Raw genomic sequence first — 113952 nt, 5'->3', positions numbered from 1 at the left:
CGCCGCTGATGCCGGCGGGCGGCGCGATGCTGACCCTGACGTTCGGTGGATCCTCCCGCGTGATGCCCAATTACAATGTGATGGGGGTCGCCAAGGCCGCGCTCGAGGCGAGCGTGCGCTATCTCGCCGCCGATTTCGGGCCGCAGGGGGTGCGGGTCAACGCCATCTCGGCCGGGCCGGTGCGCACGCTGGCCGGGGCCGGCATCGCCGACGCGCGCTTCATGTTCAATTTTCAGAAGGCCCATGCGCCGCTGCGCCGGACCGTCGACATCGACGACGTCGGCGGCGCGGCGCTCTATCTCCTGTCGGATCTGTCGAGCGGCGTGACCGGCGAGATCCATTATGTCGACGCCGGCTACAACATCATCTCGATGCCGCATCCGGACGATATGAGAGGCAGCGAATAGGGGCGCCAGTCGCGAGGCCGCGCCGGCCTGCCGCAGCCTGTGGCAAGTCTGCCCCGAGCGCTTGTAAGGGGGCAAGCGCCATGCTATTGCGCCCATGGCCACAGCTAAGGGCGAGCTGAGCTGTAACGAGCTCTCGCCCAAGCATCACGCGGCGTCCTGCGGACGCCAGCGCCGACCCACGGAGAGGTGGCAGAGTGGTCGAATGCACCGCACTCGAAATGCGGCATAGGCGCAAGCCTATCGGGGGTTCAAATCCCTCCCTCTCCGCCAGCCACCTGTTTTTGACCGTCCCCCGTTGTCCGAAACTCCATAAAACATCAATGAGTTGACGGATATGCCGTTTTATCACGTTTCTCATTATTTGCCTCAAGCACCGTCAGCGACTAGGATAGGCGACTAGGACAGAGAGGTACGGCGGACAAAAACCGGTGGTTAATAAGATCAACAGGTTATCCGCGCGCACCGTCGCGGCCCTAACCAAACCCGGCCGTCATGCCGATGGCGGAAATCTCTATCTAAGAATCGAACGCAGCGGCTCGAAACGCTGGACTTTCATGTATGTCCAGGGCGGCCGGCAAAGGGAAGCCGGGCTCGGCTCGGTCGCCAGGATGCCGCTCGCAAAGGCGCGGGTTAAAGCCGGAGAGTTGCGCCAAATGCTCGCCGACGGGATTGATCCGCTCGCGGCCAAGCAGGCCGAGCGGGAGGCCCGGCAAGCAATCGTCGAAGCGGAACAAGCTCGGCGCACATTCGGCCAGGTCGCCGACAGCCTCCTCGCTGCCAAAGAGGCCGGCTGGCGCAACGCCAAACATCGCGCGCAATGGCGCATGACCCTCGAAACCTATGCGGCCTCCCTTTGGAATATGCCCGTCGAGGAGGTCGATACGCAGGCCGTTCTCGCCGCCCTGCAACCCGTATGGCAAGCAAAGCCTGAGACCGCATCGCGGCTGCGCGGCCGCATCGAGGCCGTGCTCGACGCCGCGCGCGTGGCGGGCCATTCGGGAGCCGATCGGCCGAACCCGGCCCGATGGAAAGGCCACCTCGACAAGCTGCTCCCCGCCCCCAAGAAGCTTTACCGCGGCCATCACGCCGCAATGCCTTACGGTGAGCTGCCCGAGTTCCTTGCGCGCCTTCGAAAGCGCCCCGCTGTCGCTGCACTGGCGCTCGAATTTTTGATCCTGACGGCCGCGCGCTCAAGCGAAGTTCTCAGCGCGGAGTGGAGCGAGGTCGACCTTGCAGCGAAGGTTTGGGTGATCTCGGCGCGACGCATGAAAGGCGGCCGGGAGCATCGCGTGCCGCTTTCTAGCAGGGCGTTGGAGATCCTCGAAAACCTCGCCAAGACAAAAACGGGCGCCTTCATTTTTTCCGGCCAAGATTTCAGGCGTTCGTTATCATCCCATGCGTTTGTCATGTTGCTGCGCCGCATGAAGGCCGATCATGTGACTGCGCACGGTTTTAGAAGCTCTTTTCGCGATTGGGCCGGCGACGCGACAAGTTTTCCGCGGGAGATCGCCGAAGCGGCGTTGGCGCATGTAGCCGGCGATGCGACAGAGCTCGCCTACCGTCGCGGCGATGCGCTTGAGAGGCGGCGCCCGCTCATGGAGGATTGGGCTGCTTTTTGCCTAGGCCATAAACGCACTCAGTGAGAGCCGTCCTATCGTGGCGCATTGACACACAGACTGTTTATTGTGTACTGGATCGAATGTGCCTGAATCGTGCGGAGAGAGCTTTGGCTGACGTCGTAGGAATCGGCGACCTCGTAAAAGACACGGGCGAGTCGGTGCGCACTCTCCAGTTTTGGTGCGACATCGGGATATTAAAGCCCAATCCCGAAACGAGACGGAAGGGTCGCGGGAATTCAAGAGAGTTCGCCGCGGCAGGTCCTCTCTATGGCGAGCGCACTTGGGCTTTGCTGGCATCCGCATTGAAGAAGGTGCACCTGCCCTTCGCGGACATAAAAGATTTCATCGATTTCTTCCGTGAGTTTCTCACCCATGCCGAAGAACCGAAATGTGGATGGCGCATGGCGATGGAGATGACTCCCGTAGGCCGCGCCTTGCTAGGCAGACATGAGGTCGTAACCCTTTTCATGGATGACTTGGGCAAGATTGGGTGGACTAGCTTGGTTTCCGCTGCTTCGCTGAACGAGCTGAAGCAGCCGGAGAAATTCGCGGTAATGGAAGAGAATCGTCCCGTTGAATCCGAGGATTGGGGCGCGACTTCAATTGAAATTCCGGTCAACGTGCTGGCTAAGAGCTGGTCAATTAATGTCAATTTAAGCTCGGCGCTCGCGCCCCTTTTGCGGACGTAAAATTGCCGATGGTTGGCATTAGTACACAATGCTTGAATATCGTGCTACAGGAGTTTTTAGATGCCGGGAAGTGACGACAAACCAAAGAAACTCGCCTACAGCGTCAAAGAGGCCATCGAGACGACGGGACTTGGCAGAAACAGCATTTATAAAGCCATCAATTCGGGAATGCTGGGTTCCGTTCTTGTCGGCCGTCGCCGGATCATCCCAGAGGCTGAAATCGCGCGACTTCTCAAGATTTCTAAATAGCACAGCGTGTTTCGATGCACGCTCGATCTGAGGCGTTCGAACAATGGCTCGATAAGGGCAGAGCTCGTAGCGTTCGCAGCGAGCTCGAACGTCGTAGTGTTTGGACGCGAAGTATGCTCGGCGACGCCGGCGTGCCATGTCCTGGCTGTGGCGGCCGCGACCGCTTCGCCGTGAACTTACGCAAAAACGTCTGGTATTGCCGCGCTTCGGGAATTGGCGGCGACGCCATCGCCTTGGCGCAACATATTGATGGCTCGAGTTTTCTCGTCGCGGTCGAGACGATCCTTGGCGAGCTTCCGCCTGGCCTCGGGCCTGTGGAGTACGACGAAGCCAAACGCACGCGCGAAAACGGGCTCGCCTCGGCGCGCGCCGATTGGCGGCGGGAACAAGATGGCGCGAAAACAGAGCAGCACTTTCGCGAGCGCGAGCGTCGGGCGGCGCGAAGGCTTTGGATCGAGGCCGCGCCGATCGCTGGCACGACTGGAGAAGCCTATCTCAAATTACGCGGTGTTGAATCGCCACCAGGTGCGCGCCTGAGGTTTCACGCCAATGCGCAGTTGTGGGATCGCCCAAAGGACCAGGGTGGAAAAATCGTGCATTCCGGCCCGGCGCTGATCGCGGCCATCGAGGGTGCGAGCGGACGCTTTTCCGGCGTGCAGCGGACTTGGATTGATCTCGCGCAGCCGAAAGGGAAAGCTCTCATAATCCATCCGGAGACGGGTGAAGTTCTACCGTCCAAGAAGGCGCGGGGCTCGATCAAGGGGGGCACAGTACTTTTGCGGCGACCTGAGACGGCGGAGTTTCCGGGCGACAGGCAAATTTGTCGCCGGCTCTTTCTCGGTGAGGGGATCGAAACGGTGCTTTCGGTCCACGCCGCCATGCGCGAGGCCAACGATCCCTTGCTCGAAGGTGCGGAGTTTCGAGCGGCGGTCGATCTGGGCAATTTATGCGGTCCAGCCGCCGGACGCGTTGCGCATCCCACCCTCAAAAGAGCTGATCGCAATGGTGTCGAGCGACGCCTGCTCGTTCCAAATAACGAGCCGAAAGACGATCCGGATTTTCCGCTGATTCCTATCGCGCGCGGCATCACCGATTTGTGGTTGCTTGGAGACGCGGACAGCGAGTCTTTTTTTACGCGCAAGGCCTATGAGCGCGCGGCAAAGCGATTTTCCCGCGCCTATCCCTGGCTAGTGATTCGGCTGTTCATGGCGGTAGCCGGACGTGACTTCAATGATATGCGGCTCGCGTGGCTACGAGTGGCTGCGGAGGCAAACGCCTAGATGGCCGATCCGAACGATATCGTTGCGGCCGCTCCGGGGGCGGAGATCCTCGCGTTTCCTAACCGCGCCAGCGAGACGATTGCAGACGATGCGTTGGCTCAAAAAGTCGAAGAGGATGACGCCGACAACAGTAGCGAACGAGACCGTGGAACGGACGCCGATAGCATCAATCTTCATCTCGCGCACTTTCCGTTGACCGATCTTGGCAACGCCGAACGATTTGCGGCGCGACATAAGGACAATTTGCGATATTGCCCGGACATTGGCTGGCTTCATTGGGACGGCAGGCGCTGGGCGCGCGAGGGCGCCGAAGAGGTTGTGAAACGCGCCGAACATGTGACGGTGCGCGCGATCCAGGATGAGGCTGTAGCCTTGCGTGAATCGGGCCATGACGCCGTCTTTATCGACGCGAAGGGCAAAGAAACGCTGTTGTCGGACAAGATCGCAGTTTGGGGGCGGACCTCGGAAGCTGCAAATCGGATGGCGTCGATTTCAAAGCGCGCCGATTCCATGCTTTCGATTCAGGTCGGCGATCTTGACGCGGACAAGATGAAAATCAGCGTCGCCAATGGAACGCTTCATATCGCCAAGCGCGACGATGGACCTTACGTCGTTCTCAAGCGGCATGACCCGGCGGACTACATTACCAAAATTTCGCCAGTGGGATATGACGCGGAAGCGGTCTGCCCTCGTTACGATCGATTTCTTGACGAGGTGCAGCCGCCGGATGCGGCGGGCGGCCGCGACGTGCAGATTTTTCTCAATCAATGGGCTGGTCTTTCCCTAACCGGCGATACCAGCGAACAGAAAATCACCTTCCATTACGGCAAAGGCCGCAACGGCAAATCGGTTTGGGTCAAAACGATTTCTTTCGTCGCCGGCGATTACGCCGACTCTATTCCGATAGAGAGCTTTCTCGATAGCGGCCGTGCGCGCGCTGGCGGACAGGCGACGCCGGATCTTGCCGGCTTGCCTGGGGTCAGGATGTTGACGACTTCGGAGCCGAAAAAAGGCGCGACCTTGGACGAAGGCCTGATCAAGCTTTTTTCCGGCGGCGACGTGATCAAGGCGCGTCATCTCAACAAGGGCTTTTTTGCCTTCACGCCGCAAGCAAAATTGACGATGCAAGGCAATTATCGCCCGCGCATCACGGGCGCCGACGAAGGCATTTGGAACCGCCTCGTGCTCGTGCCGTGGGGCGTCTATTTTCCCGCCGACAAGCGCGATCCGAGGCTTGAAGAAAAGCTTCGCGGCGAAGCGTCCGGAGTTCTCAACCGGTTGCTCGACGGCCTCTGCGCATGGCTCGATGGCGGGTTGCGTATCCCGAGCAGCGTTGCGGCGGCGACGGCGGATTATCGATCGGACAGCGATCCCCTCGGCCGATTTCTTGAGGCTTGCACGCGGCAGGCGATCGGCAAACGCGTCCAGGCGACAGACATGCACGCGCTGTTCGCCGCCTGGGCGAAGTCCAACGGCGAGGCTGTATGGTCGGCTAAGGGACTTGGCGCGGCTATGAAAGAGCGCGGACTTGCCGCAAAGAAGTCGGTGAACGTTTATTGGCTCGATATCGAGCTTACCAAAGGCGTTACCGACTTTGTCGATCAATCGGGCCACGCGTGGCGCGGCGAGGAGCTGGAGCGCGAAGGGCAGCGTTTTGACGGCTAGCGCCGCTCTATCCTCCCGTCCCTCCCGTTTTCGGGAGGATAGTCGACGCGGCAAGTGTTTGAAATATCGCCGAACGGGAGGATGCGGGAGGAACGGGAGGGTTTTGCGTACCCCCACATATGTGCGCGCGTGCGCGCGCGCCCGCATTGTAAATCTCATATGAAATAACCTCCCGTTGCTCCCGTATCCTCCCGTCTTTAATTAAATCAAAGACTTGTAGAACTCCCTATCCTGCCGAAAACGGGAGGGTCGGGAGGATAAAGAAAACCAAAGGTCTTATCGCCTACACACCCACAACATGGCGGCGCGCCGTTGTTGACGCCGATGGTCACAGACGGAGGGACCGGGGGGTACTAAAACCTTGGGGCGTGCACGCCGGAGACCGGTGACTCAATGCTCCGAAAAATCCCGCGATATTCTTAAAAGTTTTTTTATAGAACGATTGAAAATAGAACGTCTGTCGCGAAGCCCGCTTTGTCGCGGAATCCCTCGGACTTCCGCTCTGCGCGCGACGCTTCGAAGCGGCGATGCGCCTATGGAGCGTCCTCGCTAGCGGGCGCTTCGCGGCATTCGAGCAAGCTCTCCACAACTAGTGCAAAATAATTTACAAGTAATACGCATGCAAACGTAGCCAACCAGCGCCTCCGTTTGCGTAGAGATCGCGATCATAATATCCTGTCAAGATGAAATCACCTTTCAGCTCGAAGACGGATCGCATCCGAGCTTTTCGATTCTTTCGCTTCCACCGCCAGTTCGCGGCGAGCAACGCGCATCCCCTTTTCGCTGAGGTAAAGCGGCTCGTCCGCCAGCGCATCGAAGCCGCCGAGATCCTGGACGCGCTCTCAGCTCGCCGCGCCACGCTGCTCGCCGCCGGCGCGGCCGGGGACGAAATCAGCAATATCGACGCAGACATAATCCGCCTCAGGCGACGCCTTGAACGCACCTTGCGCGCCGAGCCAGCGCTCCGCGCCGAAGCCGAAGCGGCAGAGGCGCGGTCCCTAAGGGCTGAATTCGCCAGCCTGTGGCGCGAGCGCCAACGCCAACTTCGGCCATGCGCAATCCGCGTCCCCCGACCGGCGAGACGCCGCCGCCTCACCAGTCCAGACTGAAACGAGACCTTGCCCGCCGCGCCTGCCAAACTGGGGCGGCCACCTCGAGGCGGCCGTGGCCCACCTCGGCCGCTCGGGCAGTCGAGCGTGCGAAAGCCAAGCGCGACTAGATCGCGCACAGCAAAGAACTGGCCAAATAAACCGGGGCGGCGCAGGCCGGGGAATGGGCGGGGCTCAATCAGGCGCAGGTGTAGCGCATAACCGCTTTCACCCTTTTGTTGGAGCAGGCGCTTGCGGCGGGAGACGCCCTTCGCCGCGGCCAGGCGGACCTTGAGAGGAAATTCAACGGCGTATCGGCTTATGTCGTCAACCCGACGATTATTATGTCGCCGACGAAACCGTGGCCGGCTGGCGCGAGGACGTTGAGCGCGCCCTTGCCGCTTATAGCCGTTACGCGATCGCTACAGCCGCTCTCGCCGAAGGAAATGCCCAATGAACTTGCGCGCGGCTCTTGTTGAGGGACGAGGCGTCGAAGATATCGGCGATGCGGGCGGCGATGATCTGGCCTTCGGGCAGCGGTTTCGGATCAGGCCTCGTCCTGGAAGGGACGATAGCCATAAAGCTGGAGTTCGGTGAGGACGCGGTCGGTCGGGGAGGCATGCGGCTCATCGCTGGAGTTGTCGTGATCGCTGGTCATCGAGGCTTTCCCTCGTCGGATTGGCGGCGCCCATCGCGGCCTTCGTGGCGACGAAAGGCTGGCCAAGCGGACCCGCCCTGCACCCGCAGCGAAGCGGAGGGCCAAAGCGACAGCGGAGGATGGCGAAGCCCGATTATTTTGCTTGGCGATGCAAAGGCGGCGATCGGGTTCCTGCGCGACCTGTCGCGCGGGGTGGTCTGCGCCGGCGGGAAAAGAATCGGACGCAGCCATCGCAGGGTCGAGCCGTTTGCCGCCCGATCGCCCTCTTGAGAAGGACGAGGGCGCGGTACTCTTCGATGGCGGGGGCAAGTGACAAACACGGACGCGATGGGGGTCCCGGCGGCAGCGCTGACCCCATTTTCCCGTTCCGGTCTACGCCGCCAGCCCCATGAAGCGCAACGTCGTTTGGCGCGATCTGAATCCCGACGCTGCCCTGAGCGCATCGACGCCGAGAAGGCGCTGGTCTTGGTTGAAGTCTCCGAGACGGGGCGACAGCGTGATCGCGTCGATCCCGGCTTGCTGCGCCCGGTTGATCAGAATGGCCGCCGGGCCCTCGCCCGCCGGATCGGCGTCGCCGGCGATGCGCCAGACGGCGCGATAGCCGGCCGCTTCAATCGCCGCCAAGGGGAAGGCTTGATCTTCCGCTTTCAATTCCTGAAGGCAGACGACGTCTGGCCGCTCCGCCGCCAACCAGCTCAGGAGGTTCGGAAGTCTCTTGTTGACGTTGTTGATATTGAAGCTGGCGATCTTCACCTCGGTTGGCGGTTGTTTGGATATGTGCGCAGGCTTTCCCTTTCGCTTGGTATGTGCAAAATCTTCAGCTGCTGCTCGTCATCGAACTCTCCATCTGCTTCGATGCGCCCTTGAGCTTGCTCTTGGGCGTCTCGCCCCGTATGGCGGATAGGGGCGCGCCAACGGCTTTCTGTTATGCGGCGGACTTAGCGGGCATGGAATTGCCTCCCCATTTTAACGCCGCCTCGCGAACAAAGTTCTTCCAGGCCGCGACAGTCACAGTCGATCCAATGAAGCCCTCAAGATTGACGCTGATCTCCTGCGGGGTCATGCCGCCGCGCATCAAGGTAATCTTGTAGTCTAAACCGGGAAAATGCCGCTGATATTTGGCGACAAGCTCTGGATCAAAGTTTCCGACAAAGTCGCACGGGATCGAAACCGTCATTCTAACGAGCCGCTCCGCTGCCCGCTGCGACGATTACCTCGCCGCCCGCCCGCCTCTACGGCGTTCATCAAGCGCCGTGTTTCAGAATGCGCTCCGAGGAAATTTCCGCTGCTTGGGCAAATGGTCTCAGGAGATCTCTTTACAAAATTTACCAACGTAAAACTCGCGCTACGGGGAATCTGACGCGATCCTTCGATAAGCGAGGCGAATAAACGCAATTGCCTCGACGGTCAGGAAGGACAGGAGCGGATATGCTCAAAGGCCATATTGCTCCTCTCAGCCCGGAGGAACGGAGGCGCCTTGTTTTTGCGCGCCGGGATATCCGATGCCAGTTTGCGGCCCGTTGATTACGGAGTGACCCAACGCGAATTCAGCCTCGCCTTCATGCCCCACGACATGCTGCGCGAAGTAAGGGACAATGGAGCAACATAACAGATATGCATCGAAGTTTGCGGCACTTGCTCTCATGCTTCCGCTGGGGGGGTGCGAAACGCAGGGCGCGCCGCAGTTTATTCTATTTGGCGCTTATTTCCCCGGTTGGATGTTTTGTGCGCTGCTTGGGATTTTTGGCGCGATCGGCGCCCGGATCCTTATGGTGATATCAGGACTGTCAGGGGTCCTTCCCTATCAACTCTTCATCTGCATCGCCGTAGGTCTCGTCATCGCCGTCGCTTGCTGGCTTTTCTGGTTTGGACGCTAGCAATGCAGGCCGCTGGTACGAAGCGCCGCCACGGTCGCATCGCAACGCTTATCTCCGTGATAATCATTCTACTCGGCGTAGTAGCCGGCGGTTATGCGCTGCGCCAGCGCGCCCTTTTTCCATCAACAGACGATGCGACGATTGACGCCGATGTCGTTCATGTCGCCCCGGCCGTTGGGGGAAGGATCATCGATATTCCCGTCGCCGAGAACATGACGGTCGCGCAGGGCGATCCGCTGTTTCAAATAGATCCGGTCCCCTTCCATCTTGCGGTTTCCCAAGCCGAGGCAGATCTCGATCTGGCCAGAGCAGCCCTCGATACACAGAGGCGGGTCCTTTCCACGGAGCGATCGGCCGTTGTCGTGGCCACCGATCAGGTACAACGAGCGATCACCAATCTCGATCTCGCTACACGCACGGTGGAGCGCCTGCGCCCGCTTGCGGCCAAGGGATACGTGCCAACCCAGCAGCTCGATCAGGCGCAGACAGCCGCGCGTGATGCAGCAACGTCGCTTCAACAGGCGCGTGAGCAGGAAGATGCAGCCGCACGTGCGGTCGGTACGGAGGCTGGCGCGGAAGCTGCGGTGCGTGCGCGAGAGTCGGCCCTGGCAATCGCAGAACGTGCGCTTCAGGACACCACCGTCCGCGCCAGCCAGGCCGGCCGTATTGTCGGCCTCAATGTCTCTTCCGGAGAGATGGTCATACCATCGCAATCTCTCTTCACGCTGGTTAACTCTGAGGAGTGGTTCGCCGTCGCCAATTTCCGGGAGTTCGATCTCGCCGCGATCGCGGTTGGGGACTGCGCGACGGTCTATTCGATGATTGATCGAAACCATCCGATCAAGGGCGCCGTGCAAGGCATTGGGTCTGGGGTGCTCGACCAGGAACGGATCAATATCCCGCGGGCAGTCCCTTATGTCGAGCGATCACTTAACTGGGTACGGGTCGCGCAGCGATTTCCCGTGCGAGTTCGCCTGGACGCTCCACCTCCGGAACTGATGAGGGTCGGCGCCAGTGCTGTAGTCGAGGTGAAACATGGCGCTGCCTGTCGATGATCGGCGGACTGGAGGCCGATTCAACGAGATCATCGCCCTGCTCGGGCCTTCGCCAGGCAGGCGGGAATTCGCAACGCGGCAGGCCCTTATCTGTGCTCTCACCACTCTCGTCGTCCAAATCTACCAGACGCCGGACGCGGCGCTCACCGTCTATCTCGTCTTTTTTCTCAATCGTGCGGATCGTGCGACCAGCTTGATCATGAACATGATTATGCTGCTCGTAATGACGACGGTCATCACTCTGGTTATCGTCATCACGATGTTCGTAATCGACCAGCCGGTCTGGCGAGTCGCCAGCATTGCGATCTTGTCTTTCGTTTTACTCTTCCTTACATCTGCCAGCAAATTGCGACCGCTCGGCGCGACCATTGCGCTAATCGCTGGCTACGCCCTCGACCTGCTCGGCGCCAATCACTCTGGCGAGGTCGCAACCCGCGCCCTTCTTTATGCCTGGCTGTTTGTAGCTATTCCGGCCGGCGTGTCGATAGCGGTGAACCTCCTGATCGCACCTGCGCCGCGGCGTCTGGCGGAGCGCGCTCTTGGTGAGCGGCTGGAGCTTTGCGCGGCAATGTTGCGGTCTCCGGATGCCGCCACCCGCGCCGCATTCAGCGCCAATCTATTGGAAGGCCCGGCAGAAGTACCGGCTTGGCTAAAGCTTGCGGCAGCTGAGAAAACGTCGCGTCCGAGCGACATAGCCGCCCTTCGGCAAGCCATGGACTCGACCACCGCCATCCTCCTGCTGGTTGACCTTGTCACGCAAGGTTCAGAAGCCCTGCTGCCTTTGAACCTTCGATATCGCATAGCGCACCTTCTCGACGAGATGGCGTCGATCCTGCGGTTGGGCGGCTATCCGGAGGAGATCGTATTCGACGCGACGGAAGACGAAGAAAAGCTGCCGGCAGTCGCAGCTGCCCTGCTGGCCGATCTGCGTGACGCGCTGACTCGGTTCGCCGAGCCATCACCGTCGATTCCGTCAGAAAATCCCGCAGCAAAGCCAGATGGAGGTTTTTTCCTGGGGGATGCGTTCTCAAATCCGGAGCATGTGCAATATGCGTTGAAGACCACAGCCGCGGCGATGTTTTGCTACGGCCTCTATCTCATGCTTGACTGGCCGGGCATCCATACCAGCTTCCTCACCTGTTACATCGTCGCGCTGCCGACTACGGCCGAAACCGTCGAGAAGCTCACGCTGCGTATCTTGGGTTGTGTCCTGGGGGCTGCAATCGGCATTGCCGCAATCGTCTTTGTCATCGCGTCGCTCACATCGATCGGCTCGCTGATGGCGCTGGTGTTCTTCGGCGCTTTCGGCGCGGCCTGGGTCGCGGGCGGCAGTCCGCGGATTTCCTATGCCGGATTTCAGATCGCGTTCGCTTTCTTCCTCTGCGTTATCCAGGGCCCGGCGCCGGCCTTCGACATGCAGACCGCACGCGACCGAGTGATTGGCATCCTGATCGGCAACATTGTCATCTCTCTGGTGTTCATCCATGTCTGGCCGGTCAGCGTCGCGCGCCGGATCGACCCGGCGATCGGGGCCCTGTTGCGTCGGCTGAGCACGCTCGCGCAGACCGCGAGTCTCTCCGGCCGGCGGGCCGTCGCGTCGGGGAGCTTGACAGCATATGGCGCCGTCGAGCGGGACCTCGGCCTTCTGGCCTTCGAGCCGGGCTCGATCCGTCCGTCGCCTGACTGGCTGGAAAAAAGGTCGCGGGCGCTTCGAGAAACTGCCTCTCTCATCGGCCCGCTGCTGTTGGCTGCCGACCGAAGTCCGGACGGGTCAGCCGCTTTCGCACGCCGGTTGGACCGATTGGCGGACGGGCTTGCGCCGGACGGATCGGTCCCCAACTCCGGCGGCAGCCAAGCGGCGCCAGATCACGATTTGATGCCGGTGGGCAATTCACGCGGCTTATGGGGCCTCGTCAATGAACCGCTGACGACGCTGGAGCGAACGATCATGCAGCCAATCGCGCGGGAAGGGAGGCTGGACCATGCGCAGGCTTGAAGGGGCGATCGCGTTTTTGTGGTCTCTGCTGCTGGCAGGGTGCGCGACGTCGGCGGTCGACATGGCGCCGGAGCGTCCAGACCGACCGTGGACGCCCGCCGTCACGGCGGACGGTGAGATGATCGCCGGCGAACGCGGCGTCTCCGCCGCAAAAGGCGGTTACCTGTTGCCCGCCAATCCGGCCATTTCGGTCATGCCTGCGGCGCCCACTTTCGACCCCATCAAGGAATATTCCCTTTCGGAATTGATTGACCTTGCCGAATCGAGGAATCCGACCACACGGATCGCCTGGAATGACGCTCGTCGCGTAGCGCTTGCCGCCGGAATCGCACAAAGCGCCTATCTGCCCCGGATCACCGCGAGCGCCATTGGCGGTCATCAGAGCAGCAGCGGGCCCGAGACTGCGCTCGGCGCCAGTTTCAACAACAATGGCTCCGCATCAGGCTCCGTCTCGGCAGTCACCCTGCAGTGGCTTCTATTCGATTTTGGAGAACGCGGCGCTGTCGTGGATGCGGCGAAACAAGCGTCGCTGATCTCCAACATCGCCTTCACGGCCGCCCATCAGCAAGTTATCTACGCCGTGACCCAAGCTTTCTACGCGCACGCCGCCGCCAAGGCCCGCTTTGCAACGGCCGCTCAATCCCAGAAGAACGCGAAGGCCGTGCAGGCTGCGGCGGAAGATCGCTACAAGCGAGGTACTGGGACAGTGATCGAGGCGGCGCAGGCAAAACAGGGAACGGCGCAGGCCAATCTCGCGGTGATTCAGACAACCGGCGGCGCCCAGGACGCCTATTTCGGTCTGCTCACGGCGATGGGGATTTCGCCCCTCACGAAGATCAGGATCGCCGATGTGTCGGGACGACGGCTTACCCCATCCATGACGACCCCCGTGGAGACCCTTATTGCACAATCGCTCTCCCGACGGCCCGACGTTCAGAGCGCCTACGCTGCCCAAAAAGCGAGCCTTGCTATCGTGCGAGCATCAGAAGCCGAGTTCATGCCGAAGGTGTTCCTTTTGGCAAACGGAACGTATAACTCCGGGGGCCTCCAGGTCACGGCGCTCCCGTCCGCTGGTCAGCAGCCGCCGACCGTCAATATCAATGGCAGCAACCTCGGCGGCAGCGTCTTCGCGGGCGTGACGATCCCGCTCTACGACGGCGGCACGCGCGCCGCGGCGCTTGGCCAGGCACGCGCCGAAGCCGACAGCGCCGAGGCTCGGTTAACGCGCGTGCAAGAGGAGGCGGTCCGCCAGATTGTGCTCGCAGAGAACACGCTGCGTACTGGCCTCTCCGCCTATAGCGCCGCCCAAAGCCTGGCCACCGCTGCCCGGACGACCTTCGACGCCGCGCTCGCCGCATATCGCAGCGGCGTCGGCTCCATCACTGATCTGACTCTAGCTCAAACCCAGCTCCTGCAAGCGCAAAACGCGTCCACCGATGCCTATAGCGCCGCGCTGACATCGGCAGCGACATTGGCGCTCGCAACCGGGGCGCTCGGCGCCGCGCCACGGTAGCGCGGCAGTCCGGAGCATGAGCAAGGCTTCGGGCTAGCCGCCAATCGGGACAGGCATCCCTTGTCCTATCCTCTTAGCCATCTGAGCCACGCCGCCTTTCGCCGGAAACCGCTGGCCGCCGAATGAGGCCCCCGCTCAGTTGGATGGCCGGCGGCTTCCAGGATCAGGTTCGCAATCGCGTCAGGATGCGAAATCATGGAGAGATGGCTGGACTTCACTTCGATGGTCTTGGCGCCCATCCGCTTGGCCATAAATCGCTCGAGGTCTGGATCGATTGTGCGATCCTCCGTTGAGACCGCGTAGAAGCTCGGCTTAGACCGCCAAGCGGCATGTTCGGTCTTGCCGGTCAGCAGCGCTTTCTGAAACGGCTCCTGCACAGCATAGAGCACCTTGGCCTTAGCCTCCGGAATGTCTCCCGCGAAGTCCCGGAGGAACGCTGCCTCGCTAAGGCGCCCCTCATCGCCGTCAAAGACAATTCCGGCCGACGCCGGCGGCGTCGGGTATTTTTTGGCGAGGGCTGGATAGTCCTCGCCTGCATCCGGAGCCCGCGCGGCCACATAAACAAGCGCCGAAACGTTGGGATGCATGCCGGCCTCGGTGACGATCATTCCCGAGAAGGAATGGCCCACGAACACAGTCGAACCGTCCTGCCGATCCAGCACGCGCTGTGCCGCGGCGACCGCCTCTGGCAGCGTCGTCAGCGGATTTTGTACCGAGGTGACGTTGAGACCCTTTGCCTGCAGCAGCGGGATCACCTCGGACCAGCACGACCCGTCCGCGAAGAGCCCATGCACGAGCACGACATTTCGGGCCTTCGGAGTCGCGTTCGCAACGCCATGAGCGTAAACGAGCGTCGCCGCTCCCGCTGCCAGGCTGGTCATAAAAAAGCGTCTGTTCATCATGATCAAAATCCTTCTCCCTGTTCTCCTCCGGGTGACCGGAGCCGCAGGTTGATCTTTGGGCGCCAAGGTAGCCAGTCATTTTTGCTCTACCGATGCCCATCCGGAAGGCAGCGCCAGCCTGTCGTCGACGCGCGGTGGCCGATGGTACGACCGTTAGTCATCCTCAGCAGGCCGTTAAGGCAAAGCCGGTCGTGACTAGGCGGTCAGCTCATGTGGATTGCTACTCAGCTGGACAGATTCGGCGTCGCCTGGTGAAAAAGCTCGAGGAGGATGCCGTTGGCGCGTGTGGGCGTCAATCGGAAACAGGCGGCCCCTCGTCGTAAGACTCGAGGTCGATCACCTTCCCCTTGAAGACAAAGTAAACGACCAGTGTGTAGATGATTGTGATTGGGAGAACAATCAGGCCGGCGCCCCAAAACATAAATGCTTGACTTGACCGCGGCGCCGCTGCCTCCGCAATAGTTACCGAGAAGGGGATCATGTAGGGATAGAACGAAACAGCCAGGGTCAAGAATGCGGCAGCGAAGATACTGGCGCCGCTGAGAAACGGCAACAATTCTCGGCGGCGCCGGATTGAAACCGCCATGATCACGCAGGCGGCGATCCCCATCAGCGGAAACACGAAGAGCACCGGCCGTTCGCGCCAGCGGTGCATGACAGCAAGATCCAGAAGTAGCGAATAGACGAAGATGATGGCGAGGAAGGCGAGCACGCCCGCGAGAAGACTCGGCAGGATGCCAAAGGCGAGAGCCTGCACGTCTTGCGTCGTCTTTCGAGTCAGCCAGCCGGCGCCGAGCAAGGCATAGCCTACACAAAGGCCCGCTCCGCACAGCAGGGCGAAAGATGAGAGCCACCCGAAGGGTCCCCCGGCGTAGCGGCCGTTCTCGACCGGCAAACCCTCGACCAGCGCGCCGATCATCATTCCCTGGATGAAGGACGCAACAAGCGAACCCAGAATGAAACAACTATCCCAAAAAGCCCGGTGGTGCGGGCTCTTTTCACGAAATTCGAACGAGACCCCACGCAGGATCAATCCGGCCAGCATGACGAACACGGGCAGATAAAAAGCGGACAGCAGAATTGAGTATACCAGCGGGAACACGCCAAACAGGATTGTGGCAGTCACAACCAGCCACGTCTCGTTGCCATCCCAGACCGGCGCTATGGCGGCCAACATATGGCGCCTGCCGCGATCATTGGGCATCAGCGCAAGCAGCATGCCAACGCCGAGATCGAAGCCATCGAGCAGCACGTATAGCAGGATGGTGAAGGCGAGTACGGCCGTCCAGAATTCGGTCATAAATTACCCCTCGGTTGGACGATCGGCGCGGGGAATCAGGCTCGGCCTGTCAATGGGAATTGAAAGGGGTCGTTTTGGGTTACTTTCACCCGGCTCTGGCATGGGGCGTGACACTGGGCCGCGGCGAAGCAGGCGAAGGATAAAGGCGGCGCCAGCAGCGAAGATCACGCTGTAGACGACGGAGAAGATGGCTAGTGTTGCGGCAACCTCCGGCGCGGTAAGGAAGGGCGTTGCAGCATCCGCGGTTCGCAGCAAACCGTAAACGGTCCAGGGCTGTCGGCCGACTTCCGCGGTAAACCAGCCCGTCAGCGTCGCGATGAAGCCAATCGGAAAGGAAAGAAAGATCGCAATGAGCAGGCCGCGTTGTCCTTCGATACGTCGACGAACGATCTGCAGGCTGCCATACCATGCGAGCGCGAGCATCAGCAGCCCGCATCCGACCATTACTCGAAAGGCGAAGAAGGGAATCAACACTGGCGGACGATCTTCGGGAGGAGAGCTCTTAAGACCGACTTCCTTGGCGGTCAGGCTCATCGAGCCGATCAGGCTGCCGAGATAGGGGATGCTGATCGCATAGTCATTCGATTCGGTCTTTTCGTTGGGCCAGGCGATCAAAACTTCGGAAGCGGGCTGCTCGTCATTCCAGCGCGCCTCGATGGCTGCGAACTTGGCTGGCTGCTTATCGTGTGTGTAGTCGCCGACGAGATGCCCGACCAGCATCTGCGCTGGCACCAGGACCGCAGCCAAACCGAGAGACATGCGCAGCATAATCTCGGCCTCAGCCTTGAACGCGCCGCGCAGCAGATGCCACGCCCCGGTCGCAGCGATACAGAAGGAGGAGGTGATATAGGCTGCCAGCAACATGTGTGGAAATCGCACCCACACCACGGAGCTGAAGATGATATCGAACCAACTGGTGGGCTCGAACACGCCCGACGGCAGCTCTTGGTAGCCTACCGGCCATTGCATCCAACTATTGTTGACCATGATCCAGAACGAAGACAAAGTCGTTCCGAGCGCCACCATCGCGCAAGAAAAAAAGAAAAACCATTTTGGCACGCGCTCCCTGCCAAACATCAATACCCCAAAGAAACTGGCTTCAAGCGCGAAGGCTGTGAAACTTTCATAGAGCAGAAGCGGACCCTGGATGGCGCCAGTTCTTCTGGAGAGTTCGCTCCAATTGGTGCCGAACTGGAACGCCATGACGATGCCCGAGACCACGCCCATCCCAAACGCGACCGCGAAGATTCCGCGCCAGAAGTCGAACAGGCGTCGATAGACGGGCCTTCCGGTGACAAGCCATCGCGCTTCCAGCACGCACAGCCACGCGGCTAACCCGACCGTGAAGGCCGGGAAGATGATATGGAAAGAAATTGTTACCGCGAACTGGATGCGGGACAGGAGCAGCGCCGTGATATCCATCGGGATGGATCCCTCTTGAGTCCCGGAAAGAAAAAGCCAATGGGGGCGTGAAAGTTCACAAATCCCGCAAGGGCTAAACACCGGCGCTTTAAGGGATGTTGTCGATCACCATCTCCCAGACATCGTGCCCTTTGCCCTGCAGCACCGCCTTCGCGCTGTACACGGCCATTCCGATGATAGCGTCGGGCTGCACGAAGGGCGTGGGGGGCATCACCAGCTCCATAGGTTTAACCTTCACATGCAGCAGCGCCGGTCCTTTCTGGGCCAGCCATTCCTGCACCGCCTCCTCCAACTCGCCGACTTTCGATATGCTTGCGCCCCACAAGCCCATCGCCGTGGCTACTGCGCCGAAGTCGGGATTCTTGAGATCCGTAAAGACCGGGACCAGTCCCGCCGCCTTTTGCTCGATATCGACGAAGCCAAGCTTGCCGTTGTCGTAGACCGCGATCTTGATCGGCAAATTCTCCTGCACAGTTGTCAGAAGGTCGCCGAACAGCATGGCGAGCCCGCCATCCCCGGACAACGAGATCACCTGGCGGCCAGGCTGGCACTTCTGCAGTCCGAGCGCCGACGGCATCCCGCCGGCCATGGTGCCATGCAGCAGGCTGGCGAAGGTGCGCCGCTTGCCAGCCGTGTCAATATGGCGGGTCATCCAAACGGTCGGCGTGCCATCGTCGGAGGCAAACAGCGCGTCTTCAGCGGCATATTTGTTGATGACCTTGGTCAAATGGACGCCAGAGATGGCGGCGTCGCCATGCTCCGGGCGTTCAGCTTTGTCTGTTGCCTTTTCCTTGTCGTAACGATGAAGGCAGGCTTTCAGGAACGCGTTGTCGGGATGCTGCCTGATCCGAGGCAGCAGGGCTTCCAGCGTCGCCGCGATACTGCCGACAAGACCAATCTCGACCGGATGGCGTCGTCCAAGATGAGTTGGATTGATGTCGATCTGAATAATCCTGGCGTTGTCCGGGTAGAATTGCCCCCACGCGAAATCTGCGCCAAGCAGCAGCAGGACGTCGCAGTCCAGAACAGCGTGATAGCCGGGAGCGCCGCCGATAATGCCGGTCATTCCGACATTGTAAGGATTGTTGTACTCCAGGAAGTCCTTGCCGCGCGAGGTGTGCGCCATCGGGGCCTTCAACTTGGCCGCTGTCGCCACGACTTCGTCGTGTGCGTTTTCACAGCCGGAGCCTGCATAGATGGTGATCGCTTCGCTCGAGTTCAGGATGGCGGCGATCGCTTCAAGGTCGGCGTCGCTGGGGCGAACTACGGGGCGACGGGTGTGAATGGCGTAAGGCGGCTCATCGGGGGCTGCGGCATTGGCTACATCGGCGGGCACCACGAGGACGGCCACGCCCTGTTTCGTCAACGCAGCCTGGCAAGCAGCGACTGTCTTGCGGCGGGCATGCTCCGGGGTCAAAATCATGTCGCAGTAGACGCTGCAGCCCCTGAAGACATCCTTGAAATCCACCTCCTGAATGGAATCGAAGCCAAGGTCGCGGCGCACGATCTGGGTCGCAATGAGAACTACCGGGGCGCGGTTACGATTGGCCTCGTAAAGGCCATTGATGAAATGGAGACTGCCGGGGCCACAGGTGCCAGCGCACGCAGCCAGACCTCCCGTCAGCTGCGCCTCAGCGGCGGCAGCGAAAGCGCCTGCTTCTTCATGCCGCATATGCACGAAATCGATGCTGCTGCGATCGATTGAATGCGCGATCTGGTTCATCGTGTCGCCGACGATCCCGTAGCAGTTCTTGACGCCGGCAGAAACAAGCGTCTCCACCAATACGTCGGCAACTTTCTTGCTCATTTCTGTACCTTTTATTGACGATGGCCGTTGGAAACACCGACGATGTCCCGCATTGTGTCCAGGGCTCGTGGATCTCTAGGCGATGTAGTTCTTCAGAACCGGGAGGTCTGTCACGGAGTAAGCCATGCCGAAGCGATAGCCGCGACCAACCCGTAGCGGCGCAATCATGTGCATGTCCTCGCCTGCTACGACGGGTAGCGCCAGTTCGGCGGATCCAGCCCAGACATCCGTAAATAGCAGATCGTCCATCAGGGATAGAACGAGTTCGTCGACGGCAGGTCCTTCACGTCGGCTTGCGGCCAAGTTTGGGAAGTAGCGACGCATAGTGGTTGGGCGGCTGAAAACAGATCGCGCATCATCGATTTTTTCCTCCAGCTGAATGCGGGCGGTCGCCATGCGCTCGCCATGCGCCGAAATACTGGCGCCGAAGCGGCTTCCCCTGACGATCGGTGCGGCGGCAAGACTTGGCGCAGCGAAGCTTCGAGTCTGAAAGATATTGCCCAATTTGGCAGGATAGCCTTGGATCCAGCAGCGCGTAATGGCGGCGTCATTGTTCACAAAGCAGTATGGGCAATGATTGACCTGCCGTCCGTCAAGGCGCGCCTCGATGAGCACGAGAGCCTCTCGGTACTGATAACGGGCCGGATCGGTCACCTCATCATTGGAGCCTGTGAACTGCCAATCGATGAACCAGAAAAAAGCGCGTCCGTGGGAACTCTCGTCTGGTGCGAGACCGGGCGGCAGGAGTGCGGCGACAGCGAGCGGGTCGGCCCAATACTCGATGGCAATGCAGTCGCATGAATAGTGCCAGGGAGGCGCCGGCGTTAGCTCTGAACGTCCTTGCGGGCTGAGCGGAACCGTATAGCCCATGAGCATATCCGCACAAATCCTTCCTGACCCTCGAGCCACTTACGTTCGTTTGGTCGCTCATGAAAGGATCGCGTCAGACTGCCCTCAGCGCGAGTTTTACGTTGGTAAATTTTGTAAAGAAAAACTTTTTCGGAGCATTCGCTGATTGGCGTACCCCAAAAGCCTCCTGATTAACCCCCGCCGTGCTTCGCGATCTGCCTCGATAAACGAGGAGAACGCTTTCTGACATGGTCGCCAGCGCCTGACGAAACGCAGATGCTTCCGGGGTCTAATTGCGGCAACAGGAATACAGAACAGCACGACAAGAGGCCTGCGTAACGTCTCGACCTTCGCGTTTTTAATAGCAGACAGCTTGACAGCAGAATAAGCACTTATTGTTAGCGGCCGATAATAGACGGGCGGCATTCCTCCAGAAGGAGGCGCGCGGCGGTTAGATCGTGGGTCGCGAATCCTTCCGTGAACCGGCCATAAATCCCCTCCAGCATCAAATACGCAGCGTCGCTCCTGGCATTCTCGTGCCACATTCGCGCGAGAGGGATTGCGGCTTTAAGCTCCCACCCGAGCGCGGATTGCTTCCTGGCGCAATCTATGGCGCTGAGGAGCAACTGTTCCCCTCCAGCGCTCTCCGGCTCCGGTAGCATAAGCAGGATCTCGCCATGCGTTCGCAACAAATCTGGCCGCCAACATTGTTCGTCAACCCGCTCAGCGCGCGTGAGCGCAGCATGGAGCACGGACCGCGCTTCCTCTCCCCGCCCTGCGCTTGCAAGCGCTTTCGCCAATACGCAGCATGTCGATGAGGCTACGATGTGGTAAGAATCAACAAGCATTTCCCTGTATGCGTCTTGTAATATTTTCAGTCCCTCTGACACATCGCCATTCGCCAGGATGAGTTCGCCTTTTTGCGCGCGAGCAATGGTCTGAAAGACAGAAAGCGAGTATTTGGTTGCATGAGCGATGGCGACCTCGACGAGTTCATCCGCAGCTACAAGATCACCGCACCACAAGAAAACAGGAATAGTATAGACGAGCACGAAACAATAGGAAACATGATGGCGGTATCTCGCCATTTGACTGATCGCCTGACGCGCAGAGTCTAAAGCTTGATTCGGAAAACCCTGAAGCCATAGCGATCGAGCGAGGGCAAATCGAGCGCGCGCTTCACTCAGTAAGTCGAACTGCTTCAAGGTCGCGTGTGAAGCCAGCCGAAAGCCAAGGTTACAATGGCGCAGCGCGGCCGCCTGATCGCCCGAAGCGTGATAGGATGCTCCCAGCATCCACTCGGCCAGCACTTTCTCAACAGAGCCCCCTGCGCGGTCGGCCAGGGTGGCGCTTTCCTTCGCGGCCGCGAGCGCTCCTTTGAAATCGCCACGGCGAGTTAGGACAACATTAAGGTCCGCGAGCAAATTGAGTTGACTACGAGTGTCCTGAAATTTCGTGGATAAACCGAGGGCATGGTCAAATATCGCCCTGACGTCCTCGATATCGCCCGTAATATACACTGCCGAGCGCGCAAGCAAGTACGCAAGCTGAAGTTCTCGCCGGGCGCCTCGCTCGCTGACACTCAACTTGGACATGGCCCGACGGCACCATCGCTGGCACTCGCCGAATTGCGACAGTCCCAGAAAGAGGGGGCCCGCTAGGGCGGCGAGTTCGAGTCCGATCGATTCGTTGCCTAAACTGGAAAAACTCCATGCCAGCGCTTTGCGAATGTTCCCGAGGTGAGGTATGTAGTTCGCCGCTTCGCGGCCATCAAACTCCGAACCTCCGTTTGTGACTTCTTTGAGAAAGTCAACAAAGAACGAGGCGTGTCTCTCAGCGACTGCCTCCTCATGGCCACGATCCTTGAGCATAGAAGCTGCATATATTCGGGTGGTATCCAAAAGCCGGTAACATACAGGTCTGCTCGTTGATGAGACGGAGACGAGAGACTTATCGACAAGGCCGCTAACTGCGGCGGCTAAGCCCTTCGTTTCTGCTTCGACGGGTCCTGCGACCGCTAGTACCGCACGCCAGGTGAACGTGCCGACAAAGACTGACAGCATGCAAAGAATTTGCTGCTCATCCCGCGACAACAGTCTGAAGCTCCAGTCCAGCATCGCCTGCAGCGTTCGGTGTCGCGGCGCGGCGCTCCTTAGGCCTTGCAACTGCAGCGCAGCATCGTGATCGAGAAGATCGGCGGTCCCCAGGATGCCGTAGACCCCGACCCGGCTCGCAGCAAGCTCGATTGCCAGGGGGATGCCATCTAACCGACGGCAGATGTCTGCCACAATCGGCGCATCGCTGTCACTGAGTTCAATCGAATAACCGGCAGAAGTTGCCCTCTCCATAAAAAGCTGAATGGCTGGTGAGGCAATTGCCTCGTCGGCCGAAGGTGTGTCCTTAGCCGGGCCTTCGAGTGCCGATAGCAGATACGCCTCCTCGCCCTCGATGCGCAACGCCTCTCGGCTGGTCGCCAAAAAGCGCCCCGAAGGCGCTCCGCCGACGAGACGCGCGGCCAAAGGCGCGGCGGCCTCTATCACATGCTCGCAACCGTCAAACACAATGAGAAAGTGCTTGTTGGCCAGAAAGGCAAGTATGAACGGCTCTGGATCAACACCCGGGACGGAACAGCCGATTGCGGCCGCGACGGCGCTCGCCACGTCTTCCTTATCTGCGATCGAGCTCAGGTCGACAAAAAACACCGAGTCATCGCCAAAGTGTTGGCGAACCGCGTGGGCAACCGCGACCGCCACAGTGGTTTTTCCGATGCCGCCTGGTCCAATTACGCTAATGAAACGCTTCGACAAGATTTGGACAGACAACTCCGCGACGGTCCCGCTCCTGCCGATCATCGATTGCAGCGGTGTCGGAAGGGAGGGCTGGCGTTCGGAAATTACCGTGGCGTCGATGGCTACGGCGCCTTCGCGCGCTAAGCGGTACAGCGGCGTCACGATGGAATAGCCGCGCCGCGGCACGTTTATGACATATCGTGATCCCTGGCTGTCGTTGCCCAGCACCCGACGAAGTGTCGCGATGTGCACACGAAGATTGGGTTCCTCAACGATTGTTTGTGGCCAAACGCGATCGAGCAGTTCCTGTACGCTTACGACCTCGCCTGCTCGTTCGATCAGGGCGATAAGTATGTCCAGGGCCCTGCCACTGATGGCGACCGGCGCTCCATCTCTAGAGAGCAGCCGCTCGCTTGCAGAAAGGCGATAGGGGCCAAAAAGCACCGCCTCTCCGCTCAATGGTTCGGTGCGATTTGCCATGATACCCGCGCTCGCCGTCCTGTCCTCACTTCACGGCAGTAATCCCAACGTGTGGGCTGCCCGAAACATATCAGCATTGCGTCGAGGCTCCGCGATCGCGCTCGACATTGAGGCGCTTGGGCGACTCCTCCCATAGCGCCTGTTTACGTATTTCAGGATCACCGTCGCCGCCGGGCCTACATTTCCGATATCCCGACGGCGACCAGAGTTTTGGCGTCTCGGCCTCATGCTGGAAGCGTTGGCGGCCGGATCGTCCGTTAAACCATGTGACGCACCGGCGGCCATGGCTCGGGGTAGCGCGCTTGCGACCCGACACCGGGATCAGGGCAAGCCGCCGCTCCGGGGAGATCAGGAAAGGCTCAGCGACGTTCCCGAAGATAGCGCTTATGTCGAAGATTTGGCAAATCGATGATATCGACGAAAGAAGCGGCCGCCGGCTCCGCATTGCGGATCGTCGAGGAATGGTGGCTGGCGGCGGCCAGACCACCTCCTGCGAGCCTCGACAGCCGCGGGACCGGACCAATGGGGGCCTGCAGATCGCAGGTGCGGCGGCTTGAGAAGCGCGCCCCAAAGCCATCGGCAATGAGATACTTTATAAGGCTTTCGTCGAGGCGCAGGCAAAAATGGATCTTCCGGTCCGCGTCAGTGGCCAGACCCGGGTCTCAAGCTGCTTGCAGCGAGAGATGGTCCATCCCATCCGCCGCGACCCCGGTATCGATTATGCTTGAGGATAGCAGCTCGTTAGGCAAAGAAATGGCCAAAACGGCAAACCGATCAACGATCCGCGTCGCCTCCGGCCCCGCGATCCCAAGTCGCGGCTTTTTTTGACCTTTCATGATTGGCGTTGTCTGTCATGCTGCGGGCGCCTAATCTTTCGAAGACTCTTTTCGGATGCGATCTGGGCGGCAAGGGCAAGGGTATGAGATTGAGGCCTGGGGAACAGATTTCTTTTGAGCGCTTCCGCTTACTTCCTGCAGAGCGACTGCTTCTTAAGGAAGGCTCGCCGGTGGCCATCGGCAGCCGTGCGCTCGACCTGCTGATCGCATTGACGCATCGCGGCGGAGATGTCGTGAGCGCGCGCGAACTTATCGCGCAAGTTTGGCCCCATGCTGTCGTCGAAGAGGGTAATTTGCGGGTGCAAATTGCCGCGCTTCGCAAGTCGCTCGGAGACGGAGTCGATGGAGGGCGATATGTCATGACTGTCGCTGGAAGGGGCTATGCCTTCGTGGCCCCAATTCAACGATCTATGCACCGAGTCACATCGCCATTCGTGCCCTCATCGGAGCAGCCCGCAACAAACCTCCCGCCCGCGCCGATATTCTTGGTCGGCCGCAAGGAAGCCATCGACATCCTGACGTTGCTGCTGTTGTCGCGGCGCTTCGTTAGTATTGTCGGGCCGGGGGGTATCGGGAAGACGACTGCAGCAGTGGTGGTCGCGCACACCGTCCTTCGCGATTTCGGAGAGGATGCTGTCTACTTCGTCGACCTCGGTTCGATCAGTGAACCATCGCTGGCCGTCAGCACCATCGCCTCTACACTTGGTTGCTCCGTTCAGGGTGCTAATGCAGAGGCCAATCTCTGCGCTTTCTTGATCGACAAGCGCATGCTAATCGTACTCGACAGTTGCGAGCACTTGATCGAGACAATAGCGCCGCTTGCCGAACGGCTTTTCCGTGAGGCACCTTCGGTGTATCTGTTGGCGACCAGCCGCGAAGCGCTCCGTGTTCAAAACGAAAACGTTCATCTTCTCTCGCCGCTCAGTAGCCCGATTTATGAAACGCCATCAGCCGCACAGGCTTTGGCTTCGCCCGCTGTCCAGCTGTTTATGGAGCGAGCGGCCTCGAGCGGCTATCGCTCCGAGCTTAGCGAAGCCGACGCGCCGATTGTCGCCAATATCTGCCGTAGGCTCGACGGCATCGCCCTGGCTATTGAACTTTCGGCCAGTCGGGTGGGGACATATGGGATCCGCGGAACTGCAGACCTTCTCCACGGCGGCGCTGAACTCTTCCTTCTCGGTCGGCGTAGTGTACAGCCCAGACACCAGACGCTGCATGCAACGCTTGAATGGAGCTTCACGCTTCTGTCACCCGACGAGCAGAGGGTCTTCCGGCTGCTTTCGGTCTTCGTTGGTCAGTTCACGCTTGAGGCGGCGAGTTCGGTGGCTGGCGTGTCCGATAGCGGGCCGCAGACAGTAATCAATGCAGTCGCCAGCCTCGCCGACAAGTCGTTGATAACGGCATCGTCAATAGCTGGACGGCCCTATTTTCGGCTATTGGACGTGACGCGCTCGTTCGCCTCGCTTAAGCTTCGCGAAAGCGGCGAGGAAGATGCAGCCGCACAACGCCATGCATGTTACTTTGCCGCTCTCCTTGATCCAGCGACAATTGAGGCCGCAACTCTCGGCGACCGCAGCCCGGGTATCAACCCGCTTCAAGTCGGAAATATTCGCAAAGCGCTCGGAACAAGTTTTTCCGGTTCGGGCGAACCGCTCATCGGCGTTCGACTCGCCGCCCGCGCGGCGCCTTTGTTTTTTGGGCTTTCACTGCTCGACGAAATTCAGAAATGGTGCCGATTAGCCACAAGAGCACTTGATGAGACGAATCGAGGGACACTGCTTGAACTGGACCTCCAAGGAGCTTTGGCGATGTCGTCCATGTTCACTGGAGGCGACAACCAGGAAATCAGCTGCGCCCTTGAACGCGCACTGGAGATCGCTCAGGCTATAGGCCATACACAACATGAAATTCACCTGCTTTTGGGTCGCTATATCTTTCTTACTCGTCTTGGCGATATAGCTGGCGCTTTGGCTGCAGTGCAACAAAGCGCTGCGCTCGTTGAAGCGCGGGGACGCTCTAATGAGAGAGCAATGACCCAATGGATACTCGGCGCGGCTTATCACCTGGCTGGGGATCAACCGGCTGCTGTGCGCCACTGTGAGATTGGATTCGAGCTTAGAGCAAATATGACTTTGGAACCGGTGAACTTCTTCGGATATGACTACAATGCACGAGGACTGACAGCTCTAGTAAAATCTCTGTGGTTATGCGGATTTCCGGATCGGTCCCTTAAACTTCTGCGTCAGGGGATTGACGATGCAACTGCCTTCGATCATCCAGTCTCCTATTGCGTTTTTCTTCTGTTTTCGACGCCCGTATTGATATGGAGCGGGGCGCTCACAAAGAAGCAATCGAGCCCACGGAACGTGCGATCAGGAAGACCACCCAATATTCCCTCGCTCCCTATCATGCGGTCGGCGTCGGGCTCAAAGGCGAACTCATGGTCGCAAGCGGAGATCCTGGGTCCGGCGTGGCGATCTTGCGCGATGCTCTGGAGGCAATGGACCCCGCCAGATACCACATAATGAGGCTGGAACCGCTGCGCGCCCTGGCGGAGGGACTGATGCTTTCCGGCAGGTCCGATGAGGCCCTCGACACGATACGGGAGGCGTTGGCGCTGGCTGAGCAAGGCGGAGGGACATTGTGGTTACCCGACTTGCTCAGGGCTCATGGCGACATTCTATTGGCTCAGCCTCATGCGGATTTCGCCGCAGCGGAACGAATCTTCGTTCGCTCAATGGACGAAGCCCGAAAGCAGTCGGCGCTGAGCTGGGAGTTGAAGGCCGCTCTTCCATTGGCGCGGGTGGTGGCGCAGCAAGGGAGAGTAGGTCAAGCTCGCTCCATGCTTGAAACCATATATGGACGATTTACAGAGGGTTTTGAAACCCGAGATCTCGTCTCCGCGCGGCAGCTGCTCCACGAACTAAACTCGATGCACTGATTTGCATCTATTCCGACGAGCCTAGTGTGTCTAAGCCGGCGCCTGAAAAAGCTCGCGCGCTCTTCAGAGCGCCTTCCAGGATCATTCCTTTACAAAATTTACCAACGTAAAACTCGCGCCTCGCGGGGTCAGGCGCAATTCTTCCACGCGTGCAGCAATCTAACGCAATCGCCTCAACCACAAGCACTGAGGTTTGCCGATATTTTGAGGAGATATGCTATTTCTAACATCCAGTCGGACTTACGGAGCCGCGGCCGCCGCGTCATTGCCAATGTCCGAGCGACTGTGTGGTCCTCGATAGATCCCTCCGACATTGCTGTGTCCCCTCGCGAACGGCCATCTCCTCGGCAATTTGGGTGAGACCTCTAACCAGCGCAAGATCGCTATCGCCACCCGACGAGATGAAGGCGCCGCTTGAATGCAGGTTACCGCGTCGGCCGCGTTAGCTATTTTTCAATCAAACATGAAGGCATGCCATGACGAAGGAAAGTTTTGACGCCCCCCAGCCCATTCGCGGCGAATATGGCGCAACGGATCCGGGCCCTCGCAATTTGGAGCTAGATCGGCAAAACCCTGACATTCTCCTGCCCCCGGCGACAGACAACGGGTCGATCCCAAATCTGAAGTTTTCGTTCGGCATGGCCCATAATCGCCTCGAAGAGGGGGGCTGGGCGCGGGAGGTCACAGTTCGGGAGTTGCCCGCGGCAAAGGCAATGGCCGGCGTCGATATGCGCCTTGGTCCCGGCGTGGTGCGCGAGCTGCATTGGCACAAGGAAGCGGAATGGGGCTATGTGCTGCAGGGACAGTGCCGCATCACCGTCGTCGATCCCGACAGGAATGTCTACATCGACGATCTCAAGGCCGGCGACATTTGGCTTTTCCCGGCCGGCTTCCCCCATTCCATCCAGGGTCTTGCGGAAGGTTGCGAGTTTCTTCTCGTCTTCGACGACGGCAATTTCTCCGAGAACGAGACGCTTCTGGTGACCGAACTCATGGCGCATACGCCCATTGATGTTCTCGCCAAGAATTTCGGCATTCCGGCGGAGCACTTCGCTCATCTTCCCCCCAAGGAAAAATACATCTTTCCGCTTCCGGTTCCCCCGCCTCTCGAAGAGGTTCTCGCCAGATTGCCGAAGCAGCGCCCAGCCAATCCCTTCACAATCCATGGCGGCGATGTTGCGCCGAGCCAATGGGACGGCGGCAAGACCACGATCATCGACGTCAGGAATTTCCCGGTGACCAACATGGCCGCGCTCATCATCGATCTGGAGCCCGGCGCGATGCGTGAAATTCACTGGCACCCCGACGCTGATGAGTGGCAGTTTTACATCGAGGGCGAAGCGCGCATGACCGTGTTCGACGCGACATCCAAGGCCCGTACTTTCAATTACAGGGCCGGCGATGTCGGCTATGTGCCAAAGACGCTGGCGCATTACATCGAGAATATCGGCAATACGCGGGTGCGCGTGCTCAATGTATTCAACAAGCCCGAGTTCAAGGATGTCGCGCTGAACCAATGGCTCGCTCTGACGCCGGCCGAGCTGGTCCGCGGCCACCTGGAGCTTGACGACACGGCCATGGCGGCCTTGAACCCCAACAGACGGTCTGTTGTGTCCGGGCTGTCCTCCTGACGGCGTCTGCGCATCTTCTGCGCCTGTAGTGGAATGAAGAGAACTGCGGGCGCGCGCATCCTTCTCCTTGCCAGGGGCGCGGTATCATCGTGATCCATCAAATTAGATTTGCCCAGGGCCAGACGGCGCACCGGGCAAATCGCCGGACGGATCGGCATCGCAACGAATCCTTCCAGTTTCGGCGCCGTTCAGGACACGCCACCCATCGGCGTTCATCCGAACTCAGGCCCATAGTCTGGCGTGGCCGGTAAATTGGGGGACGCTCCCGACTCCGACGAAGAGAAAGCACGTGAGCACGATCGCCAAGCCTCAAGGAGCCTCAGCCACTGCGGGATCGCTGCCGACTTGGACCGTCCTGACTCAAGCGACGCTCATGACGGGGCTCGCCGGTTTTGTTGACGCCGTCGGCTACACGGCGATGGGACATCTTTATCTCTCCTTCATGAGCGGAAACAGCACGCAATTCGGCATGGCTGTGGCGGGCCACGACACTTTTGTGGTCGGCTGGGCCGGCGCGGTGATCGCGAGTTTCGTGCTTGGCGCCTTTCTGGGTACGTTGGTTTACGTGGCCGCAAGCCGGATCAAAATGACGCTGGTGCTTGCCTGTGAATTCGTCTGTTTCGCGGCGGCATGGAGCCTCCAGGGCCTATTGGCCACGAATATCGCCCTGCTTTTCGTGTCTGTGGCCATGGGCATGCAAAACGCCATTCACGAAGCGATTGCCGGCGCATCGACGGGCAAGAGCTTTGTCACCGGCGCCTTGTTTGGCGTAGGGGACGCGCTGGCGCGCGCCTGCTTGGGGCGCACTCGCTTTGCCGAGGCAGGAGCCAATGCTGTTTCATGGCTAGCCTTCATCGTCGGCGTCACATGCGGCGCGCTCACTGTCGGCTCCTTGGGCGTGTCCCTAGCGATTCTGCTCGCTGCCGGAGTGCTGCTCGTGCTCCTGACACTGTCTTTCCTGTAGAGCACCGAGCGGACCCGGCCGAAGCGAGCTAAATCATGAAACGCCATAGAGCCCATCTGCTTTGTGCGGGATCCAAGGAAAAGTGCCCATGTTTTTCATCGTCCTGCACTACGCCAGTCGCAATTTCATAAATCCGCCTTGGCGTCTGGTGCGTCCTTGGCTGTGAATTTGTGTGCGATAATGCATTCTGCGCGGCGGTACGGCATTCAATTGAGTGAGTGGATGGCGATATTCTAGAATATCTCCTTTGGAAAAGGCTGCGGCACCTCGGGCTGACGCTCAAAAAAGTCATTGCGCGCCGCTGAACAAGATCGCGCCGTATCGCAAAGGCGCGGGAGGAATGGCGCGTCAGTCAGCCCGATCTGAACCCGGAACAGCTTGTTTTCATCATGAAACCGGCGCGAAGACCATGGTTCGGCTGTATGGCCGCGCCCCGCGCGGCCATCGCCTCAAAGCTTCAGCTCCGTTTGGCCACTGGATGCCGACGAAGATCGTCGGCGCCTTGCGATGCGATGCAGTCACAGCGCCCTGCGTTCGACGGGCTGATGAACTGTCCTTGTTTCCTGGCCTATGTCGAACATTTTCTCGCGCCAACCTTGCGCAAGGATGACGTCGTCATCATGGACGATCTGCCAGCGCACAAAGTAGCCGGCGTCCGCGAAGCGATCGAGCCTGTGCGACGCTTCGCTATTTCCCAGCCTACAGCCCCGACTCTAATCCTATAGAATAAACGTTCGCCAAGTTGAAAGCGGCGCTGCGAAAAGCCGCTGCGCGAACATTCACAGCGCGCATCCAAGCCATCACTCAGGCGATCGCAGACTTCAAACCGCAAGAACGGAACGTGTTAACGACAATGAGACAGCCGGGGTTTGAATTTAAGCTTGGATTTGGAACCTTTGGATTGCCGGCTTGATCCAGGCGGCGATTGGTTTGAACGGGGGTTCCGGCGGCTTCTTGACGAAGCGTTCTGGATTAGCCTGGAAGGCGCGATCGAGGATTTTCTGGCGGGCTGCGTAGACCTCGTCGGCCTGACCGTAGTGGACTTGATCCGGCGTCATCAGGCCGATCCCGGCGTGATGATTCCGATTATACCAATCGAAGGAAGCGCGGCAGAACGTCGCGACGAGCGCGATGCTTGCGCCCGGCGCTCAATTCACACAAAAGACGGCCGATTCGGCCGACGCGATCTTCGCGGCGATCGATCGCCTCGACGGCGACGCTGAGGCCAAGCGCGCCCATGACGAGATACGCGCGGCGCGATCGGCCTTCGTGAAGGCGCTTCGCCTCGGCCACAAGGCGCTCTCGGCGCAGGAGGCGCGGCATTTGGGCGACGCGCAACAAGCGCGCGTTCTCAACATCGCGGAAGCCACGCCCCTCGCCGGCGGCTATCTCCTGCCGGCGCCCGTCGCCGCGAGTCTTCTGCGGCGCGTCGAACTCTACACCCCTGTTGCGTCGGTGGCGCGCGTCATCACGACCGATACCGGCGGTCCGCTTTCCTGGCCCTTGGTCGACGAGGCTTCTATGGGCGCAGGCATTGTCGCCGAGAACAGCACGCTCAATGCGGTGGATATGCCAGTCGGAACGCTTGGGCTGAACGCCAGTAAATTCTCGTCGGGAATCATTCCTGTTTCGCTGGAGGTCTTGCAGGACAGCGCCGTAAACATCGAGGATATGCTGCTCGATTTGTTGGCTGCGCGCCTTGCGCGAGGCATGAACAGTTTCTTTACTAGCGGAACGGGCGTAAACCAGCCGCAGGGCGCGCTGACCGGCGCCAGCCTTGGCGTAACGCTCCCGGCGGCCAACACAACGTCGCTGACCTCGGACGGCTTGATCGCGCTCTATTCGAGCGTCGACGCCGCCTATCGCCAGAGCTTGCGTTGCGTTTGGATGATGAACGATATGACATTGCTGGCGGTGCAGAAGATCGCCGCGGCGCAAGGCTGGCCGCTATGGTTTCCCGATCCGCTTCTCCAACCCGGCGGACCGCCGCCGCAGGGGCGACTGTTCGGCCGTCCCGTCGTCATCAACAATGATATGCCGGCGATGGCGGCGAGCGCCAAGCCGATTCTGTTCGGCGATTTTGCCTCTTTCGTGGCGCGCTTCGTCAACGGCGCCGCGATCCTACGGATGAATGATTCCGGCTATCTTTCGAAAGGCCAGACGGCCTTCGTCGCGTTCGCACGAGCGGACAGCCGGGTCGCCAACTGGAGCGCGGGAGCCGCGCTGAGATATCTCCAGAACAGCGCAAGCTGACGAGATTGGCGCACCTACGAAGCGCCGTCGAATTTCATCCTTTCTTCGACGGCAGGTGCGCCATGGCGCGCTCCGGCAGCGCTGGGAAAGCAGAGCCTCAGCGTAAAGCGCGCGCCAGGCGCGGCGGCTTCCCATAGAGCCGCTGCGCTCTCATTGCTTTGAAAGGCGCGAGCGACATGACAACCGAGGAAGAGGCAATCTTCGACGACGCCATAGCAGCAATGGCGAGCTGCGGCCGCAAGGATATGCAGGAAGCCTTCGTGATTGGCCTTTGCGCGCATGCGTCGTTGATGCGGTTGCAGCACCGCCTAACGCCAATCGAGGAGCGAAACGACATGACAGAGCGCTTCGGCCACAAATTGATCGCCCGCTATCTCGAGGTTGCTCGCGGCGGCGACGCTCGCGCGGAGACAGCGTAATGGCGCGGCCCTTCGTCTGGTCGAAGGATCGCGAGGCGCGGCTCATCAAGGCCTGGAACCATGGCGTTGCCGCCAGCGCCCTCGCCGAACGCTTCGGCGTCAGCGAAAAATCGATCCTGCAGAAAATCCACACTCTTCGCGCCGCCGGCATCGAGCTTCGCATGGGCGAGAGCGCGATCGGCGCTCGATGACTCCCGTCGCAGCAAGAACAGCGCCTGCGGCTGGGAGCCGATCGGCCGCCCTGGCAGTCAAAATGCCGGAAGCGCAGTCAAGGCGAGGGCGCCGTGTGCAAGTCGGACTTTTACATACGCATCGATTCGCCTGGCAATAACTCTTCTCGATCCTTGAATCCCCATGTTTTGCGCTGGAGACCCGTGCGGTCGCGGCTACTCAACCAGACTGACGCGACAATTGGGGACGCCTGCAGCAGGTCACAAAGATGGCGAGTGAAAGACTCCTAAAAGCGAGGATGCTATTGCCACGGCTTCTCATGGGGCAGCCGCCGAAGGGGCAGGCTGAGCCGGCCTGCCTCGGTCGCCGCCGTATGTTCGCGTGCATCATGCGTCGCAGCACGGCTCGAAGGCGATGCGGGGCGTTCGTGCGAGCCGCGGAGCGGTTGGCGCGCCCACGCTGAGTTGTCCTTCGAGGTGCCGCTTATTTCCGATTAGTTTAGATTGTCGTGCGACTATGAAAATTGCCCCGTGAAGCGGCTTGCCATGCGCGACGGATCGCGGTAACTGCGTGTAGGGGAGCAGACGTGTCACTAGGCATTTCCTATATGGGCACGAAGCGCCAGCTGGCGGAGGTCGTTAGCAGGCTGATAAGCGACTGCCGACATGGCGCATTTCTAGATGCTTTTTCAGGAATGTGCTCGGTTGGGACGGCTGTCGCCCCAAGTCGACAGGTTTGGTCGAACGATTTGCAACACTTTGCTGCTTACGTCGCTTCGGCGCAGTTTTGTTCCAAAGTGACACATCCAGATAGTAGTTCCCTGGCGGAGACCTGCCACAGCTTTTTCTCAGAAAACCGGAGACGGTTAAGATTTCTGCACGAGGAAAAACTGCAGCGTGAGGATGTCGCGCTCAAAGCGCGGGGGACGAGACGGCTGGCGGCTCTCTTCGAAGAAGCTATTTTAGCGGCCAACGGCCCGTGCGCCAGTCACGGATCGCCCAGTCACGATCTTTTCGCAAGACGATTTGCAGGAACATATTGGTCGCTGAGGCAGGCGATTGACATTGACAGTATACGTTTCGCGCTTGATTATTCTCTTTGTCACGAGTTGATCTCGGCCGAACTTCATCGTTGGGGAGTGATTGGTTTGTGCGTGGCGCTGTCAAGATGCTCCACAACGACAGGCCACTTCGCCCAGCCTCTATTGCCGAAGCAGCAAAATCGCGCTCGATTTGTAAATCAACGCCTGCGCGATATATGGACTGAGTGGCTCACGGCTTGCGGTGGCCTAGGTGCCGTCGGTTCGACGCGCTGGCGTAGCAAAAATCGCGTTTACAGGCGAGATGCGATTGCGCTGCTCGAAGAACTGACCGGAGAGTGCGCTCGGCCTCGCGTAATTTATGCAGATCCTCCATACACCAAAGATCAATATTCCCGCTATTATCACCTTTATGAGACGGCCGTTCTTTATGATCATCCCGCTACATCCGGCCGCGGTCTCTACCGTGCTGATCGAGAGGTTTCGATCTTCTGTCAGAAAACCAAAGTTGAATTTGCCATGGAAGAGCTTATCCGCCGATGTGCGGATCTGCGCGCAGACTTCGTATTAAGCTATCCCACAAACGGATTGTTTCCAGCTTCTCGCCAGCGAATTCCCGAAATCATGACCCGTTACTTCCGACAGAGCATTAAGGTCATAGAAATTCCTCACGTCCACTCGACGATGGGCGCGTCCAAGGGACCGGTCCGAAGCGACGTCACGGAGGTTATCTACAGTGTACGCCCATGATGGCTGAAGTACGCGATGCGCAAAAGCTGCGCCTCATTCCCCCGTCGGAGATTGTGCAGAATCCTGAGAATCCGCGTCTTGTCTTTCGACAGGATGAAATGGAGAGTCTAATGCTCTCTATTGATAAGCACGGAATTCAAGTACCTCTAACCGTCTATAGGGATGGAAATACGTACACGTTGCTGGACGGCGAGCGGCGATGGAGATGCGCAAGAAAGCTTAACCTCAAAACCGTGCCGGCTATCGTTCAGAGCAAGCCATCAGAATTAGATAATCTCGTTCTGATGTACAATATTCATTCGCTTCGGGAACAATGGGACTATTACACTATTGCCTCAAAGCTACAGAGAGTGTGCGCACTTTATGAACAGGAGCATGGTCAGTTTCCAAACGAAATAATTCTTTCCGAATTAACCGGTTTGACGCGAGGGGCGATCAGGAGATGCCAGCTCCTGATCGATCTGCCCGAACGATTTAAGGAAATGCTCCTTTCCGAGCTTGATAAGCCAAAATCCCAGCAAAGGCTGTCCGAGGATTTTTTCATTGAAATGGAAAAAGCCTTGAAAACAGTCACGCGTCGAATCGACATTTATCAGCCAAGAATTGATGAAATAAGAGACACTCTGGTCGATAAATTTAAGTCAAACGTTATCTCCGCTGTGACTGACTTTAGACAGTTATCTAAAATTGCGACGGCGGTCGAGGGTTTGGGCATCGCTCGACGCACTGCGCTGCGGGCGCTAGATCGTGTATTCGACCCCAACAAGAATGTTGGAATTCGGGAAGCGTATTCTTCGACAGTAGAATTTGAGTACGGAGAGAAGAGAGCATCACGCTACGTCAGTTCGCTTGCTGAGTTTCTCGATGGCGTCTCTGCAGAGCAAAAAGAAGATGAGCTCGATGAAGAACTGCTAGCGAGCCTGCGCGACTTGTATGCACGCTTACAGCGACTGCTCGGGACGTGATCAGTGGAGAGTACGGGGTTAAGTTCCGGAACCACTTTCCTCGTTGAGGCAGCAAAAGCCTTCTTCAGGAAGATTTATCACTGCTCCGCTTTCGCTGCGTCAGTTCCTTTGGATAAGAGTCTGAGTTGGACTCCGACACTAAGCTTCAAAATTAACAATCATCTGACTGTTGCGGTAGAGGTATCGGAAAATCCTTATCCTCTTATTTTGCAGTTGCGGCGCACGGACGTACTACGGCTTCAAATGCCGGTTTCGGTATATTGTATCTGTCCAGAGGAAGCGTACCTTGCCGATCAGACCGGCGCAAAAGCACTGATTAATGATGGATACGGACTGGTTACGGTTGCCGCGGACGGTAGCTCCCAACGAAGGGCGCCCTGCATACCCCTAATCCAAGAAATTGTTCAGCAAGAGTTCGAGGCAGAGATTAAGCCTCTCCCTCGTATGATTAAAACGCGGCTAGCCGAGTCATTCGATCGCTATAAACACAACGCCCCAACCGGAGCCGCCGATATCGCGGAGGTCATGGAGGGAATGATTTTGAGAGCTGGGCGCGATGCGGCAAAGAAGAAGTGGATTGCACAGGCGGACGCGAAGCCCGGCGCAACTGCGAAAACTCTCGCGGCGATGGATGCTGCCCCTCAGTTCCAAAATTGCCGGGCAGCGATAGGAGCAGCACAAGCGTACATCAGTATGTATCGAAATTCAGCTCATCATTTTCCAAAAGACAACAGACAGGCCGCCAAGAAATACCGCGATTGCCGTCACGGTTTTCTTGAAGGCTTGAAGAAAATCGGATTTTTTAGAGATGAGATGCGCAAAGCTGGCTTGAGCGGACGTCTATGAGTTTTGAGTTGCCACTGGATCTTTCTCGAACGTGTGTGCGACACGCTCGCATTTGGGCGACGCTCGGCATTTTAGGAGCGACGGGGGTTCCGTTACGGCGATAACACGTTTCCCAAACCTCTCGGCCTCAGGATCGCCATCATTCTCGACGCAGCCTTTTACTCCCGGACGGCCCTCTCCAGAGCGGCGGAGGAAAGCAGGATCGTGGCGGCGGCGATGGCGCCGCAGACGAGCCCTGCCGGCGTCAATCGCGCCGAAGCCTTCATCGCAAAGCTGTGGCCCCATTGATCCTCACGACAGCTTTTATTTCCTCAGGATGCGTCGCGGCCACCGCCGTTACCGCTGATTTCCCGATGCGAAATTGAGATGCCCGGCCCAGCGAGCAAAGGACGACTCCAGAAAACGGGCGAACGTGGTTCCATAGCCCGAAACGCTCTGCCAGTCCTCTTGGATGGCTTGCAGCGTGGCAGGAGTGCAGATTGCATAGCGGGCTGTCGTTGCCTCAAGCACCCGGGCGGCCCATACAAGCTGGTAACTCGCATATCGGCTTATCATGGTGTTTGCGGTTGCTGTCGTCGCGTCATCCATCTCGCCAGTTGAAATTGTGATGGTTCCTTTATCCTTCCGCACCTGAAATCCCAGTTCGGACGAGACCGGATTGCCATGTTTCATCGCCGAAAGGTGACGGAATATAGACTGCTCCAGTGATCGGTCGGCCTCGTCTTCGAAGACCTTGTTGATGGCGTCGGTGATTTTCGCCGTCAAGCTATGTCGCGTGTCCTGATGCTCCAGCCATCGTGCGGCCCACGTCACGTCTGTCGCCGACTGGGCTAGATCGAGCTTCGCCTCGAACTGCGACAGCACGATTATGCCTGCCTCTGTCGGAAAGCCGCCTTGCGTGAGCATCAGCGCTGCGTCGCGCAGCCTGACGATGCGCGCGAATATGATTAGGGGCACGAAGATGATTTCATTTATCTCCGTTTGCTTTCTGTGAAAATAGCCGGTGATCTCGCCGCAGAGGGCCGTCGCGTCACAGTGGAATCTAGCGGCGAGCTGATCATCAAATAGGTTCTCATCTGACGCCATGCATATTCGTCCTACTGTAAGCTGTTTGGCTCGCGCCAGAGTGGGTCCCTTGACAACCGGACGCGAGGTCGCTCCTTCGACGAAGATCGCGCCGGCGGCCTTAAGGGCCTCAAACGGAACGCCGGTCTCTTGCAAGTATTTGATGGAACGCCGGTCAACCAATTTGGCGACAGCGTCACTGGTTTTTGGCCCCTGCACGACATGGTGCGGATCCGGCTCCCTCGCATCATGCGTTGCGAGGTTGTACATCAATTTCTGGTAAGCCTCTGCGACGGTCTCCTCCAAGCGCGTCAAACCGAATCCACTGCATTGTTTTTGCCCGCTCCGAAAGCGCATTAATTCTGAATTTCCTTTCGCAGTCATCACCCGCGCCGGACCCGTTCTCCGGAATAATTTCGACGCCCGCTGCCTCAAGGGCAGCACGGATCGCGGGCGGGGTCCACCGGCAGATGCCAGGCGCCGAGGGAAAGGTGGTGCAAATGCCGGCGCGGCGCCCGCGATCGAAAAAAGTGAAATTGCTTAAAGCCAGAACTGACGAAACTGACAAAACCTCGGATTGCGTGAAGCACGCGTCGCGGCTGAGCGAATGGGGCGCGAGGGGCGGCAGGGTCGAAGGCGCTCCGCCGAGAGCGCATTAATGTCACGAGGCTGCGTGCTCGATTTCGAAATCGAGACGATCTCGTCGGCAGGGCTAACGCAGATCCCTGTTGCGAGAATCAGTGCCGAAGGCCAAGTTTGCGATATGCAGATTCGTACCGCAGGGACAGGGCTTAGCGTAGCAGCGGGAATTGGGGCAGGCGCCGCCCTCGTCCTATGGCCATATGCGATTATTGCTCAGATTGTGCTAGGCCTCGCGGGGCTCCTCGGCATCGTTACTGTAGGGTGGTTCATTGTAGAGCTTTTTATACATCTCTTATCGCCGCTTTTTAGAACATTCACCCTTCTAGGATGCGGCATCGTTTTGGGCGTGTATATCACGTTTATGACCGCTTATTTTTCTGGTTACCTTACAGACGCCTATCCTGTAGGGCAGAAGAAAATTGCAGAATTGACAAATGAAAACCACGCGCTTTCCGAACATTTAACAAGTCTCCAAAGTAAGTGCGACATGGCAAAAAGGGCTGCGGAAGACGCGAAAACAGCGTTGGCCGACCCGCTTTCGATTTCGAAACCAGCTTACAGTTTAGAAACTTCCGTGCGCCTTCAATTCAATGGCAACGGCAATGCGAAGGAGATCGCGGCCCACAACTTGTCTTGGAGCACAACGACTGTGAAGGACGTAAGAGAGGTCGCCCTCTCAGCGCGTAGGCAGCTTTCGCAGGCCGCCCCTTCCGATAGCACGTGTATAATTTCAAATATTATTACCGGAAAATGCGAGTCGACCAGCGCTGGACTTGGTTATCAATTCTTGCAACCAAGTGAATGTCCCGCTGCGCCAAGATATGAAACGCTACAGTCTGAAATATTCTTTCTTTCATTCTTGCATCCGATCAGTGCGAGGGCAATTAGGATTAATACGTTTGATGATGAATTGCCGGAGTATAAGTTGCTTGCACTTAATAGTAGAATTGCAATCATTTTGTTCACAGTTGTTCCAAAAAAAGATATTATAGAAATAACAGTAGAGCAAGAGCCTGAATAATTGCAATACTATTTTTAGACAATTTCATTACGTCTTTTCTATTCAATGTAAAATCTTACTTGGGTCACCCTCAACGGCGCAGGCGCTTCCTCAGCCTCACAGCCGCGCTCGAACCGTTCTCTGGAACGAACTCGACGCCGGGGCCGAGCTATCGGTGAAAGTCTGTGATCAAAGTTGCAATCGCCGAGAGTGCCGTGAAAACAGCCGCCACAGCTGTCCAAAGCACCGTTTTCCGCATCGCGTCGACGCTCTGCTTCGCGTATTCCGAGGCATCAATTTGGGCCTGCGCGGCAGCCATCTGCGCAGCGTCAACCTCCTCTCGGGCCACGAATTCTCGGCGGGCCAATTCTGCAGCAGCCGACTCGTGTAAGTGGCCACCTGGTATGTTATTAGCCAGGGCGTCGAATAGTTGCCCTAGTTGGTATTTCTCCATCTCCTCACGCTGCGAAGACATCAAGTCTTGCCTTTTGCCTTGCGGAGCCTAACTCCCGGTCCCTCGCCGTTCTCCTCGACGAAGATGACGCCGGCGACTTCCAGGGCGGACCGAACAGCGATTATCGTCCGCTCCTTAAGCAGGTCGCCGCGCTCAAGCCTAGCGATTGTATCTGGCGACACTTCCGCGAGCGCTGCGAGATCGCGCACGCCGAGACTTAAGGCCGTGCGCGCCATCTTACATTGAACAGGCAATAATTTCGTTACCATGTTACGATTTCATTTGACGATACCTGTTCTCCTGAATATCGTAGCACTGTTACGAATTTATTGACAGCGGGAATCGCCCCAATGCCGAACCCTTCCGTTCCGGCAGCCGCCACAGGCTTGCCAGATTACAGCCTCGACATCCTGATCGCCGACGTCGCCATCCTTCACGAGGTCATAGGGGTGGCGATCGAGAGTTTTGGCGAGATAGGCATCGATCAAAGCCACGAAAAATGCGCGCTGCACCGGCGTGTCGATGCGCTCTTGAACGTGGCGGAGACCTTTTCTCAGCGAATCGCCGAGCGAGCGGAACGCGATATCCGTTCGCTTCGGGGTGAAATGAAGGGGAGAGCCTGACCATGGTCGAGACCCACACCCGCCGGACCCTGCTCGCCGCCGGATCGGCCGGCGCGGTCCTTTCCGCCCTCGGCGCAGCCGCCTCGGCCGCGCCGGCCGCCTCGCCAGCCCTTGCCGCTCTCATCGAAGCGCATCGGCGCGCGGAGGAGCTGGAACGCCAGGCGCTGGCCACGGAAAACGAGGCGTGTGAACGCTTCGACGAACTGTGCAAGCAAACGGATTTTGACGGCCTCTGTATCGATGTCCATGATCTGCAAAAGACCAAAGACCAAATGATGCGCTGGATCGTGCATGAAAAAGCGCATGAGATCGCCGTCTTCAAGACGGGCGCGTCGCTCGCCATGCGCGAGCGGCTCGAGGCGGCTCAAGACGAACTCGCGCGGGTCAAGCTGGAGCGCTTCGAGGAGATCAACGCCGCGGTGCTGGCGGTCAAGGAAAGCTCCGGCCTCACGGCGGCCGAGGAGGCGTCTCAGGCTGCCTATGAGGGCGCCTATAACGCCCTCATAGAGCTTTGCAGTTTTGTCTGCGCGACGCTTGAGGAAATTCGCATCAAAGCCGTCTATCTGTCGACGGTGAGTGGAAGCTTTGACGCCGCAGGCTTCTCCACGAACGCTCTGATTCAATCTCTCGCCGGGATTCCCGGCCGCGAGGTTTGACTCCGTGGCGACCTTCGGACCAATCGCCTCGGCTCTCGTCGCGGAAGGCTGCACGGCCGAACAGATCGCGGCGGCGGTCATTGCGCTCGAACGCGCGAGGGAGCGCGAGCGCGAAGAGCGCCTGGCGCGGCTGCGCGAAGGTGCCCGGCTGCGGCAACAGCGCCGACGCGAACGTCTGCGCGGCAACGCGCCGCCGTCACGCCTGTCACGCCGTGACGAGGCGTTACCCCTTTTCCCCCTAAAAGAAATTTCCCCCACACCCCCTAAAGAAAATAACCCCCTAAACCCTTGGGAGAGGGCTGGAGCGCCCACGCCGCATCGCCTGCCGGCCGAGTTCGAGCCGAGTGCGGAGGATTTGGCCTTCGGTGCGGCGGAGGGGCTGAGCGGCTCGGAGATCGCCCGGACGATCGAGGATCTTCGCCTTTGGGCGGCCGAGGCGATCGGCGCCAAGGCGCTGCGCGCCGACTGGCACGCCACGCTGCGCCGGTTCATGCGCCGCGACGCCGACGCCAAGCAAGCGCGGCCGTCACCGCCGACGAGCGCGCCGCCGGCGGCCTCGCCGAAAACCTTCCACGTCAAACGCGACTCGCCGCAAGGCGAGGCCTGGTGGTCTTTCGTTAAAAGAAAAACCGGGAAAACGCCGCCGCTCGACAAAGCCGGCGGCTGGAGATTTCCAAGCGAAAGGCCGCCCAGCGAGCCGAAGTGTGCTCAACAGATGGCGGAGAGTTGAGAGCGTGCATAATGGATGCTGCACGGCTAGGACAATATCTAGGACAAAACGAGAAATAAATCTATAAGTCGTTGATAATATTAACAGTCTGGCGGACTCCCTCTCCGCCATACCTTGACGCGGCCCGAGCCCAAATTGGTATTCACAACCGGGTCGACTGGGGCGAGCTCTAAACTAGCCACATTTGACAGTAACAGTTAAGTCCGCGGAAGGTTTTATTGAGATTGTCAGGCCAAAGTAACTGTCGGTAAATGTTTTTTCGAACGAAAATGTGCCTCCTCCCATCGGCAAAAAGAATGCGCCTCCTTGCCATTTAACATTGTGTTGGCCTACGTCGATAATATACTTTCCGCTGTTGCATTTCTGCGTGTCGCCTGATCCGAAAGGCCACCAATGCGGGCTGCGGTAAATGACGCTTGTCAATTGATTGGCCGGGCACACGACGTGATAGGTCATAGGAGTTCTCCTCTAACAACGCCTTCGGCTTCTTAATTCAGCAAAGATCTCTTCTTGCCCTCAATATTCTTTAAACTAACGGGATGGTCCCGCTCGTCCGCGTTCGCGCGCACGCGGCCATTTGCTTGAATAATTGTTGCAGGTTTTCGCCATTGCGCTGTGGCGCTGAGTAAAGCGCTTTGGCCGCTTAATATTGAACGCGCCGGCTTGCGCGCCGTCGTCGTCTTTCGCTTTCGCGAAGAAGAGGCGAGCGGCCGGCGAACGCAGAATTGCAAACGCGCTCACTTTCGTCTCCTCATCAGGAGGACGTCGTCTTAATTACTGCATTTTGACGGCCGAAGCGAACGGAGAGGCGCCGACTGCTACCGGGCATGCCTGCCGGAGCTTTGTTGCCCTAGGCGCTGCTCTCCGAAATCTCGAAGAAAGATCGCCTTCAGTCGAATAGGCTGGAGACGCTTTCTTCCTTGGCGATTCGTGTGATGGCTTCGCCGATGAGCGGGGCGACGGAGACGATGCGGATGTTCTTCGAGACGCGGATCGCTTCGGTCGAGAGGATGGTGTCGGTCAGCACCAGCTCCTTGAGGCTCGAGGCCGAGATGCGCGCGGCGGCGCCGCCGGAGAGCACGCCATGGGTGATATAGGCGTAGACCGCGATCGCGCCCTCGGCTCGCAGCGCGTCGGCGGCGTTGCACAGCGTGCCGCCGGAATCGACGATGTCGTCGATCAGGATGCAGACCTTGCCGGCGACGTCGCCGATGATGTTCATCACTTCGGATTCGCCGGCGCGCTCGCGCCGCTTGTCGACGATGGCGAGCGGCGCGTCGATGCGCTTGGCCAGCGCCCTTGCGCGCACGACGCCGCCGACGTCGGGCGAAACGACCATCAGATTGCCTTTCGGCAGCCGCGCCTCGATGTCGCGCACAAGCACCGGGGCGGCGAACAGATTGTCGGTCGGGATGTCGAAAAAGCCCTGAATCTGGCCGGCGTGCAGATCGACGGTGAGGACGCGGTCGGCGCCGGCTCGTGTGATCAGATTGGCGACGAGCTTGGCCGAGATCGGCGTGCGCGGGCCGGCCTTGCGGTCCTGCCTTGCGTAGCCGAAATAGGGAATGACCGCGGTGATGCGGCGGGCCGAGGCGCGGCGCAGCGCGTCGGTCATGATCAGGGCCTCCATCAGATGATCATTGGTCGGATAGGAGGTCGACTGGACGATGAAAGCGTCCTGGCCGCGGACGTTTTCCTGGATCTCGACGAAGATCTCCATGTCGGCGAAGCGGCGCACCTGACATTTGGTCAGGGGCACGCCGAGATAGGCCGCGATCGCCTCGGCAAGAGGACGATTGGAGTTGCCCGCCAGAATTTTCATGAGCGCAAAGATCCCGCTGGCCGCAACTGCTCTTTCTTAATCATCGCGCTCGCGCCCGCGCAATGGCAAAGCTGGCGATGGGCCAATGCGTCGCGCCCGCTTCGCCTCAAAGCTTCAGCCGCTTGAAAATCGGTTCCGGAATCGATCCGATGATGGTCATAATCAGACGCCAGATGAGCTTCACGTAAATGACGTCGCGCGGCCTGACTGCGCTCGCGCGATAGATCGCCTCGGCGACTTCCTGCGGCTCAGCCGTCAGCGGCGGCGGCAGTTTCATGCCGGCCGTCATCTTGGTGCGCACGAAGCCGGGTTTGACCGTGACGACGCGAATCTTCGTCTTGCCGAAGCGATTGCGCAGGCCCGACAGAAAGGCGGTCAGCCCGGCCTTGGCGGCGCCATAGACATAGTTCGAGGCGCGCCCGCGATCGCCGGCGACAGAGCTGACGCCGACGATGATTCCGTCGCCACGCTCTGAAAAACCTTCGGCGAATTGTCCAAGAAGCAGGGCCGGCCCCTCGAAATTCGAGCGCATGACGAGGCTGGCATGGGCTGGATCGGTCTCCGCCCTGCGCTGCTCGCCGAGCAGGCCGACGACGCAGACAATGGCGTCCGGAAGTCCGCCGAGCCCGGTCTCGAAAGCGGCGAAGGAGGGCGTGTCCAGGATGTCAATGAACGACGTCGCGGTCGCGACGCCTGTGCGCGTCGCAATGTCTTCGGCCTCGCGCTTCAGCGTCGCAAGATCGCGGCCGGCGAGCGTGACGCGCCACCCGGCTTGCGCAAAACGCAGCGCGCAGGCGCGTCCGATATCGGAGCCTCCGCCGAGAACGAGAAGGAATTTCGGCTCATCCATGGGTGCGGCGATCCTGTTCAAATGCCCAAACGATCGGACAGGCGGGACGCGATGCGGCGCTCGGCGCCGATCTCCCGCCTGATCTCACGGAAGCGGTCAAGCTCCGGATAGCCGGCCTCGAAGGTGGCGCGCGATTGGCGCGCGTCCTTGGCGAGATAGATCCGGCCGCCCGCCGCGACGACGATGTCGTCGATCTCGTCCAAAAATTCGAACACGCCGCGGTCCATGGCGAGATCGAGCGCCAGGGTGAAGCCCGGCTTTGGAAAGGACAGATAGCCCCGGCCGGCGGGACCAAGCTTCTTCAGGACGGCGAGGAAAGAGGCGTTGCCGCGCTTGGCGAAACGGCCGAGGATTTCGGCGATCGCGCCGGCCGCGCCGTCGGCGCCGATGACGCATTGATGCTGCAGAAAGCCGCGCCGGCCGTAGATCCGGTTCCAGTCGAGAATGCCGTCGAGCGGGAAGAAAAAGCTGCCGATCCCATTGAGAAACATCGGGCCGGCGGCGCTCGCGCCCTTGCGGAAATAAAGTTCGTTGAAGGCCGCGACGCTGAGGCGATTGAGCGTGAAGCCCGGCAGATCGATCGGCACGCCGAGCGGGCGTTTTTTTCCCGCGGGGCGCCGGTGCGGATCGATCGCCGCGATGTCGGCAGCCTTGGCGTGCCGCCCGAGATAGATCAGCGAACGCCCAAGCGAGGCGCCGCTCGCCAGGCAATCGATCCAGGCGGCCGAATAGGGCCAGTCCTCATGCGCGCTCAGCGCCGCGATGGCCTCATCGAGATTCTGCGCGACGATGGTTTCCTGGGCGATCAAGGCGGATTCGACGGGAATGAGCTTGAAACTCGCGGACAGGATCGTCCCGGTCAGCCCCATGCCGCCGATCGTCGCCTTGAACAGATCCGTGTTCTGGCTCGGCGAACAGGTCCGGATCTCGCCGCTCGGCAAGGCAAGCTCGAACTCGTCGACATGGTCGCCGAAGCCGCCCGCGCCATGATGGTTCTTGCCGTGAATGTCGGAGGCGATCATGCCGCCGACGGAGACGAATTGCGTGCCGGGAACGACCGGGGGAAAGAAGCCGCGCGGCAGGAAGGCGTCGATGATCTCGCTGAGCAGCACGCCGGATTCGACGGTGAGCCGCCGCTCGTCCGCATCGAAATGGCGGAAGCGGCCGAGCCCGCGCGAGCCGATGCAGGCCGTGACGCCGATGGCCGCGTCGCCATAGGCGCGGCCGTTGCCGCGCGGCGCAAAGCCCGAGAGCTGCGGCTGCAGCCGCGCCGCCGCCTCGGCCGAAGGCGGCTCAAACAGCCTTGTTTCGAAGCGCGGAAAGCGGCCCCATCCGGTCAGCTCCATTTTGCCGCCTTCCGGATGCGCTCGGGATTGAAGGTGATGCCGCGGTCGAGCAGATATTTGAGGAAATTGCCGATCGCGAGCCCGATCACGGCCCCGGCGTATTTGGCGAAATTGGTGCCCCAGATGGCGAGGAAGGCGATCTCGAAGCCCCAGAAAATCGCTGTCATGGCGACGCTGAACGCGCCGTACAGCAGAACTTTCTGCGTCTCGGCGGCGGCGCCGTGATAGTCGTCAAAGAAGATCCAGCGCTTGTCGAGCAGATATTTCACGACGAAGCCGACGCCGGTGCCGACGAGAATCGAGATCGCCAGCGGCTGGATCGGCGCGATCGCGAACGTAACCGCCTGCGCGCCAAGGTTCATGGCGCCCGCGATGACCGCGAAAAGCCCGTAGCGGATTGCAATGATGTGAGGCCGCGGACCGCCGGGCAGCCGTGCTTCGGGCGCGCTGGTCATGGGCTTGGTCAGATCGCGGCCAAAACGACGATTGCGATTGCGGCGCCCGCGGCGTAGCTGATTCGATCCTTCAGGGCGAAGACGATCGGATCGTCATGCACAAGCCGCCGATGCGCCAGCATCACCATGCGGCTGATCCAATACATGAGGATCGGGCACACAAGCCAGAGAAACTGCGGATGCCGGTAGAGCGAATGGACGGCGTCCGAGGAGATATAGAGGGCGAACACGGTGACGGCGTTGAAGCCGGAGGCGGCGGCGAGCGCGGCGACGATCGGCATGTCGCCCAGCTTGTAATTGCGGTTGCTCGGATCCGGCAGCTCCTTATCGAGGCGGACGGCGAGCTCGATGTAGCGCTTGATCAGGGCGAGCGAGGCGAAGATGAACATCGAGAAGCCGATCAGCCACTCCGACGCCACGACATTGATGGCGACGGCGCCGCCAATGACGCGCAGCGAATAGAGCGCGGCGAGCGCGACGACGTCGATCAGCATCTTCGTCTTGAGCCAGCAGGTATAGGCGTTGGTCACGGCGAAATAGAACAGGAGCACGCCGAGGAACTGCCACGATACAAGCGCCGCGATGACGACCGAGGCCAAAAACAACACCGGCATGGCGAGGACGCCGCGCATGATCGGGATCGCGCCGGACGCCAGCGGGCGCCGTCTTTTGCTCGGGTGGCCGCGGTCGGCCGAGAGGTCGACGAGATCGTTGAAAATATAGACGCTCGAGGCGCAGAGCGAAAAGGCGATCGCGGCAAGGACGCAGTGGTAGAGCGAGAGAAGATCGAATTTATGCGCGGCGAGCAGAGGCAGGAAAACGAGGCCATTCTTGGCGTATTGGTGCACTCGGATCAGCTTGATCCATGATTTGAGCTCCGGCGCCGGCGATTCGATCACCTCGACCCCGAGCGCCGCGAGCCGCCCGCTCAGAGCAGGCGCCGTCCTGACGCCAATTCGGCGCGCGGCGACCGCCCAGACCGGCAGATCGGCTTTGTCGTTGCCGACATAGTCGAAGCCGCGCTCGCCGAATTTGCCGACCAGAAGCTCCGCCTTCGTGTGAGCGGAATTATTGGTCGAGGCGTCCGAGGCGAACCAGCCGGTGAACAGGCCGACGTGATCCGCGACCGCGCCGACGAATTTGGCGTTGCTTGCGGAGGCGAGATAAACCGGACGTCCTTCATTGCGGGCCGCCCCGATCAGGTCGAGGACTTTTTGGTCATAGGGAAGGCTCGCGACGTCGAGATCGACGCCCTGCGCGAGCGCGTCCTTGAATCGCGCCTTGCCATGACGCAAGGCGGCCAAAAGCCCGAAAATCGAGGACGGATTTTTTCCGACATTGGCAAAGAAGGATTCAAGCAGGAGATCGGATTTGATCAGCGTCCCGTCGAGGTCGACGACAAGCGGAAGCTTGTTGGCCGAGGTCTCACCGATCAAGGTCGAATCTAGCGCCGCTGATGACATTGCTGCTCCAAAAACTCGCGCCCGCGCCAGCGTCGGCCCCCTTTACGGAGAGCGGCCATGCCAGCCGAGGCTTTGCCGAAATGCTCAAGATCACGATGATTCTGGATTAAATCGATCCAAAATCACGAAGCTTATGTATTTCGAGCAGGATGTCGTCCAAAACCGGTCTCCGCTTTTCGGCGTCATGCTCGAGAGATCACTTTCTACCAGGATTAAGACGCAGATACGTCAAGACAAGACTTGCGCAGACCCGCTCGCTGCGTTGCGATAAGAAGCAAATACCAAGCCAGCTTACCGTCGAATTGTGCACAAGCTATTGACCTCATGGACAAATTTCCCCGCCCCACGAGGCCGGGTAGAACGCTGTCTCAAGATATCTTCTTTTGCTTTTGGCTCGCGGCGTCATCGCGCACATCTCGCGACAGACCCTCACGGCGAAAATTGAGCGCCCAAAGCCGAGGCGCACAAGGAGGGACAGGTTTGGGCCGCCTGTCGTTTTCCCCCCAACGAAAGCACATTCTCATTGGCGGCGGCGGGCGTCAAGCGTGGCCAATCGTCCGGGGCGACCATCCTTGACGCGCAAGCGAGGCAGCAGACTCGCTATTTTTCGGTGATTTTTAGCTCGATCCGCCGGTTGCGTCGGTTCGCGTCGTCGCCCTCGCCCGGGTCGAGCGGCTGAAACTCGCCGAAACCGGCCGCCGCGAGCCGCTGCGGCGAAACGCCCTTCGAGACAAGATATTGCACGACGGCAATCGCGCGCGCCGCCGAAAGCGACCAGTTCGAAGGATATTGCGACGACTGGATCGGCTTCTTGTCGGTGTGGCCGTCAACGCGGATGATCCACGGGATGTCGGGGGGAATTTCATGTTCGAGTTCGATCAGGGCGCTCGCCAGCTTGTCGAGCTCCGCGCGGCCGGCGGTATCGAGCACCGCCTGGCTTGATTCGAACAGCACTTCGGATTGGAAAATGAAGCGGTCGCCGACGACGCTGACGCCCGGCCGATCGCCGAGAATTTGCCGCAGCCGGCCAAAGAAATCGGAGCGGTAGCGGGCGAGCTCCTGGACCTTTTGCGCCAGCGCGATGTTGAGGCGCGAGCCGAGATCGGCGATTTTCGCCTGCGACTCCGCGCCCGATTTTTCCGACGCAGACAGAGCGTCTTCGATGGCCGCGAGCTGGCGGCGCAACGCCGCGATCTGCTGATTGAGGATATCGATCTGCGCCAGCGCCGCGGCAGAGGCGTCCTTCTCGGCGGCGAGCTGCTGTTGCGCGGCGGCTCCGCCGTCGCCGGCGGCTTTCGCATCGATTGCCCCTTGCAGCCGGGCCTTGTCCTTCTGAGCGGCGTCGAGATTTGAGGCGAGCAGGGTCGCCTTCTCGTCCGATTCTGTCTTGCCGGCGCGTTCCAGCGCCAGCAACGCGCTCAGCTGTTCGATCTGGCGATTGAGCTTTTCGAGGACAGTGTCCTTGCCGGTCACTTCGCGGGCGAGAAAGAATTGCGCCAGCATGAACACGGAGAGCAGAAAAATGATGACCAGCAGCATGGTCGATAAAGCGTCGACGAATCCCGGCCAATAATCGACCTGACGGATGCGCCGCCGCGAGCGGGGCGGCGCCATCAGCCGCGCTCCTTCAGCCCTTCGGCGAGCCGCTCCAGCGCGTCCTTGACCTCGCGGTTGCGTTCGGCCTGAGCCTCCACCCAGTCGCGGATGATCTGCTGTTCGGAGCGCATATGCTGCACCAGCGCCTGCACGCCATCGGCGAGACTCGCGACCGCGACCGAGGTCGCTTTCGCCTGCGTCTGGTCGACGGAGGCGGCGATGGTCTGCAAGGCGGCGCTCAGCTCCGGCGGCAGCCCTTCATAGCGGGCGGCGGCGTCATGGGCGTCGGCAAGGGGAAGCGCCGTCAGGGCGTCTTCGAGCTCGGTGAAGAATCGGTTCTGGGCGTGTCCCGCCTGCAAATCGAGAAAGCCGAGCACCAACGAGCCGGCGAGCCCGAACAGCGAGGAGGTGAAGGAGATGCTCATGCCGGCGATCGGGGCCGAAAGGCCGCTTTTGAGATCGTCGAACATGACCGCGGCGTCCGAGCCGGTCTGCATCGATTTGATGACGCCGCCGATCGAGCCGACCGTTTCGAGCAGGCCCCAAAAGGTGCCGAGCAGGCCGAGGAAGACAAGGAGGCCGGTCAGATAGCGGGCGGTGTCGCGCGATTCGTCGAGCCGCGCGCCGATGGTGTCGAGGACGGCGCGAAGCGGCAGCGCGGCCGGCGCGTTGACAAAGGGTTTTGCGCGAAAAAGCAGCGCCACCGGGGCGAGCAGAACCGGCGGTTTGACTCTTTTGCCCGTGCCGCCGCCGATCAGGGCGTTCGCCCAGCTCACCTCGCGGAACAGCCGCAGCACCTGGCGCAGAGCAAGCAGTATGCCGATCGCGAGAACGCCAAGGATGAGCCCGTTCAGCGCGGGATTGGCCAGGAAAGCGGTCACGATCTGACGGTGCAGGATCAGCGCGCAAAAGCCGACGAGGATCAGAAAGACCAGCATCCGCACGACATAGATGACCGGGCGGGACAGAAGGTGGCGGTCGTCACCGTCCATATGGGTCACCTGGGGCGCGGAAAGAGGCTGTCGTCAGGTGGCGCCCGCGCTTGGGCTTGCGCCGTCCCTGCGCCCGGACCTTAGCAAGATTCGCCATGATTTTGCCAGAGCTCTGAAGCGTGGCGCAAAAACACTTTCGGCGTCAGGACTCTGAGAATTGAATAATCGCCTTTTTTCAACGCCATCAACCTCCGCGCGGCGGCGGCGGTGGCGGAACTTTGGCGGGAGCGAGGACGTTGGTTTTTTGTTAGCCAAAGGAGATCCCCCCGGATGAGCGAGCCGCTCGACGTTCCGCTCACGCGTCCTACCGAGGAGCGCGACGCCACGCGAACGCTCGACACGCTGGCGACCCTGATGATCTCGGCGCTTTGCATCCTCGCCCTCTATGTCGCGAAGAGCGTCTTTGTTCCGATCGCGATAGCGGTTCTTTTGAGCTTCGTCCTGTCGCTGCCAGTCCGCCTGTTGCGCCGGATCGGGCTCAACCGGGTTGTCGCGGTGCTGATCGTGGTGATCGCCAGTCTTGCCGTCACCTTCGCGATCAGCGCTGCGCTGACCCGCCAGGTGACGGAGCTTGCCGTCGACCTGCCGAAATATCAGGCGACGATCACCAGCAAGGCCGGTTCACTGCGCGAAATGGTTTTCGCCAATGGGCTGATGGAGAAAGGCGCAAGCATCTTTAAGGGGCTGGGAGCGCTCGGGCAGAAGAAAGACGATGCGGCGTCCGCTCCTCCCGCGCTGGGGCGCGGCGATGAGCCAAGACCCATTCCGGTGGAGGTGCGCGAAGCCGAGCCGAGCCCGCTTTCCATGCTGCAAACCATCGTTGGCACGGCGCTTTCGCCGCTGGAGACGATCGCCATCGTCGTGATTTTCGTGATCTTCATCCTTTTGCAGCGTGAGGATCTGCGCAATCGCTTCATCAGTCTCGTCGGCACGCGCGATCTGCAGCGCACGACCGTCGCGATGAACGACGCCGCCGGACGGCTGAGCCGGTTTTTCCTGGCGCAAACGCTGCTCAACGCCGCCTTCGGCGTTGTTGTTGCGGTCGGCCTTTACGCGATCGGCGTTCCGGGCCCCCTGCTGTTCGGGATGATCGGCTTTCTCATGCGTTTCGTGCCCTATATCGGCGCGATCGTTGCTGCGGGCCTGCCGGTCGCGCTCGCCGCCGCCGTCGATCCCGGTTGGACCATGGCGCTTGAGACGCTCGCGCTATTCCTCGTCCTGGAACTCGCCGTCGGCCAGTTCATCGAGCCCTTGCTTTACGGCCGCAATACGGGCCTCTCGCCCATCGCCGTCGTCGTCGCGGCGACCTTCTGGACTTGGCTGTGGGGGCCGATCGGCCTCGTGCTGGCGACGCCGCTCACCGTTTGCCTCGTGGTGCTTGGACGCCATGTGGAGCAGTTGAATTTTCTCGACGTCATTTTGGGCGACGCGCCGGCGCTCACTCCCGTCGAGCATTTCTATCAGCGCATGCTGGTCAGCGACGCCTCCGAAGTCGCCGATCAGGCGGAGGCGTTTTTGAAGACAGGGTCGCTGATCGCCTATTATGACGAGGTGGCGCTCAACGGGCTGCTGATGGCCGAGTCGGATTTTCGCCGCGGCGTGCTGCATGAGAGCCGCCAGAAGCGAATCAAGGAGACGATCGACGAGATGATCGACGATCTCGACGATCATGCGGACGCGCCGCCGGCGCCGGCGCAACCGCGCGAGACGCCGATCGCGGAAATCGGCGCATCGGACGCGCCGGCGGCGGTCGGGGCGCCGCTGGATCAAGCGCCGCCGGAGCAGGGGCCCGCGCGCAAGCCGGTGCTGTGCATCGCCGGGCGTCACCCGCTGGATGAAGCGGCGGCGGGATTGCTCGCGCAAATTCTGGAAAAACACGGGATCGGCGCCAAGGTCGAACCGGCCGATATTTTGCGGATTGGCGGCATTCTCAACCTCGCCGGCTCGGGCGCGCAGATGATCTGCCTGTCCTATCTCGGCTCCGAGGCCGGCGCGGCGCAGGTCCGTTACGCGATCCGGCGGCTGCGCCGGCGTCTGCCCGACGCCAAGATCATCGTCGGCTTCTGGCGCTGCGAGGCGGAGCGCGCGAGCGAGCTCTGCGGCCAGATTCGCGCCGACGCCTGCGTGACGAGCCTCAGTGAAGCGACGGCTTTCTTTGTCGCGGAAGCGAAGGCTCAGGAGCCGGCGGTAGCACACGCGCCGGCGATGCCGATCCTCGCCGGCGCCGCGTGATTTACCCGTAAACGCCGAGCGCCATCGCCTCCGGGTCGCTGAGCCCATGCAGGCGATGGGCTGCGGCATGGGCGAAACGGATCAGCACCGCGCGGCGCGTCGCCGGCGCGATGCGATGTTCGGGCGCCTCGCGCAAAATCTCGGCCCCATAGGCGTCGGCGACGATCAGGCCGGCGTCAGCGGGCATGATCTCGACTGGCATCGTCTCGGGAATAGCGAAATAGAGCCGGTCGCAATGGGCGCGGTAATCCCGCCATTTTGCGTCCGTGCGGAAATCGGCGATCGAGGATTTGATCTCGACGATCAAGACCGCGCCGTCGTCAGCCAAAGCGACGATGTCGGCGCGCCGTCCGGACAGAAGCGGAAGTTCGGTAACGGACGAAAAATTGAGGCGTCGCAGCAGCCGCCGCGTGCCGCGCGCGACGAAAAGCGCGGTCTCGGACTGGCGCCCGTCATAGGGCGCGGCGGGTTCGATCAATCGTGGCATGGGGCGTTTGACGCTGCGGCGATGCAAATGGCGCGGACGAGGCGATCCGTCGCCTCAAAAAGATTTTGCAGCGCCAACCATGCGCGAAACCGACCAGCCGTTCAATGGCGAAACGCCGTCGGCTTTCCGTGCGACGCGCCCGTTCACGGGCGGGGCGAGGAAGATTATTTCGCCGAAGCGTCGACGATGCTGACCTTATCCGCATGCGACGCCTCTTTGGGCGGCTGCGGTTTGGTGAAGCTGGCGTAGTTGAGAATCCCCGAGGCCGCGCCGAACGCCAATTTATAGCTGGCCGATGGCGCGGCTGCGAGGGCGTCCGGGACAATCCGGGCCGCCTGCCGCAGGCCGGTCAGGGCCTGGCCGAGAAGGGAGGCGGGAGGCGCTTCGGCCGTCGGCGTTTCGCTGGTGAGATCGCTGAAATTAGACCGGTCGAGCCGCGCCGAAACGATGTCGGGCGCGTCGCCATCTTTGCCGAGTCTTGCGATGCGCTGACGCGGTCCTGCGCCGGAGCTCGCGGCATAGCCAAGGACGCTCGCGGGCATCACTTGCTGATCTTTCGGGCCGCGCGTGATGACGACGGGAAGGCTTGCGGCGCGGGCGAGCGTCATCGCCATGCCGGCTTTGGCGGGGTCGGATTTGGCCGCCTCGGCTCGGGCCGCGTCCATCTTCGCCGCGACTGTCGTCGGGACCGGCTTTGTAACGGCATCTGCCACGACTTGGGGCGTCGTCATCGGTGCGGCAGTCAGCGACGCGGTCTGGATCAGATGCTCGGCGCGCGACGGCGGCAGCGGCACGTCGGCATAGGCGATGAGGTCATCCGGCCGAGCCGGCGGCAAGGGGACTGCAGCCATCAACTGCTTCGATACGGCGTCTGGCTTTTCCTTCGCCGCATCTTTTTCGTTGTCCCTGTCTTTCGCGGCGTCCTTGACGGGCGCATCCGGGGCAGCGGCCTGCTCGGCGGCGCGCGGGGGCGGCGTCGGCGCGGTTGGCGCCGGAACCGCGGCTGCGAGCCGCGGCTGCGCGGCGGGGATGGGCGCGGGCGGCGGCGCGAGAGCCGCGACGAGCGAGCGATTGGCGTTGGCGTCCGGCGGATCGGCGGCGTCGATTGCGGCGAGGGCTGGCGCGGCTTTGGCGGCTTTTTCGGCGGCGCGACGTTCGGCGCGCGTCATCCTTACGGCGGGAGCGGGTTTTTCGAGCGCGGCGACCTGCGTCGCGCCGGACGGCGCCGGGCCGCGGCCGGGCATTGCGCCGCGGACGGCCTCGGCCTCCTCCTGGCGGTCGCGACCGCCGCCGAACAGCCAGCCGAAGAAGCCGCCGCCGGCCATGGCTTGCGGCGCGTCGCTGACGACGCCGCCGCGCGAAGCGATTTCGGCGCGGGCTTCCTCATAGCGCGGCAGCGAGCGGCCGTTCGAGGCGAGATGCGCGCTCTTGCCGTCGGGGAACAGCCGGGCGAGCTGCTCATAGCTGAGCCGCGGCCAGCTGCGCACGCCGCCGACATCGAGATGCACGAAATTCTCGCGCGAATAGAAGCCGACGCCGCCGCGTTGCATCTTGATGCCGATCTCGCGGATCTGCTCCATCGACATGCCGGGCATGGTGGTGTCCATCGCCTTGCCGAGCATGTGCTGCGAATATTCGGCGACCGCGCTCGAACGCCGGCGCAGCATGGCGTTGGTCTCGGGCGAGCGATAGGCGGAGAAGATCACGATGGGCTGCGTCGCGCCCGCCGTGCGATAGACTTCCCACACCGTATCGAACAGGCGCGGGTCCATCCGCGTGCGGTCGTTGTTGCGCCAGTCGCGCAGGAAATAATTCAGCTTTTCCAGAACCGCAGGGTCATAGGAGCCATTGACCCGGAAGGTCGCCTGGATCGATTCGCCTGTGTGCGAATGATAGAGGTTCAGCGTGCGCGTATCGCCATTGGCTTCGGCGGTTTCGGTCGAGGAGCCGGCAAAAAGGCTGCAGAGCAGCGCGGCAGCCGAAACCGCGGCGAGGCGCAGCGCCTGCCTTGCGGGGACGAAACGGCTGCGGGCTCGTCGCAAATTCGATCTCGCGGGTTGCTCGAGCGGCGGCTGCGCTCGGAAAGATGAACCGATTGATTAAACTCGAACCGTTAATGGCCCGTAACAATGAGTTATCCGGCGCCGCCGCCCGACATTCTGTGGCGCGCGACGCTTGCGTGGCCATGACGCCAAATTGCGGCCACGGACACGCTGGCAAACTCACCGACCAATGTGGCGGCTGTGTGTCGCCGGCAGGGAATCATCCCGGCGGCGCGATCATGGAGACGGGCGTCTTCAGGCGGCGAGGTCGGCGACGACGGCGTCGAGCAGCGGAAATCCTTCGGCGCTGACCCTGAGGCGGCCGCCGCTGGTGTATTCAACCATGCCGTCGGCGATCAGCGACTGCACGCGGCGCGGGTCGAGGCCGCGCCCCGACATTGCCTCGAAACGACCGGGCTCAATGCCTTCGGCGAGCCGCAGACCCATCAGCAGAAACTCGTCGCCCTGCTCTTCGCGGGAGAGGACATCGTCTTCGATGAGGCCATGGCCGGCGGATTCGACGGCGCTGAGCCATTTTTGCGGATCGCGCTCGGTCGCCTGCGCGCGGCGTTTGTTTTGGCCTGTGATGCGGCCATGCGCGCCGGGTCCGACGCCGGCATAATCGCCAGTGCGCCAATAGATCAGATTGTGCCGGCTCTCGGCCCCGGGGCGGGCGTGATTGGAGATCTCATAGGCCGGCAGCCCGGCGCCGTTCATGATCTCCTGCGTCGCGTCCCAGAAATCGCGGCCGAGATCCGGGCCGGGAACGACGAGCTTTCCGGCGTCCCGCATCCGCTCGAACATTGTGCCGGGTTCGATCGTCAGCTGATAGAGGGAGAGATGATCGCGCGCGAGGGCGAGGGCGGAGGCAAGTTCGCTTCGCCATTGCGCGACGCTCTGGCCGGCGCGGGCGTAGATGAGGTCGAACGAAAAACGTTCGAAGGTTTTGCGCGCGATTTCGAGCGCGGCGAGCGCTTCCACGCTGGAGTGGGTTCGCCCCAGCGCCTTGAGATCGGCGTCGTTCAGCGCCTGCACGCCGATTGAGACGCGGTTGACGCCGGCGGCGCGAAAGCCGGCGAATTTCGTCGCCTCGACGCTGGTCGGATTGGCTTCGAGGGTGATTTCGGCGCCGGGCGCGAGGGTCCAATGGCGGTCGATGGCCTCGATGACGCGCGCCACGGTCGACGCGCTCATCAGCGAGGGCGTTCCGCCGCCGAAGAAGATGGAGGCGACCCGCCGTCCGCGCGTCGTCTCGGCGCGGTGGGCGATTTCGCGGATCAGGGCGCTGCCGAAGCGCGCCTCGTCGACCGGCTCGTGGCGGACATGGCTATTGAAATCGCAATAGGGGCATTTCGACAGGCAGAAGGGCCAGTGCACATAGACGCCGAAACCCGGGTCGGCGCCATTTTGAAGATCATCAGCCATGGTCGCCTTATGTCACAGCGCGCGGCGCCGCCAAAGTCGGATCATATTCAAAGTATTGGTCCGCGGCCGCCTTTAACCGAGCGTTCACCACGATTCCTTATCGTTCCGGCGACAAGGTTAGCGTGAGGCGCGATTGCGCCGATGGGTGAAGCGTTGAGTTATCTCGATCCGCCGCCGATGCCAGCTCCCGTCGTCGTCATGAAGGATGTCGGCGGCTATGTGAACCAGTATCAGGACAAAACGGAGCTTTATCGCGCGACGGACCGCGAGGTCCGCCTGCATGAATGCCGCTCAGCCTGCACCCTGGCGCTCAGCCTGCCGAATGTATGCGTCTATCCGGATAGCACGCTGAAATTTCACCTTGCTTACGATCCGCGCAATCATCAGAGCAATTATGAAGTCTCGCAACAGCTGTTCGACTCCTATCCGCCAGCGGTGCGCGCAAGGCTCGGGGCGCTCACGCGGCAGTATAAGGTTTTGCGCGGCGAGGAGCTGATTGCGCTTGGCGTGCGAAACTGCGCCGCGCCGCGTCGGGGCGAGCCGTCGATCATGGTCGCATCCGACGCGGCGCAGCGGAAGTCCGCGCGGGCGCAGCCGGCGGCGGGCGATCCTGCCGTCGCGGAAGGGTCGACGTTCGGGCGATTGATGCAGGGCGTCGCTTCCACGCTGGCTGCGATCAGCGCCGGGGCCGCACAGGCGCCGCGCCTCGAGATGGCCCGCGCAGCGCCGGGCAAGCCGCCGGCATCCATGGCGTTGGAGACGGGTCCCTTGCCGCCGCCAAGACCTCTTGAGGTCGGCGCGGAGGAGACTTTTGCCTCAGTAGAGGCCGCTGATGATGCACGCTTGGCGCGCGAGAAAGCAGCCGGCAAGCCCGGCAGCCCACCGCCGGGCCGGCCTTGCGATGTGGAGATCAGCTATGCTTATGGCGCGGCGCGGATCAATCTGCTCAAACTTATCGGCGGCGCCCAGCCGATCCTGCCGAACCGCTTCGTCGCCTATGCAGAGCTCGCCCGGTAGGTGAACGTGGCGGCCTGCGCCGGAACGCAGACCGAAACTTCGGATTTGAGGAATGCGGGCGAAAAGCCGGAACCGCGATCTAGATCCCCGAGGATCTCGAGACCAGCGGACGGGCGGCGCCGGCCGGAATGCGGCGGCTGGTCTTGCGCTCGACCACGACGGTGCGCGGCACGCGCCCGCTCGAGGTGACGATCTGTTCGGCCTTGCGCGGCGGGGCGCTCTTCAGCAATTCGGCGCGAACTTCGGCGACCGGCAGATCCATCAGCGCGGCGGCGATCTCGACCTGTTCGAGAAGCTGATCGGTCAGGCCCTGCGCGGCGAGGATCGCCTCCTTGAGGGTCGGCGGATCGTGACGAACTTTCCGCGATCCATATTTGGTGTTCCATACCACGGACATCGCCGTTTCCTTGCCCTGCGCTTCGTATATTGCACTGCAATATAAGTGAAAACACGGGCAAAAATCAAGCGCCGTAGTCCAGGTTGCGATGTTTTGACGCCGCGCCCAAGGAGCGGACAGTCGTCAGACGCCGAAACAGGCCTTGGCGAAAGCCTGAAACGCCCGCGCGCGATGCGACAGGGCGGGCGATCCGTCAGGCGGGATCGCCTGCTTCTCCTCAAGCGTCATTTCGCCGAAGGTTTTGCTCAGGCCTTCCGGCAGGAAAATCGGGTCATAGCCGAACACCAGCGAGCCGCGCGGCGGAAACACAAGCTCGCCATCGACCCGGCCTTCGAAGCTCGACGTTTCTCCGTCGGGGAAGGCGAGCGTCAGAACGCAGATGAAATGCGCCGCGAAGGGCGCCTGCGCGCCAGCTACGCGCAAGGCCTCCTCGACGGCGGCCCGGCCGATGGCGAAGTCGCGATCGGGTCCCGCCCATCTTGCCGAATAAATGCCCGGTTCGCCGCCGAGCGCGTCGACGCAAAGCCCTGAATCATCCGCAAGCGCGGGGCTTGCCGAGCCTTCCGCGGCCGCCAGCGCCTTCAGCCGCGAATTTTCCAGAAAAGTCGAGCCGGTCTCTTCGGGCTCGGGCAGGCCGAGTTCGCCCGCCGAGACCGCCTTGACGCCGTAATGGTCGAGCAGTTCGCGCATTTCGGCGAGCTTGCCGGCATTATGCGTGGCGACGACAAGCCGGCCCTCGATCGCCCGGACCATCACGCGACCGCGGCTTTCTGCATCTCGACCAGGGTCGTAATGCCGCCCCGCGCCAAGGCCAGCATGGCGGTGAGCTGCGTCTCGGTGAACACGGCGCCCTCGGCGGTCGCCTGCACCTCGACGAGCGATCCCGATCCGGTAATGACGAAATTGGCGTCGGTCTCCGCCGCCGAATCCTCGGCGTAATCGAGATCGAGCACGGATTCGCCGTTGGAGACGCCGCAGGAGATGGCGGCGACATGGTCGCGAAGCGGCAGGTCCTTGATGATCGAGCGCTGGCGCATCCATTTCAAGCAGTCATGCAGAGCCACCCAGGCGCCGGTGATCGCGGCGGTGCGTGTGCCGCCGTCGGCTTGCAGCACGTCGCAGTCGATCGTGATCTGGCGCTCGCCAAGCCCTTGCAGGTTGGTGACGGCGCGCAGGCTGCGCCCGATCAGGCGCTGGATTTCCTGCGTGCGGCCGGATGGCTTGCCGGTCGTCGATTCGCGTTTGGTGCGGGTATGGGTCGCGCGCGGCAGCATGGCGTATTCGGCGCTGACCCAGCCGCGCCCCTGGCCGCGCAGCCAGGCCGGCGGCTTGTCTTCGAGCGAGGCTGTGCACAGCACATGGGTCGAGCCGAATTTGATCAGGCATGAGCCTTCGGCGTAGCGCGCAACGTTGCGTTCAAAGGTGACGGGCCGCAATTCGTCGGCGGCGCGCTGGGAAGGGCGCATCAAAAATCCTCAAGGAAGAGAAGCGACTGTCTAGAGGCTCGCTTGGGCTTGCGCAACTTTGGCCCCCTGTTCAAGTCGTCGCGGCTTCTGTATTCAGCGCCGCAGACACAAAAAAGCCGACAGGAAACGCCGAAAGGTTTTCGCATGCGCATCAAAGGTTTTGCCGCCGCGGCGCTCGCCGCTTTCGCCCTTGCCGCGGGTGGTCCCGCACGCGCCGAAAAGCCGACGCGATTTTGGAATTTGACCTCGAAAACCGTGTCCGACCTTCGCCTCGCGCCGGCAGGCACCGGTAAATTCGGCGAAAACCCAGTGCCTCAATGACAAGGACAAGGAAGTCGATCACGACGAGCGGCTGAACGTCGTCGGCGTCGCGACGGGGGCCTATGACGCGAAGCTCGGCTATGAGGACGGCCGCGTCTGCCTGGCGAAGAATATCGCGATCGAGGCGGGGCAGATCTTTTCGATCGAGGACAAGGATCTCGTCGACTGCAAAAAGTGAGTCCGGATTTCGCGGCAGCCTACTCGGTCACGCGTCCGGACATTCGCGCTTGATCCAGGCGGCGATGTCCGGCCAGAAATTCTTGAGCGTCTTGGAGCCCATGAACAAGCCGATATGCCCGCCCGGAACCAGCTTCTTGACGATTTTGTCCTTTGGCGTCCCAAGCTTTTCCTCGGCGGAGAAGACCTGCGGAGAAGGCGTAATATCGTCGCCCTCGCCGGCCAGCAGGAACGTCGGACAAATGATGTCCTTCAGCGCGATCTTGCGCCCGAGCGCGACGAAGTCGCCCTTGAAGAACGCGTTGTCCTTGAACAGAAGCCGGATCGCCTGCAGGTACCACCGGCCTGGCAGGTCGAGCGGATTCTCATACCATCTCTCGAATTCCTCGCGTTTCTTGACGAAGGCGGGGTCTTCGACATTCTCGTAAAGATCGACGTGGGTTTTGAAGTAATGCTCTTCGGGATGCATGCTTTTCCAGCCGGCGAGCATAAATTTGCCGCGCATCCGGCCGCCGCCCGCGTTGACCAGCTCTTCAAAGAAGGCCATCGGCTGCTCCTTGGCGATCTTCTTGACGAATCCGTCCCCCGCGTCGCAATCGAGCGGGGCGCCAGCGACCGTCAGCGTCGCGACCTTGTACGGGTAGCGGGCCGCGAACATCGCCGCCATCCAGCCGCCCTGGCATAGCCCGATGAGATTGACCCGGCCGCCGAGGTCGTCCACGACGGCGTTGATCTCGGCGAGGTAGATGTCGATGTTGTAGTCCTTCATTTCTGCGCTCGCCGACTTCCAGTCGATGCACAGCAGGCGCCTTAGGCCGCTCGCCTGCAGCGTCTCGACGAGGCTCTGGCCTTCGGCGTAGTCGGCGATGGTCGAATGGTGTCCGGCATAGGGCGGGTCGATGAGGGTCGGGATAATGCTGGAGTCGCCGCGCGCGGCCGCATCGGAAAAATCGCGAAGCCACATGGTGTTGAGCTCATAAACGATCTCGTTCGCGGTCGCCCAGACGGGCTTGAGTTCGAACTCCTCTTTGGTTTCCTCTTTGGCAAAATCGATATTTCTCTGGAATGTCTCGGCCGCTTCTTCGCCAAACTTCGCCCAGGGCGCGAGCAGCCAGAAGAAGGGCACGCTGTTCTCGAAATTAGCGGTCGCCTCTATGGGCAGATTTTTCGTCAAGGTCGTCTCCGTTCGTTGGAACTGGCGCTCGGTCGCGCCTTATCGACGCCTTGCGGTCGCGGGGATCTCGCCCAGCATGAACCGCTCGCTTGTCGGGATCACGAAGGCTTAAGGCTTATGGCGCTTTGATTCATGCCTGCGGTTGGTTCTTCACGCAGCAATGAACGATCACGGCTCTCAGCGGCCGCTGGACAGGACGCGTCCTTATGCGTCCGGGTTAGGCCCAATTCGGTTTGCAAGTTGGGACCGCGCGCTCGGGCGCTGGCGGGTCGTCGCCCGCTCATTCGGGTCAGCCTTTCCGCGGCGGCGGATTTTGTTGATCGTGCGAGGAGGATTCGATCATTTTCGTCGGGCGTGGCGGCCGGCCGCCGAAGGCCGAAGCCGCCGCCAAAAAACCCTCCATGCGGCCTTCGAGCGCCGCCAGCCTTTTATCCATCTCGACGACGCTCAGGGCCAATTGCTCGACTTTCCGGGCCTGACTGCCGATGCGCTCCTCGAGCAGCATGGCGGTTTTGAGCGCCGTTAGCGCATCGCCGACCGCGCTCACCCGGCTTTTCGTCCAAAATGCGTCAGCGCGGCGTCGAGGGCCGCGTCGGCTCGGTCGAGCTCTTTTAACGTGGCGGCGTGAAAATCCTCAAAACCGTCGAGGAGGGCGCGCAGCTCCAGCAGCGCCGCTTCGTCGGCGGGCTCATAAGCGAGCGCGGCGCGGCGGACGAATTCCGCCGTCGATATCTTGCCGGCTTTCGCCGCCTTGCGTTCGACCAGCTCTTTGTCCCCCGCCGTGATGGGAACGATCAGCCGTTGATTCGCCAGGCTCATGCGCGCCTCCAATGTTAGACATGATCATATACATGATCCTGCCTTTGGAGGCAATGGCGATCTAATGCCCCGGAAAACTCACCAGCGTCCGCACCGGCACGCCGAGCTCTCTGATCTTGTCGGCGCCCCCCAAGTCCGGCAGGTCGATCACGAAGCAGGCCGCCACGACGTCGGCGCCGATCTTCTTCAACAGGCTCACGGCGCCGACGGCGGTTCCGCCTGTCGCAACGAGATCGTCGACCAGAATCACCTTTTCGCCGGCGATGACGGCGTCCTGATGGATCTCCATCTCGTCGAGCCCATATTCGAGCGAATAGGCGATCGACACCTTCGTATGCGGCAGCTTGCCCTTCTTGCGGATCGGCACGAAGCCGGCCGAGAGCTGATGGGCCACCGCGCCGCCGAGGATGAAGCCGCGCGCCTCCATGCCGGCGACCTTGTCGATCTTGGCGCCGCACCAGGGCTGCACCAATTCGTCGATGGCGCGGCGGAACGCCCGCGCGTCGCCAAGCAGCGTGGTGATGTCGCGAAACAGGATGCCGGGTTTTGGATAGTCGGGGATAGTGCGAATCGCCGATTTAAGATCGCCGCGGTCGTGGTCCCACTGGGTTTCGCTCGTCATTATGGAGTTTTCTCCGGCTGATTGACGCGCGCCATGATCGCGTCGAGTTTCTTCAAAAGCGCCGGGTCCCGCGCCGGCGGGGCCGTCAAAATCGCATTGTCGAGCGCGCAATCCGAACCGACCGGACAGGGCTCGTGTTCGGCCGGAAAATCATGCAACAGCCGAGCCAGCAGCCGCGCCGCCGCGCCCGCATTGGCGTTGACGACGGCGATCACCGAGGCGACGTCGACATCGTCATGGTCCGGATGCCAGCAATCATAATCGGTCACCATGGCGACGGTGGCGTAGGACATCTCCGCCTCGCGCGCGAGTTTTGCTTCGGGCATCGCCGTCATGCCGATGACGTCGAAGCCCGCGGCTTTGTAGGCGCGCGATTCGGCCAGCGAGGAAAATTGCGGCCCTTCCATGCAGACATAAGTTCCGCCCGTCAGGCAGGGGATCGATTCCGCCTGCGCGGCGAGGGCGACGCGGGCCTGCAAGGCGGGGGCGACCGGATGGGCCATCGACACATGGGCGACGCAGCCATTGCCGAAAAACGAGCTTTGCCGCGAAAAAGTGCGGTCGACGAATTGGTCGACCAGCACGAACAGGCCCGGATAAAGCTCCTCCTTGAAGGAGCCGCAGGCCGAAACCGAAACGATGTCGGTGACGCCGGCCCGCTTCATGGCGTCGATATTGGCGCGGTAATTGATGCCGGAGGGCGAAAACACATGGCCGCGTCCGTGGCGCGGCAGAAACACCGCCTCCGTCTTGCCGATGCGGCCGAAGCGCAGCGCGTCGGAGGGCTCGCCCCAAGGGGTCGAAACGCGCTCCTCGCGCACATCCTCAAGACCCGGCAGATGATAAACCCCCGAGCCGCCGATAATTCCCAAAATAGCTTTTGTCATTGATTTTACGCCGCCTCTCGAGCGGCGGAGTTTTAACCCGCGGGGCGCTGGGCGCAAGGGGCGGGTTTTTTGGGGGAGGAAAAGAAGGTCAGATTTTGGAGCAGAGCGCGCAATTGCCGAAGTTGATAACGAGGTCCGCAATCGACGTGGCGGCGATGCGCCTTCCCGGATCGGTTTGTGGGACCGGGCAGCGGAGGCTGGCCGCCGATCCTTGTTGGGCCGCGTCGGGGGATTTTCGTTCAAGGTTGAATCGGAGAGAGGGAGCGGCGCGTGTTGTGTACGTTCGGCATTATAACTGGGCACGCGGCTTCGTTCACGAGGCCTCGCAAAATGAGCGAGCCCAAATTGCCAAAGCTTGATAATCATCCACAGCTTGTGCTTCGGTATGATTGTTCCTAGCGATTAGCTGCGTTAGTATGCGATTCAATGACATCTTGCATTGGGCGTCTGGGCTTTCGGGGCAACCTGGGAGGTTGGGGCACGGTGCAGCGGCGAGGCGCAAGTCTCGATTGAGCGAACCGGACCGCAAGGCACCTTCGCTGAGGTCAGACCTAACCTGTCCGACGCAAAGCCAGTCACAACCTATACCCTTAAGGGCTCCTGTTGGGTGGCTGGCAGCTTTTATTTAACGGGCGGGGAGGGGCCGGGGACGCGCCGCTTGCCGAGGAGCCTAAAAACGCTAGGCTTCCACGGAAAGGATGAGCGATGCGGACCTTATGCAAAAACGTGCCAAGTTGTTGGTGCGTTGCCAGCGGACGGGCCGGAAGACCTTGAAGTTGGCGCTGCCTCTTGCATTGGGCGTCTGGGCTTTCGGGGCAACCTGGGAGGTTGGGGCACGGTGCAGCGGCGAGGCGCAAGTCTCGATTGAGCGAACCGGACCGCAAGGCACCTTCGCTGAGGTCAGAGCCGTGTCGGACGGATAGGATAACCAACAGGCGTCAAGACACTTGGATTTCGCAAAGCAGGTCAGGATTGCAAAGACTCTGAACAAGGCTTGGAAAGCCGTTCAGCGAAACTCTCAAACTTCAAAGTCCATCGAGACAAGAAGAGAAGTTGAAGCGTTCGAGGCAAATTCGCAATCAAATTTGAAGCGAATCGCAGATCAGCTTCTTCATCGAAAGTTTATATTTCCTGCCGCCAAGGGCGTGCCTATCCAAAAGGCGAAAGGGAAACGTGGCGATATTCGCCCGCTTGTTGTAGCAAAGGTCGAAGCACGCATTGTCCAACGAGCCATTCACGATGTGCTGATTGAAGTGCCTAGCATTCGGCGGTATGTACGCACACCTTATAGCTTCGGCGGGGTCAGAAAAGAGAAGGATGACAGCGTTTCCGCTGTTCCTGCCGCCATCGACGCTGCTATGGCTGCAATTGGTGACGGGTTCTCTTACTACATACGCTCGGACATCACTGCATTCTTTACGAAAATTCCCAAGAGTGCTGTGGCCGCTCTGGTTTCGGATGCTGTTGGCCATCAGTCAGAGTTCATGGATCTTTTCCGTCGTGCAATCCACGTTGAACTTGAGAACATGGCTCGCCTGGCACGTACCGTTAACGCCTTTCCCATTTATGATATCGGCGTTGCACAGGGAAACTCCTTGTCTCCGCTTCTAGGTAATATTCTTCTCTATGACTTCGACCAGCAGATGAACGGAAACCCTGACGCTGTTTGCCTACGTTATATTGATGATTTCATAATCTTCGCAAAAACTCAGCAACTTGCCGAAAACATGTTTCAGAAAGCTATTCACATTCTTGCGAGCCACGGTATGAGCGTTGCTAAACACAAGACGGTCAAGGGCTTGGTGCGAGACAAATTTGAGTTTCTGGGAATTGAGTTCGCCAATGGGCTTTTGCGTCCGTGCAGCGCCTCTCGCCACCGTATGATTTTGTCAATTGACAAAATTTTGATCTCCAGTCGGGATGCCTTGCGTGGCTTTAAGAAAACAGGCGAACTGAACCGACAATGCTCATTTCTCCATACACTTTTGAAGGTATCCGGTATCGTTCAGGGATGGGGAGCACACTATTGGTTTTGTAAGGACAGATCGTGCTTCGATGAGATGGACAAGCGTATTGGGACGATGATCTCCCGCTACTTCGGAGTCGTAAGAGACGAGCGAGAAGGGTGTACAAATCTCCAGAAATGGCAAATGTTGGGCCTCACACCCCTTTCTAACATGCAACGTCGTCCCTTCGTCTGGCCCAAGAAAGGGGAAAAGTATATTTCGTCAGTCAATCCGCCCCCTCCCGCTATTCCTATACCGATAACGCGCTGACGATCACTCTTTGGGAGACGTACGTCTATCAGGCTCGACTGCTCAATGCCGCAACACTGTGTCATCGAGGCGGCGTGAACGAATTGCCGCCTTTGAAAACGCGAGTTGGGTCGAAGTTGGGTGTATAACACTTGCTCCCTTGTGGGATTCTGTCTGCTCGCCTATCCGGCTGCCTGTGCCCGGCTTTCTCTCGCTTCACCCAGCCCGGCTCGGCGCAGCCTTCGCATCCCACCTCACCCCAAAATCCGCGCCTCATACTCCGCCCTCAACCGCTCCAGCGGTCCCAGAATGTCGCGGGCTCCGCGCCGTTCGCGCGGGCGACCAGAATGTCGAGGTGTGTGTGCCAGCCGGCGGCGACCTTGAGTAGCATGGCGCGGTCGGGCAGGCGGCGGTGGATCACGGTGAGCAGGACTTCCTCGCCCTGTGGCGTCAGTTCGAAGGAAACCTCGCAGCCCCCGTCCCAGGCGATGACGAGTTTTCGGGGCGGATCTGGCTCTGCATCCGGTATTCTTTGGGAAAACCGGCGGGTCGAGCCATTCCTGTGCGCCGGCCGGCAGTGCGGGTTTGCGCCGGCACAGATGGGTGCGGCCATGGATCTCGCGACAGATCAGTCCGACCTGTTTGCCGGGCTTTAACGCCACTCAAGGCGTCACGCTTCCTCGCGCGCTCGTGATCGGCTTCCCTGTAACAATCCCGCTCGGGGCGCCGTATCAATGCCGGGACCGCGAGGAGACGCCAATGTTCTATCATCGCCGCAAAGGCTGGGAGATTCCGGAGCGCGAGGCGACGCCCGAAGCGCTCTTTTTCGCGCGCCGCTCTCTCCTCAAGGCCGGCGTCGCCGCGGCGGCGCTGGCGGCGGCTCCTTCCGCGCAGGCGTTCTCTTTGTTCGGCGGCGGCGACAAGCCCGCCGCGCCGGAGGCGCCCGATCAGACGCAAGGCCGTTATCCCGCAGGGCGCAATGATCTGTTCAAGCTCGACCGCGATGTGACGCCGGAGGAGATCAATTCCCACTACAATAATTTTTACGAATTCGGCTCGGGCAAAGATATTTTTGAGGCGGCGCAGGCGCTCAAGACTCGGCCCTGGACCCTAAAAATCGACGGTCTTGTCGAAGCCCCGAAGGAAATGGGGATCGACGATCTCATTGCCTCCGCCCCGCTCGAAGAGCGTCTTTACCGGCACCGTTGCGTCGAGGCCTGGGCGATGGCGATTCCCTGGACCGGCTTCCCGCTGAAACACCTTGTCGATCTGGCAAAGCCCCAGTCGGGCGCGAAATTTGTGCGCTTCGAGACCTTTTTGGATCGCTCGATGGCGCCGGGGCAGCGCCAGGTCTGGTATCCGTGGCCCTATGGCGAGGGGCTGACCATGGCCGAGGCGTCAAACGATCTCGCCTTTCTCGTCACCGGCGCCTATGGCAAGCCGCTCGGAAAGCAGTTCGGCGCGCCGCTGCGGCTGGCGGTCCCGTGGAAATATGGGTTCAAGTCGATCAAATCGATCACCAAAATTTCCTTCGTCGCCGAGCGGCCGAAAACCTTCTGGGAGCAGCTGCAGGCGTCCGAATATGGCTTTTGGGCCAATGTGAACCCCGACGTGCCGCATCCGCGCTGGAGCCAGGCGAGCGAAGAGGTGCTGGGGACGCATGAGCGCCGCAAGACGCAGATCTTCAATGGCTACGGCGAATTCGTCGGCGGCCTCTATGTCGGGCTGGAGAAGGAGCGGCTTTACGTTTGAGGCAGCGCCGAATCGCTCGAGCCTCTCATCCTGAGGAGCGCCCGAAGGGCGCGTCTCGAAGGATGGGGCCCCGATGCGCCCCGCGAGGCGTTTCCGGCGAAACGCCTCCTTGAAGCGTTTTTACTGCCCGTAAAACTGATACATCGCGGAATAGCGGATGCGCGCGATGTCGCCCTGATTGGGCTCGTCGCAGCCGTCCGGCGGCGCGACGCCGCCTTCGGTGTCGATGCGGCGGACGGTCTCCGCATTGGTCAGCGTGCCGAACGTCCCGGTATGCGATTTCACCTTGAGGAGCAGCCAGGGGATTGACCCCTTATCGGGCGCGTCCTGCTTGGCGACGAGTTCGCCGACGATCGCCGAGCCGTCGGCGAGCGTCCACATCGGCCCCTTGCCATGGGTTCCGATCTCGCGACCCTTGGCGTTGAACAGCGCCGCCGCCGGCCCGTCCAGGACCCAGACGAAACCATTTTCCTTTTTCGTGCAGACATAGACCTGCACGCCTTGCGCATGGGCCTCGAGCAGAAGGTTTGACCCGGGCGGGGGGCTTAGCGCATCCTGCGCCGGGGCGGCTTGCGCCGTCAGCGCCAGAGCGGCCAGTCCTGCGAACGCGGCGGTCGTTTTCATGCTATCCCCCCTTTGCCGCGCGGCGCGGCGCGGCAATCTAACCGAGGCGGACTTTCGCCGCCAGCCGCGCAAAGAAGATTATGACCTTGCAACACACGAGCCTGTCTTGACCCTTTCCGATCGTCAGCCGTCCAGGGTTTTGTCCGCTTGAGCTGGTCGCCGCAGCAGGAGCGCGCCCTGAAATCCGTCGCGGAGTGGGTGAAGCGCGGCGAGCCGCAGGTGTTTCGCCTGTTCGGCTATGCCGGCGTCGGCAAGACGACGCTCGCGCGGCGCATCGCCGAAGACGTCGACGGCGAGACGATTTTTGCCGCCTTCACCGGCAAGGCGGCGCTGATGCTGCGCTCGAAGGGCTGCAAGGGCGCAAGAACCATCCACAGCCTGATCTACCGGCCGAGAGAGGCGGACGCCGAGGAGCCGACTTTCGTCCTCAATGAAGACAGCGCGCTCTCCAAGGCGAGCCTCGTCATCATCGACGAATGCTCCATGGTCGATGAAAATCTCGGCCGCGATCTGCTCTCCTTCGGCAAGCCGGTGCTGGTGCTCGGCGATCCGGCGCAGCTGCCGCCCGTGCGCGGCGGCGGCTTCTTCACCGAGGCCGAGCCCGACGTCATGCTGACCGAGATCCATCGCCAGGCGGCTGACAATCCGATCATCCGCCTGTCGATGCTGGTCCGCGAGGGCGGCCGGCTCGAGGCCGGCGCCTATGGCGAGAGCCGCGTCATCACGCGCGGCGACATCGACGCCGCCGCCGTCACCGCCAGTGACCAGGTGCTGGTCGGGGTCAATCGCACCCGGCGCTCCTACAATCGCCGCATGCGCGAGCTCTATGGCTATAGCTCCGAATTTCCCGAGGCCGGCGACCGGCTCGTCTGCCTGCGCAATGACAGCACGAAAGGCTTGCTGAACGGCGGCGTCTGGCTCGTCAAGACGACGGGAACGACGCGCAAGAAAAAGCTCGTGCTGCATGTGACGCCGGAGGACGATCTTGCGCGCAAGCCGCTGCGGATCGGCGTGCTGCCGGAGTTTTTTCAAGGCCGCGAGGATACGCTGACCCCGAAGGCGCGGCGAGACTCCGATGAGTTCGATTACGGCTATGCGCTGACCGTGCATAAGGCGCAGGGCTCGCAGTGGAATTCCGTGGTGCTGTTCGACGAAAGCGGCGCGTTCCGCGAGCATCGCAGCCGCTGGCTCTATACGGGCGTGACGCGCGCGGCCGAAAGGCTTACGGTCGTCATATGAATGCAGCGCTGCTTTCGCGACGCAGCCTTGTCGCCTCGGCGCTGGCGTTTTCCGCCGCCGGGACTTTTGCCGCGGCGCCAGTGGTCGTCAGCTCGAAACTCGATCTTGAAGGCGCGCTGCTGGGGGAGATGATGCTCATCGCCTTGCGCCGCGCGGGCGTGCCGGCTGTCGCGAATCTACAGATCGGACCGACCGCGATTTTGCGTCAGGCGCTGATCTCCGGCGCGGTCGATCTTTGCGTCGAATATACCGGCAACGCCGCTTTCTTTTTCCATCGGGAAGACGATCCCGTCTGGCGCGACGCCAGGGCCGGCTTTTTGCGCGCGGCGATGCTGGACCTTAAGGCCAATAGTCTCGTCTGGCTCGATCCCGCGCCCGCCGACAACAGCTGGGTCATCGCCGTCCCCAACGCGCTCGCGCGAGAGCAATCGTTGTCGACGCTCGAAGATTTCGCGACGTGGGTCAATTCCGGCGCGCGCGCAAAGCTCGCGGCCTCCGCCGAATTTGTCGAGAGCGAGGCCGGACTTCCGGCCTTTGAAGCGGCCTATCATTTTCATCTCAGCGCCGATCAATTGCTGGTTCTCTCCGGCGGCGAGACCACGGCGACCATGAAGGCCGCGTCCGCCGGCATATCCGGCGTCAACGCTGCGATGGCCTATGCGACGGACGGGGCACTCGACGCGCTCGATCTTCGCGCGCTCGAAGACCCGCGCCGCGCCGAGCCGGTCTACGCGCCGGCGCCCGTCATTCGCGCCGGGACGCTCGCCGCCTATCCGCAGATCAGAGGCGCGCTGGCGCCCGTTTTTGCGGGCCTCGATCTCAAAACATTGCGCGCGCTGAATGAAAGAATCGCGGTGGAAGGCGAGGACGCGGCCCTTGTCGCGCGCGATTATATGATGGAGAAAAGCCTGCTGTGAGCGCGCGCGGGACGCCGCCTGTTCATGATCGCGTGCTTCTGACGCTCGCCTGCGCCGGCGTCGCGGCGATTGCATTTGGCGGATTCGTCAATCACGCCGCAAACCGCCTTGCCGATGGCGTCGCGCTGCCGCTGTGGCGCGCGCCGCCTGGCGACCAGGCCTTGATCGCCGGGGCGCTCGTGGCGATGGCCCTCGCCTCATGCCTTGTCCGCGAAAAGACGCGCGCCGCCGTTGCGATCGGGTCCGCGTTCGCCTTGTTCTTCGGCTGTCTTATTACGGCGGCCCATTTTGCCGATCGCCTGGCCGAGGGCGCGAAGCCGGCCGCGCGCACGTCCCTCGGCGCCGCCTTCTGGACTCTGGTCGCGCTGGCGCTGCTTTGCGCGCTGAACGCCGCGCAGCGCGGCCGTCTGCCGTTCGCTTTGCGGGTCGCGGTCGGCGCGGGTTTCGCCGCCGGCTTCGCGGCGCTGGCGCAGGCGGGCGTTTTTGCGCAATTGGCGATCGCCAGGGAATTTGCGGTCCATCGCGCCGAGTTCATGGCTCAGCTTTGGCGCCATGCGGCGCTCGTCGGCGCAAGCGTCGCGATCGCCTTGGCCGTCAGCATCCCCCTGACCGCGCTGGCGCTGCGCCAGGCCCATTGGCGCGGGCTGTTGTTTTCAACCCTCGGCGTCGTGCAGACGATTCCCTCCATTGCGCTGTTTGGCGTGCTGATCGCGCCGCTCGCCGCGCTGGCCGCGCGCTTCCCATTGCTTGGCGCATGGGGCGTCGGCGGCACGGGAGCGGCGCCGGCCATCATCGCCCTTACGCTCTATTCGCTCGGGCCGCTCGTGCGCATCTTCGTCACCGGCTTTAACGAGGTGAGCGCCGATGTGAAGGACGCCGCGCGCGGGATCGGCTTCGACCGGCGGCGCCTCTTTTTCGCGGTCGAGTTTCCGCTGGCGCTGCCCGCGCTGATCTCCGGCCTGCGCGTCGTCGCCATTCAGGCGATCGGGCTTGCCGCGGTCGCGGCGCTCATCGGCGCGGGCGGCCTCGGCGTCTTCGTCTTTCAGGGCATCGGCCAATATGCGCTCGATCTCGTGCTGCTCGGCGCGATCCCGATCATCCTGATGGCGCTTGCCGCCGATCTTGTTTTCTCGGCGGCCCTCTCCGCTGCGCGGGGAAAACGATGATCGAGCTCGACGGCGTCGCCAAATTTTTCGGGCCGATGGCTGCGGTCGAGACTGTCTCGCTCGAAGTGGCGGCGGGCGATTTCTGTGTGCTGCTCGGCCCCTCCGGCTGCGGCAAGTCGACCGTGCTTCGGATGATCAACGCCATGATCGCGCCGGACAGAGGACGGATCGCGATTCGCGGCGTCGACATCGCGACGCTCGACCCGATCGCGCTGCGGCGCGGCGTCGGCTATTGCATCCAGTCGGTCGGCCTGTTTCCACATTGGACGGTTGAGCACAACATCGCCGCCGTGCCGAGGCTGCTTGGCTGGGGCAGCGCCAAGATCGCCGCGCGCATGGCCGAGGTCGTCGCCGCGATGCAGATCGACGAGGCTCTGCTTCCCCGCTATCCGCGCGAATTGTCGGGAGGCCAGCAGCAGCGGATCGGCGTCGCCCGCGCGCTCGCCGCGGACCCCGACATCATCCTGATGGACGAGCCCTTCGCCGCGCTGGACCCGATCAGCCGCGCCGCCTTGCAGGATGAGATGCGGCGCCTGCATGAGGCCAGCGGCAAGACGTTTCTGTTCGTCACCCATGACATCAACGAGGCGTTGCGCCTGGCGACGCGCATCGTCGTGATGAACAAGGGCCGCGTGGCGCAGGCCGGAACCCCCGCCGACATATTGATGCGGCCCGTCGACGAGTTCGTTCGCGGATTTCTCGGCCGCGACGAGCTGCCGCTGCGGCTGCTCGATCTTGTCGAAATTCGCGACCGAATTCGGCCGCTGTCGCATCGCCCTTCGACAACAGCGATCGGCGGGAACGCCACATTGCGGGCCGCGCTGAACATGATGCTCGATCATCATGTGAGCCGTCTCGCCGTCGCAGACGAGACAGGAGAAATCATCGGCGAAATCAGCCTCGCCGATATCGTCGCGGGCGGGGCGCCGCAATGAAGGTCCGGCGACTGACAAATTGCGCCTTGCGCCAGCCGGCGCTGTGGCTGGCGGCGCTGCTCGCTCTCTTGCTTGCCGCCGCGCCCTTTAGCGCGCCGCTGTTTGCCCTGTTGTTTCCGGATGATCCGCGTCCGCTCTATACGCGCGCAAGCTTTTTCGAGTTGACGCTCGCCCATTGCGAACTCGTCGCCTTATCAAGCCTCATTGCGGCGATCATTGGCGTTGGCCTCGCGATCTTTGTCACCCGCGACAGCGGGCGCGAATTCGGCCCGCTCGTCAGCGCGGTCGCCGCCGTCGGCCAGACTTTTCCGCCCGTCGCGGTTCTGGCGTTGGCCGTGCCGCTGCTCGGCTATGGCGCGGCGCCGGCGCTGGCCGCCTTGAGCCTTTACGCCATTCTCCCGATCCTCGAAGGCGCCTTGACGGGGCTCGCCAATGTCCCCTTCGGCGTCCGGGACGCGGCGCGGGGCGTTGGCTTTGCGTCGCGACCCCTGCTGCTCCAGATCGAGCTGCCGCTGGCGCTGCCCTTCATCCTCGCGGGCCTGCGCAGCGCCGTGATCATCAACATCGGCACGGCGGCGATCGGCTCCAGCGTCGGCGCGCTGTCGCTCGGATCGCCCATCCTCGAGGGGCTTTCGGCGTCAAACCCCGCCTATATCCTGCAGGGCGGATTCCTCGTCGCGCTGCTCGCCATCACCGCCGACCGCGGCTTTGCCGCGCTCGAGACGGCGTTGGGCCCAAGATAATTGGTGACGGGGGGCCGATCGCATTATCCTGTTCCGTCGCGCGCCGAGAATTTGACGCCGCGCCGATCTTAATGTACCGAACGGTCCGCACTGGACCAAAGAGTACAATTGTTGGGAGACATGCATGTCCGAGGAACAACGCCTGCCGCTGCCGCCTTTTACTGCCGAGAGCGCGGTCGAAAAAATCCGCCTTGCGGAGAATGGCTGGAACAGCCGCAATCCGGAGCGGGTGTCGCTCGCCTACAGCGTCGACAGCGAATGGCGCAACCGCGCCGAATTCGTCAACGGGCGCAAGGAGATCGTGGCCTTCCTGAAGCGCAAATGGGAGCGCGAGCTCGAATATCGGCTGGTGAAGGAGCTCTGGGCCTATACGGATAATCGCATCGCGGTCCGCTTCGCCTATGAGTTTTGCGATGATTCCGGCTTCTGGCGGCGCGCCTATGGCAATGAGAATTGGGAGTTCAACGCCGAGGGTCTGATGACGCGCCGCTTCGCCTCGATCAATGATCTGCCGATCCATGAATCGCAGCGCAAATTCTTCTGGCCGCAAGGCGATCGCCCCAAGGATCACCCCGGCCTGTCGGACCTCGGGCTCTAGCCGCCAATGGCGCGCAAGATCGCCGAGCGCTCCGACATCGTGCCGCTTCTCGCCGAGGCGTTTCGCGAGAACGGCTTCGAGGGCGCGAGCCTAACGCTGATCGGCGCAAAGACAGGACTCGGCAAAGGCAGCCTCTATCATTTCTTCCCCGGCGGAAAGGAAGAGATGGCAGAGGCCGTGCTGGCCGACATCGAAAGCTGGTTCGAGGCGCATGTCTATCGGCCGCTGCGCGAAACTGAAGATGCGGCGCAGGCCGTCGGCGATATGCGCCAATCGGTCGAGGCTTATTTCCGCTCGGGCCGGCGCGCCTGCCTGATCGGCGCTTTCGCGCTCGACAATGTGCGCGACCGTTTCAGCGCAAAAATCCGCAATTATTTCGCCGCCTGGACCGAAGCGTTGGCCGGCGCGCTGGAGCGGGGCGGCGTCGATCCTAAAGAGGTGCCCTATCGCGCTGAAGAGGCGGTGGCGAATATCCAGGGCGCGCTGGTGCTGGCGCGGGCGCTCGACGATCCGGCCGTATTCGAGCGGGCGATGGCGCGGATCGAGGCGCGGCTGCTGGCGGGGTGAAGCAAGACTTGGCGGCCACGCTCAGGCGCTCTGCGCCGATGACGCCGACTTGTGTCGTCACAGCTGCGCGGCGAGCGCCGCGAAGGCGGCGTTATTCGCGGCCGGATCATTAAATCGCAGCGACAACAAAGGGGCGGCAGTAAAATGCGCGAGGGTTTCGCGCGTCGCCGCGAGCGTCACGGACGAGCCCGACGTTTCATTGACGATGATCGCCCGCGCTTCAAGCTCGCGCGCCCGCATGGCCTCAAGCCCCGTCAGCGCATGGCTGATCGCGCCGAGATAGGAGCCGGCGACAAAGATCAGCGGCAGTTTTAGCGCCGCCATAAGGTCGAGGGTGGTCTCGCGCTGGTTCAGCGGAACCATGACGCCGCCGGCCCCCTCGATCAGCATGACGCCGGGGGCCGCCGCCACCGCAGCCTGGCAAAAACCGGCGACCTCGTCGAGGTCGATCGTCCGGCCTTCCAGCGCCGCCGCCATATCGGGCGAAAGCGGCGCCCTGAATCGCCAGGGCGCGATTTTTTGCAGCGTCTCCGTGGTCGGCGGACGGCCTAGCGCTTCGAGCAGCACGGCCGGATCGCTGCCCTCTGGCGCGGAGGGATCGAAGCCGCTGACGACCGGCTTCAGCGCGTCCGCCGCGCGGCCCTGCGCCCGCAACGCGCGCAACAGCCCGGCGGTGACAAAAGTCTTGCCGAGATCCGTTCCGGAGCCGGTGATGAAATAGGCCGCCATCGCCTTACAGTTTCACAATATCGCGCACGGCTTGCGCCACCCTTGCGACATCCTCATCCGCATGTCCGGCGGTGAAGGCGAAGCGCAGCCGCGCCGTGCCGGCGGGAACCGTCGGCGGACGGATCGCGGTAACGAGAAAGCCCGTATCCGCCAATTGCCGCGAGGCGTCGAGCGCCGCCTCGGGCGCGCCGACGATCACCGGGACGATCGGGCTTTGCGCCTCCGGCAGGCCCAGCGCCGCGCAAAACGCCCGAGCCTTGGCGAGCGGCTTTGCCGTCAGCTCCGGCTCGTTCTCGATGATTTCGAGCGCGGCGAGCGCGGCGCCGGCAGAGGCGGGGGGCAGGCCGGTGGAATAGATCACCGTGCGCGCGCGCGTCTTCATGAGGTCGATTACGGCGGCCGAGGCGCAGAGATAGCCGCCATAACCGCCGATCGCTTTCGACAGCGTGCCCATTTGCAGCGGGACCGGCGGATCGCCGGCGGCCGCCACCGAACCGCGCCCGCCGCCGATGACCCCAAGCCCATGCGCGTCGTCGCTCATCAGCCAGGCGTCATGGGCGGCGCAGAGGGCGGAAAGAGTGGCCAGAGGCGCGCGGTCGCCGTCCATGGAAAAGACGCCGTCGGTCAGCAGCAATGCATGCCGATATTGCGCGCGGCTCGCGGCGAGAATCGCTTCGGCGTGGGCGACGTCATTGTGGCGAAAGACCATCGTTTTGGCGGGCGAGAGCTGCGTCCCGGCGAACAGACAAGCATGCGCCAATTCGTCGATCAGAATCAGATCTTTTGCGCCAGTGAGGGTCGGCACGATGCCGGTATTGGCGAGATAGCCCGAGCCGAAGACGCAGGCGGCCTGCGTCCCCTTGATCCGCGCGAGGCGCTCTTCAAGCTCGACGAGCAGCGGATGATTGCCGGTGACGAGCCGCGACGCGCCGCTGCCCGCGCCATAAAGATTGATCGCCGCGATGGCGGCGGATTTTACGGCGGGATGATGGGTCAGATTGAGATAATCATTGCAGGAAAAGGAAATGAGCCGCCGTCCGCCGCGAAGAATATGCACGCCGTCCTCGCGCGCGGTGGGCTCCAGCCGCCGGCGCAGATGCGCGGCGTCGAGTTCGGCGAGTTTTGCGGCGGCGAATTGTTCCAGCGAATGGGTCAGGACGGAAGTCCTCGGTAACGCGGCGAAAGCCTGTTTTCACGCAAGCTTTTGCGCAATATGCGCGCTCAACGCAACCGCGCGCAAAATCAGCTTAAGGCAAAACTCATGAGCGCAGCCGATTGGCTCGAACAAGGCCTGCCGCATATCTGGCTGCCATATACGCAGATGCAGACCACGCCGCCGCCGCTGCCGGTCGCGAGCACAAAAGGTTCGCGCATAACGCTCGCCGACGGGCGCGAGCTGATCGACGGAATCGCCAGCTGGTGGACCGCCTGCCACGGCTATAACCACCCGCATATCGCGCAGGCGGTTCGCGGCCAGCTCGATAAAATGCCGCATGTCATGTTCGGCGGCCTCGCGCATGAGCCGGCGCTGACTCTGGCGCGCCGCCTCGCCGCGCTTTTGCCCGATCCGCTGGAGCGCGTGTTCTTTTGCGACAGCGGCTCCGTCGCCGTCGAAGTGGCGATGAAAATGTCCGTGCAGTTCTGGCTCAACCAGGGTTTTACAGGCCGCACGAAATTCTTGTCGTTCCGGGGCGGATATCATGGCGACACCTTCGCCTGCATGTCGGTCTGCGATCCCGAGGAAGGGATGCACAGCCTGTTCGCCGGCGCTTTGGCGAAACAAATCATTGCCGATCTCCCGGTCGATGAGGCGAGCGAAGCGGCCTTCGATCGACTGCTCGCCGCGCATGCGGAGGAGCTTGCCGCTATTGTCGTCGAGCCCCTGGCGCAGGGCGCCGGCGGCATGATCTTTCACGGAGCCGAGGTCTTACAGAAACTGCGCCGCGCCGCCGACCGGCATGGGATCTTGCTGATTTTCGACGAGGTCTTTACCGGATTCGGCCGCACCGGGACCATGTTCGCCTGCGAGTCGGCCGGCGTCGTCCCCGATATCGTGGCGCTGTCGAAAGCCTTGACCGGCGGCACGATGGGCCTCGCCGCGACCATCGCGAGCCGAAAAATTTTCGAAGGTTTTCTGTCGGACGATCCTCTGCATGCGCTGATGCACGGCCCGACCTTCATGGCCAATCCGCTCGCTTGCGCCGCCGCCAACGCTTCGCTAGATCTGTTCGAGCAGGAGCCGCGCCTCGCCCAGGCGGCCGCGATCAGCGAGGCGCTGAAGCTGGGTCTCGCCCCCTGCCGCGATTTTCCGCGGGTCAAGGATGTGCGCGTGCTCGGCGCCATCGGCGTCGTCGAGCTCGACCGCATCGACGATATGAACGGGCTGAAGCGGCGTTTCGTCGAGGCGGGCGTCTGGGTGCGCCCGTTCCGCAACATCGTCTATCTGACGCCGGCCCTGACAATCGGCGAGGGCGAGCTGAAATGTCTAACCGATGCTGTGGTCGCCGTGGTCGGCGAGCGCGCGCGGGGGAGCTAGGCTGGCGGAGGGCTGGCGCCTGCGGGATGTTGGCCGCGGCTGCAGCGCGTCGAGGGCGTCGCTATTGGCGCGCGCCCAGTCATAGAGCATTTCCAGCGGCTCGACGAAGCGCGCGCCGAGAGGCGTTACGCGATATTCGACCGCGGGCGGCCGCGTGTCGCGCACCCGTCGGGCAATGAGCCCGCTCGCCTCCATCTCGCGCAGCGTCTGATTCAACATTTTCTTGGAAATGCCGGGCAGGCTGCGGTGGAGCACGCCAGCCCGCGCGCAGCCGCCGAGGCGCGCGTGCAGCGTGTGCAGCGCCATACTGGTCCATTTGACGGCGAAAATCTCGAGGATGCGACGCGGCGCGCAATCCTCGCGGCCTTCGTCATCCGGCGTGCCTTGATCCATATCGGCGGTCACCTTTTGGAGCCCATAACCCGTTTTGGCGCCTTCTGGCGCGGCGCTGGGGCTCCCCTTAGATAGGACGAAGACCCGTCAGGAGCCAAACCATGACAAAGACCGCCCTTATCGCCGGCGTGAGCGGCATCGTCGGCGCCGCCGCCGCAACCCTCTTCGTGGAGAACGGCTGGGAAGTGTTCGGGCTCGCGCGCAAACCATTGGCGCAAAAAGGCGTCACGCCGATCGCCTCCGATCTGCAGGAGCCGGCCTCCCTTTCCCCGGCGCTGGCCGGGATCCGCCCGAGCCATGTTTTTCTGACCAATTGGTCGCGGCAGGCGACCGAGGCCGAAAATATCAAGGTCAATCGCGCCATGGCGCGCAATCTGCTCGACGCCCTGCGCCCGGCCGGAAGCGTCCGCCACGTTGCTCTCGTGACGGGCCTGAAACACTATCTTGGACCGTTCGAGGCCTATGGGAAGGGAACGCTGCCGGCGACCCCTTTTCGCGAGGAGCAGCCACGGCTCGACGTCGAGAATTTTTATTACGCGCAGGAGGATGAAGTCTTCGCCGCCGCCGCCCGCGACGGATTCGGGTGGAGCGTGCATCGGCCGCATACGATCATCGGCAAGGCCGTCGGCAATGCGATGAATATGGGAACAACTCTGGCGGTCTATGCCGTCATCTGCCGGGAGACGGGAAGGCCGTTCCGTTTTCCAGGTTCGGCCGCCCAATGGAATGGCCTGTCCGATATGACGGATTCGCGCCTGCTCGCGCGTCATCTGCTCTGGGCGGCGACGACTCCGTCGGCGGCGAACCAAGCGTTTAATGTCGTCAATGGCGATATTTTTCGCTGGAGCTGGATGTGGAGCCGCATCGCCGACTGGTTCGGGATCGAGGCGGCGCCCTTCGATGGGCGGGTCGAGCCGTTGGAAAAGCAGATGGCCAACGACGCGCCCGTTTGGCGCGCGATCGCGGAGCGCTATGGCCTGGGCGAGCCGGACATCGCGCGGCTGGCGTCGCCGTGGCATACGGACGCCGATCTCGGACGGCCGATTGAGGTCGTTACCGACATGTCGAAAAGCCGGAAGCTCGGCTTTACCGCCTACCAGCCGACTGACGACGCCTTCTTCGATTTGTTTGCGGAGCTGCGCGCGGACAGGCTTATCCCGCCGGCTTGACTCCAAGCCGGCCGGCCGCCCTTGGCGACGCCAGCCAACGGAACTCAGTCCTTTGCGCCCTTGGCCTTTTCTTCGGGCGCCTTCGGGCAGACGACATGGGTCTCGGTGCGGGTGACGCCATAGCCTTCGTCGAGCGCGACTTTTTCAGCGACGCAGCCTTCGGCCAGCGCTGCGCTCGCCTGCGAATCGGCGAGCGAGGGGTCCGGGGTTCCCATATAGATTGCGAAAATGAGGCCGAGACTGAGGACAAAACCGAAGATCGAACCCAGCCTGATCATGTCGCATCCATTCCTATGCCGCTTCGATAAGCTAAACAGCTAAGCTGCCCTTACGGTTCCGCTTGCGCGGCTTCCCGCCATCGAAAAAAAACGGCTCCACAGTCCGGATGCTAGGTAGCTGAGGCGCCCCCGCCAAACTAGTGCAGGGGGGACACAGTGCGCGGGGTTCGGTAAGGCGTTTTGATGTTCGGCAGGTTCGGGCGTCATCCAGAACAAAAACGGAACTTGCGCCGCCGCGCCGCCTCCGCTAGGCGTCTTTGAATGGGCAAGACCGTCTCTCCTCCCGCGCCGCCGTCCTCCGGCGGAACCGAACCCGTCAATCTGCGCGAGGCGCTGGAAGAGCGCTATCTCGCCTATGCGCTTTCGACCATCATGGGCCGCGCCCTGCCGGACGCGCGCGACGGGCTAAAGCCCGTGCATCGCCGCATCCTCTACGGCATGCAGATTCTCAGGCTCGACCCCGGAACCGCCTTCAAGAAATGCGCGAAGATCGTCGGCGACGTGATGGGCTCGTTCCATCCGCACGGCGATCAGGCGATCTATGACGCCCTCGTGCGCCTCGCGCAGGATTTTTCCTCGCGCTATCCGCTGGTCGACGGGCAGGGCAATTTCGGCAATATCGACGGCGACGGCGCCGCCGCCTATCGCTACACCGAAGCGCGCATGACCGACGTCGCGCGCCTTCTCCTGGAGGGCATCGACGAGGACAGCGTCGATTTCCGCGACAATTATTCCGGCGACCAGCAGGAGCCGGTGGTGCTGCCCTCGGCGCTGCCCAATCTGCTGGCCAATGGCGCGCAGGGCATCGCGGTCGGCATGGCGACCTCGATCCCGCCGCATAATCTTGCCGAACTCTGTGACGCCGCGCTTTATCTGCTCTCCCATTCCGACGCCTCGACTGATCAGCTTCTGAGCTTCGCGCCGGGGCCGGATTTCCCGACCGGCGGCGTGCTGGTCGAATCAAAACAATCCATCGCGGAAACCTACCGGACCGGCCGCGGATCGCTGCGCCTTCGCGCGCGCTGGTCGAAGGAGGAGGCCGCGCGCGGCGCCTGGACGATCGTCGTCACCGAAATCCCCTACATGGTGCAAAAATCGCGGCTGATCGAAAAGATCGCCGAGCTTTTGAACGACAAGAAGCTGCCGCTCGTCGCCGACATCCGCGACGAATCGGCCGAGGATGTGCGCGTCGTCATCGAGCCCAAAAGCCGCACGGTCGATCCCGCGCTTTTGATGGAGCATCTGTTCCGGCTGACCGAGCTTGAGACGCGCTTTCCGGTCAATCTCAATGTGCTGGTTGACGGCGTCGCGCCGCGCGTCGTCTCCTTCAAGGAGGCGCTGCAGCAATGGCTCGACCATCGCCGCGAGGTGCTGGTGCGCCGCGCGCGCCACCGCCTCGCCGAAATCGTGCGCCGGCTCGAGCTGCTGGCCGGCATGCTCATCGTCTTCCTCAATCTCGACGAGGTGATCCGCATCATCCGCGAGGAGGATGAGCCGAAGGAGCGGCTGCAACTGGCCTTCAGCCTCTCCGACATGCAGGTCAATTATGTCCTCGACACGCGGCTGCGCAGCCTGCGCCGGCTCGAGGAAATGCAAATCCAGCGCGAGCATGAGGCGCTCGAAAAGGAAAAACTGGAGCTCGAGGCCTTGCTTGCCGACGAGGCGAGGCAGTGGAAAAAGATCGCCGCCGAGATCCGCGATCTCAAGAAGAAATATGGGCCCGAAACCAAACTCGGGCGCCGCCGCACGAGCTTCGCCGAAGCGCCCGACGTCGGCGAGATCGATTTTGCCAGCGCCATGGTCGAGCGCGAGCCGGTGACGGTGGTGGTGTCCGAAAAGGGCTGGATCCGCGCGTTGAAGGGCCAGGTCGCCGATCTGTCGGGACTGCAATTCAAGGGCGATGATTCGCTGCACATCTCCTTTTTTGCCGAGACGACGTCGAAGATTCTCGTGCTGTCGGGCGATGGAAAGATTTTCACCCTCGACGCCGGCAAATTGCCGGGCGGGCGCAGCCAGGGCGAGCCCTTGCGCCTGCTCGCCGACATTGGCGAAGGCGAGAGCGTCGCCGCTGTGTTTCCCTATGCGCCGGGGCAAAAAATGCTGGTCGCGACCGATGACGGACGCGGCTTCGTCGTTTCGCAGGACGAGATGATTGGCGGCACGCGCAAGGGCAAGCTGCTGCTCAATGTGGAAAAGCCGGGGATCGCGAAAATCATCGTCCCGGCCGACGGCGACCATGTCGCGATCATCGGCGAGAACAGAAAGCTGCTGGTGTTTCCGCTGGATCAGGTTCCGGAAATGGCGCGTGGCAAAGGCGTGCGCCTGCAAAAATACCGCGACGGGGGCGTCGCCGACGCCAAGGTTTTTTCAATAGTCGAGGGGCTGAGCTGGAAAGATTCGGCGGGGCGCGTTTTTGTTGTCGCGAAGCCGGAGTTGGCGGAATGGATCGGCAACCGCGCCGAAGCCGGCCGTCTGCCGCCGCGAGGTTTTCCGAAGAACAACCGGTTTAGGTGAGTGGAAAGTCTAAATACAACCGAAATCTATGCGATAATGTCTTTTATATTGGAGGTCGGGGTGCACTGTGGAGTGGGGATCGTTCATAGGGCCGGCCGTTATCGCCGCCGGCGTTTCGGGGATTGTCTCTGTAGTTGGCTTGATCGTATCGACTTGCACGGCTCGCGCTATCCATACCGAAAAACTGGCATTTGATCAGAACCAGGCGGCGCAAAAGCTTGGATTCGACGAACAACTAGCCGAGCGGAAGGTGAACGCCGACATCGCGTTGGCCGAGAAGAAGATCGCACTAGACGCGAGCCTTGCCGACCGGAAGCGTCGGCAGGATTTGGCGGAGGAAGTTCTTTCCGCTTTTTACCAGATGGTCGACACGATCCGGGCTATCCGCTCTCCCGGCGGCTATCCCGACGAAGGCAAGAATCGTCCAATAATGCCCGGCGAAAGCGAAGACGTAGCGAGGATGCGAGACGCCTATTACGCGATCGTCGAACGCTTTGAAGCGCGCAGAAAGGAGATAGCTGATCTTATGTCGAGGCGCTATCGCATGACGGCTTGGTTCGGCAAAGAAGCGGATGAGCCGTTCGAAATTGTGTATCGCGCCTTGAGTACGATTATTGTCTCGGCGCGCTCGCTGATTGATTGGGCGGACAAGGACTCTCAGACATCCACGCCAGATAACCTCGCACTTTGGGATAAAATGCAGGGAGATATCTGGCAGGGAGCGGCAACGCCGGACACGATAGGCGACGACGTCGACCGCGCTATTGTCCTCATCGAAACGATCTGCCGCCCAGTATTGCAAGAGCCAGCGAAGTGAACCGGCTCGTCCCGATCCTTTTCAACCCTACGATTGCAATCGCCGCCGCCGGCGAGCGCGCCTTATACGCTTCTTTTCATTCTTCACCGCGCAGATCCGGACACCGAAAACGCGTCGCCCTATGACCCGCGCGGCCGTTGCAGTCTTCGATTGGGTTGAGCCGAGGGCATGCCGAGCACGACCGGCCTTCCCTCAAACCCCGGCCCTTAATCGCCCTTGTTGGCCGCATTGACCGGCACCAGAGAGAGCTGGCTGCTTCCCAAAATCACCGAATCGGAGCCGGTGGTGTAATAGATGCGCGGATCGACCGCGATCATCTTGCACCCTGGCGGCGCGGAGCTGGAGCCGACATAGGCGTGGCCGGTGTTGAAGGTCAGCCCGCCGCTTGGGCAGCTCGAATTGCAGGGCGCCAGCGGATCGCCGACCGGGCGGCTGCACAATTGCGCCGAGGTTCTTGCCGGGACGGTCGCGGTGATCGTGCAGATGCTGCTTGTTTGGCTGGCGAACTGGAACTGAACGAAAACCGAGCAGGCGACATTGCTGTTATTGAAGATCCCCACCACGGTGACGCTGCGTCCGGTCGAAAACGCCGTTTGCGACGTGTAAAAGGGGATGACGTAACGGGCGGCCTGGCCCGTCGGCGCCGGCAGGGGGGCGGCCTGAGCGCCAGATTGTTCAGCCACCGGCGCGCTCGGAACCCCTGCGTCGCTGCTTGCGGCGCGCGAAGGCGATGATGGGGCGCTGAGGATCAGGAGGGAGGCGGCGGCTGCGAAAAGTGTCGTTGAACGCGCGTATGATCGCATGGCTAAACTCCGATCGCTTGAGTTAGCGATTCTTAAGACCCGGCCGAACTCACTCGGCTGAGCAAAAATCGCTTCCGCTTCAAAAGCTTGGAGTTATTGCGATACATTGAGCCCGTTCGATCGGAATATGCTCTAGCGCACGCGTTAAGAAAAAAATAAACGCAAGAATTCGCAACCATCAAGTATAAACGGCCAAGGTCATTCGTTGTCCTGTCCGCGTTCGCGGCGGCGCGGCGTTTGAACCGACTTCCGGCGCCGTCGTCCAAATAGTTTGAGAAATCAACGTCCGCCGGTACAATTTTGGCATGGCCCTGAGGGCCGCGCCGCACTACCATATCCGGGGCCGCCTCACGGCGCGCCGACCGGATGTCAGTCTCGCGGAATCGAACGGAGCCGCTTCATTGAAAGAGCCGACCTCCCCTCCGCTTGCTTCCTATGCGCTGGCGGGACCCGGCACGCGGCTCAATGACATCTATGTAATCGACCGGCTGATCGCCACGGGCGGGATGGGGCAGGTCTTTGTCGGCCATACCATCGAGACCGCCGACAAGGTGGCGATCAAGATGATCCGCCCGGAACTCGCCCAGAGCGACACCTATCTGGCTCTCTTCCGCAAGGAGGCCGCGGCGCTGCATCGGAGCCCGCACGAGGCCATCGTGCGTTATTATCTCTTCACGACCGATCCCGAGCTTCGCTGCCCCTATCTCGCGATGGAGTTCGTCGAAGGGGAATCGCTCGCCAGCCTGCTCGAGCGCGGGCCGCTCGATCTTGGCACGGTGCGCATCCTGCAGCGGCGGCTCGCGGCCGGGCTTGACGTCGCGCATCGCGCAGGCGTGATCCACCGCGATCTGTCGCCCGACAATATCATTCTTCCCGACAACGACCCCAACCGGGCCAAAATCATCGATTTCGGCATCGCCCGCGACTCGAAGGGCGACGCGACGGTGATCGGCGGCGAGTTCGCCGGCAAGTCGAACTATGTCTCGCCCGAGCAAATCGGCCTCTTCGGCGGCGAGGTCACCACCAAATCCGATGTCTACAGTCTCGGCCTCACGCTCGCCGCCGCGCTGGTGGGACGGCCGATCGACATGGGCGGTCTGCCGGCCGAAGTGGTGCGAAAACGCAGCAGCGTGCCGGATCTGAGCGAAATGCCCGCCGAGATGCGCCCGCTGCTGCGCAGCATGCTGCAGCCGCGCCCGGAGGACCGCCCGACCATGGCCGAGGTCGCCTCCGCCCCGACGGTCATAGCGCCCGCCCCGGCGGGCCGGCCGGTCCCGCAAAAGCGCCGCTGGATCCTGCCGGCCGCAGCGGCGGGGGTCGCGGCGCTGATCGGCGCCGGCGCGGTCGCCATGCTCAGCCTGGGCGATCGTAAATCGAGCAATCTCAGCGAATTCCCGCTGGGGGCGCCGCGCCTCACCGCGGAAGCGCCTTCCGATGCGGCGCCGCCGCCCGCCGAACCGTCTCCCCCGTCGCCGGCGTCTGCCGCCGCGCCGCCGCCCGCCGCGCCTGCGCCGCCTGTCCAAACCGCGACGAATCCAATCCCCCCCAATCCAGGTCCGCTCGCGCCGGCGTCGCCAATCCTCAGCGCGCCGGCGGGGGTCCCCGCAACGGCGTCGGAGCCGCCGGGCGCGGCGCCCGACCACGCGACCGCCGCGCAACTCTCGGAGCTCAAGCTCTCGGAGGTTTCGCCCGCAGCGCCCCCGGCGCGGCCCCCGCGGCCGGCCGTGGAGCCGAATGAGGTGGAGACCGCGGGCATTGTCGCGCGACCCGCGGCGCCGTCGGGCTCCTCTGCTCCCTCGCCCGAGGGCGCGATCCGCGACTGCGACGGATGTCCGGAAATGCTGCCGCTGCCAGCCGGCGTTTTTTCCATGGGCAGCAACGCCGATCCGAGCGAAAAACCGATCCGCAAGGTCAAGGTCGCGCCTTTTGCAGTCGGGCGCTTCCCGGTCACGGAGGGCGAATGGCGGCTCTGCGTCGACGCGAAAGGGTGCAGCTTCGATCCTGGCGGCGACGAGGGAGCCCCCGTCCACAACCTCAGTTGGGACGACGCTGCGCAATATGTCGACTGGCTCTCGAAGCTGACCGGCCATCGCTATCGCCTCCTCAGCGAAGCGGAGTGGGAATATGCGGCGCGCGGCGGCGCCCCGACGCGCTATTGGTGGGGCGAACAATTCAAGCCGGACATGGCGGCGTGCCGCTCCTGCGGCGACCAAAAAACCGAAGGGCCGCCCAAGATCGGTCTGTTCCCGCCGAACGGCTTTGGCCTCCAGGATGTGACCGGCTCGGTGTCGCAATGGGTGGCGGACTGTTGGCATCGCAGCTTTAAAGGCGCGCCGATCGATGGGAGCGCCTGGATAAGTCCGAACTGCCCCGAGCGGGTTCTGCGCGGCGGCTCATGGAACAGCGCGCCCGCGGATCTCAGGGTCACCAACCGGGAATTCTACGATCCGAAAGTCCGCTACCCCGGCCACGGACTTCGCGTCGGCCGCGACCCATAACGGCTTGGCGGAACGACGGCGCCCGATGACGCGGGCGGACGGCAAATCCATTGAGGGAGCGACGCGATGAGCAACTGGACCAAGACGGCATTCGTACTGTGCGCGATGACGGCCGCCTGGCCGGCCGCCGCGCAAGCGCCGGCGGCGACGCCCTCCGAATCCGCCGCGCCGGCGCCTTACCAGCAAATGGCGACGCCGGCGGGCGCGAAGCTCTACATTATCTCGCCGGCCAATAAAGCGCGGGTCCGCTCGCCCTTCACGGTTCAGTTCGGCCTGAAAGGCATGGGAGTCACGCAGGCGGGGAACACATCCGCCAATGCCGGGCATCATCATCTTCTTGTCGACGTCAAGGAGCCGATTTCCGAGACGGAGATCATTCCCTCGGACAAGAACCATCTTCATTTCGGCGGCGGCCAGACCGAAACGACGCTGGATCTGCCGCCGGGCCGGCATACGCTCCAGCTCGTCCTCGGCGACGCCAAGCACAGACCCTTATCGCCGCTGCTGGCGTCGCAAAAGATCGAGGTGACGGTGGTCTCGCCGACGGCCAAGAAGAAGAAACATCGGCGGCCGGGACATTATCACTATTGACAACTGCAACGCGCGCCGCTCTGCAGGCTGCCGCTGACGCTCCTCCCGCGCTCGCGGCATTGTGGCGATTCACACCCAGGCGCTGCGCTTCACATGGGTAGATCCCTCATCGAGACATTCTCGAAAAAGGGGGATTTGATATGCTTATCGATCGCATTGTGAAGGCGGCGGCCGTAATCGCGTCAATATTTGCCGCTTCGAGCGGGGCGGAGGCCGGGACGCTCAAAGCGCCTTATGGGCTCGCTGTCGACCAAAGCGCCGGCTCGCTCTATATCGCTGATCCGGCGGCCGGCCAGATCATTGCTTACAATCCCAAAGCGAATGCGCTTTCAGCGTTCGCGCTCGTTAGCAATCCGTTCTCGCTTGCTGTCAACGGCAATGGGCTGCTCTATGCCGGGATTGTCGGCGCAGGCGGCCATATCAACGTCTATAATGCGCAGGGCCAATCAATCAATTCGATGCCCGTGCCGCCGGGCGACAGCCCGATCACAATGGCCTTTGACGCCGACAATATTCTCTATCAGTCCAAAGGCGTCAGCACCGGATTGGGAGAAATAAACGCCTACACGAATGATGTCACCCTGCCGTATAATCAGGTTCTCGATTCGCCGCCGTCTGGTTTCAGTTTTATTCCTTACAATAAGCTTCAAACATATACCGAGATGCCCTCCGGGACGAAATACGCCCTTGGCTATGACAATGGGCAGATTTTTATGCTTGGAAATTTACCGGGCCACGGCGGCAACAGGAATATCTACGATACACAGTTGCTTCTTTCAGGCCACGCCCAGGATTTCTCCAATCAGGTCGCCCAATGCTTTGATGCGAATTGCAACGCATGGATCAATAATCACATTCTCGCGCTGACGGGCTCGTCCTTCGCGGCGGCAGTCGACGCCAATCACAATATTTTCTACACCGACCCGGATGGGATGGACATCGCTGTTACGGGAAAGCCGCCGGTCTCATTTCGGAAGCTATTGACTAATCTTCCATCTTCGCCCTACGGGATCGCCTTCGACAAGGCGCGCTCACGCCTTTACGTTTCCTTCCCGGGCGAACATCTCATCCGCGCCTATAAGGTCACTTACTCGACCCAGAATGGCGTCAAGGTCCCGGCGCTGTCGATGCCTCCCGCTCTCATCCGGTGAGCTGGGCCGGGAACATAACGAGGGTCTGGGGCAGATACGACGCCTCGAAAACAGGGCCGGCGCGTTACTCCACGCGCTCCCAGCCGCTCATCGTCAGGCGCTCCTGCGGCAGGAAACGCTCCTTGTAAGCCATCTTCTGCGAGCCCTGGACCCAATAGCCGAGATAGACATGCGGCAGGCCGAGGCGGCGCGCGCGCTCGATATGGTCGAGGATCATATAGGTTCCGAGCGAGCGCTGCGTCTCTTCGGGCGCATAGAAGGAATAGACCATCGACAGCCCGTCGGCGAGCAGATCGGTCAGGCAGGCGGCGGCGAGCGCGGTTTCTCCGCCGCGTTCCCCATCGGGCGCCCTATATTCGACCAGCCGGCTCTCGACATGGCTGTCCTCGATCATCATCGAATAGTCGAGGACGGTCATGTCGGCCATGCCGCCCTCGCCATGGCGGGCGTCGAGATAGCGCCGAAACAAACTATATTGCTCTGAGGTCGGCTCAGGACGGCCGACTGTGCTGATAAGATCGCGGTTTTGTTCGATGACGCGCCTGAAGCTGCGCGAGAGACGAAAATCATCCACCTTGACCCGGACCGAGACGCAGGCGCGGCAGCGCTCGCAGGCCGGCCGGTAGGCGATGGTCTGGGAGCGACGAAAGCCGGACAACGTCAGCTGATCGTTGAGCCCGACGGCGCGGCCGCCGATGAGATGGGTGAAGACCTTGCGTTCCTGGCGATCGGGAAGATAGGGGCACGGGGAGGGCGCAGTCAGATAGAACTGCGGCGCGTCGCGCGGTTCTCTCGTCAAGCCGGTCTGCCCCTTTGAACCCGTTTTCATCTTCGATCAATCAGGCTAGCGGTTTCTGAGGCGGCCGCAACTGAATAAAATGCAGGTCAGGCCGGCCGCCGCGTCATGATCACGCCGGCGAGGATATCGTGCAAACATCTTTTTCCGTCGGTGACGAGCGCGACAAGAAAAATCGGCATGAACATGGTGCTGAAATAAAACAGGACCGCATGCGCGGCCGCGATCAGAAACGGAACGCGCTGACCGTCGACGGTGCGCAATTCGAGATCCATGGCCCGCATCCCTGGCGTCGCCATATTCGGCCCGGAGACGGTGAGGCCGTTGTAGAAGAAGGCGACGAAGGGAAAGATCGGCGGCAGCAGCAGGACCGACAGACCGAAGGTCAGAAGGGCGAGCGCGAACCAGATCGCGATCGAAAAGATCGACACCAGGATAAAGTCGAGGAAAAAGGCCGCGACGCGCCGCATCAGCACGCCCGAAAACGCCGCCGGCGGGAGATTGGCGGGCAGATAAGGCGCGTTGCTGACCGCGACCCTGTCGAATTGTCCCAGATTGCTCATTGGCGCTCTCGATCCAAGTTTTTCGCGCAGGAGTTGGCGGGAAGGCCCGCGCGTCTCTTATTTGGCCACGCGGCGGGCGCGCACAAGGGCGTTTTGCCGCCCCTGAGCGTCGCCGTCCGTCGGCGCGGCTGGGCCTCGCCTCATAATCGCTATTTTTCCGCCCGAAGAAAACAGAATGCGGCGGCCGTATCGCTGAAGTCATGATTGCTCCGGAGCCGGGATGAGCCGCGCCGACAAGGCATCCGCAACCTTGCTGACCCTTGGCGGCGGCTGCCTCGACCAGGGCGGGCCGCGCGGCGAGCCGCCTGAAAATTTCGTGCGCCTCGCCGATGTCGCGCCTGGCGTCCGCCAGGAGATGCGCTACGCCGGCTCGGAAAATTTTATGGGCCGCCCCGTTCCGGGCTATTGCGCCGGCCAATGCTGGCTGCGACGCGAGGTGGCGGAGGCGCTGGCCGCCGTGCAGCGCGACGCGGAGAGCATGGGGCGGCGCCTCGTCGTCTATGATTGCTACCGGCCGCAGCGCGCGACGCGGGCGTTCATCGCCTGGGCGGCCGATCCCGCCGACGAACTCATGAAGGCGGAGTATTTTCCCCATCTCGGCAAAGAGACGCTATTCGATCTCGGCTATATCGCCCGCGAATCGGCGCATTCGACCGGGGTCGCCGTCGATCTCGCGCTGATCGGGCTTGATTTCGGCACGCCCTTCGATCTCTTCGACGAAGCGTCCGGCTCGCATTTCGCGGGGCTGAGCGCCGAGGCGAAGCAGAACCGCGCCGAACTGTTCGCGCTGATGGAGCGGCACGGATTCGTCAATTTCGACAAGGAGTGGTGGCACTTTACGCTCGAAAATCTCGAAGGCGTCGCGCCGCATGATTTCGACGTGCGCTGATGCGGCAGGCGCTGCGCCAGCTCGAGGTGGAGACGAAGGGCAAGGGCCTCATCGAAATCACGCGCGAGATCGCCGCCTTTGTGAAGCTGGAGCGGATCGAGACCGGCCTTCTGACGCTGTTTTGCCGCCATACCTCGGCCTCCCTGCTTATTCAGGAGAACGCCGATCCTGACGATCAGGCGGATCTTCTGAGCTTTTTCGAGCGCGCTGCTCCGGAACAGGCCGCGCTCTATGTCCATGATTTGGAGGGGCCGGACGACATGCCGGCCCATATTCGCGCCGCGCTGACGCAAACCCAGCTCAGCGTGCCGGTCGCCGGCGGCGCCATGACGCTCGGGACCTGGCAAGGCGTTTATCTGTTCGAGCACCGGCGAGCGCCGCATCGGCGCAGCGTCGTCATGCATCTTATCGGCGAGTAATTTACGAAAACGTCCGTCGCAAGCTTCGCCGTCAGGGACGGATTTTCGTGATAGAGCGTTTGGTTTACACAAGGCGGCGAGACGGCTCGCGGAAAACTCTGCCTTTTTCGACGCAACGGAGGCCCATATGGCGCAAAAAGCCGACATCACGGCGGCGGTCCTCGTCATTGGCGACGAGATCCTGTCGGGCCGGACGAAAGACGCGAACAGCGGCTATATCGCGGACTATCTTGCGGCGATCGGCGTTGATCTTCGCGAGGTGCGCGTCATCGGCGATGTCGAGCCGGAAATCGTCGCCGCGGTCAATGCGCTGCGCGCGCGCTATGATTATGTGTTTACGACCGGGGGCATCGGGCCGACCCACGACGACATCACCGCCGACGCCATTGCGCGCGCGTTCGGAGTCGGCATATCGGAAGATCCCCGCGCGATCGCCCTCCTCCTGGAAAAGATCAAGCCGGAGGATCTGAACGAAGCGCGCCGGCGCATGGCCCGCGTCCCGCACGGCGCCGAACTGGTCGAGAACGACATTTCGAAGGCTCCGGGCTTCTGGATCGGCAATGTCATCGTGATGGCGGGCGTTCCTGCGATCATGAAGGCGATGCTCGATCGCGTCGGCCCGAAGCTCTGCAAGGGGCTGAAGGTGGTGGCGCGCGCGATTCTGGCGGACAATATTCCGGAAGGCGCCTATGCCGCGGGTCTCAGCGACGTCGCGCGCGCCAATCCCGCGCTGTCCATCGGCTCCTACCCTTCCTTTCGCGATGGCGGCTTTCGCAATGAGATCGTGGTGCGGGGGAAGGACGCAGACCAGGTCGGCGCGGCGGCCGTAGCGATTGAAGCGCTCCTCGCCAGCCTGCGCGAGGGCGAGGCCGGACGCCAGCGCGCGCAGATGAAATCGCGCCAATGAGCGCATCCCCGCCGCCTTCGTCGTCCTCTGCGCCGCCCGTTTCGCAAAAGGCCTTTCACGTCTCCTGGGACCAGTTTCACCGCGACGCGCGGGCTCTGGCCTGGCGCCTCAGCGCGAGCGGTCCGTTCTCCAGCATGATCGCGGTGACGCGCGGCGGCCTCGTGCCGGCGGCCATCGTCGCCCGCGAACTCGATCTGCGGCTGATCGATACTTTTTGCGTCACGAGCTATGTCGCCGAGGGGGTGCAGGGCGAGGTCACGGTGCTGAAAGGCGTCGCGGCGGAGATCGCCGCCGGCGCCGGCGCCGGGGTGCTCGTCGTCGACGATCTCGCCGACACGGGCGCGACGGTCAAGCAGATCCGCGCGCTGTTGCCGAAGGCCCATATCGCAACGGTCTACGCCAAGCCGCTCGGCGGGCCGCTGGTCGACACCTATGTGACGGAGGTGTCTCAGGACACCTGGATCTATTTCCCCTGGGATCTCGGCCTCAGCTTTCAGGCGCCGATCGCCGACGCGCGGCGCTGAACGGCGCCAAGCCAGCTTGCCGAGACGCCCCTCAGCAACTAAGGCTCAGTTTCATTGCGGACGTGGCGAAACTGGTAGACGCAAGGGACTTAAAATCCCTCGACCTTGGTCATGCGGGTTCGATTCCCGCCGTCCGCACCATTCTCCCCACGAAATGATCCTCCTCACAGAGAAGTCATTTTCATGAAGCTTTCGTTTCGGCTTGGGTAAAACAACGATTGCAAAGATCGGTCATAAAAAAAGCCAGTGAGCATCGTCTGTATGTCATTCTATACCTGCGCTGCCCGACTGGCGATCGCGCCGTCCGCCAATATTGTTGCTGGACTTCGGCGTTTCGATCTTGGCCGGCGACGATGACTATTTTCCAGGAAGAATTTTTCGGCTCCCAAAGATACGGGCGGAGCTGCAACTGAGCGTCGCGTGATTGCAAAGTCCGGCGCACATTGGCCATACATAACCAGGCGGGGGCTTCCCATGCCAAGTCCTGCGATCTCCGCGCTTCTCAACAGTCTATCCTCGCAACTCACCCTCATCGACGTGGGCGCGCGCGGCGGCGTTTCGCCGAATTGGGACGATCTGGGCGACGAGGCGCGGCTGATCTGCTTTGAAGCCGACGCCGAGGAATGCGATCGGCTGAACGCACTGTCCCAAGGCAAAGCAACCTATATCCCGTGCGCGCTTGCAGGACATGACCAGGGCGTCGAGATCCATCTCACTGCGAACCCCAATTCCTGCTCCATCCTTTCGCCAAACCGCGCCCTCTACGAGAATCTTCCAGCCTTCAAAGGCATGCGTCCGATTGGAACGATGCGCCGCCCCTCGATGACGCTGGACCGCTATTGCGCGGACCACGCGATCGGCGACGTCGACGCGCTGAAACTCGATACGCAGGGGTCTGAACTCGATGTTCTGAAGGGCTGCGCCGAGGTCCTGAAATCAGTCTCCTTGATCGACATAGAAGTCGAATTCAATGAGCTCTATGAGGGGCAGCCGCTGTTCGGCGATGTCGACCGCTTTCTCCGCAACCATGGCTTCGTGCTGTGGCGGCTCAATCATCTTGCCTTCTGCTCCAATGGGCTGCTCGAGGACTCCGCCGCGCCGGTGCTGCTCCATTCTGTCGACGGCGACGCCTACCAGTCGGTTCCGCAAGCCAACGGCCAATTGTTTTGGGGCGACGCGCAATATGTCCGGCGTGAATTCGTCCCGACCCAGCCCGACGCAAAGCTTGACCGCGAAAAAGCGCTAAAGGGCGCGATTCTCGTCGGTCAGCAAGGGCATTGGGATCTCGCTTTGGAGATGCTGCGCAAATCTGGCGATGCGGAGCTCCATTCCTTGCTCGCGGCGATGGTCAAGCCTCTCGGCGCGGCCGCCACGCCCTATCCGCAGCAGCTCGCGGAGGCCCATGCGGAGGTGGAGCGGCTGCGCGGGATTCTCGCAAAACGGCGCTGGTTTGACTGGCTCGACAAGCGACACTAGCAAGTCTCGCGAACGACGCCGTTTCGTCCTGCAGACATCAGCATAAGCCTCTGCTCATCCCGGCGGATTTGGTCCGCCATCTAGCCAAGGCGGCGCGCGGGTTTTGGCGCGTGGAGCTTCCGCGCGCTTGTCTTGCAGCGCTCTCGCGCAAAAGGCGCGGCGACTTCTGGCAGGGGGATGTTTCGCCTTCTAATCGATTGACCGGCGCCGCCTTTGCGCTGATCCTGCCGACCGCGCGCCAGCCCGCGCCGTCCTTCAGGCCGCCGCCTCCCGCTTCCCGAGGAAGAGTCCCCCATGAAACTCGCCGACGTCCGCCAAAAAGCCTTCGCCATGCCCTTGAACGACCCGGCCTATCCGCGCGGGCCGTATAAATTCTACAATCGCGAATTCATCATCATCAGCTATCGCACCGATCCCGACGAGCTGCGCGCCGTCGTGCCCGAGCCGCTCGAAGTGGTCGGCGACACGGTGAATTATGAATTCATCCGCATGCCCGATTCGACCGGCTTTGGCGACTATACCGAGACGGGGCAGGTCATTCCCGTGCGTTTCACCGGCAAGGACGGCGTCGTTCAGGAAGGCGGCTATGTCCATGCGATGTATCTTGACGACAATTCGCCGATCGCCGGCGGGCGGGAGATCTGGGGTTTTCCCAAAAAGCTGGCGACTCCGAAAATCTCCCATGAAAGCGAGACGCTCGTCTGCACGTTGCATTACGGCTCGGTGCTCTGCGTCTCGGCGACCATGGGCTACAAGCATCGCGAACTCGACAAGGCGCCGCTGATCAAGAGCCTCGCCAAGCCCAATTTCATGATCAAGATCATCCCGCATGTGGATTGCACGCCGCGCATTTGCGAACTCGTGCGCTATTATTGCGAGGACGTCACGGTGAAGGGCGCCTGGAGCGGCCCCGCCGCCATCGAGCTGTTTGAGCACGCAATGTGCGACGTCGCCCGACTGCCGGTGCGCGGGGTTGTTTCGGCGACGCATTTCGTGACCGATCTGACGCTCGGGCTCGGCGAAGTCGTCTACGACTATCTGGCCTGAAACGAGGCTTGCGGCTCGCGTTTGAAGCCAACGCCCGCGGGCGGGGCGGCGCTCAGCGCGCATCCCCCGCCGCCGGCCGCGGGCGCCTAGGGATCGCCGGCGCTGTTCCAGTTCGGCGCAAGGTTAAAAGGCGACAAGGTTAAAAGGCGGAAGTCGAGCGATCTCCTCTCCTGCATCGGGCGGCCCGCATATTGTTTTCGAAGGGGCTTGCGGCCCGCGCCGCGCGCTTGCGCATGACTTGCGGCCCGAGGATTCATTCGGTAGAAGATAAGCGGAGTTAAATCAAAGTCTTGGCGTTCTTGGCAGACCGCCCTGTGGTGATCGAAATGCGTCGCGCCAGCGCGCAAACATCTTGCGTGCGTGGGCTCGGGATGAAGCGCAGCGTGGCCCGGATGGCAGTTCCGGTTTATTCAAATTATTATTGAATAAATAGACAATACTAAACTTTATTTGAGAAACCATGAATTTAGTCCGACAATAAGTATAAAATTACATTTATTATTTAATCTGCTATTCACGGCTGATCAGTATTCTCGAAGGATAGGCGCTGGTCGCATCGGCGAGAAATCGCTCGTAGCGGCGACAAATTGAGTGGACGAGGCTTTCTATGGTGCATGCTCTGAAAAGCGAGGCCAATCCGGCGCAGGGAGAGCGTTCAGCCGAGGTGCGGCCCAACTATCTCGAAGCTCTGACCCTGGTCGAGCGGCTGCATCGCCGCTTGCTGGACGTCGTCAAAGACGAGTTCGACCGGCGCGGCCGCAGCGACGTCAATTCGGTGCAGGCCCTGTTGCTGTTCAACATCGGAGACAAGGAACTGACCGCCGGCGAATTGCGCACGCGCGGCTATTATCTTGGATCCAACGTCTCCTATAACGTGAAGAAACTGGTCGAGACCGGCTATCTCCATCACGCCCGTTCCCGCATCGACCGGCGCGCGGTGCGCATCAGCCTGACCGACAAGGGCCGCGACGTGCACGCCATCGTCAACGGCCTTTACGACAAGCATGTGCTGACGGTAGAGCAGATCGGCGGCATCAGCGGCGACGAATTCCAGCGGCTGAACAAATCGCTCGGTCGCCTCGAGCGTTTCTGGACGGACCAGATCCGGTACCGGCTTTAGAGCCAAAGCCTCGGACGGCGCTCGATCGCGACGACTTCAAGTCGTTAGCGCATGAGGCCGGTCCGAAAAGGCTGCAACGTTTTCGTCATCCCGCTCTGGAGGACGGTTCAACCAGTCCCGTGGCTGAACGCCTCCGGCGTCCATCTTGCCCTGAGCGCGGAAAATTGCCCTGCGGCTTTTGAAATGCGGCGATCCCGCCTCGCCCCCGCGCCGCCGCCCGCCCGACAGGGAAGCGCCCTCATTTCGGCTGCGCGCTCAAAACGGCGGCTAAAGCTCGACCATTACGAGCGCTTGCGTTGGAATATGCTCCGCCTGGCGCCAGGCGCGATTGCCCCATGCGGCGCCGTAAACGCTGCGGCGCCCTATTTGTGCCTTGTTAACCATCAGGATGCTATAGCGCGAACGGAGGCGGCTTCAGGCCGCCTTCACGCCTGCGTGTTTTGCGTCGGCGCAGCAAACATGGTGAGCAGGGATCATCGGTTCTGCGGGCATGTTTCGGCCAATTCGCGAGAGGCTCGCGTCGGCCGTTGGTCTTGTCCCGTCTCTGTCGCTGTTTTGCGATGAGGTCAAGCCGCGACGAGCGAAGCTGAAGGGGAAGCATAAAGTGTTGATCCGAGAGGGTAGGTTCAAAATGGCGAAAGATCATCGCAACGTCTCGTTGCGCCAGCCGGCAATCGCCGCCATCCTGACAGGCCTTTGCCTCGGCGCCTCGCTTCCGGCGCTCGCGGCCGGCTACAGCGATCAGGCCGAATGGGCGCAGCGCTATGACGCCGCGCCCCGACTCGCCGTCACGCGCTCGAACACTCCGGTCCTGTCGCAGCAGACGCTCGCAGCGACCGAGCAGGCGATCGAGACTTATCGGCAGATCGTCGCCAGCGGCGGCTGGAACATGGTTCCGGCGTCCAATGTGCTGAAGCTCGGCGTCAGCGGCCCGTCCGTCGTCGCCTTGAGAAAACGCCTTGTTGCCTCGGGCGATCTCGACGCGTCGGCTGGCGCGTCTCCCGTTTTCGACTCCTTCGTCGAAGCCGGCGTCAAGCATTTTCAGGCGCGCCACGGCCTGCTCGAAACCGGCCTCGTGTCGAAGGACACTTTTGCGGCGCTGAACGCGACCGCCGACCTTCGGCTGCATCAGCTTGAGATCAATCTGATTCGGTTGCGCTCCTATTCCGGCAATCTCGGCGAACGCTTTGTCATGGCCAATATTCCGGCGATGGCGGTCGAGACGGTTGAGAATGGCGCGGTCGCGACGCATCACGCCGCGGGCGTCGGCAAGATCGACCGTCAATCGCCGGTCATGATGACCAAGGCGACCGACATCAATTTCAACCCCTTCTGGACCATGCCGCCGTCGCTGATCAAAAAAGATCTGATCCCGCGCATGCAGAAGAACCCCGATTACCTGACCGAACATAAGATCCGGATTTTCGACAAGGACAATCAGGAGGTTCCGCCGAGCCAGATCGACTGGACGACGAATCAGGCGACCAACTACCGCTATCGGCAGGATCCCGGCGGCGACATCAATTCGCTCGGCGTCGTGCGCATCAACATCAGCAATCCTTATGGCGTCTATATGCATGACACGCCGGAAAAAGGCGTCTTCGGCGATGATTTCCGCTTTGTCTCTTCCGGCTGCATCCGCGTTCAGAACGTGCGCGACTATGTCGCCTGGCTTTTGAAGGACACGCCCGGCTGGGATCGCGAACATATCGATGAGGCGATCCGCTCCGGTCAGCGCATCGACGCCAAGCTCGCGACGCCGGTTCCGGTCTATTGGGTCTATATCACCGCCTGGTCGACTCCTGAGGGGCTGATCCAGTTCCGCGACGACATCTATCAGCGCGACGGCTTTGGCCCGACCGCCAGCTCCGGCGTCGGAGCGCCTTTGGAGCAGGCGATCCAGCCTGACTCCGAGCGCCCGATCAGCGCCGCCAGCGCGCGGCCGCTGCCGATGAACGACGACGAGCAGCAGTAATCCGCGGCGCCTTTCGCGCACGTTCGATAAAGCAAAGCCGCCAAGAGAAATCTCGGCGGCTTTCGTTTGCGGCGCGGATCGTGATCCCTCGCTCCGGCGCTTTCGTCGATTATTGCGTCGCCCGTGCGGAATTCAACACGACGCCATTCAAAACGGCGACCAGATCCCGTGCGTAAGAACTCTCCCTCACTTCGGAGAACTGGCGGAAGGCGCAGGCGCGCTCACGGCGCCTGAACCGGCGGCGAAGGTGAAATCGCCGCCAAACAGCGCCTTGAGCTTGCCGAGAATCGCCTCGAGATCAGCGGGGGGAACCGATCCGCTGAGGTTGATCTTCGCGCCATCGAAGTCGGCGGTCAGCGCCGGGACTTTTAAAAGCTCAAGCGCCGCGGGAAGTTTTGCAAGCCAGGGCGCCGGGGCGACGTTCGGCTCGACGCTGACAGCGCTCGAGACCTTGTCGCCGAACGCCTTCTTCAGCGCGTCGAGAATCGCGCTGCGGGCGGTGTTGTCGCCGACGACGCCGGAAGCGGTGATCACGCCATTGTCATTGGAGAATCCGAAATGCGCCGGGGTCAGCGCGGCGGCGGTTTCGCTGGCGGCCGGCGCGGGGGCCGGCTCGGGGCGGCTCGTGACGAAATGATAGACAAAGCCGATTGCAAGCAGGGCGCCGATGCCGGGGATAAAATACCGATCGAGGCCGGTCGAGTCCCTTCCATGGCTGACTGCGGCCGAGGGCGGCGTCGCGCTCGCGGTTGATTTGCCCAACGCCGGGTTCAAGGCCGGCGCGGCTGCAACTGCGGGGGCTGAGCCAGCGGCCGGAGCGCCGGCGAGAAAGGCGGCGACGGCCGGCGGCGCGGAGGCGGGAATAGCGCCGCCTGCCGTCAGCAGGCCGATCAGCTTCGGCGCGAGAAAGGCGAGCGCCTCGGTCACGACTCCCCTGTCGAGCCCGACCTTTTCAGCAAGCGCGGCGATTGTCTCTTCGCCGAACGCCTGCGCTGCGCCTTGCTGGCCGAGCGGGGGATTGTCGGCTTGGCCGATCCAGGAGGCGACGAGGCCGCCAAGGCCGGCCGATTTGAAGCGATCGAGAAAGCCCTCGAATCCCTTGGGGCCGCCGAAAACCAATTGCAACAGCCCCTTGACGAGAGGCGCAGCCTCGGGGCCGATCCCTAGTCGGCTTCCGACATTTGCGACGAGCGCTTCGATTTGCGACATGGGTTGCTTCCTTTGATCCAGCGGCGACGCCGCCATTCTTTTATGCGTCGATATGCGCCGGGCGCAAGGGACTGTCGGCGGCGGCGCGGTGAGGCCACGCTTTCGCGCCGCGCAGGGTCGCCGGCGAGGGGCTCAGTCAGGGAACTAATTTTCATGCTGGGCGTCCCGGAGGGCCGATTTCCTCCGGCGATGGCGAACAAAAAAACTTTGCCCCATCCCAAATAATTCCATGATGCGATCTGCTTCCTTCGTCGTAAGCGCCATGTTATGGCGATCAATCGATGAAGCGTCGCGCCATAGCGTAGGGTCGCGCGCCGACGCGGAATGAACGTTCCTGCTGCAAAGGGAGATCGCAGATGAGCCAGGCCAATGCCGAAATCGGAGGCCCTGCTTCCAATTCCTTCTTCGCTGCGCATCTCAAGGACGTCGATCCCGAAATCGCCAATGCGGTCGAGCTGGAGCTCGGCCGGCAACGCCATGAGATCGAGCTGATCGCGTCCGAAAACATCGTCTCCAAGGCGGTTCTGGAGGCGCAGGGCTCGATCCTGACCAACAAATACGCCGAAGGCTATCCAGGCCGCCGCTATTATGGCGGTTGCCAATTTGTCGACATCGCCGAAACGCTGGCGATCGAGCGCGTCACCCGCCTGTTCGACTGCAAATTCGCCAATGTTCAGCCGAACTCCGGCAGCCAGGCCAACCAGGCGGTGTTCCTTGCGCTGATGCAGCCGGGCGACGTCTTTATGGGCCTCGATCTCGCCGCGGGCGGACATCTGACGCATGGCTCGCCGGTCAATCTGTCGGGCAAATGGTTCAAGCCCGTGGCTTACGGCGTGCGCCGCGACGATCATCGCATCGACATGGAGCAGGTCGCCAAGCTTGCCGAAGAGCATAAGCCGAAAATCATCATCGCCGGCGGCTCGGGCTATCCGCGGCATTGGGACTTTGAGGGCTTTCGCAAGATCGCCGATTCGGTCGGGGCCTATTTCTTCGTCGACATGGCCCATTTCGCCGGCCTCGTCGCCGGCGGGGTGCATCCCTCGCCATTCCCGCATGCGCATGTCGTGACCTCGACGACGCACAAAACCCTGCGCGGTCCGCGCGGCGGCCTCGTCCTGACCAATGATCCGGACATCGCGAAGAAGATCAATTCCGCGGTGTTCCCCGGCCTTCAGGGCGGCCCCTTGATGCATGTGATCGCGGCGAAGGCGGTCGCCTTCGGCGAAGCGCTGCAGCCCGATTTCAAGGTCTATGCCCGCCAGGTCGTCGACAACGCCCGCGCCTTGGCCGCGACCCTCAAGGACGCCGGCTTCGATCTCGCCTCGGGCGGCACCGACAATCATCTGATGCTGGTCGATCTCCGGCCGAAAAACCTCACCGGCAAGGCGGCGGAAGCAGCGCTCGGGCGCGCCTCGATCACCTGCAACAAGAACGGCGTGCCCTTCGACACGGCGAGCCCGATGGTCACCTCCGGCGTCCGCCTCGGCGCGCCGGCGGCGACCTCGCGCGGCTTCGGCGTCGCCGAATTCAAGAAGGTGGGCGAACTGATCGCGGAGACGCTCGACGGTCTTTCGGCCAATGGCGAGGCTGGAAACGGCGCGGTCGAAGCCAAGGTCAAGACGACCGTTCTCGAACTGACGGGACGTTTCCCGATCTATTGAGGCATGCCTGATGCGGTGTCCTTACTGCGGCAGCCTCGAGACCCAGGTCAAGGACTCACGCCCCACGGATGACGCCTCCGCCATCAGGCGGCGGCGCGTCTGCCCCGATTGCGGCGGCAGATTCACGACCTTCGAACGCGTCCAGCTGCGCGAACTGACGGTGCTCAAGAAGTCGGGCCGGCGCGCGCCGTTCGAACGCGAAAAACTGATGCGCTCCCTCGAAATCGCCTTGCGCAAGCGCCCGGTCGAACCCGAGCGCGTCGAGCGCATGGTCAATGGCATCGTGCGTCAGCTCGAAAGTCAGGGCGAGAGCGAAATCGCCAGCGACCGCATCGGCGAATTGGTGATGGAGGGGCTGCGCGCGCTCGACAGCGTCGCCTATGTGCGCTTCGCCTCGGTCTATCGCAATTTCCGCGAGGCGCGCGATTTCAACGCTCTCATCGACGAACTCGATGGCGCGGCGCAGCCGGAGGCGCCTTCCAAGGACGACGGCGGAACGGACGAGCCCCCAGCGAAGACGCGCGCGCCGACTCGGGCATGAGCCAAGTCGATGCGGACGAGCGCTTCATGGCCGCCGCCATCGCGCTGGCGCGGCGCGGCCTCGGAGTCTGCGCGCCCAATCCCGCTGTCGGCGCGCTGATCGTCAAGGACGGCGTCGTCCTCGCGCGCGGCTGGACTCAGGCGGGCGGCCGTCCTCACGCCGAAGCCGAGGCTCTGCGGCAGGCGGGCGATAAAAGCCGCGGCTCCACTCTCTATGTCACGCTGGAGCCTTGCAGCCATCACGGCAAGACGCCGCCCTGCGCCGAGGCGGTAATCGCATCGGGGATCGCCCGCGTGGCGTCGGCGATCGAAGACCCGGACCCACGCGTCGCCGGGCGTGGCCATGAGCTATTACGGGCTGCCGGGCTCATCGTCCGGACGGGTGTTTGCGCGCAAGCGGCGCTTCGCGCCAATCTCGGCCATGTGCTTCGCGTCACGCAAAACCGGCCCCTGATCACGCTCAAACTCGCCATGACCGCGGATGGCTTCGTCGCGGGCGGCCCCAACGAACCGCGTCTTTCGATCACGGGAGAGGCGGCGAACGGCGCCGTCCATCTGATGCGCGCGATGTATGACGCGATCTTGATCGGCGTCGGAACGGCGCTGGCCGACGATCCGCTGCTGACGGTGCGCCTGCCCGGCCTCGAGCAGCGCAGACCCCTTCGCATCGTGCTCGACAGCGCGCTTCGGATTTCACCCGCCTCGCGTCTCGTGGCGACCGCCCGCAGCCATCCAACCCTGATTATTGCCGGAGAGGCCGCGCCCGCGGCGAACGAAGCCCGGCTTGTCGCCGAAAACGTCGCGGTCGCGCGGGTCCCGACAGACGGCGGCGGCCGCCTCGATCTGCGCGCGGCGCTGGGGCTTTTGGCGTCGCGCGGCCTGACGCGGATCTTTTGCGAAGCCGGCCCGACGCTCGCCGAAGCGCTGCTGCGCGAAGATGCCGCCGACGATATCATTATGCTGACGAGCCAAAAGCGTCTTGCCCGCCCCGGCCTTTGCGGCTTTACGGCCGAACGCATCAATGCGCTTGAGGACGGCTCGCGCTATCGGCTGGTCGAACAACGCGCCATTGGAGACGATCTCCTGACGCGGCGCGAAAGGATTTCTTAGATCATGTTCACCGGTCTTATCAGCGACGTCGGCCAGATCGCCCACATCGAGCCGCGCGGAGCCTTGCGGCGGGCGCGGATCATTTGCTCTTATCCGTTCCATACGATCGCCATCGGCGCCTCGATCGCGTGCAGCGGCCCTTGCCTCACCGTCGTCGACGCGGGAGCCCTTGGGGGAGACGCCTGGTTCGAGGTCGACGTCGCCGCTGAGACTCTGGCCCGCACGACGGCCTCGGCCTGGACCAGCGGCGACCGGGTCAATCTCGAGCGTTCGCTGAAGATCGGCGACGAGCTTGGCGGCCATATCGTGACCGGCCATGTCGACGGAACCGCCGAGATCATCTGGATCGATGATTTCGACGGCATGAAGCGCTTTGCAATCCGGGCGCCCCGCCAATTGTCGCGTTTCATCGCTGAAAAGGGATCGATTGCTCTCGACGGGACCTCGCTGACCGTGAACGCTGTCGAGGGCGACGTTTTCTCCGTGCTTTTGATCCCGCACACGCTCAAGGTCACGACATGGGGAGACAGGCGAGCGGGGGAGGCCGTTAATCTCGAAGTCGATCTCATGGCGCGCTATGCCGCGCGCCTGACGGAAGCAGCGAAGGAGGAGACGGCGCGGGCCTGATCGCCGCGAGCTTATTGTTCCGTCCCGATTTCGACTTACGGCGCGCCTTCAAGACCTATGCGGCGTCGCATGACGTGAAGCTAAACGAGCCGCTCAAGCGAGCCTTTGACGCCTATCGCAAAGGGCAGGGCGATTAAGCGCGCCGCCGGACGACGTCGCGGAAATCCGTTCCGGCTTCAGCCTTCGAGAGATCGTGGGCGACTTGCAGGTTGAGCCAGAACTGCGGCGTGGTCCTGAAACAGAGCGCGAGTCGGATTGCGGTGTCGGCGGTCACATCGCGGCGCTCGCGGACAATCTCGCTAATCCGGTTCGGGGGAACGTGAAGCGCAGCGGCCAGGCCGCGCGCGCTCATCCCAAGCGGCTTGAGATATTCCTCGCGCAGAATTTCGCCGGGATGGGCGCGGATGCGGGGCATGAGTTCTCCTAATGGTAATCGACAATTTCAACGTCTGCCGGGCCGCGCTCCGTCCAACGAAAGCAGACGCGCCATTGATCGTTAATCCGGATGCTGTATTGCCCCTGCCGATCGTGCTTCAAGGCTTCGAGGCGATTGCCTGGCGGCGAAGCCAAATCATTGAGCTTGGCGACCGCATCAAGCATATCGAGTTTGCGAAGGGCGACCGCGCGGAACGAGCTCCATTTCGCCGGGCATTTGCCGTCTTCGAAAAAGGCCTTCGTCGTCCGGCCGGCGAAGCTGCAAATCATGCCTCTATATATGATACGTCACGCGTATCAGCAAGAGGGAAAATCCGGCGTCGGAGCATGCTGCAATGGGGGGACCATGATTTACTGTCACCAGCGCCGTCTTGGCGCGGCGGCTTTAGCCGGCCAAAAGTAACGCGGACGCGGGAGAGCTCATGAATTTGTTCAAATTTTTGAACTCGGCGCAGCGCGAAGCCTTGGCATGGCAGCTCCTCTCAGTCGCGAGCGGGGCTGGTTTCACTGGCCTATTGTGGGGTGGGCAAAGGGTATGGATTGTCACCTGCGGCGCTTTTTTAGCGTTCACTTTATTTCTTTGGCGAATGAAATTTCGTTTCGTTTACGGTTTGATCGAGCTGGCGTTCGGCCTTTTCGTGCTTTGGAATTCCGCTGACGAAGGCCGCGGGAGTTTAGCTCGGATTTCAGCGCTGATTTTGACGCTTTTCAATTGTCGGTCATCATCATCCAGACTGCCGGCGCAATTTACATCTTGGTCCGTGGCATGGACAATGTTTTGCAAGGACTGCCTGCGGCTACGAGAGACCGAATCGAAAGCCGCATGAAGGAGTGGCATATGTAGTTTGCCGCGATCAGAGATCCGGTAACTTGGATCGCGCAGCGCGATTGCAGACAAACATTGTAGTGGCATAACGCGGCGCTATATCGACAGTATTAGGCGCCGCTTTTAGTGTTGAGATACTAATTATTTATATGTAATCTGGCGAGATGAAAGAGCACGTTTACCCGGCTTGCATTCTTACGTCGACGGTTTTGATCGCTACGGGCTTTTCAATTCCGCTGGTGCTGCTCGGCGTGTACATCGCGCTGCGAGCCATCAAACAAATATTCGGCGATTTTTTTTAGTCCGAGCGACGGCCCATGTAAAACCGGCAACTTCGCCATTGGTCGACATCAACCGGCGACACATGAAGCCGGGGCGCGCTATGTCGTGAGTGAACAGGCGCGGCTCAACGGCACCGTGCGTTCCTGACATTCTCTCACCGTCGCGCTCCGTCGGCGGGCCTCTCAGCCCCGAGAGATTGCCTACGCGACGAACGCAGGCGCAGCGCGCGCCCGGAGCACGCCTTGCGGCGCAGGGGCGGCCGGGCGCGTCAGCTTTCGAGCGCAGCCGCCACCAACTCCTTGCAGCGCAACAGCCGGGCATATTCCGCCGCATCGACCAAGATCTGCTCGCGCTTCGTTTCGCCGGATTTTTCGCAGGCGTTTTTCGCGTCGCGAAGTGCCGCTTCGAGTTTTGCGATGCGGGCGTTGGCGAGTTCGAGATGGACCTGCGCGGCGCCAAAAATCTTGCGGGGCTGACCCTCGCCGGCCGACGATTTGGCGAATCTTTTCTCCGTCGCGCGCTCTTTCTTGCCGAAATCATATTCAATGATCATGGCGTCTCCAATCGCGGGGGAAGCAGGACGGCGCCTTGCGCGCGCCGTCTGAAGCGATGAAGAATGGCTTGGTCCGCCTCATCGTGCAAGACGATTTGCGAAGAATATCGCGGCCTTGCGGACGTCGCCGTGCAGCAAGGGCGAGAGAAGGCGGCCCTGCGGCCGCCCCCCAATTTGTCTAATGCCCCTCGTGACCCTTGTGCGCGCCGGCGGGTTCGGCCGCGCCCATCGCCTCGACGGCGAAATCGACCTTGATCGTTCCCGCTTTTTCGAAGGTCAGCGTTCCGGGAATGCGCTCGCCTTCTTTCAGGGGCTGCTTCAGCTCCTCGAACATCAGATGGTAGGCGCCGGGCTTCAGCGTGAGTTCGCCATTGTCCGGCACGACCGCGCCGTCCTTCAGCGCGCGCATGGTCATGACGCCGTCGGTCGTCGCCATTTCGTGGATCGACGCGCTGCCTGCGGCCTCGATGGAAGCCGCGATGAGGCGGTCCGCGGGCCCGTGGTTCTTCACGATGAGATAGCCTCCGGCCACCTTGGCGCCGGGAGGAGTCGCACGCGACCAGGGATGCAGTATTTCGAGGGAGCCGAGCTTGTATTCGTGAGCGGCGGCGACGCATGGCATGAGAGCCAAGGCGAGCGCGGCGCCCGCGATGATTCGGCGGGACAAAATGAACATTCAAATCTCCATGGCGATTAGAGCGTGAAAGACGCGATTGATATCGGTCAGGCTACGGCGGCTCTAGGCGGCGGGAGGAGCGCGGGGATTATGCGGCGTTCGTCGCGCCGAGGCGGCGCGGCAATGAGCGCATGTGGCGGCGGGCAGGGCGATGACGCTTGAACGTCGCGCCGGCAGGAGGACGAATTCGGGCGCCGGCGCCGCCGCTGCGTCGAATGCGGCGCAGGCGACAAGGCAATGCGCCGCATCGGAATGGCGCTGCGGTTCGCCCGGCGCGCGTCCATTTTGGCAGAGAATCGCGTCCGGCCCGCCACCTTGGGGCGCTTGCGCGGCGGCGAGCGCTGCGAAGGCGATCGTCTGCGCCGCAAAAAGATAGCCCGCGGCGATCGCGAAATAAATTGGCCAGCGTCGCCGGCGCGCCATCATGCTGGCGCGGATTCCGGCGGCCGCGCTGCGCGAAGCAGCCGCGCCGCGGCTTCCATCTCGGACCAGCGCCGGGCGCGGCGGGCGAGGGCGGCTTCATCCGCGCCCCAGAGCTGCATCTGATAATCCTCGTCGACATGGGCCGCCGCCCAGGCTTCTTCGGCCGTCAGCGCGCCATGCGCCACGGCGAGCGCGAGGAGCGCCGATCCGGTAAGTGTGGTCATGACGTGAAGCGCCGCGAGCGCGAAAGCCCCGCCTGCCTCGGGGCGGGCGATCTCCCGCACGGCTTGCAACACAGCGCGGCGGGCAGGCTCGGGCTGCTCGACGTAATTGACGCCTTGCGCGCAGATCAGCCGGGCGCCCAATTTCTCGCGCGCGAAATTGAGCATGGGATCCCAGGCCGCCGCCTCGGCCAGCGCCAGCGCTTCGGGCTCGCCGGCGCGATAGCAAATGAGATCGGAGCCGCCGAATTGGGCGATATCGGCGATCGTCGCGTCCATCTCATTGGAGACGCCGTCGATCGCCGAATTGGCGATGCGGGTCAGCGGCATCTGTCCGGGGTCGATCAGCTCTTGCTGGCGCTCCCATTCCGCCGCAATCGCCTCGGCCGCTTCCAGCGTCGGCAGGGCGAGCGGATTGCGCGCGGGCGTCCGCGCCGGGCGCCCATCCAGCAGCAGCGCAAAAGCGCCCTCGCCAGACGACGCGCACGGCGCCGCGGCGGCATGGCTGTAGAAACGCCGCGGGAGCGATTTTTTAAGGTCCCGCCGCGCCATTTCGACCGGATCGATGGCGATGACTTCGCCGGGCGCCCGCGCCAGATCATCGCGGATGGTCTTTCGCGCAGGGTTGCCGGGCTGCTTTTCGTCGGAACTCATGGACCGATGAAATGCAGCAATTCGGCGAAATCCGCAACAATGCGCTCGGCGCCGGCGGCTTCGAGCGCGGCGCGGTCATGGTAGCCCCAGGCGACGCCGATCGGCCGCACGCCGGCCGCGCGCGCCATCTCCATGTCGAAGCTGGTGTCGCCAATCATCAGGGTTGTGGCCGGACCCGCCCCGATTTCGGCGAGGGCGGCAAGGATCATGTTCGGCGCGGGTTTGGAGGGATGATCGTCGGAGGTCTGAACGGTGCGAAAGACATCGGCCCATCCCGTCCGCGCGAAAAGGTGGTCGACGCCGCGGCGCGCCTTGCCCGTGGCGACGCCGAGCGTCACCCCGGCGTTTTCGGCAAGCGTCGCGACCGCCTCGCGCGCGCCGGGATAAAATGGCTCTTCGTAATCCGGATTGGCGCGAATTTCGGCCCATGCCGCCCGATAGGCCTCGGACAGGCTTTCGATGGGGCCGTCCGGCCCGGCAAGCACGCTGAACGCCTCATGCAGCGACAGGCCGACGATCGCGAGCGACGCCTCGCGGCTTGGCGCTGCCATCGCGTGCGCCGCGAAGGCGCGCCGCTGCGCCTCGAGAATGAACGCCTGACTGTCGACCAGGGTCCCGTCAATGTCGAAGATCACGAGTTTCACAAACTTATCAATAAGTTAAATAAAATACAATACTTTGCAATAAATGCTGGGGTATCTTGTAGGGTAATGAGATGATCGATTCGCATTTCACCGTTGGTCCATCGAAATTGGAATTGACATGGCAGCATGGTTTTGCGGGCTTTTTCGCAACGTAAGGCGCGTGACGCGAAACAATTTCGAGCCGTCTTTGAGAATGCACTTGGAAGCGACGGCATGCGTGGAACGGTCGCGATTTGGAGCATTGCCTGCCTAAGGTAGAGGCGCAGAGAAGGGTGACTAAATGACCTGCCAGTGGCTGCCGATCAATCTTTTTATCCAAAACGGCGTCAGGGAACTTGGCATCAGTCGAACCGAACTGTCGAGACGATGCGGCTACGAAAATCTATCCAAAGGGATCGACCGAATAGATGAGGTTTGTCGAGGGGATCTAACCTCTGCGCAGGCGAAAGCCATTATCGAGGCGCTTCCGTTCGCCCTTGAGATCCCAAAAGAGAAATTAGCCGAAGCCGTAATTGAAACGGCAAAAATCATCGAGGAAGCGAGGAGCAAAGAAACCGCACGACGGGAAAGTGCGTGGCGTGCCGCCTTCAGACCGCATGCGATAATCGCGACCGAACGGAGCATACCGGAGCCGATTTTTGCTGCCGTATTCATTGGGATTAATCGCATTTTGCGGGTGGATTTTGATCTGGCCTCGGGCCCGGCAAGCTTCGTTCAGCAAGGACTGAACGGCGTTCGTCTGAAGCTAGCTGAATTTCCGAACCCGTCTTGCGTGCTCCCGTGCTTTGGTCGCCCTATCGGGTTGGTTGTTAACTACGAGCCGCACAGAGCGGTCCGCTTCGACCTCGAAGGGAGGGCAATCGCAATTTTATCAGGGGTGTTTCGTTTAGGCGAAGCTACCTTGTCAATCCGTACCGATAAGCTCCGTCGATGAATGAGAGCTGCATACCTACAGTTCTTCGCGCTAACAAAGGAGATCGAATGAGCGGTGCCTGGTTCCTAATTAAAGAGGAATCTAACAATGCAGTTAGGTTGGTTAATTTTCCCAGCTTTCTTTCTGATCCAGCTTATTATCCTATGGGTCGTTTTCAAGATTTATCGATGGTGCTGGAGAAAGCTTGTCAAGGACACTTCAAAAACATGACATGACGCGATGCGAAGTGACGGCTGTGATCTTTAGCTAAAGGGGAGGCCTCATGTGATATGTCGCGCCCCATAGAAGAATTGGAGTTTGATTTCCTCAACTTCCGGGGCAGAAATGAGGATGTTAGTAACCCCAATTAATAAGCGGAAATGTTGCATGTTTAGATGGATGATGCCCTTGTTCCCGAGCTTCAAGATGGGCGTAGGCGAAAAGCGATCCTGACCGCTCGTCTGCGCCCCGCATGGCTCAGTCCCCAAAGCCACCCGGGAGACTGAATCAACACCGCCTTTCCCTGGCCAGAGCCTTTTTCAACAGCCTGCTAGAAATATATTCTCTCAGTTCGTCAGCTCGATGGTGGTCCTAACGCCATGAAGCCTCATGCATCGACCAGGCAGACAAAAAGCGCACGCACCACCGAAAATGGATTGCTATTGGACCTTCATCGAGTTAAATTTTATCGACACTTAATAACCCTAGCATCCATGGTATTTCCGATGGGACGTGGAAATCGCATTTTTTTTTTGCGATCGTTTGCGGATGTTCGGAGGCTCTTAGTTCATGCCCCAGCAACATCGATACCAAAAGTCTAGCTCTGCTTATCAAGGTGCACGAACGCATCCAGTTCGACGGCTTGGACGGCGTCTATGCCGAATATTTTACGAACCCAGGCACTGAGACCGACCTCAGGAAACAGGTGCAAAGTCTTCTCTGTCCGTTTAGGCTCGCGAACCAGCGCGATGCCGCCAAGGTCGATGGGATAGCGGTTATACTTCGGAATTTTGGCGGCAATATCGCCTTGGAAGATTGGGCCGATCTTACGAACAGCGCTTACCAAGTATTGCTAAAACAGAGTGATCCGCCAGCGATCGAAAGGGCGTTGAATTCACTGGCCGACGCGCGAACCAGCTTAGTTAGTCACGCGACGGTCGATCCGCCAAGCACGGTCATTGCCAATCAAATATTGGAGGCCGAGCAATTTCTGCGTGGAGCTATCCCGATCATTGATGCGAATACGCAAAAGTTGAGTGGCAAATCGAATGAACTAAAATCACTTTTTGGTCAAATCGAGCCTGACTAGGTGCTCAATGAAAGCTTCAAAAGGAAGTAGAGAGCGTTTACGTTTTTTATTTGTTGTTGGGTTTCTATTAAGTTCAGCCAGTGCTTATCCAGCATCTGATAACTGCTTGAGTCCCGAGTTAATAGATAGCCCCGATTTAACTAAGCTTGATCCGACTTTCAATACATACGTAGCGCCGATTGGAAACGTGCCAACTCGGCAAATCCGGTACGAGTTCAAGTTTGACGAGAAGGTAACCCCGCGAGAACTTATACTGAACGAGATTTCAGAACCCGTTTCGTGGATTAAAAGCAAAATAGTTGCTGAAATAATGGCAAATGAAACATGCAATGCGAGCCTACATGTTCCTCCTTTCGATCTATATCCTCGTCCGGATGGCAGCTTGTTTGCGCATGTTGACATTAATGTCACGATACGGGCATGTGCAGTTTTTGACTGGATATGCTCGAAGGGTTTCAAATTTTATCATTGTCAGCAGCGAATAATTACAGACATAGATAAGACTACGTTCACGCTCGACGTGCCGATAGTTGCGGCAATTGAGGCGGACGGACAGACTATCTCAATAACTCCTCATCCACAATTTGATGATCGAGGATATCTAAGTAATCCGTTTCGAAATCTTATAATAAACATCGTTGGGATTTCCACGTTAAATATTGGAAGCAAGTTTATACTTGACTTTTATAGAGGGAAACTTGGAGAGATTACCTCAGCTCTTGGAAGTATTTCTCCGCAAGGTATCATGGCACCTTCCCACAAACGAATTGCGCAGCGCTTACCAAACGGTGGAATTAAAAAAATCGTCGAAGGCTTTGTTCTAAATCCTACTGAAACCCGCTTCGTTGTTTCGAGTGCTGGAACGTCTCCCGAGCGTAATTATCCTGCGCTACTGGTGACGTACGACACGATAAAAATAAAGCACGATACGTTTTGCAAATTTGCCAGACCCTATTTCGCTCAACTAGGAGCCTACTTTCGAAGCACAAATGTCGGCGATGTCGAGAAGATACTAAACACGCACGACAATTTATGGTCCGCCGCGAAATCTGCGTACGGAGACGGGACTTATTTCGTGGCGCTGCTGAAACAGAATGACATTGCATTTGCACAAAAAAACGACCTGCAAGTTGGACAGAAAATAGTGATTCCTGCGATGTATAAGCTTTGGAAAAGTAGTGATTATCTCGTAAAAAATGGAGATTCGCTTTGGGGAATATCACGGAGTTTTGCTGAGAGCGCAAGCCAAGCCGAAATTTACAAGCAAAACCGCAAATTTATCGATAAGCCGGATCGAATTTACCCAGCGCAGTTGTTTGGAGTTAGCCAGTGAGCTCCGTGAGTAAAACCGGGAGACAGCGCTCATTGATGCTTTTAGAGGCTGGCGTCTGCGCGGCAATCGCTAGCTTGCTTAGCGGTTGCGGGATACTTGGGCTGTGTCATAATGATTGCGGTCCGGGGTGGGTTCACGGTTCCGCTGATTGTGGCTGCATGCAGGTGTCGAAGCCAACGAGCTCTCAGCCTCCGGTCGGCGGGACTTACTATGTCGTCCGGCGATATTTCTGTAACGACGGTTCGCAGTGCGACGTTACCGGCTGGGGAAATTCGTGCCCGGCGTCTAAGCAAAATGTACTTGCGTCGTTAGCTGCGGTCGACGATCCATGCCATAATTGCGCTGGGACCATTGTAGAAGGGCGCTATTGGCCTGGTCGCGCTGAGTACATCCAAGGCGGCGCCTGTGAGGGCGTTTCGTTGCTTAATTCCCGTGACAATAGGGCGTTGAATGCGCTTATTTCCTATCCCAAAAACGTTCAAAACGAAATGTTGCCGACGCATGCACCGCTGGGACCTAAAACATTACGGGCAGACGCCTCACCTAGTATCATACGAAGAATTGCTTTCTTGGCCGGGGCGCCAAATTGTCGCATCGCTTGCGTAGATGATTTTGCGTCTGGTGATTGTCTTCAACCACCTTCGAGTGGCGAGGCACAAACTCTTTTGGGAGAATTTGATGCCCTTCGAAATCATGTAGTTATACAACATGATGGGGTAATAAAAAAATCCGATGTTATGAATATTTTTCATGTTGACGGTGATGGATGCAATCGCGGCGACACATTTATCAATAATGGTCAAATAGAAAACTCGGGGGAGGGCGACTGCTACCTTTCCGCAGAGCTTCCAGTTCAAGATGTAAAAGAAAAGGGGGTCTCTCTTTATATGCCTATACATGTTATTGGAGCGGTCAATATCAACGGGCGTTCTATCGATCTCAAGTTTTCCGATCGAAAGTCTGCGCCGCTTCTTAATTTTGATGATGGAGGTCTTCAGAATGAATGGGGCGGGGCGGTCCGCAGCATCTCCGCAGACCAAACGCGTGTGATGTTTGGAACAGATACCGGATGCATAATGCTCTCAAACGAATAAAGATTTTAAATTCTGCGTGCGCAAACCGACGGGTTTTCGAGGACCGACCGACGCGGTAGATATTTATCTGACCCACCATTAAAATCTAAATAACGATGCCCCTATATTTGATATACTCGCGCATTGGCGTGCATCGGGTGCTGGTGTACGAGACGCGTCCCTACAGGCCGCACCCAGAAGGCGCGCGATGACTGTGTTCGCACAAACTGGAAGGCGAGTTCCCATTGGTCTTCGCTTCCACAGGCATCGATTCGCCCGGAGAAGCTCGTTCATTATCGTCTGGTCCCATGTGAAGTGCCCGCTTCTTCACTCATCCCGCATCCAATCCTACTGCTGCTAAGGCTTTTGTTTGGATCTTTTCGTGCTTGGGCAAACGCACGGCCTGTAGGATCCGGTAGACGCTGGCCACGCCTATCCCGAGCTGACTGGCTATCGCTTCTCTGGTGTGACCTTGTGCGTCTAACCGGACAACTTCCGCCGTCTTGGCTTTAGCTGTTGGCTTTCGACCGAGGTATTTTCCAGCAGTCTTGGCTTTCGCGATACCCTCCCTTTGCCGCTCAAGCATGATCTCTCGCTCGAATTGAGCAATTGAGCCCAAGAGATTCAGCATGAGCTTGCCAGTAGGGGTCGACGTGTCCAATCCCAACCCGATGATTCGCAGCGATACGCCCTTGTTTTCGAGCTTCCCCACGATATCCCCGAGATTGGCCACGGACCGAGCCAAGCGATCGAGCTTGGTGACAATCAGGACATCGCCTTCTCTAAGAAATCCCAACGCATCTTCCAACTCCTTGCGAGGTCCCACAGAGCTTGTCTGTTCCTGAAACAAGCGTTCAGCGCCCGCAGCCTTCAAGTCCCGTACCTGGGCTTCTAAACCCGCCTGTTGCTCGATTGTGCTCGTTCTCGCGTAGCCAACGATCATTCAAAATCCTTTTCCTATCATTAGGACCAAGAACATTGTGATCGGGGTGCTATCGCAAGTCAATATATATGCGTGTGATCGATCCTTTGATCCCAGGCGATGCTATCGCTGGGGCAAGGCCTATTGATTAGTTCTCGATCTCCTGCGCTCCGTACCGACTTTGAATTTCCGGATCGCCCACGACACATCTTGGTTGCGCTTTAGCTTTGTTAGGCTCAATTAATTATCCTCGGCGTTGCTAAGGGTTGCTCCACGCAACTCCCGCTGGCGGACTGTAAAAAGAGCTTCGCCAGTTTCAAAGAGAGCCTGCAAAGTCGAAACCGATGTCGTTTGGCCGCGGCTGCGTCGGGTGTAAGCAGCCCCAAGAAAGACAAGACAGTGGAAATTTTCAAAATTTTTCTCGCTTTGCCTAGTCAGACTCCTCTGGTCAAACTCTTGATAAGCGTCGCTGGTTCAATAATCTGGATAGGTATTCTAATATACCTGTGGAATCCATCGTCAGAGAAAATACAAGATGCAAATGCTTCTCCGTCCACATCGCCCACTTTTAATTCATCCGGACAGACAGGCGGGCAAATGGGAATTATTAACAATTTCAATAATCAAGCTATAGAGGCAGTTAAAGAGAAGCCGACTATACAATTAATAAAAACATCTGTTATTTCTACTCCTAATTGGGCACGATATTCTGGATTGGATCCAGATCCGACCAAAGACAGCGCTCTATTCGATGTACCTGGAGTATTTATTTCGAATACGTCGCTTACTAAGTCGGTAACCGTCCGTTTGAAACTTGTAATCACTGATGATTCACTACCGGGGTCCACGTGGGAATTTGACGGCAGCGGGGAGGATCTATTCCGGAGAAAATTGGGGAAAAACGACCTCGGGTCGCAAATTCTAAAAAATAGACTCGGAGTAGATGAATCTGAGCGATTGCTACTTTCGCCTCTCACACTTGCGCCTCAGCAAACTCGTTATGGCAGCCTACCTTTTATAATTCAGATATTTTTTGAAGATAAACAATACCAGAAAGTTGTAGATCAACTGGTATTTGAATCTTCGAATAATAGATTAAGATATAAACTTGAAATTAAAGATGTTATTTCTGGTCAGATTATTTCCGTAGATTTGCCAGGACAACTTAAAGGCGAGTAACTTAGGTGATGTCGCAGTATGTGCATCACAATATTGTTTGAGAGCCGCGTGTCGGACGCTAACATCTAGGCTAGAAGCAGTAATACTACGGCTTCTGGGCTCATTTGTCAGGCGCACAGGCTTTCGGCTCATAACGAGCATCGTGTTCGAG

110 protein-coding genes, 2 tRNA genes and 2 pseudogenes (1 of these 114 running past the window's edge) are annotated in these 113952 nt (G+C 61.0%); 64 read left to right on the top strand and 50 right to left on the bottom strand.

Features of this window, described 5'->3' with window-relative positions; genetic code table 11:
• The 7 genes from fabI to MSIL_RS11225 form a co-directional block, all read left to right on the top strand.
• Window positions 1–407, top strand: partial view of an enoyl-ACP reductase FabI gene (gene fabI / locus MSIL_RS11255; protein ID WP_012591207.1) — the 3' portion only. The gene continues 382 nt to the left of window position 1, outside the view; the window shows 407 of its 789 coding nt (coding positions 383–789); its start codon lies off the left edge, out of view; its stop codon occupies window positions 405–407.
• A 180-nt stretch (window positions 408–587) separates the two neighbouring features.
• Window positions 588–677: transfer RNA gene (locus MSIL_RS11250), tRNA-Ser, on the top strand.
• A gap of 158 nt (window positions 678–835) precedes the next feature.
• Window positions 836–2050, top strand: a complete 1215-nt coding sequence (locus MSIL_RS11245; protein WP_012591206.1) for a tyrosine-type recombinase/integrase — start codon at window positions 836–838, stop codon at window positions 2048–2050.
• A gap of 83 nt (window positions 2051–2133) precedes the next feature.
• Entirely contained in the window at window positions 2134–2715 is a 582-nt protein-coding gene (locus MSIL_RS11240; RefSeq protein ID WP_012591205.1) for a helix-turn-helix domain-containing protein, read from the top strand.
• 60 nt (window positions 2716–2775) lie between these two features.
• Window positions 2776–2964, top strand: coding sequence for a helix-turn-helix domain-containing protein (locus tag MSIL_RS11235; protein ID WP_012591204.1), 189 nt, complete (start codon window positions 2776–2778; stop codon window positions 2962–2964).
• 113 nt (window positions 2965–3077) lie between these two features.
• Window positions 3078–4244: a DUF7146 domain-containing protein gene (locus MSIL_RS11230; protein ID WP_012591203.1), complete on the top strand. Its 1167-nt coding sequence runs from the start codon at window positions 3078–3080 to the stop codon at window positions 4242–4244.
• Window positions 4245–5909 (top strand): DNA primase family protein, encoded by a 1665-nt coding sequence (locus tag MSIL_RS11225; protein WP_012591202.1) that lies wholly within the window; start codon window positions 4245–4247, stop codon window positions 5907–5909.
• A 2118-nt stretch (window positions 5910–8027) separates the two neighbouring features.
• Here MSIL_RS11225 and MSIL_RS21340 read toward each other — a convergent pair.
• The 3 genes and pseudogenes from MSIL_RS21340 to MSIL_RS21335 form a co-directional block, all read right to left on the bottom strand.
• Window positions 8028–8408, bottom strand: a complete 381-nt coding sequence (locus MSIL_RS21340) for an endonuclease/exonuclease/phosphatase family protein (RefSeq protein ID WP_012591200.1) — start codon at window positions 8406–8408, stop codon at window positions 8028–8030.
• Between the two features lie 15 nt (window positions 8409–8423).
• Window positions 8424–8550: pseudogene (locus tag MSIL_RS21975) on the bottom strand (DUF3008 family protein); the annotation flags it as partial.
• A gap of 30 nt (window positions 8551–8580) precedes the next feature.
• Window positions 8581–8832, bottom strand: coding sequence for a transposase (locus tag MSIL_RS21335; protein WP_041367931.1), 252 nt, complete (start codon window positions 8830–8832; stop codon window positions 8581–8583).
• 418 nt (window positions 8833–9250) lie between these two features.
• Between MSIL_RS21335 and MSIL_RS11200 the strand changes: the two genes are divergently transcribed.
• From MSIL_RS11200 to MSIL_RS11185, 4 genes are read left to right on the top strand one after another with little or no spacing between them, the layout of a single operon-like run.
• Complete coding sequence (locus MSIL_RS11200) at window positions 9251–9532, top strand: hypothetical protein (RefSeq protein ID WP_012591199.1); 282 nt, start codon at window positions 9251–9253, stop codon at window positions 9530–9532.
• 56 nt (window positions 9533–9588) lie between these two features.
• Window positions 9589–10587, top strand: a complete 999-nt coding sequence (mdtN, locus tag MSIL_RS11195) for a multidrug transporter subunit MdtN (RefSeq protein ID WP_244406115.1) — start codon at window positions 9589–9591, stop codon at window positions 10585–10587.
• The gene (locus MSIL_RS11190) at window positions 10568–12583 is read left to right on the top strand and encodes an FUSC family protein (protein ID WP_012591197.1); all 2016 of its coding nucleotides are present in this window, start codon (window positions 10568–10570) and stop codon (window positions 12581–12583) included. The genes mdtN and MSIL_RS11190 overlap by 20 nt, the downstream gene beginning before the upstream one ends.
• A complete protein-coding gene (locus MSIL_RS11185) occupies window positions 12570–14096 on the top strand; it encodes a TolC family protein (protein WP_012591196.1) in 1527 nt (508 codons plus the stop codon). Before MSIL_RS11190 ends, MSIL_RS11185 begins: the two co-directional genes overlap by 14 nt.
• A 65-nt stretch (window positions 14097–14161) precedes the next feature.
• On the opposite strand, the gene MSIL_RS11180 is transcribed toward MSIL_RS11185, so the two are convergent.
• The 6 genes from MSIL_RS11180 to MSIL_RS11155 form a co-directional block, all read right to left on the bottom strand.
• Window positions 14162–15001: an alpha/beta fold hydrolase gene (locus MSIL_RS11180; RefSeq protein WP_083772307.1), complete on the bottom strand. Its 840-nt coding sequence runs from the start codon at window positions 14999–15001 to the stop codon at window positions 14162–14164.
• Between the two features lie 289 nt (window positions 15002–15290).
• Window positions 15291–16298, bottom strand: a complete 1008-nt coding sequence (cydB, locus tag MSIL_RS11175) for a cytochrome d ubiquinol oxidase subunit II (protein WP_012591194.1) — start codon at window positions 16296–16298, stop codon at window positions 15291–15293.
• A gap of 3 nt (window positions 16299–16301) precedes the next feature.
• A complete protein-coding gene (locus MSIL_RS11170; protein ID WP_012591193.1) occupies window positions 16302–17720 on the bottom strand; it encodes a cytochrome ubiquinol oxidase subunit I in 1419 nt (472 codons plus the stop codon).
• Between the two features lie 88 nt (window positions 17721–17808).
• Window positions 17809–19527 carry a ubiquinone-dependent pyruvate dehydrogenase gene (locus tag MSIL_RS11165; protein ID WP_012591192.1) on the bottom strand — a complete coding sequence of 573 codons (1719 nt, stop codon included), beginning with the start codon at window positions 19525–19527 and terminating at the stop codon, window positions 17809–17811.
• A gap of 75 nt (window positions 19528–19602) precedes the next feature.
• The gene (locus MSIL_RS11160) at window positions 19603–20397 is read right to left on the bottom strand and encodes an acetoacetate decarboxylase family protein (protein ID WP_244406114.1); all 795 of its coding nucleotides are present in this window, start codon (window positions 20395–20397) and stop codon (window positions 19603–19605) included.
• A 377-nt stretch (window positions 20398–20774) separates the two neighbouring features.
• On the bottom strand, window positions 20775–23645 hold the full coding sequence (locus MSIL_RS11155; protein WP_012591190.1) for an ATP-binding protein: 2871 nt from the start codon (window positions 23643–23645) through the stop codon (window positions 20775–20777).
• 853 nt (window positions 23646–24498) lie between these two features.
• Here MSIL_RS11155 and MSIL_RS22340 point away from each other — a divergent pair.
• From MSIL_RS22340 to MSIL_RS11140, 4 genes are all read left to right on the top strand, one after another.
• On the top strand, window positions 24499–27006 hold the full coding sequence (locus MSIL_RS22340; protein ID WP_425277117.1) for an ATP-binding protein: 2508 nt from the start codon (window positions 24499–24501) through the stop codon (window positions 27004–27006).
• Window positions 27006–27422: a tetratricopeptide repeat protein gene (locus MSIL_RS20195; protein ID WP_049768151.1), complete on the top strand. Its 417-nt coding sequence runs from the start codon at window positions 27006–27008 to the stop codon at window positions 27420–27422. Before MSIL_RS22340 ends, MSIL_RS20195 begins: the two co-directional genes overlap by 1 nt.
• A gap of 476 nt (window positions 27423–27898) precedes the next feature.
• Entirely contained in the window at window positions 27899–29053 is a 1155-nt protein-coding gene (locus MSIL_RS11145) for an oxalate decarboxylase family bicupin (protein WP_012591189.1), read from the top strand.
• A 289-nt stretch (window positions 29054–29342) separates the two neighbouring features.
• On the top strand, window positions 29343–30017 hold the full coding sequence (locus tag MSIL_RS11140) for a YoaK family protein (protein ID WP_012591188.1): 675 nt from the start codon (window positions 29343–29345) through the stop codon (window positions 30015–30017).
• Window positions 30018–30892: 875 nt separating this feature from the next.
• On the opposite strand, the pseudogene MSIL_RS20775 reads toward MSIL_RS11140, so the two are convergent.
• Window positions 30893–31153 (bottom strand): annotated as a pseudogene (locus tag MSIL_RS20775) (IS3 family transposase); the annotation flags it as partial.
• Between MSIL_RS20775 and MSIL_RS11130 the strand changes: the two are divergent.
• The 6 genes from MSIL_RS11130 (at window position 31149) to MSIL_RS11110 (ending at window position 36460) form a co-directional block, all read left to right on the top strand.
• A complete protein-coding gene (locus tag MSIL_RS11130; RefSeq protein ID WP_012591186.1) occupies window positions 31149–32270 on the top strand; it encodes a phage major capsid protein in 1122 nt (373 codons plus the stop codon). The pseudogene MSIL_RS20775 and the gene MSIL_RS11130 overlap by 5 nt on opposite strands.
• A 176-nt stretch (window positions 32271–32446) precedes the next feature.
• Entirely contained in the window at window positions 32447–32689 is a 243-nt protein-coding gene (locus MSIL_RS11125; RefSeq protein ID WP_012591185.1) for a hypothetical protein, read from the top strand.
• Window positions 32689–32880 carry an HTH domain-containing protein gene (locus tag MSIL_RS11120; RefSeq protein WP_012591184.1) on the top strand — a complete coding sequence of 64 codons (192 nt, stop codon included), beginning with the start codon at window positions 32689–32691 and terminating at the stop codon, window positions 32878–32880. The genes MSIL_RS11125 and MSIL_RS11120 overlap by 1 nt, the downstream gene beginning before the upstream one ends.
• A gap of 566 nt (window positions 32881–33446) precedes the next feature.
• Window positions 33447–34649 (top strand): DNA adenine methylase, encoded by a 1203-nt coding sequence (locus MSIL_RS20770; RefSeq protein WP_148213077.1) that lies wholly within the window; start codon window positions 33447–33449, stop codon window positions 34647–34649.
• On the top strand, window positions 34646–35614 hold the full coding sequence (locus tag MSIL_RS11115; protein WP_012591182.1) for a ParB/RepB/Spo0J family partition protein: 969 nt from the start codon (window positions 34646–34648) through the stop codon (window positions 35612–35614). The genes MSIL_RS20770 and MSIL_RS11115 overlap by 4 nt, the downstream gene beginning before the upstream one ends.
• 3 nt (window positions 35615–35617) lie before the next feature.
• Complete coding sequence (locus MSIL_RS11110) at window positions 35618–36460, top strand: hypothetical protein (protein WP_012591181.1); 843 nt, start codon at window positions 35618–35620, stop codon at window positions 36458–36460.
• Between the two features lie 336 nt (window positions 36461–36796).
• Here the strand turns inward: MSIL_RS11110 and MSIL_RS21695 are convergent, their stop codons facing one another.
• Window positions 36797–37909, bottom strand: a complete 1113-nt coding sequence (locus MSIL_RS21695; RefSeq protein ID WP_187148649.1) for a hypothetical protein — start codon at window positions 37907–37909, stop codon at window positions 36797–36799.
• A gap of 289 nt (window positions 37910–38198) precedes the next feature.
• Here MSIL_RS21695 and MSIL_RS11095 point away from each other — a divergent pair, with 289 nt between their 5' ends.
• Window positions 38199–39188, top strand: coding sequence for a hypothetical protein (locus MSIL_RS11095; RefSeq protein ID WP_148213076.1), 990 nt, complete (start codon window positions 38199–38201; stop codon window positions 39186–39188).
• A 148-nt stretch (window positions 39189–39336) separates the two neighbouring features.
• Here the strand turns inward: MSIL_RS11095 and MSIL_RS11090 are convergent, their stop codons facing one another.
• On the bottom strand, window positions 39337–39642 hold the full coding sequence (locus tag MSIL_RS11090) for a hypothetical protein (protein WP_012591178.1): 306 nt from the start codon (window positions 39640–39642) through the stop codon (window positions 39337–39339).
• On the bottom strand, window positions 39642–39890 hold the full coding sequence (locus MSIL_RS11085) for a helix-turn-helix domain-containing protein (protein WP_012591177.1): 249 nt from the start codon (window positions 39888–39890) through the stop codon (window positions 39642–39644). The genes MSIL_RS11090 and MSIL_RS11085 overlap by 1 nt, the downstream gene beginning before the upstream one ends.
• 60 nt (window positions 39891–39950) lie before the next feature.
• Between MSIL_RS11085 and MSIL_RS11080 the strand changes: the two genes are divergently transcribed.
• Genes MSIL_RS11080 through MSIL_RS11070 form a run of 3 tightly spaced genes read left to right on the top strand, consistent with a single transcriptional unit; the run spans window position 39951 to window position 41630 of the window.
• Window positions 39951–40244 (top strand): hypothetical protein, encoded by a 294-nt coding sequence (locus MSIL_RS11080; protein ID WP_148213075.1) that lies wholly within the window; start codon window positions 39951–39953, stop codon window positions 40242–40244.
• A 2-nt stretch (window positions 40245–40246) separates the two neighbouring features.
• Entirely contained in the window at window positions 40247–40900 is a 654-nt protein-coding gene (locus MSIL_RS11075) for a hypothetical protein (RefSeq protein ID WP_012591175.1), read from the top strand.
• 4 nt (window positions 40901–40904) lie between these two features.
• On the top strand, window positions 40905–41630 hold the full coding sequence (locus MSIL_RS11070; protein WP_012591174.1) for a hypothetical protein: 726 nt from the start codon (window positions 40905–40907) through the stop codon (window positions 41628–41630).
• Window positions 41631–41804: 174 nt separating this feature from the next.
• Here MSIL_RS11070 and MSIL_RS21325 read toward each other — a convergent pair whose 3' ends face one another.
• The 8 genes from MSIL_RS21325 to MSIL_RS11030 all read right to left on the bottom strand — a co-directional run bounded on the left by MSIL_RS21325 (window position 41805) and on the right by MSIL_RS11030 (window position 50154).
• A complete protein-coding gene (locus MSIL_RS21325; RefSeq protein WP_012591173.1) occupies window positions 41805–42086 on the bottom strand; it encodes a hypothetical protein in 282 nt (93 codons plus the stop codon).
• 433 nt (window positions 42087–42519) lie between these two features.
• Window positions 42520–43452 carry a ribose-phosphate pyrophosphokinase gene (locus tag MSIL_RS11060; RefSeq protein WP_012589225.1) on the bottom strand — a complete coding sequence of 311 codons (933 nt, stop codon included), beginning with the start codon at window positions 43450–43452 and terminating at the stop codon, window positions 42520–42522.
• A 106-nt stretch (window positions 43453–43558) separates the two neighbouring features.
• Entirely contained in the window at window positions 43559–44302 is a 744-nt protein-coding gene (locus tag MSIL_RS11055; protein ID WP_012591172.1) for an SDR family oxidoreductase, read from the bottom strand.
• 17 nt (window positions 44303–44319) lie between these two features.
• Window positions 44320–45648 (bottom strand): FAD-binding protein, encoded by a 1329-nt coding sequence (locus MSIL_RS11050; RefSeq protein ID WP_012591171.1) that lies wholly within the window; start codon window positions 45646–45648, stop codon window positions 44320–44322.
• Window positions 45639–46103 carry a GtrA family protein gene (locus MSIL_RS11045; RefSeq protein ID WP_012591170.1) on the bottom strand — a complete coding sequence of 155 codons (465 nt, stop codon included), beginning with the start codon at window positions 46101–46103 and terminating at the stop codon, window positions 45639–45641. The genes MSIL_RS11050 and MSIL_RS11045 overlap by 10 nt, the downstream gene beginning before the upstream one ends.
• Before the next feature lie 8 nt (window positions 46104–46111).
• Window positions 46112–47566 carry a UbiA family prenyltransferase gene (locus tag MSIL_RS11040; RefSeq protein WP_012591169.1) on the bottom strand — a complete coding sequence of 485 codons (1455 nt, stop codon included), beginning with the start codon at window positions 47564–47566 and terminating at the stop codon, window positions 46112–46114.
• A gap of 600 nt (window positions 47567–48166) precedes the next feature.
• Window positions 48167–49180, bottom strand: coding sequence for a peptidoglycan -binding protein (locus MSIL_RS11035; RefSeq protein WP_012591168.1), 1014 nt, complete (start codon window positions 49178–49180; stop codon window positions 48167–48169).
• Window positions 49180–50154 carry a hypothetical protein gene (locus tag MSIL_RS11030; RefSeq protein ID WP_012591167.1) on the bottom strand — a complete coding sequence of 325 codons (975 nt, stop codon included), beginning with the start codon at window positions 50152–50154 and terminating at the stop codon, window positions 49180–49182. Before MSIL_RS11030 ends, MSIL_RS11035 begins: the two co-directional genes overlap by 1 nt.
• 270 nt (window positions 50155–50424) lie before the next feature.
• On the opposite strand from MSIL_RS11030, the gene MSIL_RS11025 reads away from it, so the two are divergent.
• Entirely contained in the window at window positions 50425–52386 is a 1962-nt protein-coding gene (locus MSIL_RS11025; protein WP_012591166.1) for an AI-2E family transporter, read from the top strand.
• A gap of 1 nt (window position 52387) precedes the next feature.
• On the opposite strand, the gene MSIL_RS11020 is transcribed toward MSIL_RS11025, so the two are convergent.
• The 3 genes from MSIL_RS11020 to hemW all read right to left on the bottom strand — a co-directional run bounded on the left by MSIL_RS11020 (window position 52388) and on the right by hemW (window position 56340).
• On the bottom strand, window positions 52388–52873 hold the full coding sequence (locus MSIL_RS11020; protein ID WP_012591165.1) for an MmcB family DNA repair protein: 486 nt from the start codon (window positions 52871–52873) through the stop codon (window positions 52388–52390).
• 164 nt (window positions 52874–53037) lie between these two features.
• Entirely contained in the window at window positions 53038–54915 is a 1878-nt protein-coding gene (gene mepK / locus MSIL_RS11015; protein WP_012591164.1) for a peptidoglycan L,D-endopeptidase MepK, read from the bottom strand.
• A 255-nt stretch (window positions 54916–55170) separates the two neighbouring features.
• Window positions 55171–56340, bottom strand: coding sequence for a radical SAM family heme chaperone HemW (gene hemW, locus MSIL_RS11010; RefSeq protein ID WP_012591163.1), 1170 nt, complete (start codon window positions 56338–56340; stop codon window positions 55171–55173).
• 141 nt (window positions 56341–56481) lie between these two features.
• Between hemW and MSIL_RS11005 the strand changes: the two genes are divergently transcribed.
• Window positions 56482–57357 carry a hypothetical protein gene (locus tag MSIL_RS11005; protein ID WP_012591162.1) on the top strand — a complete coding sequence of 292 codons (876 nt, stop codon included), beginning with the start codon at window positions 56482–56484 and terminating at the stop codon, window positions 57355–57357.
• 79 nt (window positions 57358–57436) lie between these two features.
• On the opposite strand, the gene MSIL_RS11000 is transcribed toward MSIL_RS11005, so the two are convergent.
• The 3 genes from MSIL_RS11000 to rph form a co-directional block, all read right to left on the bottom strand.
• Window positions 57437–57754, bottom strand: coding sequence for a hypothetical protein (locus MSIL_RS11000; protein ID WP_012591161.1), 318 nt, complete (start codon window positions 57752–57754; stop codon window positions 57437–57439).
• A gap of 123 nt (window positions 57755–57877) precedes the next feature.
• Window positions 57878–58507, bottom strand: coding sequence for an RdgB/HAM1 family non-canonical purine NTP pyrophosphatase (rdgB, locus tag MSIL_RS10995; protein WP_012591160.1), 630 nt, complete (start codon window positions 58505–58507; stop codon window positions 57878–57880).
• Window positions 58507–59220: a ribonuclease PH gene (gene rph, locus MSIL_RS10990; protein WP_012591159.1), complete on the bottom strand. Its 714-nt coding sequence runs from the start codon at window positions 59218–59220 to the stop codon at window positions 58507–58509. The genes rdgB and rph overlap by 1 nt, the downstream gene beginning before the upstream one ends.
• Window positions 59221–59364: 144 nt before the next feature.
• Between rph and MSIL_RS21965 the strand changes: the two genes are divergently transcribed.
• Window positions 59365–59541 (top strand): hypothetical protein, encoded by a 177-nt coding sequence (locus MSIL_RS21965; protein WP_244406112.1) that lies wholly within the window; start codon window positions 59365–59367, stop codon window positions 59539–59541.
• Window positions 59542–59746: 205 nt separating this feature from the next.
• On the opposite strand, the gene MSIL_RS10980 is transcribed toward MSIL_RS21965, so the two are convergent.
• From MSIL_RS10980 to MSIL_RS10960, 5 genes are all read right to left on the bottom strand, one after another.
• Entirely contained in the window at window positions 59747–60892 is a 1146-nt protein-coding gene (locus tag MSIL_RS10980; RefSeq protein ID WP_012591158.1) for an alpha/beta fold hydrolase, read from the bottom strand.
• A 289-nt stretch (window positions 60893–61181) separates the two neighbouring features.
• A complete protein-coding gene (locus MSIL_RS10975; RefSeq protein ID WP_012591157.1) occupies window positions 61182–61439 on the bottom strand; it encodes a hypothetical protein in 258 nt (85 codons plus the stop codon).
• A complete protein-coding gene (locus MSIL_RS10970) occupies window positions 61436–61711 on the bottom strand; it encodes a hypothetical protein (RefSeq protein ID WP_012591156.1) in 276 nt (91 codons plus the stop codon). The genes MSIL_RS10975 and MSIL_RS10970 overlap by 4 nt, the downstream gene beginning before the upstream one ends.
• Before the next feature lie 61 nt (window positions 61712–61772).
• A complete protein-coding gene (locus MSIL_RS10965; protein WP_012591155.1) occupies window positions 61773–62333 on the bottom strand; it encodes an adenine phosphoribosyltransferase in 561 nt (186 codons plus the stop codon).
• Window positions 62333–63220 (bottom strand): S-methyl-5'-thioadenosine phosphorylase, encoded by an 888-nt coding sequence (locus tag MSIL_RS10960; protein WP_012591154.1) that lies wholly within the window; start codon window positions 63218–63220, stop codon window positions 62333–62335. Before MSIL_RS10960 ends, MSIL_RS10965 begins: the two co-directional genes overlap by 1 nt.
• Window positions 63221–64167: 947 nt before the next feature.
• Here MSIL_RS10960 and MSIL_RS20190 point away from each other — a divergent pair.
• On the top strand, window positions 64168–65496 hold the full coding sequence (locus MSIL_RS20190) for a reverse transcriptase domain-containing protein (protein ID WP_012591153.1): 1329 nt from the start codon (window positions 64168–64170) through the stop codon (window positions 65494–65496).
• A 265-nt stretch (window positions 65497–65761) separates the two neighbouring features.
• On the opposite strand, the gene MSIL_RS10945 is transcribed toward MSIL_RS20190, so the two are convergent.
• Window positions 65762–66088 (bottom strand): SRPBCC domain-containing protein, encoded by a 327-nt coding sequence (locus MSIL_RS10945; RefSeq protein ID WP_012591152.1) that lies wholly within the window; start codon window positions 66086–66088, stop codon window positions 65762–65764.
• A 146-nt stretch (window positions 66089–66234) separates the two neighbouring features.
• Here MSIL_RS10945 and msrP point away from each other — a divergent pair, with 146 nt between their 5' ends.
• Window positions 66235–67227 (top strand): protein-methionine-sulfoxide reductase catalytic subunit MsrP, encoded by a 993-nt coding sequence (msrP, locus tag MSIL_RS10940; protein WP_012591151.1) that lies wholly within the window; start codon window positions 66235–66237, stop codon window positions 67225–67227.
• A 120-nt stretch (window positions 67228–67347) separates the two neighbouring features.
• On the opposite strand, the gene MSIL_RS10935 is transcribed toward msrP, so the two are convergent.
• Window positions 67348–67851, bottom strand: coding sequence for a DUF3455 domain-containing protein (locus MSIL_RS10935; protein WP_012591150.1), 504 nt, complete (start codon window positions 67849–67851; stop codon window positions 67348–67350).
• Window positions 67852–67998: 147 nt separating this feature from the next.
• Here MSIL_RS10935 and MSIL_RS10930 point away from each other — a divergent pair, with 147 nt between their 5' ends.
• The 7 genes from MSIL_RS10930 (at window position 67999) to MSIL_RS10900 (ending at window position 74016) form a co-directional block, all read left to right on the top strand.
• Window positions 67999–69090 carry an ATP-dependent DNA helicase gene (locus MSIL_RS10930; RefSeq protein ID WP_012591149.1) on the top strand — a complete coding sequence of 364 codons (1092 nt, stop codon included), beginning with the start codon at window positions 67999–68001 and terminating at the stop codon, window positions 69088–69090.
• A complete protein-coding gene (locus MSIL_RS10925; protein ID WP_012591148.1) occupies window positions 69087–70007 on the top strand; it encodes an ABC transporter substrate-binding protein in 921 nt (306 codons plus the stop codon). Before MSIL_RS10930 ends, MSIL_RS10925 begins: the two co-directional genes overlap by 4 nt.
• Window positions 70004–71173 (top strand): ABC transporter permease, encoded by a 1170-nt coding sequence (locus MSIL_RS10920; RefSeq protein ID WP_012591147.1) that lies wholly within the window; start codon window positions 70004–70006, stop codon window positions 71171–71173. Before MSIL_RS10925 ends, MSIL_RS10920 begins: the two co-directional genes overlap by 4 nt.
• Window positions 71170–72108, top strand: coding sequence for an ABC transporter ATP-binding protein (locus tag MSIL_RS10915; RefSeq protein WP_012591146.1), 939 nt, complete (start codon window positions 71170–71172; stop codon window positions 72106–72108). The genes MSIL_RS10920 and MSIL_RS10915 overlap by 4 nt, the downstream gene beginning before the upstream one ends.
• Window positions 72105–72851: an ABC transporter permease gene (locus MSIL_RS10910; protein ID WP_012591145.1), complete on the top strand. Its 747-nt coding sequence runs from the start codon at window positions 72105–72107 to the stop codon at window positions 72849–72851. The genes MSIL_RS10915 and MSIL_RS10910 overlap by 4 nt, the downstream gene beginning before the upstream one ends.
• Before the next feature lie 124 nt (window positions 72852–72975).
• Entirely contained in the window at window positions 72976–73449 is a 474-nt protein-coding gene (locus MSIL_RS10905; protein ID WP_012591144.1) for a nuclear transport factor 2 family protein, read from the top strand.
• A 6-nt stretch (window positions 73450–73455) separates the two neighbouring features.
• Complete coding sequence (locus MSIL_RS10900) at window positions 73456–74016, top strand: TetR/AcrR family transcriptional regulator (protein WP_012591143.1); 561 nt, start codon at window positions 73456–73458, stop codon at window positions 74014–74016.
• A gap of 57 nt (window positions 74017–74073) precedes the next feature.
• On the opposite strand, the gene bioD is transcribed toward MSIL_RS10900, so the two are convergent.
• Together bioD and bioF are read right to left on the bottom strand one after the other, a co-directional pair.
• The gene (gene bioD / locus MSIL_RS10895) at window positions 74074–74745 is read right to left on the bottom strand and encodes a dethiobiotin synthase (RefSeq protein ID WP_012591142.1); all 672 of its coding nucleotides are present in this window, start codon (window positions 74743–74745) and stop codon (window positions 74074–74076) included.
• A 4-nt stretch (window positions 74746–74749) separates the two neighbouring features.
• Window positions 74750–75841: an 8-amino-7-oxononanoate synthase gene (bioF, locus tag MSIL_RS10890; RefSeq protein ID WP_083772210.1), complete on the bottom strand. Its 1092-nt coding sequence runs from the start codon at window positions 75839–75841 to the stop codon at window positions 74750–74752.
• Window positions 75842–76006: 165 nt separating this feature from the next.
• On the opposite strand from bioF, the gene MSIL_RS10885 reads away from it, so the two are divergent.
• Complete coding sequence (locus tag MSIL_RS10885; RefSeq protein WP_012591140.1) at window positions 76007–77281, top strand: adenosylmethionine--8-amino-7-oxononanoate transaminase; 1275 nt, start codon at window positions 76007–76009, stop codon at window positions 77279–77281.
• On the opposite strand, the gene MSIL_RS10880 is transcribed toward MSIL_RS10885, so the two are convergent.
• Complete coding sequence (locus MSIL_RS10880) at window positions 77231–77686, bottom strand: winged helix-turn-helix transcriptional regulator (RefSeq protein WP_244406111.1); 456 nt, start codon at window positions 77684–77686, stop codon at window positions 77231–77233. The two genes, MSIL_RS10885 and MSIL_RS10880, sit on opposite strands and share 51 nt — an antisense overlap.
• Window positions 77687–77775: 89 nt before the next feature.
• On the opposite strand from MSIL_RS10880, the gene MSIL_RS10875 reads away from it, so the two are divergent.
• A complete protein-coding gene (locus tag MSIL_RS10875; protein WP_012591138.1) occupies window positions 77776–78843 on the top strand; it encodes an SDR family oxidoreductase in 1068 nt (355 codons plus the stop codon).
• 44 nt (window positions 78844–78887) lie between these two features.
• Here the strand turns inward: MSIL_RS10875 and MSIL_RS10870 are convergent, their stop codons facing one another.
• Window positions 78888–79121 (bottom strand): hypothetical protein, encoded by a 234-nt coding sequence (locus MSIL_RS10870; RefSeq protein ID WP_012591137.1) that lies wholly within the window; start codon window positions 79119–79121, stop codon window positions 78888–78890.
• A gap of 261 nt (window positions 79122–79382) precedes the next feature.
• Between MSIL_RS10870 and parC the strand changes: the two genes are divergently transcribed.
• Together parC and MSIL_RS10860 are read left to right on the top strand one after the other, a co-directional pair.
• Window positions 79383–81635, top strand: coding sequence for a DNA topoisomerase IV subunit A (parC, locus tag MSIL_RS10865; RefSeq protein ID WP_012591136.1), 2253 nt, complete (start codon window positions 79383–79385; stop codon window positions 81633–81635).
• A gap of 67 nt (window positions 81636–81702) precedes the next feature.
• Window positions 81703–82452, top strand: coding sequence for a hypothetical protein (locus MSIL_RS10860; RefSeq protein WP_012591135.1), 750 nt, complete (start codon window positions 81703–81705; stop codon window positions 82450–82452).
• A 206-nt stretch (window positions 82453–82658) separates the two neighbouring features.
• Here MSIL_RS10860 and MSIL_RS10855 read toward each other — a convergent pair whose 3' ends face one another.
• Window positions 82659–83135 carry a hypothetical protein gene (locus MSIL_RS10855; protein WP_041367903.1) on the bottom strand — a complete coding sequence of 159 codons (477 nt, stop codon included), beginning with the start codon at window positions 83133–83135 and terminating at the stop codon, window positions 82659–82661.
• Between the two features lie 521 nt (window positions 83136–83656).
• Between MSIL_RS10855 and MSIL_RS10850 the strand changes: the two genes are divergently transcribed.
• The 3 genes from MSIL_RS10850 to MSIL_RS10840 all read left to right on the top strand — a co-directional run bounded on the left by MSIL_RS10850 (window position 83657) and on the right by MSIL_RS10840 (window position 87495).
• Complete coding sequence (locus MSIL_RS10850; RefSeq protein ID WP_012591133.1) at window positions 83657–85753, top strand: bifunctional serine/threonine-protein kinase/formylglycine-generating enzyme family protein; 2097 nt, start codon at window positions 83657–83659, stop codon at window positions 85751–85753.
• A 66-nt stretch (window positions 85754–85819) separates the two neighbouring features.
• Window positions 85820–86344 carry a DUF4399 domain-containing protein gene (locus MSIL_RS10845; RefSeq protein WP_012591132.1) on the top strand — a complete coding sequence of 175 codons (525 nt, stop codon included), beginning with the start codon at window positions 85820–85822 and terminating at the stop codon, window positions 86342–86344.
• A gap of 140 nt (window positions 86345–86484) precedes the next feature.
• Window positions 86485–87495 (top strand): NHL repeat-containing protein, encoded by a 1011-nt coding sequence (locus MSIL_RS10840; RefSeq protein ID WP_012591131.1) that lies wholly within the window; start codon window positions 86485–86487, stop codon window positions 87493–87495.
• Between the two features lie 64 nt (window positions 87496–87559).
• Here MSIL_RS10840 and MSIL_RS10835 read toward each other — a convergent pair whose 3' ends face one another.
• Both MSIL_RS10835 and MSIL_RS10830 read right to left on the bottom strand, forming a co-directional pair.
• A complete protein-coding gene (locus MSIL_RS10835; protein ID WP_012591130.1) occupies window positions 87560–88294 on the bottom strand; it encodes an arginyltransferase in 735 nt (244 codons plus the stop codon).
• Window positions 88295–88380: 86 nt separating this feature from the next.
• A complete protein-coding gene (locus tag MSIL_RS10830) occupies window positions 88381–88854 on the bottom strand; it encodes an RDD family protein (RefSeq protein WP_012591129.1) in 474 nt (157 codons plus the stop codon).
• A 220-nt stretch (window positions 88855–89074) separates the two neighbouring features.
• On the opposite strand from MSIL_RS10830, the gene MSIL_RS10825 reads away from it, so the two are divergent.
• The 9 genes from MSIL_RS10825 (at window position 89075) to MSIL_RS10785 (ending at window position 97211) form a co-directional block, all read left to right on the top strand.
• Window positions 89075–89743 (top strand): M15 family metallopeptidase, encoded by a 669-nt coding sequence (locus tag MSIL_RS10825; RefSeq protein WP_012591128.1) that lies wholly within the window; start codon window positions 89075–89077, stop codon window positions 89741–89743.
• Window positions 89743–90162 (top strand): secondary thiamine-phosphate synthase enzyme YjbQ, encoded by a 420-nt coding sequence (locus tag MSIL_RS10820; protein ID WP_012591127.1) that lies wholly within the window; start codon window positions 89743–89745, stop codon window positions 90160–90162. Before MSIL_RS10825 ends, MSIL_RS10820 begins: the two co-directional genes overlap by 1 nt.
• A gap of 127 nt (window positions 90163–90289) precedes the next feature.
• On the top strand, window positions 90290–91069 hold the full coding sequence (locus MSIL_RS10815; RefSeq protein ID WP_012591126.1) for a competence/damage-inducible protein A: 780 nt from the start codon (window positions 90290–90292) through the stop codon (window positions 91067–91069).
• Window positions 91066–91593 carry a xanthine phosphoribosyltransferase gene (gene gpt / locus MSIL_RS10810; protein WP_012591125.1) on the top strand — a complete coding sequence of 176 codons (528 nt, stop codon included), beginning with the start codon at window positions 91066–91068 and terminating at the stop codon, window positions 91591–91593. Before MSIL_RS10815 ends, gpt begins: the two co-directional genes overlap by 4 nt.
• Window positions 91594–91649: 56 nt before the next feature.
• Window positions 91650–91734: transfer RNA gene (locus MSIL_RS10805), tRNA-Leu, on the top strand.
• A 333-nt stretch (window positions 91735–92067) separates the two neighbouring features.
• On the top strand, window positions 92068–93069 hold the full coding sequence (locus MSIL_RS10800; RefSeq protein WP_012591124.1) for an FkbM family methyltransferase: 1002 nt from the start codon (window positions 92068–92070) through the stop codon (window positions 93067–93069).
• Between the two features lie 294 nt (window positions 93070–93363).
• Window positions 93364–94116: an acetoacetate decarboxylase gene (locus tag MSIL_RS10795; protein WP_012591123.1), complete on the top strand. Its 753-nt coding sequence runs from the start codon at window positions 93364–93366 to the stop codon at window positions 94114–94116.
• 607 nt (window positions 94117–94723) lie between these two features.
• Window positions 94724–95236: a transcriptional regulator LdtR gene (gene ldtR / locus MSIL_RS10790; protein ID WP_012591122.1), complete on the top strand. Its 513-nt coding sequence runs from the start codon at window positions 94724–94726 to the stop codon at window positions 95234–95236.
• Between the two features lie 631 nt (window positions 95237–95867).
• Complete coding sequence (locus MSIL_RS10785; protein ID WP_012591121.1) at window positions 95868–97211, top strand: L,D-transpeptidase family protein; 1344 nt, start codon at window positions 95868–95870, stop codon at window positions 97209–97211.
• 186 nt (window positions 97212–97397) lie between these two features.
• On the opposite strand, the gene MSIL_RS10780 is transcribed toward MSIL_RS10785, so the two are convergent.
• Window positions 97398–98420 carry a YidB family protein gene (locus MSIL_RS10780; protein WP_012591120.1) on the bottom strand — a complete coding sequence of 341 codons (1023 nt, stop codon included), beginning with the start codon at window positions 98418–98420 and terminating at the stop codon, window positions 97398–97400.
• A gap of 356 nt (window positions 98421–98776) precedes the next feature.
• Between MSIL_RS10780 and glyA the strand changes: the two genes are divergently transcribed.
• The 4 genes from glyA to MSIL_RS10760 are packed head-to-tail and all read left to right on the top strand — an operon-like array spanning window position 98777 to window position 102358.
• Entirely contained in the window at window positions 98777–100081 is a 1305-nt protein-coding gene (gene glyA / locus MSIL_RS10775; RefSeq protein WP_012591119.1) for a serine hydroxymethyltransferase, read from the top strand.
• Window positions 100082–100091: 10 nt separating this feature from the next.
• The gene (gene nrdR, locus MSIL_RS10770) at window positions 100092–100622 is read left to right on the top strand and encodes a transcriptional regulator NrdR (RefSeq protein ID WP_012591118.1); all 531 of its coding nucleotides are present in this window, start codon (window positions 100092–100094) and stop codon (window positions 100620–100622) included.
• A complete protein-coding gene (gene ribD, locus MSIL_RS10765; RefSeq protein WP_012591117.1) occupies window positions 100619–101731 on the top strand; it encodes a bifunctional diaminohydroxyphosphoribosylaminopyrimidine deaminase/5-amino-6-(5-phosphoribosylamino)uracil reductase RibD in 1113 nt (370 codons plus the stop codon). The genes nrdR and ribD overlap by 4 nt, the downstream gene beginning before the upstream one ends.
• 3 nt (window positions 101732–101734) lie before the next feature.
• A complete protein-coding gene (locus MSIL_RS10760; RefSeq protein ID WP_012591116.1) occupies window positions 101735–102358 on the top strand; it encodes a riboflavin synthase in 624 nt (207 codons plus the stop codon).
• 133 nt (window positions 102359–102491) lie between these two features.
• Here MSIL_RS10760 and MSIL_RS10755 read toward each other — a convergent pair whose 3' ends face one another.
• Together MSIL_RS10755 and MSIL_RS10750 are read right to left on the bottom strand one after the other, a co-directional pair.
• Window positions 102492–102773 (bottom strand): HigA family addiction module antitoxin, encoded by a 282-nt coding sequence (locus MSIL_RS10755; protein ID WP_012591115.1) that lies wholly within the window; start codon window positions 102771–102773, stop codon window positions 102492–102494.
• 8 nt (window positions 102774–102781) lie between these two features.
• Complete coding sequence (locus MSIL_RS10750) at window positions 102782–103063, bottom strand: type II toxin-antitoxin system RelE/ParE family toxin (protein ID WP_012591114.1); 282 nt, start codon at window positions 103061–103063, stop codon at window positions 102782–102784.
• Window positions 103064–103215: 152 nt separating this feature from the next.
• Here MSIL_RS10750 and MSIL_RS21320 point away from each other — a divergent pair, with 152 nt between their 5' ends.
• Window positions 103216–103620 carry a hypothetical protein gene (locus MSIL_RS21320; RefSeq protein ID WP_148213074.1) on the top strand — a complete coding sequence of 135 codons (405 nt, stop codon included), beginning with the start codon at window positions 103216–103218 and terminating at the stop codon, window positions 103618–103620.
• Window positions 103621–104169: 549 nt separating this feature from the next.
• On the opposite strand, the gene MSIL_RS10745 is transcribed toward MSIL_RS21320, so the two are convergent.
• The 5 genes from MSIL_RS10745 to MSIL_RS10725 all read right to left on the bottom strand — a co-directional run bounded on the left by MSIL_RS10745 (window position 104170) and on the right by MSIL_RS10725 (window position 107072).
• Entirely contained in the window at window positions 104170–104454 is a 285-nt protein-coding gene (locus tag MSIL_RS10745) for a hypothetical protein (protein WP_012591113.1), read from the bottom strand.
• A 178-nt stretch (window positions 104455–104632) separates the two neighbouring features.
• On the bottom strand, window positions 104633–105130 hold the full coding sequence (locus MSIL_RS10740; protein WP_012591112.1) for a copper chaperone PCu(A)C: 498 nt from the start codon (window positions 105128–105130) through the stop codon (window positions 104633–104635).
• Window positions 105131–105193: 63 nt separating this feature from the next.
• On the bottom strand, window positions 105194–105556 hold the full coding sequence (locus MSIL_RS10735) for a hypothetical protein (RefSeq protein ID WP_012591111.1): 363 nt from the start codon (window positions 105554–105556) through the stop codon (window positions 105194–105196).
• Window positions 105553–106428, bottom strand: a complete 876-nt coding sequence (locus MSIL_RS10730; protein WP_012591110.1) for an ATP12 family chaperone protein — start codon at window positions 106426–106428, stop codon at window positions 105553–105555. The genes MSIL_RS10735 and MSIL_RS10730 overlap by 4 nt, the downstream gene beginning before the upstream one ends.
• The gene (locus MSIL_RS10725) at window positions 106425–107072 is read right to left on the bottom strand and encodes an HAD-IA family hydrolase (protein WP_012591109.1); all 648 of its coding nucleotides are present in this window, start codon (window positions 107070–107072) and stop codon (window positions 106425–106427) included. Before MSIL_RS10725 ends, MSIL_RS10730 begins: the two co-directional genes overlap by 4 nt.
• Before the next feature lie 280 nt (window positions 107073–107352).
• On the opposite strand from MSIL_RS10725, the gene MSIL_RS20185 reads away from it, so the two are divergent.
• The 5 genes from MSIL_RS20185 to MSIL_RS21315 all read left to right on the top strand — a co-directional run bounded on the left by MSIL_RS20185 (window position 107353) and on the right by MSIL_RS21315 (window position 111721).
• Window positions 107353–108006, top strand: coding sequence for a hypothetical protein (locus MSIL_RS20185; RefSeq protein WP_012591108.1), 654 nt, complete (start codon window positions 107353–107355; stop codon window positions 108004–108006).
• A gap of 47 nt (window positions 108007–108053) precedes the next feature.
• Window positions 108054–108221 (top strand): hypothetical protein, encoded by a 168-nt coding sequence (locus MSIL_RS21690; protein ID WP_187148648.1) that lies wholly within the window; start codon window positions 108054–108056, stop codon window positions 108219–108221.
• A gap of 599 nt (window positions 108222–108820) precedes the next feature.
• On the top strand, window positions 108821–109294 hold the full coding sequence (locus MSIL_RS10715) for a hypothetical protein (RefSeq protein WP_012591107.1): 474 nt from the start codon (window positions 108821–108823) through the stop codon (window positions 109292–109294).
• Between the two features lie 7 nt (window positions 109295–109301).
• The gene (locus tag MSIL_RS20755; RefSeq protein WP_012591106.1) at window positions 109302–110627 is read left to right on the top strand and encodes a LysM peptidoglycan-binding domain-containing protein; all 1326 of its coding nucleotides are present in this window, start codon (window positions 109302–109304) and stop codon (window positions 110625–110627) included.
• 419 nt (window positions 110628–111046) lie between these two features.
• On the top strand, window positions 111047–111721 hold the full coding sequence (locus MSIL_RS21315) for a hypothetical protein (protein WP_148213073.1): 675 nt from the start codon (window positions 111047–111049) through the stop codon (window positions 111719–111721).
• Window positions 111722–112031: 310 nt separating this feature from the next.
• Here the strand turns inward: MSIL_RS21315 and MSIL_RS10705 are convergent, their stop codons facing one another.
• Window positions 112032–112643, bottom strand: a complete 612-nt coding sequence (locus tag MSIL_RS10705; protein WP_012591104.1) for a recombinase family protein — start codon at window positions 112641–112643, stop codon at window positions 112032–112034.
• Window positions 112644–113021: 378 nt separating this feature from the next.
• Here MSIL_RS10705 and MSIL_RS21310 point away from each other — a divergent pair, with 378 nt between their 5' ends.
• Window positions 113022–113801, top strand: coding sequence for a hypothetical protein (locus tag MSIL_RS21310; protein WP_148213072.1), 780 nt, complete (start codon window positions 113022–113024; stop codon window positions 113799–113801).
• The last annotated feature ends 151 nt before the right edge of the window (window positions 113802–113952 follow it).

It is taken from the genome of Methylocella silvestris BL2 (genome assembly GCF_000021745.1).
Classification (GTDB): domain Bacteria; phylum Pseudomonadota; class Alphaproteobacteria; order Rhizobiales; family Beijerinckiaceae; genus Methylocapsa; species Methylocapsa silvestris.
Note: the sequence above shows the minus strand (reverse complement) of the source record. Positions and strands in the feature narration are given on the sequence as shown.

Coding starts and splice junctions, on each gene's coding strand:
- MSIL_RS20185 (WP_012591108.1), top strand. CDS start 107,353: ATGACCTGCCAGTGGCTGCCGATCAATCTTTTTATCCAAAACGGCGTC.
- MSIL_RS10885 (WP_012591140.1), top strand. CDS start 76,007: ATGAGCGCAGCCGATTGGCTCGAACAAGGCCTGCCGCATATCTGGCTG.
- MSIL_RS21690 (WP_187148648.1), top strand. CDS start 108,054: ATGAGCGGTGCCTGGTTCCTAATTAAAGAGGAATCTAACAATGCAGTT.
- MSIL_RS10965 (WP_012591155.1), bottom strand. CDS start 62,333: ATGACGAGCGAAACCCAGTGGGACCACGACCGCGGCGATCTTAAATCG.
- MSIL_RS21695 (WP_187148649.1), bottom strand. CDS start 37,909: ATGACTGCGAAAGGAAATTCAGAATTAATGCGCTTTCGGAGCGGGCAA.
- MSIL_RS20195 (WP_049768151.1), top strand. CDS start 27,006: ATGAGGCTGGAACCGCTGCGCGCCCTGGCGGAGGGACTGATGCTTTCC.
- MSIL_RS10785 (WP_012591121.1), top strand. CDS start 95,868: ATGGCGAAAGATCATCGCAACGTCTCGTTGCGCCAGCCGGCAATCGCC.
- MSIL_RS21325 (WP_012591173.1), bottom strand. CDS start 42,086: ATGACCTATCACGTCGTGTGCCCGGCCAATCAATTGACAAGCGTCATT.
- MSIL_RS21965 (WP_244406112.1), top strand. CDS start 59,365: ATGCGCATCAAAGGTTTTGCCGCCGCGGCGCTCGCCGCTTTCGCCCTT.
- MSIL_RS11155 (WP_012591190.1), bottom strand. CDS start 23,645: ATGGCAAATCGCACCGAACCATTGAGCGGAGAGGCGGTGCTTTTTGGC.
- MSIL_RS11055 (WP_012591172.1), bottom strand. CDS start 44,302: ATGGATGAGCCGAAATTCCTTCTCGTTCTCGGCGGAGGCTCCGATATC.
- MSIL_RS10875 (WP_012591138.1), top strand. CDS start 77,776: ATGACAAAGACCGCCCTTATCGCCGGCGTGAGCGGCATCGTCGGCGCC.
- nrdR (WP_012591118.1), top strand. CDS start 100,092: ATGCGGTGTCCTTACTGCGGCAGCCTCGAGACCCAGGTCAAGGACTCA.
- rdgB (WP_012591160.1), bottom strand. CDS start 58,507: ATGGTCCGGGCGATCGAGGGCCGGCTTGTCGTCGCCACGCATAATGCC.
- MSIL_RS11120 (WP_012591184.1), top strand. CDS start 32,689: ATGGCGCGGCCCTTCGTCTGGTCGAAGGATCGCGAGGCGCGGCTCATC.
- rph (WP_012591159.1), bottom strand. CDS start 59,220: ATGCGCCCTTCCCAGCGCGCCGCCGACGAATTGCGGCCCGTCACCTTT.
- MSIL_RS10780 (WP_012591120.1), bottom strand. CDS start 98,420: ATGTCGCAAATCGAAGCGCTCGTCGCAAATGTCGGAAGCCGACTAGGG.
- MSIL_RS11005 (WP_012591162.1), top strand. CDS start 56,482: ATGGGTGAAGCGTTGAGTTATCTCGATCCGCCGCCGATGCCAGCTCCC.
- MSIL_RS10705 (WP_012591104.1), bottom strand. CDS start 112,643: ATGATCGTTGGCTACGCGAGAACGAGCACAATCGAGCAACAGGCGGGT.
- MSIL_RS10960 (WP_012591154.1), bottom strand. CDS start 63,220: ATGACAAAAGCTATTTTGGGAATTATCGGCGGCTCGGGGGTTTATCAT.
- MSIL_RS11160 (WP_244406114.1), bottom strand. CDS start 20,397: ATGGGCTATACGGTTCCGCTCAGCCCGCAAGGACGTTCAGAGCTAACG.
- MSIL_RS10905 (WP_012591144.1), top strand. CDS start 72,976: ATGTCCGAGGAACAACGCCTGCCGCTGCCGCCTTTTACTGCCGAGAGC.
- MSIL_RS10750 (WP_012591114.1), bottom strand. CDS start 103,063: ATGATTTGCAGCTTCGCCGGCCGGACGACGAAGGCCTTTTTCGAAGAC.
- MSIL_RS11090 (WP_012591178.1), bottom strand. CDS start 39,642: ATGTCTTCGCAGCGTGAGGAGATGGAGAAATACCAACTAGGGCAACTA.
- MSIL_RS10945 (WP_012591152.1), bottom strand. CDS start 66,088: ATGGCCGCACCCATCTGTGCCGGCGCAAACCCGCACTGCCGGCCGGCG.
- MSIL_RS10735 (WP_012591111.1), bottom strand. CDS start 105,556: ATGATGGCGCGCCGGCGACGCTGGCCAATTTATTTCGCGATCGCCGCG.
- MSIL_RS11075 (WP_012591175.1), top strand. CDS start 40,247: ATGGTCGAGACCCACACCCGCCGGACCCTGCTCGCCGCCGGATCGGCC.
- MSIL_RS22340 (WP_425277117.1), top strand. CDS start 24,499: ATGCTGCGGGCGCCTAATCTTTCGAAGACTCTTTTCGGATGCGATCTG.
- MSIL_RS11200 (WP_012591199.1), top strand. CDS start 9,251: ATGGAGCAACATAACAGATATGCATCGAAGTTTGCGGCACTTGCTCTC.
- MSIL_RS11165 (WP_012591192.1), bottom strand. CDS start 19,527: ATGAGCAAGAAAGTTGCCGACGTATTGGTGGAGACGCTTGTTTCTGCC.
- MSIL_RS11130 (WP_012591186.1), top strand. CDS start 31,149: ATGCTTGCGCCCGGCGCTCAATTCACACAAAAGACGGCCGATTCGGCC.
- MSIL_RS10800 (WP_012591124.1), top strand. CDS start 92,068: ATGCCAAGTCCTGCGATCTCCGCGCTTCTCAACAGTCTATCCTCGCAA.
- MSIL_RS10815 (WP_012591126.1), top strand. CDS start 90,290: ATGGCGCAAAAAGCCGACATCACGGCGGCGGTCCTCGTCATTGGCGAC.
- MSIL_RS11050 (WP_012591171.1), bottom strand. CDS start 45,648: ATGGAGCTGACCGGATGGGGCCGCTTTCCGCGCTTCGAAACAAGGCTG.
- glyA (WP_012591119.1), top strand. CDS start 98,777: ATGAGCCAGGCCAATGCCGAAATCGGAGGCCCTGCTTCCAATTCCTTC.
- msrP (WP_012591151.1), top strand. CDS start 66,235: ATGTTCTATCATCGCCGCAAAGGCTGGGAGATTCCGGAGCGCGAGGCG.
- MSIL_RS10915 (WP_012591146.1), top strand. CDS start 71,170: ATGATCGAGCTCGACGGCGTCGCCAAATTTTTCGGGCCGATGGCTGCG.
- MSIL_RS10760 (WP_012591116.1), top strand. CDS start 101,735: ATGTTCACCGGTCTTATCAGCGACGTCGGCCAGATCGCCCACATCGAG.
- MSIL_RS11190 (WP_012591197.1), top strand. CDS start 10,568: ATGGCGCTGCCTGTCGATGATCGGCGGACTGGAGGCCGATTCAACGAG.
- MSIL_RS11115 (WP_012591182.1), top strand. CDS start 34,646: ATGATGGCTGAAGTACGCGATGCGCAAAAGCTGCGCCTCATTCCCCCG.
- MSIL_RS10845 (WP_012591132.1), top strand. CDS start 85,820: ATGAGCAACTGGACCAAGACGGCATTCGTACTGTGCGCGATGACGGCC.
- MSIL_RS11170 (WP_012591193.1), bottom strand. CDS start 17,720: ATGGATATCACGGCGCTGCTCCTGTCCCGCATCCAGTTCGCGGTAACA.
- MSIL_RS10925 (WP_012591148.1), top strand. CDS start 69,087: ATGAATGCAGCGCTGCTTTCGCGACGCAGCCTTGTCGCCTCGGCGCTG.
- MSIL_RS10795 (WP_012591123.1), top strand. CDS start 93,364: ATGAAACTCGCCGACGTCCGCCAAAAAGCCTTCGCCATGCCCTTGAAC.
- MSIL_RS10825 (WP_012591128.1), top strand. CDS start 89,075: ATGAGCCGCGCCGACAAGGCATCCGCAACCTTGCTGACCCTTGGCGGC.
- MSIL_RS11085 (WP_012591177.1), bottom strand. CDS start 39,890: ATGGTAACGAAATTATTGCCTGTTCAATGTAAGATGGCGCGCACGGCC.
- MSIL_RS11035 (WP_012591168.1), bottom strand. CDS start 49,180: ATGGCGCCGCCCCGCTCGCGGCGGCGCATCCGTCAGGTCGATTATTGG.
- MSIL_RS11045 (WP_012591170.1), bottom strand. CDS start 46,103: ATGACCAGCGCGCCCGAAGCACGGCTGCCCGGCGGTCCGCGGCCTCAC.
- MSIL_RS11000 (WP_012591161.1), bottom strand. CDS start 57,754: ATGTCCGTGGTATGGAACACCAAATATGGATCGCGGAAAGTTCGTCAC.
- MSIL_RS10820 (WP_012591127.1), top strand. CDS start 89,743: ATGCGGCAGGCGCTGCGCCAGCTCGAGGTGGAGACGAAGGGCAAGGGC.
- ribD (WP_012591117.1), top strand. CDS start 100,619: ATGAGCCAAGTCGATGCGGACGAGCGCTTCATGGCCGCCGCCATCGCG.
- cydB (WP_012591194.1), bottom strand. CDS start 16,298: ATGACCGAATTCTGGACGGCCGTACTCGCCTTCACCATCCTGCTATAC.
- MSIL_RS10830 (WP_012591129.1), bottom strand. CDS start 88,854: ATGAGCAATCTGGGACAATTCGACAGGGTCGCGGTCAGCAACGCGCCT.
- hemW (WP_012591163.1), bottom strand. CDS start 56,340: ATGGCTGATGATCTTCAAAATGGCGCCGACCCGGGTTTCGGCGTCTAT.
- MSIL_RS10900 (WP_012591143.1), top strand. CDS start 73,456: ATGGCGCGCAAGATCGCCGAGCGCTCCGACATCGTGCCGCTTCTCGCC.
- MSIL_RS10740 (WP_012591112.1), bottom strand. CDS start 105,130: ATGTTCATTTTGTCCCGCCGAATCATCGCGGGCGCCGCGCTCGCCTTG.
- MSIL_RS10970 (WP_012591156.1), bottom strand. CDS start 61,711: ATGAGCCTGGCGAATCAACGGCTGATCGTTCCCATCACGGCGGGGGAC.
- ldtR (WP_012591122.1), top strand. CDS start 94,724: ATGGTGCATGCTCTGAAAAGCGAGGCCAATCCGGCGCAGGGAGAGCGT.
- MSIL_RS11225 (WP_012591202.1), top strand. CDS start 4,245: ATGGCCGATCCGAACGATATCGTTGCGGCCGCTCCGGGGGCGGAGATC.
- MSIL_RS11025 (WP_012591166.1), top strand. CDS start 50,425: ATGAGCGAGCCGCTCGACGTTCCGCTCACGCGTCCTACCGAGGAGCGC.
- MSIL_RS11230 (WP_012591203.1), top strand. CDS start 3,078: ATGCTCGGCGACGCCGGCGTGCCATGTCCTGGCTGTGGCGGCCGCGAC.
- MSIL_RS11060 (WP_012589225.1), bottom strand. CDS start 43,452: ATGAAAATTCTGGCGGGCAACTCCAATCGTCCTCTTGCCGAGGCGATC.
- MSIL_RS11030 (WP_012591167.1), bottom strand. CDS start 50,154: ATGGACGGTGACGACCGCCACCTTCTGTCCCGCCCGGTCATCTATGTC.
- MSIL_RS10840 (WP_012591131.1), top strand. CDS start 86,485: ATGCTTATCGATCGCATTGTGAAGGCGGCGGCCGTAATCGCGTCAATA.
- parC (WP_012591136.1), top strand. CDS start 79,383: ATGGGCAAGACCGTCTCTCCTCCCGCGCCGCCGTCCTCCGGCGGAACC.
- MSIL_RS20755 (WP_012591106.1), top strand. CDS start 109,302: ATGAAAGCTTCAAAAGGAAGTAGAGAGCGTTTACGTTTTTTATTTGTT.
- MSIL_RS11040 (WP_012591169.1), bottom strand. CDS start 47,566: ATGTCATCAGCGGCGCTAGATTCGACCTTGATCGGTGAGACCTCGGCC.
- bioD (WP_012591142.1), bottom strand. CDS start 74,745: ATGGCGGCCTATTTCATCACCGGCTCCGGAACGGATCTCGGCAAGACT.
- MSIL_RS21335 (WP_041367931.1), bottom strand. CDS start 8,832: ATGACGGTTTCGATCCCGTGCGACTTTGTCGGAAACTTTGATCCAGAG.
- MSIL_RS21320 (WP_148213074.1), top strand. CDS start 103,216: ATGAATTTGTTCAAATTTTTGAACTCGGCGCAGCGCGAAGCCTTGGCA.
- MSIL_RS11020 (WP_012591165.1), bottom strand. CDS start 52,873: ATGCCACGATTGATCGAACCCGCCGCGCCCTATGACGGGCGCCAGTCC.
- MSIL_RS10755 (WP_012591115.1), bottom strand. CDS start 102,773: ATGCCCCGCATCCGCGCCCATCCCGGCGAAATTCTGCGCGAGGAATAT.
- MSIL_RS11145 (WP_012591189.1), top strand. CDS start 27,899: ATGACGAAGGAAAGTTTTGACGCCCCCCAGCCCATTCGCGGCGAATAT.
- MSIL_RS10870 (WP_012591137.1), bottom strand. CDS start 79,121: ATGATCAGGCTGGGTTCGATCTTCGGTTTTGTCCTCAGTCTCGGCCTC.
- MSIL_RS11125 (WP_012591185.1), top strand. CDS start 32,447: ATGACAACCGAGGAAGAGGCAATCTTCGACGACGCCATAGCAGCAATG.
- MSIL_RS11235 (WP_012591204.1), top strand. CDS start 2,776: ATGCCGGGAAGTGACGACAAACCAAAGAAACTCGCCTACAGCGTCAAA.
- MSIL_RS10935 (WP_012591150.1), bottom strand. CDS start 67,851: ATGAAAACGACCGCCGCGTTCGCAGGACTGGCCGCTCTGGCGCTGACG.
- MSIL_RS10730 (WP_012591110.1), bottom strand. CDS start 106,428: ATGAGTTCCGACGAAAAGCAGCCCGGCAACCCTGCGCGAAAGACCATC.
- MSIL_RS11185 (WP_012591196.1), top strand. CDS start 12,570: ATGCGCAGGCTTGAAGGGGCGATCGCGTTTTTGTGGTCTCTGCTGCTG.
- MSIL_RS10910 (WP_012591145.1), top strand. CDS start 72,105: ATGAAGGTCCGGCGACTGACAAATTGCGCCTTGCGCCAGCCGGCGCTG.
- MSIL_RS10745 (WP_012591113.1), bottom strand. CDS start 104,454: ATGATCATTGAATATGATTTCGGCAAGAAAGAGCGCGCGACGGAGAAA.
- gpt (WP_012591125.1), top strand. CDS start 91,066: ATGAGCGCATCCCCGCCGCCTTCGTCGTCCTCTGCGCCGCCCGTTTCG.